Below are 115343 nucleotides of genomic sequence, written 5' to 3' on the forward strand. Positions count from 1 at the left end.
CGGTACCCGCAGACGTTTGAGCACGCGGCGGATGGTCGAGGCGGCTATCCGGTGGCCGAGCTTGAGCAGCTCTCCCTGGATCCTGCGGTAGTCCCAGCCGGCGTTCTTCCGGGCCATCCGCTCGATGAACGCCACGACGGTGTCGTGGACCGGTGGGCGGCCGGTGCGGTTGGGGTAGGTCCACTTCTTCGCGACCAGGCGCCGGTGCCAGCGTAGGAGGGTGCCCGGTGTCACCAACCGGTGTTCCAGTAACCAGCCGGGCAGGCGTCGCACCAACGCGGCGAGCACCGCGCGATCGGCCCAGTCCAACCGCGGGCGAGGGCTGGTTCGGCGCAGCACGGCGACCTCGTGCCGCAGCACCAGCAACTCCACGTCCTTGGCCGCCGATGACCGACCGAGCAGAACCAACCAGCCGACGACCCGGACGAAGATCAGGTACATCAGTCGTAACGCCATGCCTGGCGATCATGCCTTCACGGCTCATGGTGCGCGATTGCCGCAGCTCAACGCCCCAACGCAGAGTTCTGGCACCTCACAAGGTGTGGTCCTGGGACATCACCGCGCTGAAAGGCCCGGTGAAGGGCGTCTGGTACCGCTGCTACGTCGTGCTGGACATCTTCTCCCGGTACGTCACCGGGTGGTTGGTCGCCGCCGCGGAGGACGCGGTCGTGGCCGGGGACTTCCTCGCCGACGCCGTCGCCCGCAACGGCACCGCGCCGCACACGGTCCACGCCGACCGCGGCGGCGCCATGGTCTCCAAGCCCGTCTCCGAGCTCCTGGTCGACCTCGGCGTGCTCCGCTCGCACTCCCGCCCCCCGCGTCTCCAACGACAACCCCTACTCCGAGGCCCAGTTCAAGACGATGAAGTACATGCCCGACTTTCCCGATCGGTTCGGCTTACTGGAGGACGCCCGCGCGTTCTGCGATGAGTTCTTCCTGGCCTACAACCACGAACACCGACACTCCGGGATCGGCATGCACACCCCCGCGTCCGTCCACTTCGGAACCGCCGATCAGATCCGCGACCAACGACAGGCCACCCTCGACCGCGCCCACACCCGATATCCGCAGCGCTTCGCACACCGACCCCGGCCACCCCGGCTGCCCGAGGCGGCCTGGATCAACCAACCCGTCGGGCAACCGCAGCCGACCCCGTAAACACAACCTGTCTCATCTGAATTGACAACTACCGGAGCGCTTCGAAGTATCGGGCTGCGTGCGTCTTCTATCTGCATGGATGAGGTTTTCGGCAGGCACAACCCCACAGGTCCCGGGAACAGCTGTCCCGAAACACAAGGAGCGCGTTCAACCAGTCAGGAGAGTCGCGTCGTCGACCTCGTCGAATACTTCCGATCCCACCTGTGCGGTGCTGGCGCCCTGCTCGTTGCGCAGGGCCATCGCCAGTTTCCTCGCGGCATGTGCCACACCACCCAATCTCACGTCTTCGCAGTGCTGCACACTCTCCGCGAGGGCTTCGAAGGACACGAGCGCCAGGTCGGGTGCCCTGTCTTCGAGTTGCCTCAGTATCAGCGGAACTCCGACCTCGACCACCTGAGCGTGCATGCCGTTCCTGATCAAGTGCCGGAACAGCAGGAGCAGCGCGGCGAGACCGTCCGAACGGTCCGGCGCCGACCGCGCGAGATGGTCGGCCAACGTCGCGATCTCGCGAAGTTGGAGGGCGGAAGTCCGGGCGATGGCGGAGTTCCGGAGACGCGTGCCGCCGGTCGAAACGACGACGACGAAATCGGCGAGCTCGCGCAGCGTCCACACCGGAATCGGTGGCCGGTCCGACGCGGTCGACAGCCGGTCGAGCGTGAGCAGCAACTCGATCGTTACCTTCGAGCCGCCGAGCTCCACTTTGGCTCCGTACGTCTGTCGGGCCAGGAGCAGCAGCGCCCGGAGGCAGCCGTACACGACCCGCCCGGTCGAGTCCGACACCCGGTGTTCGACGCAGGCCCGGATGTTGCCAGCGACGGCCACGAAGGACATCGGCATGCCATGCTCCAGGCACACCTCGGCCACCTGCCCAACCAAGGAGAAGGTACCGAAACCCACCCGGTTCGAGAGCTCGCCGTCGTTCCACGCGCGTAGATTCGCCGAGGCCAGGTCGAGCAGCCGCCGACCTGAGTCGATCGCCACCTTCCGGTTCACGGCGGTGCGACCCGCCCCGGTGCGAACACCGACGGATTCCGCCACCTGATCGAGCCACACTGCGGCGAAATCCAGGACCACCCGGTTGTCGACTTCGCTGATCCGGGTTGACCGGTTGATCTCACCGATGGTCATGCACACCTGTTCAAGCAGGTCACCGCCCGCTCTAGGATCTTTCGCCAGTGCGGTGCGGCTGACCGAGCCGAGCGCCTTCAACGCCACGAACAGCACGTTCCGGTCGGGGTCTCCGGCGAATGAGACGGCCAGGCGCCGGTAGTCGCTCATTCCCGAGCGCCGGCCCTCACTATCACGCGCGTACACCGCACGCCGTGCCAGCCCTTCGAATACCGTCTTCGGTGATATCCGCAGGTACGCGTAGCGCACGAACGGGAGCAGGAGCGTCAACGCGAGCGCGATGAGGAAGACGCTGATCCTGGCGGCCTGCCGCTCGTTGACGACGCACCAACCGCCGTCCGACTCAAAGCACACCTCATCCACGCCGTCGGACACGCCCGCGAAGAACGCGAACCACAGCGTCCAGCCGACCGACCCGAGGAAGACCGCCAGATAAGCCCAGGTGACACTGGTGAACACGCGCCGGGGCTCTAGTCGCGCCCTCGCCTGGCCGAGATCGGTCATGAGGATGGTAACCGAGAAGATCAGGCCCAGTGCCGTGAGGGCGGCACCAGCGACACCGAGAAAGAACTCGTGGTCCACGGAATCGTCGCCTAATGGCCATGCATAGGCGGTGACTCCGGCACCGACAGCGGCACCAATCCCCGCCAACCAGACACCGCCACGATTTCGGGGCACCTTGCGCATCAACCCGTAGAGCTCGCGTCGATCCCTACGGTTCTCAGGACCGGATGCGTCAGATCGATCCTCGAGCACTATTCAACGGAGTCTGAGATATCAGCCTGCGGGTCATTCGCAGCTTTCCCCTTGATCAAAAGTTGAAGCGGGCGAACCATCTGCGCCAGTCGGCTCGCCATCCAATTCTCGGGCTCCTCCATCGAGGCGTATGCCTTAGCGCACTCCTCAAACACTTCCAGTGCTCGCGCCTCATCGCCGTTGTCGATCGCCGTTTGCAGTGTCGTGACGGACAGGGAGAACACTATTTCTCCCGGCTGCGTCTCTTTCGACTTCTTCAGAACCGTCTCCAGCGCAGCCTGGAGCCTCAACGACTTGTCGTCCGGCATGCCTTGCCTTCCCGATCGGGGCCTGACCCAAACGTCATAACCGAAACACCTACCCGCTACATCCGAAGCCCTCCTTCTGATGTTAGCGATGCGGAGCGAGATCACTCTTTCGGCCTATCAAGCGCGCCAGTGGAGTGACGATTCGGATCGTCCGAGTACGCCTCGTGTGACACAGTCCCTCTTGTGGTTGAGGAACTCGGGCCCGCTGGCCTGTGCCGCTCGAAAAGTCATCACTGCTGGTCAAGCGACATGTCTGTACTCGTTGATGAGCCCGCCGAGGAGGCGGGTGCGGTGGGGTGCTGCCGAGCTTCGGGTGGTAGTTGGTCGCGGGCTTGATGGGGTCGGGGTTGGTTGTAGTGGTTCTCGTAGGTTGCGAGGACTTGTCGTGCGTGCGCTTCGCTGGTGATCAGGATATGGTCGAGGAGTTCGCGTCGGATGGTGCCGATGACCCGTTCGCAGTGGGCGTTCATCCGGGGCGCCTGCGGCGCGCTCTTGATCACGTGCAGGTCGTCGGCTTGGAAGACGGCGTCGAACGCCGGGCTGTACTTGCCGTCGCGGTCACGGAGAAGGAAGCGCGGGGGCTCCGTCCGGTGACCGAGATCGGGGGTGAGGTTCCTGGCCTGCTGTGTGGTCCATGCCTGTGTGGGGTGGGCTGTGACGCCGGTGATATGCAGGCGTCGGGTGTCATGTTCGAGGAATGCCACTGCGTACAGGCGTCTGCCGAGCATGGTGTCGAGGTGGAGGAAGTTGGCCGCGATGATGTCCTGGGCCTGGGCGGTGAGGAATTCTCGCCAGGTCGGGCCGGTGCGGCGTGGCGCCGGGTCGATGCCGGCGTCGTGCAGGATCCTCCAGACCGTCGAGGCGGCGATGTGGTGGCCGAGGCGGGCCAGTTCACCCTGGATCCGGCGGTGACCCCATCGTGGGTTGTCCTTGGCGAGTCGCAGCACGAGCGTCTTGATCGCCGCTCGTGTCGGTGGGCGTCCGATGCGTCGACGCGCGAAGTGGTCCCACTTGCGGGCTATGGGTTTGCGGTGCCAGGCGAGCAGGGTGGCGGGCGTGACCGGAAAGACCTCGCGCCAGTGTCGACGATCCACCAGTCCGGATAGGGCGGCGAACCAGAACCGATCGGCGGGCTCGTAGCGGACCGGACCCGCGAGTTGCCGACGAAGGACCGCGTTCTCATGCCGCAGCACGAGCAGTTCGGCGTCCTTGGCCGCCTCGCTACGCAGCACCGCTGACGGGATGGTCAGCAGCTTCCGGGTCAGCTTGTACAGCAGGGACACGATCACCCGGACATGCTCTCAACACGCTGTGGCCCTCGCTCTACCAGCGACGATGACTTTTCGAGCGGCACAGGTTCGTCGGCCTCTGCTGGCAGTGCGTGGATCTGGTCCCAGACCTCGTCGGGGAGTTGGATCTGGTAGGTCACCTATCGGCCGCCGCGCTCCGTCTGCAGTTCGTCCCAGGGCGGGGAACTTTCCATCCCGGTCGCGGATCAGGAACCGCGCGGAACTACCCGCCTCTTCAAGATCCATGACGAGGTTCCTGGCGGCTTGGGTGACCCAGGAGGCGGTCGGGTGCGCGGTGGCGCCGAGGACGCGGATCCGGCGGCTGGCGTGCTCTATCACCGCGAGCACGTAAAGGCGGGTGCCGCTCAGGGTGGTGGTCTCGAAGAAGTCGCAGGCCAGGATCGCGTCGGCTTGGGAGCGGAGGAAGGCCGACGAGGTCGTGGAGACGCGTTCTGGTGCCGGGTCGACCCCGGCGTCCTGGAGGATCTGCCAGACGGTGGAGGCGGCGACTGTGATGCCGAGTACCAGTAGTTCGCCGTGGATGCGGCGGTAGCCCCAGGTGGGGTTCTCGCGCGTTAGGCGTAGTACCAGGAGTCGGATCGAGCGGATGGTCCGTGGTCGGCCGGGCCGCTTGGGGCGGGATCGGGCTGCGTGGCGGTGGGCGAGGAGGTCGCGGTGGCATCGCAGGACTGTCTCCGGGCGTACCAGTAGCCGGAGTCGACGAAGCGCTTGCGCCGGGAGTCGGTGCAGCAGTGCCGCGAGGAAGGCCCGGTCGGCGGGGAGAACCGTGGGCGGGCGTCTCCGAGTTGGCGTTCCAGGACCGTGATCTGGTGGCGCAGCGACAGGATCTCCGTGTCCTTGTCCCGGTCGCTCATGGGCAGCAGGCGCAGCAACGCGAACGTGTTGGTCACGCCGAGGTAGGCCAGTCGGAGCAGCACAGCCGATCATCATGCCGTGCTGGCCGACACCACGGCGGATGGCAACCGTGACCCTGAGCCCCTCGATGCCCTGGGTGTCACGCGTCCTCTACCTGCATGGATGAGGTTATCGGCAGGAACAGGGTCAACGACCCATTTCCTTGGCAAAATACGCGGCGGCGCTGCGCAGGATGTCCTTCTCCAACTCCAGTTCCGCGACGCGCTTGCGCAGTGCCCGCAGCTCCTCCTGGTCCACCGCCGCCGTGTCCACGGGCCCGGGCTGGGCCTGTTCGGCGGTGCGGACCCAGTTGCGCAGGGTCTCGTGGTTCACGCCCAGCTCGCGGACGACCTGCCGCAACGGCCGGTCCGACGAGCGAGCCAACTCGACGGCGTCTTTGCGGAACCGCTCGGGGTACTTCGACTTGCCTGACACGGAGAACATCCTTCCCCAGACCGCTGTCTGGGATCAGGGTGTCCGGTTCGAGGGGGCAACCTCAGACGGGTACTCGTCCCGATGGTCCTGGACCAGCCGCACCGCCCGCTGACGCACCTCGGTCGAGTGTCGTCACGTTCCTGCCATGACTCCATCCTCCACAAGCAATGGATTTCCTGTCAAAGCCGGGGCTGTTCGTCCCGCCGTCGGTCAAGTCGTCCGCGGTCCGCGTCCTGTCGATCCGGCGGCACGAGGAACGGTGGGCATCCGGTTTACCCCGTTGGTGTGCGTGACCACGATGGCGACGGCCAGTGGTGTGCAGTGATACCGCTTCCACGAAGTTCGCATTGCGAAATCGATTCGGGTGGTCGGGTGGTCATGATGTCGGCTCTGACCGTGTCGCCAGTCCTGTCCGACGCACGCCCTGTATCACCGCGCTCCGTTCACGAGGGCTTCACCTGTTTGTCCCACCAACGGCGGTGCCGATGCCGCTGCGTGGTCGGGATTGCTCCGAACAGGTGGTCAAAGGCGTCGGGATGCGACACCGCAGAGTGGTCGTTAGCTTCAGGTGTGCCGGTGCCATGGGGCGCTGGGCGTGTCGGACGCCGGGGGGTGTCCGGTTTGCGAGGGGGATTTCTCGATGAGACGCAGGATTCTGCGTGGGTTCGTGCTGCGCTTCTTCGGCAGCGCGACAGCCGCGGTACTGGTGGCTGGAGTGGTGACCGGCTCGGCTTCGGCCGAGCCGGTGCAGGACGGCGCGGTCACCGCGCCGCAGACGTGGACGCCGTCGGCGCAGGTCAACCGGACGCCGGTGGGCGGAGCGGCGCCCGACCGGAAGTGGCGTCCCGCGGGCGGGACGGACGTGCAGCCGCGCAGGCTCACGTGCTCGGGCAGCGACTACGGCGTGCTGCCGTCGTACCCGATGGAACGGCACCAGGTCAGCGACCGGTTCGAGATCCTGGTCAACCTCAGCAACCGCAACGCGGTGCTGGCCTACCGCGAGCTGACGGTCAAGGGCACCGGGTTGAACCTGACGGTCGACCGGTTCCTCAACACCTACGACGGCGTCAGCCCTGGCGGCGACTGGCTGCTCAGCTACGAGAACATCGGCCTGGAGGTCTTCGACGGGCAGTTGGTCATCCTGCACGGCCCCAACGGGTACTGCGAGGTCTTCGACGACAACGGCGACGGCACGTACGGTCCCGCGCCCAAGGTGGACGCGAAGCTGACGAAGACGCCCGACGGCGGCTACGTGGTGTCCTTCGACGGCTCGGACGAGCGTTGGCTGTTCACCGCGAACGGCTGGCTCGTCTCGCAGACCGACCGCAACGGCAACACCATCACCAACTACTACAGCCCGGACGGCGACCTCGCCTCGGTGGTGGACACCCAGGGGCGGACCACGGCGTTCGCCTACGACGCGCAGGGCCGTCCGCAGAGCATCACCGATCCGTCCGGGCTGACCTTCGGCAACTACGCCTACACCGCCGCCGGTCAGATCAGCGAGTTCACCGACCGGTCCGGCAGCAAAATCAAGATCGAGTACTCGGCCGCCGACCCGTATGTGCCCAGCGCGGTGATCGACCCGCGCGGCAACGCCTGGCGGTTCGAGTACGACCCGTCGAGCCAGCGGCTGACCAAGCTCACCAAGCCGACCCCGGACGGCACCGGCTCCTCCACGACCTACCAGTGGGACGCCAACACCAACACCACTGTCACCGACGCCAACGGCCATGCCTCCCGCCACGAATTCGACGACGACAACCGCCAGGTCAAAGCCATCGACGCGCTCGGGCACGAGCAGTCCCAGACCTGGACCGCGGCCAGCGACGTCAACACCACCACCACCGCGCTATCGCACTCCACGACCTACCAGTACGACTCGCTCAACAACCTCATCGGCACCGAACTGCCCACCGGCGCGAAGAACGTCGTGGGTTACACCAGTTCGGCCCACCCGCACCTGCCAACGCAGGTCACCGACGCCTCGGGCAACCAGCACACCCGCGAGTACGACACCAACGGCAACCTGACCAAGGTCCGCTCCACCGGCCTGAACGCCGACATCGAGACCTACACCTACAACGCCCGCGGTCTGGTCACCACGCGCAAGGACGGCAAGGGCGCCACCACGACCTACACCTACGACACCGCGGGCAACCTGACCAAGGTCGCCCCGCCCGCGCCCGCCGGCGCCACCACCTACACCCACGACTCGCTGTCGCGGGTGACCAGCGTGACCGACGGCAACGGCGTGCGCATCGACTACGGCTACGACAAGCTCGACCGCGTGCTGTCGGTCAAGCACGGCTCCACCGTGCAGCAGGCCAACACCTTCGACGCCAACGGCAACCTCACCTCCACCCAGGTCCCCGGCGTCACCCGGACCCTGGAACACGACCTGCGCAACCAACTCACCAAGGTCACCCGCGGCTCCGAGGTCGTCTCCTACACCTACGACAAGGTCGGCAACCTCAAGACCCTGACCACCCCGTCCGGCACCGCCACCTACGACTACGACGCCGCGGACCGGCTCACCTCGTTGGTCGACGCCCACGGCGGGACCACGACGTTCGGCTACGACAACGCCGACCGGCGCACCACCACCTCCCACCCCGGCGGTGCGGTGCAGACCACCGGCTACGACAACGCCGGTCGCACCACCTCCATCACCGTCACCAAACCCGGCGCGGAGCTGCTCAAGGCCACCTACCGCTACACCCGCCCGGACGGCAGCGACACCGACAAGCATCAGTCCAAGACGATCAAGGGCGTGGTCACCGACTACACCTACGACGCCCTGGGACGCCTGACCAAGGCTGGAACCGGCTCCTACAGCCTGGACAACGCCACCAACCTGCTGTCCGGCGAGGGTCGCACCTACACCGTCAACGCCGCCGACCAGTACACCAAGGCCAACGACACGACGGTGGCCTTCGACGGCGCGGGCAACTACAAGTCCACCACCAACCCCGGCTCCAGCGTCACGCACAGCCCGACCAACCAGCTGCTCACCGCCGACCTGGGCGCCACCAAGGTGCTCGACTTCGCCTACGACACGGGCGACCAGACCCAACCCCGCACAGTGACCGAGACCCCCACCGGGGGCGCCGCGGTGACCCACGTGTTCACCCGCACCGCGCTCGGGGTAACAGAGACCGTGGACAACGGGACCCGCTCCAGCTACACCCGCGACACCGAAGGCCTGCTCATCGGCCTGAAGGACAAGGCGGGCGCACGCCACGGCGCGATCACCGACCACCAAGGCAGCGTCCTCGCGCTCGTCGACACCAACGGCAACCTCACCGCCGAGTACAGCTACGCCCCTTACGGCGGCGTTACCGCCACCGGCCCGGCCGCGGCATCCAACCCGTTCCGGTACCTCGGCGCTTATCAGCTCCAGCGCGGCCACTACCTGCTCGGCTACCGCATCTACGAGTCGAGCTACGCCCGCTTTTTCTCACCCGACCCCACCGGTCAGGAACCCAACCCCTACAACTACGCGGGGGGTGACCCGATCAACAACAGCGACCCCACTGGCGGAAGCTTCGGTTCAAGCGGTGGCGCCACCATCGGTGGCGGTATCGGCGGACTGGCTGCGGGCGCATTCGTCGCAGCCGCCTGCGGCACCGGAGTGGGATGTCTGCCGGCCTTCGCGCTCATGGGCGGATTCTTCGGCGGAGCGGGAGCGGCGATCGGGTCCAAGGTGGCCGGCGGAACGCGGAGCGACGTTTCCACCGACGGATTCTGGGGCGTTGTGGGTGGGGCGGTGTTCACCCCGCTCGGCAAGCTCTTGTGATCTCTGGATTATCGTAGGTTCGCGGCATGACGGAGGTCCCCTGGCGGTTCGTTCGTTCACGCCCCGCCAGAGGACCTCCTTCGCTCGACGTCATCGACCGACGCTGGACATGTCGATCCCGGGGAAGGTGTTTCATGGTTGTGAGGCGTTTACTGCTGGGAGCGTTCTGGCTCGTGCTGCTCACCTTCGCCGTCATCTTCCGGCAAGAGGCCCCCGGAGCGCTTCCGGCCGTCCTGGCCGGAGGACTGATCCTGCTCTTCGGGGGATCCGTCATGCGCGCCGTCGAAAGGCGGAAGAATCGATCCTCCGGTCGCTGAGGGGGCATTGGGTGCCCCTGCTCGGTGGTGCGAGCGGAGACACTGTGCCGCAGTCCGAGGGTCGGGCGGTGACGCCCGCTGCGGGTGGCGGTTGGTGCGGGGTAGTACGGCGACTTCGTGCCGCAGCACCAGCAGCTCCACGTCTTTGGCCGCCGATGACCGGCCGAGCAGGACCAGCCGGCCAACGAGCCGGACGAAGATCCGGTGCAGCAGTCGTGGCGCCGCGCCTCGCGGTCATGCCTTTACGGCTCATGGTGGGCGATCACCGCAGTTCAGCGCCCAGGCGCAGAGTCCTGGAACCCCGCAGGCCAGCAGCGATGACTTTCAAGCGGCACAACCTGTGGGGTGCCAGAAGTCAGCCACCGCTGCCTGACCTGCGCTTCAGGCTGCTGTGGGTTCGTACTCGTTGATCAGTCCGCCGAGGACTGGTCGGCGGCGTATCGAGGTGCAGCCCGGCTCTGCGATCGGTTGGTCCGGTCGTGGTGGTGCGAGTTGCTGTGCTCGGTGTGGTCGGCGGTGGTTGTAGTGGTTCGCGTAGCGGTTCAGCACTACCCGCAGGTGGTGTTCGTTGATGATGAGCAGTCGGTCGGTGACTTCGCGTCGGACGGTCCCGACGAATCGCTCGGCGTGGGCGTTGGCTCGTGGACACCGTGGCGGGGTCTTCACGACCTTGATGCGGGCGTCGGAGAGGACGGCGTCGAATGAGGTGGTGAACTGGCCGGCCCGGTCGCGGATGAGGAACCGGAAGTCGTCGGCCCGGTCACCCAGGTCCATGAGCAGGTTGCGGGCCTGTTGGGTCGTCCAGGGCCCGTCGGGGTTGGTGGTGGTGCCGAGGATGTGGACGTAGCGGGTGGCGACCTCGATCACGAAGAGCACGTAGACCCGCTTGAGGGTGATGGCGCAGTCGGCGTGGAAGAAGTCGCAGGCCATCAGGCTCGCGGTCTGCGCGCGCAGGAACCGCCGCCACGAAGTGTCACTGTCGCGCTCGGGTGCGGGCGGTATGCGTAGGCGCTTGAGCACGGGGCGCACGGTCGAGGCAGCTATTCGGTGGCCGAGCTTGAGCCGCTCGCCCTGGATTCTGCGGTAGCCCCAGCCGGTGTTCTCCCGGGCCATCCGCTCGATCAACGCCACGACGGTGTCGTCGACCGGCGGTCGCCCGATCCGGTCCAGGTAGGTCACTTCCTCGCGACCAGGCGCCGGTGCCATCCCAGGACGGTGCCCGGCGTCACCAACCGGTGGTGTCGTAACCAGCCGGGTAGGCGTCGCACCAACGCGGCGAGCACCGCACGATCGGCCCAATCCAACCGTCGGCGAGGGTCGGTCCGGCGCAGCACGGCGACTTCGTGCCGCAGTACCAGCAACTCGACGTCCTTGGCCGCGGAGGACCGGCCGAGCAGAACCAACCAGTTACCGAATCGAACGAAGATCAGGTAAAGCAGTCGTAACGCCACACCCCGCGATCATGCCCTGGTGGTCCAGCGTGCGCGATCGCCGCAGCTCAGCATCCCAGTGCAGAGTTCTGACACCCACACGACTTCACATTGGACGACCTGCCCGGAGGAAGGGTGAGGTACGGCCTGAAGAACCTTTCACCGAACGACTTCCACCGGAAGGCCTCCTGCGGTTGAGGTGATCACCGGTGGGGGAAGGCCGGATGCGCCTGCACTCCACCGGTGACCGGCGCGGAGGAAACGATTCGCCCTACCGGTTCAACGGCTGTGGCTGAACCCGCGCAAAGCGCTCGAGAGGGCATAAAGAGGCACAACCGGGCTGGCGGCGGGTGACTCAGGCGCGGTCGCCCGCCGCCCCTCTGCTTCACCACGACAAGCGACGCCTAACCAGAACACGACCACGCGGGCAATAAGTGCACGTCAGCGGCTCGGCAACAGCAGTCGGCCGGTCGACGCTCACACCTGACAGGTGTGTTCCAGCGCCAACCGGCCAGTTGTTGATGTTGCCATGTTTGGATGCCCGAGCCGGCCGCTTGACCCGATCTATCCGGTGGTGTTCGTCGACGCCATCCACGTGAAGATCTGCGGCGGGCGGGTCGCCAACCTGCCGATCTGCATGGCGATGGCCGTGACCACTCAAGGCCACAGCGACATCCTCGGACTCCGGGCAGGTAACGGCGGCGAGGGCGCGAAGTACTGAGGCCATGTCTCACGTGGCGTTGACCGTTGGTTTATGATCTTGAGCCGTGGTTGATCGGTTGTCCTTGCGGTTGGTGCCCGATGAGCTGTGGGCGTTGGTGAAGCCGTCGATCCCGAGGTTCAAGGCCCGTGCGCAGGGTGGCGGGACGGCGCCGGTGGACGACCGGGCGGCGTTCACCGCGATCGTCTACGTGTTGACCAGCGGTTGTGGATGGCGGGAGTTGCCGCCGTCGTTCGGGGTCACCGTGCCGACCGCGCACCGCCGGTTCACCGAGTGGACGAAAGCCGCGTTGTGGCGGCGCCTGCACCAAGCCGTGCTCGCCGAACTCGGCTCGCGCGGTGAGGTCGACTGGTCGCGGGCGATCCTGGACGCTGCCTCGGTCCGGGCGAAAAAAGGGGCGACTTGACCGGTCCGAACCCGGTCGACCGCGGCAAGCCCGGTTCGAAGATCCACGTCGTGTCCGACCGCGCCGGGATACCGCTTGCAGTCGGGGTGTCGGCGGCGAACCTGCACGACAGCCAGGCGCTCAAACCGATGCTGATGGCCATCCCGCGCATCCGCTCACGCCGCGGGCCGCGCCGGTTCCGTCCCGCCAAACTGCGCGCCGACAAGGCTTACGACATCGACCACCTCCGCCGATGGGTACGACAGCGGGGCATCATCCCGCGCATCGCCCGCAAAGGCATCGAGTCCTCCCAACGACTCGGCCGCCACCGCTGGGTGATCGAGCGAACCATCTCCTGGCTTACCGGCTACCGCCGCCTGACCATCCGCTACGAACGCCAGGCCGACAACTACTGCGGCTTCCTGACCTTCGCCGCAACGCTGACCTGCTTCAAACGACTCAACAAACTGACCACGTGAGGCATCGTCTGAGTCGTTATCGTCTGCGGATGTCGAGTTGGAGCACAACATCAATGCCCTTGCGAAAGCTTTTGACTCGATCTTCAAGGCAGAACTGGGCAGCAACAAAGGACCCTGGCGAGGCATCGAAGACCTCTAAATTGCCGTCGCCATCTCCGAGTCCATCGACTGGTTCAACCACTGACGCCTGCACGGTTAACTCGGCCTGATCCCGCTTGTGGAATACGAGACCACGCACCGGTCATCAAACCCGGTACTTGGCACCGCTTCGGATGCAGGCAGGGTTGTCGAATATAGCCAGAGGTGTCGTGGTCGTCAAGGACTGTTATCGTTCACATACCCCTCGATGATCTTCGACTAGTGGGGTTGACGTGCATGTGTCCAGCATGCGCACTTCATGTAGAGGTAATGACGGTCGGCTCACGGTCATTGTTATGTTAGCGTGGACGTAGGTTTGTGCGTCTCATCGTCCGATGTGGGATGGCGCTGATCAGACTGCGGTTGACGGCTGTTGGCCAGTTTTGATACTGGCCACCTCGTGGCCTGTCTGAAATATTGACCGACATCAATAGTGGTCATTAGTTTGTTGCCTCGACAGACGAGCCAAGCGGTACACGGAACAGCTCGATCGTAGTGCGGAGAGCTCAATGGCGAACTCACCCCAACCCGGCCGGACCCCGATGGCGACGCTCGCCGCTGCGGTTGAGCCGTGCCAGGGGCGGACCTGCGGACGCGCCGATGTCGCTCGTGACCGCCTCAGAGTCTCCATCACCACGGCACAGCCGTCCGCGCTCGGCCTGACACGACGAGGAGAGTCATGAAAGTTCGAGCCATCACACGGGTCACCGTGGCGTTCGCGACCGGAATCGCACTCACCGCGGTGCCGTTCGCCTCTCCGGCGAACGGCGCGACAGAAGGACCGTGCGACATCTACGCGGCCGGCAACACGCCTTGCGTGGCGGCGCACAGCACCACGAGGGCGTTGTACGGCGCGTACAACGGTCCGCTGTACCAGGTCCGGCGCTCGTCGGACAACGCCACGCGCGACATCGGTCCGCTCACCGCGGGCGGGGTGGCCAACGCCGCCACGCAGGATTCGTTCTGCGCCGACACGACGTGCCTCATCACCGTCCTCTACGACCAGTCCGGCCGCGGCAACCACCTCACCCAGGCGCCTCCCGGAGATTTCCTCGGCCCGGCTCCAGGCGGCTATGACGACCTCGCGGTCGCGACCGCGGCACCGGTGACGGTCGGCGGGCAGAAGGCGTACGGCGTGTTCATCTCGCCCGGCACCGGCTACCGCAACAACAGGACCAACGGCATCGCCACCGGCGACCAGCCGGAGGGCATCTACGCCGTCCTCGACGGCACGCACTACAGCGACGGTTGCTGCTTCGACTACGGCAACGCGCAGACCGATGGCAAGGCCGACCGGCAGGGCATCATGGAGACCGTCTACTTCGGCTCCAACAACTGGTGGGGGTCCGGGGACGGCCCCGGCCCGTGGGTCATGGCCGACTTGGAGTGGGGGCTGTTCTCCGGCGTGAACCCCCGCTACAACCCGAACCCGACCGTCACCCACCGGTTCGTCACGGCGATCGTCAAGGGCGAGCCCAACCACTGGGCCATCCGCAGCGGCAACGCCCAGTCCGGTGGACTGTCGACCACCTTCGACGGGCCACGCCCCAACGGCTACCACCCGATGCAGAAGGAAGGCGGAATCCTTCTCGGCATCGGTGGTGACAACAGCATCGGTGGTGCCGGCACCTTCTACGAAGGCGTGATGACCTCGGGCTACCCGACCAACGCCACCGAGGACGCCGTGCAGGCCAACATCGCCGCCGCCGGCTACGCGGCCAGGTCGGTCGCTCCCGTCAACCGCATCCAGTCCTACAACTTCCCCGACCGCTACATCCGCCACCAGGACTACGAGCTGCGGCTGCACCAGATCTCCGATGCCACCGGCCGCGCCGACGCGACCTTCAGGCTGACGGGATGACCCCGCACGGCTGAGTCCTCATTCCACGACAGCATCTACACGACCGGCAGGACTGACTACACCCTTCAGATGGGGCGGGGTCGCTCGCAACCCCGCCCCAGTCGGGTGCCGAAGCCGGTCGTGCGGTCTGACCTGCGGTCAGGCTGCGGTGAGCTCCTGCTCGTCGATCAGGCCGCCACTGACCGGTCGGCGACCTGTCGACGTGCGGCCCGGCTGGGGAGGGTCCGGCACGGGGCGACCGGGCCCGGTGCGTTCCTGGTGCCCGTCCGGCTGGTCGAGCGCCAGAGCACCGCCCCGCCGCGCATGCGGTGACGCCGCGGGTTGTCGAGCGGTGGGCGACGCCGGGCACCGGATCCCGAGTCGGCGGTGACCTTGCTCTTGACATCCGCGTGGTCTTGCGCCAACACTGAACTACCGCAAGATGTTAGCGTGAACATCGCTTCTGGCAACTCCCGTATTTACGCGCCACGTACTACCCCGTGCCATGTTGACGTAAACATGGCACGGGCGGTCGGCACCCCGGCCGTGCTCCTCCAGTGCCACAGCGCTGCCCGCCGGTGGCGACCGGCTCATCGGCAAGGCCGCTGCAGCCGGCGCTGCACGCAGCCCGTTCCGAGGAGAGACAATGACGTCCCCCCGCTCGAGGATCGCCGCCGCCGCGGCGACCCTGCTGACCACCTTGGCCGCCTCCCTGTTGGTGCACCAGCCCGCCGCGCGCGCGGCAGGTCCTGCGCCCCACTACGTGATGACGGCGTTCACCAACAGCAGCGAGTCGAACATGTACGTGTACGACTCGACGAGCGGGACGAACTTCAACCTGGTTCGCTCCAACGCGTACACGCCGCCGTCCGGGTTGATTCGCGACCCGAGCGTCATTCGGCACACCGACGGCTACTACTACATCGTCTACACCACCGGCTGGACCGGGAACACGATCGGCTTCGCCCGCAGCGCGGACTACACGACGTGGACGTTCCTGCGCAACGTGACCGTCGGCCTGAACGGCTCGACCGGCAGCACGTGGGCGCCGGAGTGGTTCAAGGACTCCGACGGCAGCGTGCACGTGGTGTTCTCGGCGTCGACCACGGGCACCGCGGGCCAGTTCCGGCCCTACCGGATCACCGCGACCGACAGCTCGCTGTCGACGTGGACCGCACCGGTGGCGCTGGGCATCCCGGCCAACTACATCGACAGCTTCATCGTCAAGGACGGCGGGACGTACCACAACTTCGTCAAGAACGAGACGACGAAGTACATCGAGCACGCCACCGCCACGTCGCTCAACGGCCCGTGGCAGTTCGTCGGCACCGGTAACTGGGCCGGCTGGGGCTCGGGCCTCGAAGGGCCGGCGCTCGTGCAGCTGCCCGACGGCCGGTGGCGGATCTACTTCGACCAGTACGGCGCCAAGCGCTACTTCTACGCGGACAGCTCCAACCTGAACACCTTCGGCGCCAAGGTCGAGCTGTCGGAGCTGTCCGGCACGGCGCGGCACTTCACCGTGCTGCGGGAGAACGTCGGTGACAGCACGGCCGTGCCGACCGGCAGGCGTTCGGTGCGTTCGGTCAACTTCCCCGACCGGTACGTCAGGCACCGCAACAACGTCGCCTACGTCGAACCTGTCGGCACCGCCACCGATCGCGCCGACGCCACCTTCACCGTCGTCGGCGGGTTGGCCAACGGGAACTGCTACTCGTTCGAGTCGGTCAACTTCCCGGGGCACTACCTGCGTCACAGCAGCATGAAGCTCGTGCTCGCCCGCAACGACGGATCGGCCGTCTTCCGCGGTGACGCGACGTTCTGCGGCCGGGCGGGCCTGGCCGGGGGCGGCTCCACCTCCTTCGAGTCCTACAACTTCCCCGGCCGCTACCTGCGGCACTTCGGCTTCGAGATGCGACTGGACCTGAGAAGCACGGACACGGTGTTCGCCCGTGACGCCTCGTTCACCCTGACCTCACCGCAAGCCTGACGATCGCGAGCCTGCCGGGTTCGGTGCGCGGACCACGTCGCCGCGCACCGTCCACCGGGCAGTGCGGCACGCCCATGTCCCCGACCCCACGCCGTTCGTCGACCACCACACATCCATTGCCAATGGAGGCAGCCATGTCAACCGCTCGATCCCGGCTCACCGGAGCCGTCCTGCTCATAGCCGCACTCTTGACCACGTTGGTCAGCGCGCCCACGGCGTCGGCCGTCATCGGTCCATCCCTCGTCGGCGCCGGGTCCGGTCGCTGCCTGGACGTGGTGGACAACAACTCCACCCCCGGCAGCGAGGTGCAGATCTGGGATTGCAACGGGCAGGCGAACCAGGGCTGGGAGTTCACCGCCGCGGGTGAGATGCGGACGTTCGACGGCACCCGCTGCCTGGACGCCTACAACTTCGGCACCGCGCCGGGCACCCGGCTGGTGAGCTGGAACTGCACGGGTGCCGCGAACCAGAAGTTCCGGCGCAACGGCGACGGCACGATCACCGCCACCCAATCGAACCTGTGCCTGGACGTGCTCAACCACGGCACCGCGAACGGCACGCGGGTGATCCTGTGGACGTGCACCGGTGCGCCCAACCAGCGCTGGTCCACCGGCAGGTCGGCCTACCCGAACCCCGGTTACGTCACCGGTGACATCGGCGTGCACGACCCGACCGTCGTCAAGCGCCCCGACGGCAGCTACCTGGTCGCGTACACGGGCGACGGCATCCCGTTGAAGACCTCCACCGACCGGATCGCCTTCCGCAACATCGGTTCCGCGTTCCCCGGCGGCACGCCGTGGGCCAACGCCTACACGAACAACAGCCCGCAGCTGTGGGCGCCGGACATCTCCTTCCGCAACGGCCAGTACTACATGTACTACTCGGCATCGACCTTCGGCTCCATGAACTCGGCGATCTTCCTGGCCACCAGCCCCAGCGGCAACCCCGGCACCTGGACCCACCGCGGCCTGGTCGTGTCGTCCCGTCCGGCCGACAACTTCAACGCCATCGACCCGAACCTGGTCGTGGACGACCAGGGCCGCTGGTGGCTGAACTTCGGCTCCTTCTGGTCCGGCATCAAGCTCATCCCGCTCGACCCCGCCACGGGTCTGCGGTCGGGCAGCTCGATGACCTCCATCGCCAGCAGTGGCGCGATCGAGGCGCCGTTCATCGTCAAGCGCGGCGCCTACTACTACCAGTACGTCTCGTTCGACTACTGCTGCCGCGGCGCGCAAAGCACCTATCGCATCATGGTGGGCCGCTCCACCAGCGTCACCGGCCCCTACGTCGACCGCAACGGCCGCGCGATGACCTCCGGCGGCGGCACGGAGATCCTGGCCGGGCACGGCAACATCCACGGCCCCGGCCACCAGGCCGTGCTCGCCGACACCGACGGCGACATCCTGGTCTACCACTACTACGCCGACAACGGCGCCTCGCTGCTGGGCATCAACCGCCTGGTCTACGACGCCGCCGGCTGGCCGAGCGTCGTCTGACCACCGATGGACGTCGAGGAGGATTGACGATCAACCGCAGAGCGGTGCTCGCCGCGGCGGCGAGCACCGCGCTCGGCACAGCAGTCACCCGCGGCGACGCGACCATCGGGGCCAAACCCAGTGTCCACCACGGCACGTGGGAAGGCCGGCAGATCGTACGGATCAACTGACCGCTGCGAACAATGCGGGCCGGCACCAGCTGCTGCGGTGACGACAACAACCCGGAGCACCGCCCCGAGAAGCTCTGGGCAACGGACACATGACTCGTGCGCGAGGGCAGCGTGTGAAAGCAGAAACCCTCGCGAATGTCAGCGCTATCCGCCTGTGCGTCATCTCGACCTTCGTCCGGAACGAAAGGTCTTCCATGGACACCATCACAGCCCCTTCCAGTCGGCGGCGCATCCACCCCCGGGTCGCCACCGCGATCACGGCAGTTGTCGCGATCCTGCTCTCGCTCGTCCAGGCGATCGTGGCCGCGGCCCCGGCCAGCGCGGCCTACATCGACACCAACGCCACCTACATCCTGGCCAACCGGCACAGCGGCAAGGTCCTGGAGGTCTTCAACCAGGGCACCGCCAACGGCGCCGCCATCGACCAGTGGTCACGCAACAACAACGCCTGGCAACAGTGGCAGTTCGTCGACTCCGGCGGCGGCTACTACCGGCTGCGCTCCGTGCACAGCGGAAAGGTCCTCGACATCGCCGCCGCCTCCACCGCCGACGGCGCGAACGTCGCGCTGTGGACCGACCACAACGGCACCAACCAACAGTTCCGCGTCAGCGACAGCGAGGGCGGCCACATCCGCCTGATCAACCGCAACAGCGGCAAGGCCTTGGAGGTGTGGGGGTGGTCCACCACCGACGGCGCCCGCGTCTCCCAGTACACCGACCTGGGCGGCGCGAACCAGCAGTGGCAGCTCATCAGGACCGGCGACCGGCCCCCCTACCCTCGTCCCGGTCTGGTCACCGGTGACACCGGCGTGCACGACCCCACGGTGGTCAAGCGTTCCAACGGCACTTATCTCCTCGCGCACACCGGGGACAACATTCCGCTGAAGACCTCCAACGACCGCACCGACTGGCGCAACGCGGGCTCGGCGTTCCCCGGCGGCGTCCCGTGGGCCCACCCGTACACGAACAACAGCAACCAGATATGGGCCCCCGACCTCACCTACGTCAACGGCCGGTACTACATGTACTACTCGGCCTCCAGCATCGGCTCCTCGCGCTCGGCGATCTTCCTGGCCACCAGTACCACCGGCGCCGCGGGATCGTGGAGGCATGAAGGCCTGATCTACGAGTCGCGCACCGGGGAGAACTTCAACGCCATCGACCCGACCTTGACCATCGACACCCGGGGCGGCTGGTGGCTGACCCTCGGCTCCTACTACTCCGGTCTCAAGCAGTTCCGGCTTGACCCGGTGACCGGCAAGCGCACCGACTCGACACTCATCAACATCGCCAGCCGGAACGCGCCATTCCCGCAGCTCCCCATTGAGGCGGCCACCCTCATCCGCCACGGCGGCTACTACTACCTGTTCGTCTCCTTCGACTACTGCTGCCGGGGCGCCGCCAGCGACTACCGGATCATGGTGGGCCGCTCCACCTCGGTCAACGGCCCCTTCACCGACCGCGACGGGGTGTCGATGATGTCCGGCGGTGGCACCGAGATCCTTGCCGGTCACGGCAACATCCACGGCCCCGGCCACCAGGAGTACCTGGACGACACCGACGGATCAATCCTCTTCTACCACTACTACGCCGCCAACGGGAGCCCGCTGCTCGGCATCAACAAACTCGGCTGGGACCAGAACGGCTGGCCGTACGTGTACTGAGTAGTTGAGCCAGAGGCGTACCGGCCGGCCGATCGAACGGTCTCTGATCGGCCGGCCGGTAACCGTAGCCAGGACAGGCGCTGAACTCGCCTGGGGAAGGAACTGTCCACAGGTGACTGACAGGGCATCGACACAGGCCCGGACCTGCAGGCATCCGCAGTGGGCGGTTGCGCGCGGCGGTCAGCGCTCGGGCGTTGACAAGATGCCGGTGTCGGAGGCTGCCCAGGAGGCGAGCAGCGACAGTGCCTGCGCGGTCGGCGAGTCGGGTTCGGCGGCGTAGATCGTCATGGTGAGATCTGGCTCGGCCCGCAGTTCCATGCTCTCGTACGCCAGGTCGAGGTCTCCGACGACGTGGTGGTGAAAGGTTTTCATGCCGGTGCCGTGGATGCGGACGTTGTGCGCGCCCCAGCGGCGGCGGAACTCGTCGCTGCGGGTGGACAGCTCGCCCACGAGGTCGTGCAGGCCTTTGTCGTGCGGGTCGACGCCCGCGGCAGTGCGCAGGTTGGCCACGAGCATGTCGGCGGCGATGTTCCAGTTCGGGTAGAAGCGGCGCGCGGCAGGGTCGAGGAAGGTGAACCGGCCGAAGTTCGGCACACCGGCTGCGTCGGTGTAGACATCGCGGTACAACGCCCGGCCGAGCAGGTTCGCGGCGAGCAGGTCCTGGCGCAGGTTCACGATGATCGCCGGGGCGGTGACGCTGTCGAGCGACCATTGCAGGCTGGGTCGGATCGTGCGCTGTTTCGGTTTGCGGGTGGGACGCAGCAGTGCGCCGCTGCCGTTGGCCTCTTGTGCCAGGCGCAGCAGGTGTGCACGCTCGGCATCGTCGAGTCGCAAGGCGCGGGCGACTGCCTCCAGCACACCGGGGGAGACCCCGGCGAGGTGACCGCGCTCGAGTTTGGCGTAGTACTCGACGCTCATCCCGGCCAGCGCGGCCACCTCGGTGCGGCGCAGCCCGGGGACGCGGCGCTGCCCCGCGGTCGGCAGGCCGGCCTGCTCGGGCGTGACCTTGGCGCGCCGCGAGGTGAGGAAGTCGCGCACTTCGGCTCGGTTGTCGTCCACGGTCTCGACGGTACGACGCATCCCGCTGAACTGCGATGTACTGCCGGTACACCTATGGTGGTGTCTTCTCGGCGCTGCCCGCAGCGGGTTTGCTCGACTACATGCCCTCACCGGTCTCCGCGCCGGCGGTGCCGGCCGACAGGGGCGTGTCCGGCCTGGTGCGTCGCCAGGCGCGGGTCACCGCCGGCCTGGTCGTCACCGTGGTCTTCCCGACCACCGTGCCGGTCCGGAGTGGGGGGTGATCCGGGTCAGGACCGGGCTTCAATGGTGACGCGTTCGGCGGTGGCGAGCCGTTCGGTGTCTTCGTCGTGGTCGAGGTGGCCCAGGATGACCAGGCCCGGCGAGTGCGGGCCGTCGCGGTAGAAGAGGGCCAGGTTGCCCCACGGGGCGAAGTAGGCCAGGTCTCCCGCCTTCGGTGTGGCGGCGTCCGGGGCGTCGGAGGTGTCCAGCTCGCGGGGCGGGTAGGCGATCCGCTCGGTCTGGTGGAAGTCCTCCACGTCCAAGGTGAGCGGGAGGAGGGTGACGAGGTCGCGCGAGGTGGCGCCGGTGTTCACAGTGGCGTCGATCGGGTGACCGTCGATCGTCAGGCGGATGGGCATGGCGGTGGTCCCCTCGGACGGTGCGGGTGGCACCTCCGGCGTCGACGTCTGCTGACCGGAGCGTGGGGATGAGGCGTCCGGAGGAGGCGTCGAGCTGGTGCCGCAGGCAGGCACGGCCAGTACGAGCACGACCGCGGAAGCGATTCGTGGTAGTGCGCGGAGCACCCGGTTCTCCCTTGTTCGCTCGGTCGGAGTTATGGAGTACTCCTGGTCGGTGACGGGGGCCGGCCAGTGCACGTGGATACTCGTCTGTCAGGGCTTGAGGAGGGCTTTGACGGCGCGGCGTTCGTCCATGGCCCGATAGCCCTCGGCGACCTGGTCGAGGGGCAGGGTGAGGTCGAAGACCTCGCCGGGGTCGATCCGGCCCGACAGGACGCGGTCGATGAGGTCGGGCAGGTAGCGGCGCACGGGGGCGGGGCCGCCGCGCAGCCCGACGTGGGAGAAGAAGAGTTCCTGCCCGTCGACGGCGACGTCGTGGGGGACCCCGACGAAGCCGACGCTGCCGCCGGGCCGTGCCGAGTGCAGGGCCTGCCGCATGGCCTGGGCGGTGCCGACGCACTCCAGGACGGAGTCGGCGCCGATGCCGCCGGTGAGGTCCTTGATCCGGGCGATGCCCTCCTCGCCGCGTTCGGTGACGATGTCGGTGGCGCCGAACTGTCGGGCGAGGTTCTGCCTGGAGGCGTGCCGCGACATGGCGATGATGCGCTCCGCGCCCATCTCCTTGGCCGCGATCACCCCGCACAGGCCCACCGCACCGTCCCCGACGACCACGGCGGTCGAGCCGGGCTTGACCTCGGCGGCGTCGGCCGCCCACCAGCCGGTGCCCAGGACGTCGGAAACGGCCAGTAGGCCGGGCCACAGCTGTTCGCCGGGCACCTCGTCGGTGGCCACCAGGGTTCCCTGGGCGTGGGGGATGCGCACGTACTCGGCCTGGCAGGTGCTCATGAACTCGCGGTGCAGGCAGTTCGACTGGAAGCCGTTGCGGCAGTTCGCGCAGGTGTTGTCCGAGGTCGCGAAGGAGCCGACGACGAACTGGCCCGGCTTGACCGAGGTGACCTCGGCGCCGACTTCCTCGACGAAGCCCACGTACTCGTGGCCCATCGGGTGCGCCTCGCCGACCGGCTCCAGGCCGCGCCAGGGCCACAGGTCCGAACCGCACACGCAGGTGACAGCCGTGCGGATGATCGCATCGATCGGGTGGAGGATCTTCGGATCGTCCAGGGTTTCCAAGCGGACATCGCCGGGTGCGTGGATCACTGCTCCGCGCATGGGGGAGTCCTTCCGTGGTGAGGCGTGAGGTACGGGGTGTACCGGCCGCCGAGTGCGGTCGCGGGTCCGGCGCAGGCGGTGGGAAGCCGTTCCGACGCCGGGTGCGGCCCCACTGCCCAGTCGTGTTCACGCCGGGCGGGGAAGAGCCACGTATCCAGGTAAGCCGCTCATCGTCCGTTCAGCGAGTCACCACCGAGAGGTGTACCGGCAGTACACCCCGCAGGCTTTTCCAAGTGCCGTAGTCGCGACCAGGGGCGACCACGATGGTCGCGTCGGCGTGAGCGGGACTCTCGTGCCGAGCACGTTTGCGTGGTGCCGGTGTGGTGGCGCGCCGGGCCGCCGCAACGGGCGGAAACGACTGGCCGTCCTACGGCAAGTCGGGGCGTGGTAGGAACTTTCGCCCGGGGTGGGGGAGCACCGCTCGGGGTATTGGGTTTCGCCACGGGTCCTGTTAGCGTTAACACAGCGCCTTCAAGTGGCGCGACCCGCTGGCGATGCCGTTCACCGGCTGCACGGGTGCCCGGAGGCGTCGGCGACGCCGGTCATCGCTCGGAATCCCACTGTCTGGCATGCGGGACGCAGTCCGCACGCCGCAGATTGGAAGTGATCAGGATCAGGACTTCACGCAATGGCCGACTGGCCCTTGGCGGCATGGTGGCCGCCGGTGTGCTCGTGGGTTCGATGGTGATCGGCCTGCCGCAGGCGAGTGCCGCGAACCCGGTCATCCCCGACCGGTTCGTCGCGGACCCCTCCGCGCACGTGTTCAACGGGCGGGTGCACCTCTACCTCACCGACGACCAGACGAACAGCGGCACCTACTGGGACTCGAGGTCCTGGCGGTCGTACTCGTCGTCCAACCTGGTCGACTGGACCGACCACGGTGACGTGTTCTCGGTCTCCGGGTTCTCCTGGGCGAGCCAGTACGCCTGGGCGCCCGGTGCGGCGGAGCGGAACGGGCGCTACTACCTCTACCTCCCCGTGGACCGGACGAAGATCGGTGTGGCGGTGTCGTCGTCGCCGACGGGCCCGTTCTCCGACGCCCGCGGCAACCCGCTCGTCGACCGGGCCCGGGACGTGAACGTCGGCGAGGAGCCCATCGACCCGATGGTCTTCACCGACAGCGACGGTTCGTCCTACATGTACTTCGGCACGCGGACGCCGAAGGTGGTCCGGTTGGGCGCGGACATGGTGTCCACGGCCGGGCCGATCACCGACGTCCGGGTGACCGGTTCGACGGTGTACGGCGAGGCTCCCCACCTCCACAAGGTCGGCGGCACCTACTACTTCACCTACTCGACCGGCTGGCCGGGCCAGATCCACTACGCCACCGGCACGTCGCCTCTGGGGCCGTTCACCTACCGCGGCGTGGTCCTGGACTACGTCAACGTCAGCACCAACCACCAGTCGATCGTGCAGTACCAGGGGGAGTGGTACATCGCCTACCACAAGAACGCCCGCACCGGCGGCGGTGACTTCAAGCGGTCGGTCGTGATGGATCGCCTGCACCACAACGCGGACGGCACGATCCGCACGGTGACCCAGACCGCGGGCGGCGTCGGTCCGTTCTCGACCTTCACCGCGCAGCACAGCGGCCTCAGGCTCGACACGTCCGGCTCCTCGGTGCAGCAGGCGACCGCGTCGACCGCGCAGTCGCAGCACTGGCAGTTCCGCGCCAGGGCGGGCGGCTACGTCGAGGTGATCAACCGGGCCAACGGTTCGTGCCTGGACGTGTCGGGCAGCTCGACCGCGGACGGCGCGAGCGTGCTGCAGTACGGCTGCCACGGCGGTGACAACCAGCAGTGGACCGTGCGCCGGTTCGACACCACCACTGTGTCACTGGTCAACCGCGCCAGCGGCAAGTGCCTCGACGTCCCGTCGTACAGCCCGGCCAGCGGGACGCTGCTCGTCCAGTGGACGTGCGGCGGCGGCACGAACCAGCGTTGGCGCCAGGCGCCTGCCTGACGGTTCGCGGCACGAGGAGCCCCGCCGCCCGCGTCACCGCGCGCGGCGGGGTGGCGCCGTGCTGTGGCGGATGACCAGCTGGGTGGGCACCAGACCCGCGTCGGAGCCGTTCCCCGCATGGCGGATCTGCTGGAGCAGGCGCTGGACGCAGCGCCGCCCCACCTCGGCGAAGTCCTGGTGGACCGTGGTCAGCGGTGGGATGAAGTAGCCGGCGTCGGGGATGTCGTCGAACCCGACCACGCTGATGTCGTCGGGCACGGTGCGACCGTGTTCGTGGAAGGCGCGCAGCACGCCCAGCGCCATCTGGTCGTTGGCGACGAACACGGCGGTGCACCGCGTTTGCTCGGCCAGTCGAAGGCCGGCTTGGTAGCCGGAGGCAGCCGACCAGTCGCCCTGCTCGATGCGCGGAACGCGGCGGCCCGCCTCCTTCAGGGTCGTGCGCCAGGCGTTGGCGCGGCGTTCGGCGGAGAACGACCCGGTCGGACCGGCGACGTGCCAGACCGTGCGGTGCCCCAGGTCCAGCAGGTGGCGGACGGCTTGCCGGGCGCCGTCGTACTGGTCGCTGTCGACCACGGCGTAGTGGTCTCCCGCGTCGGAGTCGACCACGACGAGCTGCACGCCGGGCGGCAGCGTCACCGTGGCGGTGTCCAACAGGTGCACCTCCATGATCACGATGACCCCGTCCACCGCCAGTTCTTCCAGGCGGGTGAACGCCCCGAGCACGTCGTCCTGGGTCGGCCTCGCGACGGGGATGAGCGTGATCGCGTAGCCCTCCGCGGCGGCGTGGTCGGCGATCGCCTCGACCGTTCGGCTGTTGCCCGTGCTCGACAGCGTGAAGAGCACGACGCCGAGGGTGCGGAACTCGCCCATCCTCAGGGCGCGCGCGGCGCTGTTGGGTCGGTAACCCAGCTCTTTCATCGCGGCGAGCACGCGGTCACGGGTCGAGGGGATCACCCGGGGATGACCGGTGGACACCCGGGACACCGTCTGTGACGAGACACCGGCCAGTCTCGCCACGTCGCCGATGGACACCCCGCGTTTCGTGCGACCCCGGCGGCCGGACGAAGCCGGTGGTGTCGTTCCTGACGATCTTTCCGCGGCGCTCATCGCCTACCACCTTCCTCGACGGGCGCCTGCTACTGACGCGTCGGGTCTTGACGACCGTGTGCCACGGTGACACTATCAGCTCGATGTTCACGTTAACATGGGCCGTCGGCGCTCGCGTCGGCCTGTGGCGGACTCCTTTGTCGATCGCTTGTGCCCAAAGGGTTGCGATCGCGTGCCCACGGCCATGTTGACGTAAACATGAAGCGAGTGGTCGAGCCGATCGACCACTCGTGGTGCACTCGCAACGTCAAGGAGCAGCAGTGGTCCCTCGTCCTGCCCCCCGCTGGCTACGCCGGCCCGACGCGACCGCCAGGGCGCGGCTGGCCTACGGCGCCGACTACAACCCGGAGCAGTGGTCCGCCGAGGTGTGGCACGACGACGTCCGGGCGATGCGGGCGGCCGGGGTGAACATCGTGTCCTTGGGGATCTTCTCGTGGGGGCGGCTCCAGCCAACGCGGGGCGCCTACGACTTCACGTGGCTCGACACCGTCATGGACCTGCTGCACGCGGGCGGCATCGCCGTGGACCTCGCGACGGCGACGGCCTCGCCACCACCGTGGTTGACCACCGAGCACCCCGAGGTCCTGCCCGTGGACCGGACCGGCGCGACGGTGTGGCCGGGTGCTCGCCAGCACTGGCGGCCGACCTCGCCCGTCTTCCGCGAGCACGCGCTGCGCCTGGTGCGCGCCCTGGCCGAGCGGTACGCCGACCACCCGGCGCTGGCGGCCTGGCACGTGTCCAACGAGTTGGGCTGCCACAACGTCTACGACTACTCCGACGACGCCTCGCGTGCGTTCCGAACGTGGTTGCGGGCCCGGTACGGCACGCTGGACGAGCTGAACTCCGCCTGGGGCACGGCGTTCTGGTCGCAGCACTACAGCGACTGGGACCAGGTCCTGCCTCCCCGGCAGGCGGCGGCACACCCGAATCCGACGCAGCAGCTGGACTTCAAGCGCTTCTCCTCCGACGCGTTGAAGGACTACCTGCGGGCCGAGCGCGACCTCCTGTGGGCTGTCACCCCGGACGTGCCGGTCACGACGAACTTCATGGTCATGCGCGGCATCAAGGGCATGAACTACGCGGACTGGGCGGACGAGGTCGACTTCGTCTCCAACGACCACTACGTGCACCCCGGGCCGCAGGCGCTCGACGAGCTGTCGTTCTCGGCGAACCTGACCGGCAACCTGGCGCCGGGACGCCCCTGGTTCCTGATGGAGCACTCCACCAGCGCCGTCAACTGGCAGCCCGTCAACCTGGCGAAACGGCCGGGCGAGCTGGCCCGGGACTCGCTGACCCACGTGGCCCACGGCGCCGACGCGGTGTGCTTCTTCCAGTGGCGGCAGTCGGTCGCCGGTGCGGAGAAGTACCACTCCGCGATGCTGCCGCACGCCGGGGAGGACAGCGAGGTCTTCCGCTCCGTCAAGGACCTCGGCCGGACCCTGGAGGAGCTCGCTCCTGTCGCGGGCACGGTGCGCCGCCCGGCCCGGGCCGCGATCCTCTTCGACTGGGAGTCCTGGTGGGCGTGCGAGCAGGACTCCCACCCGACCTCGCTCCTGGACTACCGCCAGGAAGCGCTCGACTGGTACTCGGCCTTCCTCGACCTCGGCGTCCGCGTCGACGTGGTGCCCGCGCACACGCCGCTCGACGGGTACGACGTCGTCGTCGCCCCGGTGCTGCACGTGGTCCCGGCGGCGTTGTCCGAGCGCCTGGACGCCTACGTCGCGAACGGGGGACACCTCGCGGTGACGTACTTCTCCGGCGTCGTCGACGAGAACGATCACGTCTGGACCGGTGGTCACCCCGGCGCGCTGAGGGAACTGCTGGGCATCCGGATCGAGGAGTTCGGCCCCCTGCCCGACGACCGGCGGGTCGACCTGGACAACGGCACGACCGGCACGATGTGGACCGACCGCATCGACGTCACCTCGGCCGAGGTGGAGGTGCTCGCCTGGTACAAGACCGGGGACCACGCGGATCGGCCCGCGGTCACCAGGCGCGTCACCGCGACCGGGTCGGCCACGTACGTGTCCACCCGCCTCGGGGCCGCGGGTCTGCGTCCGGTGCTGGCGGAGCTGCTGGACGCGGCCGCCATCCGCAGCGAACTCCCGCCGGAGGCCCGTGGCCGGGTCGAGCTGGCCGTCCGCGGTGGCCACGACGCGACCTTCTGGTTCCTGATCAACCGCACCGACGAGCCTGTCGACGTCCCCGACCTGGACGGCGACATCGTCGTCGGCCCCGACGCCTCCGGGCGGCAGCTCGTTTTGCCACCGCGGGCGGTGTCCGTGCTCCGGCGACACGCCGAATGACCCGTGCGCTCCACGAGAGAGGTCACGTGATGAGAATCCTGCGGCAGGCACCGCACTCACCGATCCCCGCTTCGGGGCTGTCGACCGACGACACACCGTTCCTCAAGGCAGCCGCGCCGGCTCCGGCGCGGCGAAGCGTCGGCAAGCCTCGACACCAGTGATGCCCACGCAGTCATGTTTACGTGAACATGGCGACGATCGCTCCGGTGGCCCGGCTTTCCGCCTCCAGCTCCGGACAACCACCACGAGAACCGAACAATCCCGATTGGACAGCCCGTGAACACGAAGAAGTGGCTCGCGAGGGCCGTGACCGCGGTGATGGGACTGGCGCTGTTGGCCATCCCCACCGTTCCCGCCGGGGCAGTCAGCCCGACTCCTCGAACGCTCTACCAACTTCCCGCCAACGCGCAATGCACCAAGGGCCTCGGCAACTGCGCGATCTACTCCAAGTCCGCGGCGCTCCCGAGCGGCCGCCTGGTCGCCGGCTTCGAAAGAGCCCTCGTCGGCCCGACCGGCACGGCGGTCGGTCAGGTAATCCCCGTGTACAAGAGCGACGACGACGGCACGACCTGGCAGCCACTGGCCGAGGTACGGGCGCCGGCGTACATGTCGAGCAACCCCGCGCACGCGAAGTACACGAGCAACTGGGGCAGCCCGTTCTTCTACACCCTTCCCCAGAACGTCGGCAACCTGAGCGCGGGCACGTTGCTGCTGGCGACGACCGTGACGGGGGAGGACCACTACTACACCGAGCAGAAGGCCGCCGACCCGAACTGGGTGCCGACCAACGACGGTGACCGCCGCGACATGGCGACCGCCCTGTACTCCAGCACCGACCAGGGCGCGTCCTGGAACTTCCTCAACATCATCACCACGGCCGGTTGGCAGGGCGGCAGCGCCGGCGCCATCGGCCAGCGCATCGCCCGCGCCAACACCTACCGCCAGGTCGACCCCGTCTGGGAGCCGTACCTGATGGTGTACAACAACCAGCTCGTCGCCTACTACTCGGACGAGAACGACTTCACCGGCTACAACCCCTCGACCGGTGTCCTGACCATGCGCGCCGACAACGGCACCGCACCCGACTCCCACGGGCAGGTCATCGCCCACCGGACCTGGAACGGCTACACCTCCAGCGGGTGGAGCGCACCCGTGGTGGACGTCGCGGGCCTCACCGAGACCGTTGCCGGTGTCAGCCAGATCGGCGGCGGCCGTCCGGGCATGCCGAACGTGGTGCCGACCTCCGACGGCCGGTGGATGATGACGTACGAGTACTTCGGCGGCGGCGACAACGTGCGCTACAAGATCTCGTCGAACCCGCTGGACTTCCGCTCGGTGGGCGGTGCGGCGGGAACCAACATCAGCGCGCTCCCGGTCACCGCCGGTTCCCCCGCGCTCACCACCGGTGGAAGCCCGGTCGTCATCCGGCTGCCCGACGGCCGGCTGATGTTCAACGCATCCGGCAGCGGCGACGTCTGGGTCAACCCCAGCGGCAGCAGCACCGGTCCCTGGACGCGGCAGCGCACCACCATCCAGGCGGGCTACTTCCGCAACCTCACGTACGTGCCGCGCACCGGCCGAGTGCTGATCCTCTCCGGGGCGGGCACCATCAGCCACGCCGACATCGATTTCGGGCGATCCGCCGGGGCGTACTACAAGCTGGTCAACCGGCAGAGCGGCAAGGTGCTCGACGCGTACGGCGCCGACCTGGCCGACGGCGCCAACCTCGTGCAGTGGGCGGACAACGGCGGCTTCAACCAGCACTGGCACGTCACGGACACCGGTGACGGCTACCGGACGTTGCTCAACCGCAACAGCGGCCGGGCGGTGTCCATCTACGGCGCGAGCACGGCCGACGCGGCGCACGCGGCGCAGTGGGTGCAGAACACCGCGTTCGACCAGTCGTTCCGGCTCGAACCGGTGGGCGCCTACTACAAGATCCGCGCCCGTCACAGCGGCAAGCTCCTGAGCGTCGGTGGTGGATCCACCGCCGACGGCGCGCAGGTCATCCAGTGGCCGGACGTGAACGGCCTCGAACAGCAGTGGTCGCTCGTCCAGGTGTCGAGCTAGTCGACGGTTGACGCGCGCACACCGCCTAGCGCCAGGGGGAGGCCACCTGGTTCGACCGGGGGCCTTCCCGTGGCTGCGCGGACAAGCACGCCTCCCCGGACATACCGGTCAATCCGGCCGGGTGTTCTCCTCGGAAATGAGGAATCAATGTTCGAAAGAGTCAAAGACGACACTTTCCACCCTGTCCGGTACCGGAGCCGACGTCGCGGTCTCGCCATCACCTGCGTGCTGACGCTGGTGGCGACGGCGCTGCTCCACCTCGCCGGCACCACCCCGGCCACCGCGCTCAGCGGCGACGTCGTGGGACACGACCCGAGCGTCATGAAGGTCGGCAGCTGCTACTACTCCTTCGCCACCGACGCGCCCACGATCTCCGTGCGCCGGACGTGCGCCGGGAACGCGGCCACCGGCTGGACCAGGATCGCCAACGTGTGGGGGTCCACGCCGCGCTGGATCATCGACCGGCTCGGCGAGAACCCCACGCACATCTGGGCGCCCGACATCAAGTTCTTCAACAACCGGTACTACCTGTATTACGCCGCCTCGATTCCCGGCAAGGGCTACTACGCGGTCATGGGCCTGCTCACCTCGCCGAGCATCGAAGGCCCGTGGACGGACCAGGGCATGATCACCGACAGGGACTACCCGATCGACCCGGCGGTGGAGTGGGGTCAGGACGGTCGCCTCTACGTGGCCTGGGGTTCCTGGTACGGCACGTACATGCGGGTGCTCGACCCGGCCACGGGCAAGTTGTCCACGAGCGACACCAGGACGTGGCGGGTGGCCAACGGCATCGAGGGCCAGACCTTCATGTACCGCGACGGGTACTACTACCTGTTCGGCTCGGAGGGCAGCTGTTGCATCGGGACCAACAGCACCTACTACACCGTCGTCGGCCGGTCCACGAGCCTCACCGGACCGTACCTCGACCGGAATGGCGTGGCGCTGACCGCCCCTGAAGGCGGCACCGTGGTCATGCGCGGCGCGTGGCCGAAGGTCGGCGCGGGCGGCGCGGACGTCTACGACGACGGAGCCGAGAAGTACCTCGCCTACCACTACTACAACGGCAACCAGAACGGCCGCCCCGAGCTGGACATCCGCCACATCTCGATGGTCAACGGGTGGCCGGTCCTGTCGGCGCCGCTCGATTCCCGCAGCAACCACCTGGTCAACCAGAACAGCAACATGTGCGCCGACGTGTGGGGCAGCAGCACCGCCGACGGCGCGCCGGTCAACCAGTACGGCTGCCACAGCGCAGCCAACCAGTTCTGGACGGTGACACGGGTGGGTGACAACTACAGGCTCGTGGCCGCCGGCAGCGGCAAGTGCCTGGCGATCGCCGGCGGCTCCACCGCCGGTGGGGCGGCCGCCGTGCAGCAGACGTGCAACAGCAGCACGGCGCAGCTGTGGACGAGAACGCCGACGATCGGCGGCTACTTCACCCTGGCCAACGTCAACAGCCGGCAGTGCCTCGAGCTCAGCGCGTTCTCCACGACCGCCGGGACCGCACTGACCCAGTACACCTGCAACGGTGGCGCCAACCAGCAGTGGTTGCTGGTGTAGGACCACGGCCGGTCGCCCGCCGCGACAGCAGCGGCGGGCGACCGGCGACGCCCTCATCCCCTCCCCACGACAAATCCGTGAAAGGCCGCCCCATGCCCTCCGAGAGACGACCGCGCCGCACCCTCGCGGTGCTCGTGGTCGCAGCCGCGGCGCTGGCCGGCTGCGGGTCCGCCGACGAGCAGCCGACCGGTGCGGCAGCGGTGCGGGCGGCGCTGGACCAGCCGACCACGCTGACCTTCTGGACGTGGGTGCCCAACATCGAGAAGGCGGTCGACAAGTTCGAGACCGCGCACCCCAAGATCAAGGTCGACGTGGTCAACGCCGGTCAGGGGCCGGACCACTACCTCAGGCTCCAGAACACGCTCAACACCAAGGTCGGCGCCCCCGACCTGGCCCAGATCGAGTACTTCGCCCTGCCGCAGTTCGCGACCTCCGGCCAGATCGCCGACCTCACCCCGTACGGGGTGGCGGACCTCGAAGAGCGGTTCACCGCGTCGGCGTGGTCACAAGTCGTGGTGGACGACAAGATCTACGGCATCCCCCAGGACACCGGACCGATGGTGATGTTCTACCGGAAGGACATCTTCGACCGGCTGGGCCTGGAGCCACCTGCGACGTGGGACCAGTACCGCAGGACCGCCCAGCGCCTCAAGCGCGATCGGCCAGGCACCTACGTCACCTCCTTGGACCCGGTGGACTTCGGCACAGTGGGCGGTCTGATCTGGCAGGCGGGCGGAAGGCCGTTCGCCAACCGGCCGAACAGGTCGATCGGGGTCAACCTCACCGCGGATGCCGGCGTCGACGCGTTCGCCGAAGTGTGGGGAGCGATGCTGGACGACGGCACGGTCGAGCCCGTCACCGAGTGGACGGACGAGTGGTGGACCTCCATGGCGGAGGGCAGGTACGCCACGTGGTTCGCAGGCGCGTGGGGGCTGGCGAACCTGGAGAAGTCGATCCCGCGGACGAGTGGGCAGTGGGCGGTCGCCCCGATGCCGCAGTGGAACGCGGCCGAACCGACGGCCGGCGAGCACGGTGGCTCCTCGGTCGCGGTCACGGCCGAGAGCGAGAAGAAGGCCGCCGCGATCGCCTTCGCCCAGTGGCTCAACTCCGACCCCGAGGGCGCGGCGTCGCTGAACGCCGACGTGCGCCTTTTCCCGGCGACCAAGGCCCTGCTGGACGATCCCGCGTTCCGCGAGCAGCCCGTCCCCTTCTTCGGCGGCCAACCCGCGAACCGGGTTTTCGCCGAGGCGTCGCGACGGGTGGGCACCGGCTGGCAGTACCTGCCCTACCAGGAATACGCCAACACGGTCTTCGACAACACCGTCGGGAAGGCGATCGCCGGTGAGTCGGACCTGAGGACGGGCTTGAGCCAGTGGCAGGAATCCATCACCCGGTACGGCCATGAGCACGGCTTCACCGTGTCGGGCCGCTGACGGTGTGTCAAGAAGTGGTTCTCCACCGTCACTCCGACTGGCATCTCTATCGCGAGTGGACGGCGGAATCCGGAAAGCCACCTGACTGAATCGACGCTCCACACTGGACACGTCGTGGTCCCGGGGTTAGCGTCAACGAGGAATGTTAACGTGAACATGACCTGCCGCAGTGCTGGTCGACAGGAGTGACGATGACGTCCATCTCGCCGCCGGTCCAGGTTCCGCCGGCACGTTCGGCGCGCCCGACCAGCGGGCCCTCTCGTCGCCTGCGCGTGGATCGCCGAGGCTGGGTGTTCGTCGCGCCGTTCCTGCTGGTGTTCGCCTTGGTGTTCCTGGCGCCGATTGCCTATGCGATGTGGTTGAGCCTGTTCCGCGAGCAGGTGTTCTTCGGCGGCACGGAGTTCGTGGGACTGGACAACTACGCGGCCGTGCTGGGCGACGCGAAGTTCTGGGAGTCGTTTCTGCGGGTGCTGGTGTTCCTGCTGGTGCAGGTGCCGGTGATGCTGGGATTGGCCCTGGTGGCGGCATTGGCGATCGACAGCGCGCGGCTGCACGCGGCGGGCTTCTTCCGGATCGTGATCTTCCTGCCGTACGCGGTGCCGGGTGTGGTGGCGGCGCTGATGTGGGGCTTCATCTACGGCGACAACTTCGGCCTGGCCGCGGACCTCAATGAGCTGCTCGGGCGCAAGGCCGTCGAGCCGTTGTCGGGCGACTGGATCCTCGCCTCGATCGGCAACATCGTGACCTGGGAGTTCGTCGGCTACAACATGCTGATCCTGTACTCGGCGCTCAAGGTCGTGCCGCACGACCTGTACGAGGCCGCGGCGATCGACGGCGCGGGGGCGTTGCGCACGGTGGTGAGCGTCAAGCTGCCCGCCATCCGCGGTGCGTTGATGATCGCCACGATCTTCTCGATCATCGGCAGCTTCCAGCTGTTCAACGAGCCCAACATCCTGCGGGCGCTCGCGCCGGGCGCGATCAGCACCTACTACACGCCCAACATGTACGCCTACAACCTCTCCTTCAGCGGCCAGCAGTACAACTACTCGGCCACCGTCGCGATCGTCATGGGCGTCATCACCGCGATCATCGCCTACGTCGTGCAGCTGCGCGGCTCCCGGAAGGGTGTGTGAGCACCGTGGTGACGACCCACTCCCCGCTGCGGCCACGCGCGTCCAGGGTGCTGACCGCGGCGATGGCGGTGTACCTGCTGTACACGCTGGCGCCGTTGGCGTGGCTGCTGATCAGCGCCACCAAGACCCAGCAGGACCTGCTGACCACGTCCGGTTTCGAGCCGGGAGGCAGTTTCGCGCTGCTGGACAACATCACCGGGACGTTCACCCACGACGGCGGGATCTTCCTGCGGTGGCTGGGCAACACCCTGCTGTACGTCGTGGTGGGCGCGGGCGGCGCGACGGTGCTGGCCACCGCCGCGGGCTACGGCCTGGCCAAGTACCGCTTCCGCGGCCGCCGCGCCGTGTTCGCCGTGCTGCTGGGCGCGATCGCGATCCCCGGCACGGCGCTGGCGGTGCCGACGTTCCTGATGTTCAGCAACCTCGGTCTGACCAACACCCCGTGGGCGATCATCATCCCGTCGCTGGTCAGCCCGTTCGGCCTGTACCTGGTGTGGACCTACGCCGTCGAGGCCGTCCCCGACGAGCTGCTGGAGGCCGCCCGCATCGACGGCGCGGGCGAGGTCCGCATCTTCCTCACCGTCACCCTGCGCCTGCTGCTGCCCGGCGTGGTCACCGTCGCGCTGTTCGCCGTGGTGTCGACCTGGAACAACTACTTCCTGCCGCTGATCATGCTCAGCGAACCCGACTGGTACCCGCTGACCGTGGGCCTGAACCAGTGGAGCGCCCAAGCCGCCGGGGTCGGCGCGCAGCCGATCTACCACCTGGTCATCACCGGCTCGGTCATCACCATCGTCCCGCTCGTCATCGCGTTCCTGCTGCTCCAGCGTTTCTGGCAGTCAGGCCTGACCGCGGGCAGCGTCAAGCAGTGACACCGGTTCGTCCTCCACGACCAACACCCCCTCATCACCGCCGCGAAAGGTCCTTTCCCATGTCACTCACCAAGCGCCGCTGGAAGGCGGCCGCCGCTCTGACGATCGCGTTGGCCACAGCACTCGCAGGGTGCTCCTCCGGTGGCAACGGCACCGCGCAGGGCGGCGCCACCGGTACGCAGGACGCGGTCGACGCGGCCCTGCGCGAAGGCGGCGAGATCACCTACTGGAGCTGGACCCCGTCCGCCAAGGCGCAGGTCGAGGCGTTCCAGAAGGAGTTCCCCAACGTCAAGGTCAACTACGTCAACGCCGGCACCGGCAACGACCACTACACCAAGCTCCAGAACGCCATCAAGGCCGGCTCCGGCGCACCCGACGTCGCCCAGGTCGAGTACCAGGCACTACCGCAGTTCGCGCTCACCGGTTCGCTGGTCGACCTCGGTCAGTACGGGTTCAACGCCTTCGAGGGCGACTACACCCCGTCGACGTGGAACTCGGTGAAGGTCGGCGGCGGGCTGTTCGGCCTGCCCCAGGACTCCGGCCCGATGGCCCTGTTCTACAACAAGCAGCTGTTCGACCAGCACGGCATCGCGGCACCCACGACGTGGGCGGAGTACGTCGAGGCGGGCAAGAAGCTGCACGCCGCCGACCCGACCAAGTACATCACCAACGACACCGGTGAAGCGGGCTTCGCCAACAGCATGATCTGGCAGGCAGGCGGTCGGCCCTTCAAGACCGACGGCAAGTCGGTGACCATCAACCTCCAGGACGAGGGCACCAGGAAGTGGACCTCGGTCTGGAACCAGCTCGTGGAGCAGAAGCTGCTGGCGCCCATCCCCAGCTGGTCCGACGCCTGGTACAAGGCGCTGGGTGACGGCACGATCGCCAGCCTGGTGAGCGGCGCGTGGATGCCGGGCGTGCTGGAGTCGTCGGTCAAGGACGGCGCGGGCAAGTGGGCCGTCGCCCCGGTGCCCACCTACGACGGCGGGGCACCGGTCACCGGGGAGAACGGCGGCAGCACGCAGTCGGTCCTCAAGCAGAGCGCCAAGCCCGCGCTCGCGGCGGCCTTCGTGCGCTGGCTCAACAACGGCAACGGCGTCAAGCCGTTCGTCGACAGCGGCGGTTTCCCCGCCACCAAGGCCGACCTGGAGTCTCCCGCGTTCAAGGACGAGCAGACGCCCTACTTCGGCGGGCAGAAGGCCAACCAGATCCTCACCGCGGCCGCCGGACAGGTCTCCACCGGCTGGTCCTACCTGCCCTACCAGACCTACGCGAACACGATCTTCGGCGACACCGTCGGCAAGTCCTACGCAGGCGGCACCGCGATCGACCCCGGTCTGGCCGACTGGCAGAAGGCGCTCGTCGACTACGGCAACCAGCAGGGGTTCACCGTCAACGCCGGATGAGCGGGCGGCCGACCCGGCGCTCTCATCGCCGGAAGCCCCGCCGCCGTCGTCACGAGGAAGTCTCCGGTACCCCTCGCACAGCTGTGCGAGGGGTACCGGCCTGCTCCGAGCCGGTCAACTCCTCCGTGCCGGGGCGGTGCTGCCGCGCACGACGAGGTTGGTGGCCAGCTCGGCGCGGTGCGCGGCCAGCTTCTCGCATCCAGACGAGGCGCTCGCTCCGGCCGACCGGCTTTCACCGAAGTGCCGAGCGAAATCGACGACGTCGCTGCCTCTCACCAGGAACAGGCACAGGGCGGGCAGGGTCGACAGCACGACTGCGGCCCTGCCGGCCGTGTTCCTCCGGATCGCGCCACTGGTGGCTCAGGTGAAGACGCCCAGGTTCTGCTGGGCGTGGTCGGGGAAGATGGTGTTGGTCGAGCCGAGTCCGAGCCGCTTGGTCAGCAACTCGCCGAGGACGTCGCGGTAGTCGTTGGCACCGGCCAGGTCGCCCTCGTCCAGCGCGTCGGCGGACAGGCCCGGCCAGGCCCCGTGCACGCGTCCGCCGCGCAGGCCACCGCCCAGCAGCATCATCAGACCACCGCGGCCGTGGTCGAAGCCGGAACTGCCGTTGACCTCGACGCGGCGGCCGAACTCGCTCATCAGCACGACGTTGACGTCGGCGAAGGCTGGGCCCAGCTCGGCGGCGAACGCGGCGAGGGCGGTCGACAGGTACGTGAGGTGGCTGTGCATGTCGCCCTTGTCGGGGGTGCCGATGTTGGTGTGCATGTCCCACCCGCCGACGTCGACCGAGGCCACCCGCAGGCCTGCCTTGGCCTTGATGAGCGTGGCGAGGTTCCTCATCTGCGCGGCGAACTCACCCTCGGGCCACGTGGCGGCCGAGGCTTCCGCCGCGCCGTCGAGCTCACGTGCGGCGGCGAGCATGGCGAGGGTTTCGGTCGTCTGCACCGCCTCGGGGTGGTCCAGACCGGTGTACAGGCCCTTCAACGCGGTCAACGACCGTTCCCGGACGCCTTCCCAGGTCGCGAGGTGGAGGTCCTTCAGGCTGTGCATGACGACCTTGGCCTCGCTCCCGATCATGGACCGCGGCACGGTTCCACCCTCGGCGACAGCGCGGAAGGTGGTGCCCGGACCGAGTTCGCCGAGAACCCGTTCCAACCAGCCGGTCCTCACCGACGGGCTGGCGGCGCCGCGTTCGATGCAGTCCGTCGCCTGGAAGTGGCTCCGGCTGATGTTGTCGCCGGACACCGCGTGGACGGCGGCCATCGTGCCGGCGTTCCACAGCGGGACGAGCGGGGCGAGAGCCGGGTGCAGGCCGAAGCGGTCGTCTCCGGCGAGGAGGGCACCCGGTCCGACCGCGACGTCACGGCGGGCGTCCAGGTAGTTGCGGTCGCCGCGCGGCACGACGACGGACAGCCCGTCCACACCGCCGCGCAGGAACACCATGATCAGCGTCTTGTCAGTGGTGTTCTGGGCGGCGAAGGACACCTTGGACGTCACGAGCTGGCTACCGAGCCCGGCCACCGCGACGGCGCCGGCGCCCGCCAGCAGCCGCCGGCGGGTGAAGCCGCGCCGCCACAGGTCGCGCTGACCGTCGAGCTCGGCGCCGACGGCTTCGGAGTGGAGGCGGACCGCGCCGTCCAGCACCGTCGGCCCGTGCCGGCGCATCTCGCCGATCGTGCGCTCGGGCACCGCGGGCGTCTGGGGAGGGTTCTGTTCCACGGGTCGTTCTCCTACCGCAGCGAGTGGTTGATCGAGTCGAGCATCAGGGCGGCCACCTCGGCGATGCGGCCGCCGAGCGGTGGCTCACCCACCGGGGCGTCGTCCTTCGCTTCGAGGTAGTCCAGCAACGCCTGCCGCTCGCTCGCGCGGAGTGGCTGGAACAGCAGTCGACGGGCGAGCGCGTCGAGGTATTCGCCGGTCGTCGCGGGCGGGTCCTCGACCAGGGATTCCGGTTTGCGGAAGGTGAGTCCCGGACGATGGCCGTGCACCAGGACGCGGTGCGCGTTCCACTGGCCGAGCGTGATGTGCGTCGACCGCCACGCGCCGGCCACGTCCGGGTAGCCGTCCGGGGGGGTCCAGCCGAGCGGCGCCTGCCCCAGCGGTCCCATGTCCCAGACGGAGAACGACTCCAGGCCCTTGCCCGTGGCATCACCGGGCAGCACGTCGAGGACGCGGGCCGTCGCCGTGTAGTTCTCCCCCGGTCGACGGACCTTCTGCCCGGGGGCGGCCCAGAACTCCAGGGATCGGAACAGCACGCGCAGCACCGGGACGATGGCGGTGTCGTTGTCCAGGTACGCCTGGGCGAGCCGGTCCACCAGGGACTGCGGCGGGTTGTCCGACACGAACCGCACGGCGAGCTTGCCCGCGATGCGCCGGGCGGTGGCCGGCAGGCGTGCCAGGTGGTCGAGGTACCGGTCGCCGACCGCCAGGCCCTCGTCGGGTGAGGCGTTGGCGTCGGAGAAGCCGAGCGCGTGCACCTCGCCGACCCAGTGCTTGGCGGGGTCGTAGTGGAACTCGCCTTCCCAGGTGGCGGTCCGGCCGCTGAGGATGTAGGCGCTGTTGCGCACGTCCTTCTCGTTGTACCCGCCGTCGATGCCGACCGTGTGCAGTTCGAGCACCTCGCGGCCGTAGTTCTCGTTGACCGACTCGCGGTTGGACAGGGCGTTGCTCAGGTACCACAACATCGAAGGGCTGCGGGCACTGGCGCGCAGCAGGTCGGCGAACTTGCCGAGGGCGTGCTTGCGGATGACTTCCCGGTCGTGGAACACCGCGGTGTCCCAGGAGTCACCGGGGATCGGGACGTGCAGGTGGTTGTGCCAGAACTCGACCATCACCTCGAGGAGCTGCCGCTTGCTCCACAACTGGCGGGCCAGCGTCGCGTCGCGCACCTCCACCATCGCGCTCCACGAGAACCGCTCGATGGTGGCGAGCAGCTCCGCCGTGGTCATCGACACCAGCGGGAATTTTTCCAGCACCCGGTCGGCGATCGGGTCGTCCAGCTCCTCGGGGCGGAGCTGCCGCTCGATCCAGTCGTCGATGCCGAGCTTCTCCACCTCCGCCACGTCGGCCGGGGTGGGCCCGAACGTCAGTCGTCGCAGCAGGTGCAGCTTCGACTCCCCGGTCAACGGGGTCTTCACGACGTTCTCGGCCCGCGCGACCTCTTCGGCGGCCACCTTCGGGGACGCCGCGAGGCCCGCCGGTCCCGTGTACGCCTCCTCCGAAGCGACCGCCCGGCTGTAGCTGGTGTCGCGGTCGGCGAAACTCCCGGCGACCTTCGGCGCGTCGTCCACCGGACGCGAGGGGAGCGGTGCGGCACCGGGTGCGGTCGGCTGAGCGGCGCTGGGGGCGCTCCGTCGCTCGACCGCGTCGGAGACCGGCTGCGCGGTGTTCTCGGTGGTGGCCGGTTCGTCCTCGAGCAGGCCCTTGCCGAACCAGGACAGGCCGCCCGCGGCGAGCAGTCCGCCGATGCCCGCCATCATCCAGCGGCGGTTCGACTTCTCAGGCCGGGCGGATTTCGCGCTCTGGACGCGGCGCTCGGGTGCGGGCGCACCAGTCCGCAGGGGTGCGTCGGCGTCCGGCGTGCGGGCCTCGGACCGCCTGCCATCCGGATCGGGTCGCGATGGCCGCGCGTCGGGTCGCTGTGGTCGCGCGTCGGGCTGCCTGACGCGCGGATCGGGTCGGCCGCCGTGTGCGTCGGCCCGCGGCTGGTCCTGTCGCGGTGGGTGTGGATCCGCCGGCCGCTGATGAGGATGAGCTCGAGGGCCGCGTGGGTCGACCACGGGGAAACGCGGATCCGGCCGCCGAGCACGCGGGTCGGACTGCGGCGCCTGCCGCACGGGCGGCCGTGGCCCAGTGGGACGTCCCGCCGCGGGGTGTTGGCCCGGGGCCGGTGCGCCGGCGTGGTGGCCATCCGTCGCGGACGGGTCGGCTTCCCACGGTTCGGGCGGGTTTTGGTACGTCATCAGCGGCGTTCTCCAGCGGTCCATCGACGGTGGGGCGGGCCATGCGCACCCACAGCGGCGGGAAGCGCGGTGCGCGAGACCTCATCGGTGGAGACCACCACGTGGGCACTCGGATAACAGAACGCCGGCTCCGCTCGGTGTGACGTGGACCGCAGTGGCGAAGTGTTATGGGCTGCCCGCTGTCAGGTGAGTGGCACCGGCACCGGTCGGACGTGCTGACCCTCCACTTGGGAGTGGGGTCGGAACCGCAAGCGTTGGGAGAGCGGAAGATTTCCGGACACCTGAGCGCTTGGGTCTGCGGTGGCGGTAGCCTTCGCCGTGATGCGGACACACCCGCGGTGACGATGACGGAGGCGACCAGTGCGTGTGAGGGCGGTCGTGGACCTGCCGGGATCGGAGGTGATCCGGTCGGCACAGGCCGGTGACCCGCGGGCGGTCGAGCGGTTCGTCACCGGTTGTCTACCCCTGCTCTACAACGTCGTCGGCCGGGCGATGAACGGGCGGGGTGACGTGGACGACGTCGTGCAGGAGACGGTGCTGCGTGCCCTGGACGGCCTTCCCCGACTCCGCGACCCGGAGCGCCTGCGTTCCTGGTTGGTCGCGATCGCCATCCGCCAGGTGCGCTCGTGGTGGCACCACGACCAGCGACGGGAGAAGGTGGGCCTGCCCGAGGACGTCGACAACCTGGCCGACCGGCGCCTGGACTTCGCCGACCTCACGATCCTGCGCCTGGAGCTGTCGGGACAGCGGGAGGAGGCGGTCCGGGCCACCCGCTGGCTGGACGACGAAGAACGCGAGGTGCTCGCGCTGTGGTGGCTGGAGGTCGCGGGCGAGCTGACCCGCGCGGACGTGGTGGCGGCCTGTGACGAACCCGCCCAGCACGTCGCGGTCCGCATCCAGCGGGTGAAGCAGCGCCTGGACACCGCGCGGGCCGTGGCCAGGGCACTGGCCGCCGTACCCCGTTGCAGGGAGTTGGCGGAAGAGGCCCGGAGCTGGGACGGCACGCCGTCGGCCCGGTGGCGCAAGCGGCTGGGACGCCACGTCCGGTCGTGCGGGCAGTGCACGTCCGACTTGATGCCGCTGGAAGGCCTGGTGGGCAACCTCGCGCTCGTCCCGTTGCCGATCGGCCTGGCCGGACTCGTCCTGCACCAACTGGCCTCGACCGCGGCCACCGGAGCGGCGGCGGCCACGACCTCCGCCGCCGCTACAGCAGGCGGGGTGTCCCTGAAAGCGCTGGCGGCGGCAGCAGCGGCGGCGGTGACGACGGTCGCTGCCATCGTGGTGCACCACTACACGCAGCCGACGGAGTCGGAGGGGCACCAGGTCGCGCTGTCGACCGTCCACGCACCGCCGGGGTCGGACGCCGGGACTCGGGCAGCGCCGGAGTCCACCACAGTCGGACGGACGACCGTGACGCCGGCCGACCTCCCGCCGACGACGAGGCCGGTGTCGTCGCAGGGCCGACCGACCGACGCCCAGTCCGTGCAGGTCCGGACATCCGGCAAAGCCATGGCGCTCGGCCGCTTCTCGCTGCGTGCGGCGAGCGGCGAGCGGTACCTGCACCGGAATCCGTGGAACAAGTACGCCGCGATGGGGGAGATCTCGGCCGACAGCGACGCCACGGCCAGGCAGGAGGCCACCTTCACCGTCGTCAGCGGGCTGGCGGACCCCGCGTGCTACTCGTTCCGCGCCCCGGACGGCGACTACCTCCGGCACTACGTGATGCGCGTGGAGATCGGGCCTGACGACGGCACCACCCAATTCGCGGAGGACTCGACCTTCTGCGCCCATCCCGGGCACGGGGAGCAGGCGGTGGCGCTCGAACCGATCAACTTCCCCGGCCACCTCCTGCGCGGCAGGCCCGACGCTGAGGTGTGGATCGATCACGGCGAAGCAACCGGAGAATCCTCGTTCTTCGTCGTCGATCCCCTAGGGTGACCTGACGTGCCGATGAGGAGGTCGGCTCCGGGGCTGCACAGCCACAGGACGGCTTGAGCGATCTCGTCGGCGTGCTGAGGCGGCTACGGGTGCATGGCCGCCGAACCCGGCCTCACCCTGACGACCTACCCGGCCGTACCCGCTTCCCCTTCCGAGGAAGGCCTGCGCGCTCGCCACCTGGGCCGCCACCCGAGAAGCGACCTCACCCGCGCACCACACGTCCGGATGACGTTCGCCCGGCCGGGCCGAGCAGGCCGATCAGCTCCTCGGTGCCGGGGCGGTGCTGCCGCGCACGACGAGGTTGGTGGCCAGCTCGGCGCGGTGCGCGGCCAGCTTCTCGCCTTTGGTCAGCGAGATCAGCATGCGGGTCGCGAGGGCGCCCATGTCGCGCAGTGGCTGGCGCACGGTGGTCAGCGGGGGCGCGGTCCACGGTGCGAAGGGCAGGTCGTCGAACCCGACCACGCTGACGTCGTCGGGTACGCGGAGCCTGCGCTCGTGCAGCGCCTGGTACGCGCCGAGGGCTTGCAGGTCGCTGCCCGCGAAGATGCCGGTCGGCGGGGTGGGCAGCTCCAGCAAGGCCTTGGTGTGCAGGTAACCCTGCTCGTGGCGGAAGTCGCCGTAGCGCACCAGGCGCGGGTCGTAGGGGAGTCCGGCGACGTCCAGGGCGTCGCGGTACCCGGCGACGCGGGCCTTGGTGCACATCATCTGCTTCGGGCCGCCGATCACCGCGATGCGCTGGTGGCCCAGCGAGACCAGGTGCTGGACAGCCGCGTAACCGCCATGCCAGTTGGTCGCGCCGACCGAGTGCGCCGTCGGGTCCTGGCGACCCACGGCGTCGACGATGACGAACGGGACGTTGAGCCGGTTCAACTCCGTGCGCTGCCGGGCGTTGAGGTCCGACAGCACCAGGATCACGCCGCGCGTCCCGCGAGTGGTCAGCGACTCCAGCCAACCCTTGTCCGGCGTCGGCGCGGTGTGCACGGCGGTGAGCACCAGGTGCATCCCGTGCTCGCGGGCGACCTCCTCCGTGCCGCTGAGGATCTCCGTGGCCCATGAGCTGTCCAGCTCGTTGATCACCAGGTCGAGCAGCGCGGCGCGGGTGCGGCGGGGCTTGGGCGTGGCCTTCGGCGGTCGCTGGTAGCCCTCTTCCAGCACGATTCGCTCGACGTGCTCACGGGTGCTCGCGGACACGTCGCGGTGCCCGTTGAGGACCTTCGAGACCGTCGGCACCGACACCCCGGCCAGCTCCGCGATGTGCGCCAACGTGGGCTTCGGGCCCGTTTCCCTCGTCACCCCATCAATCTAACTTTCCGGTCAAGTGGTGAGTTTCGTACTTCTGACCTGCGAGTTTTCGAAGATCCTTCGAAAAGCAGCGATGTTTCGGAGGAGAAACCTTGTTCTTTGCGAAACCGCGTTCCTAGCGTGACGCCGCACCTAGCAACGCCGGAGGAACCGATCATGGGTCAACGCAGACACCGCCTCGCCGTCGCCGCCGCGACGGCACTGCTCGCCTTCACCGCCGCGTGCGGCACCGCCGCCGAGGAGAGCAACGGCCCGGTGGAGCTGACGTTCTGGACCTTCCTGGACAACAGCGCCGAGGTCGAGATCTGGAACAGCAAGAACCCCGACACGAGGGTCAAGGCGGAGAAGGTTCCCGCCCAGGACTACTACGCCAAGCTCCAGGCCGCGGTGAAGGCCGGGAACGCCCCGGACATCGCCCTGGTCGAGTACCAGTTCGTGCCGTCCATGATCGCCTGCGACTGCCTGGCGGACCTCACCGGCAAGGTGGGGCGCGACCTCGGGGAGCGGTTCCCCGACTGGGTCTGGAACCAGGTCAACCAGCAGGGCAAGGTCTACGGCGTCCCCCAGGACATCGCGCCGATGGCGTTGTTCTACCGCACCGATGTCTTCACCGAGCACGACCTCACCGTGCCGAAGACCTGGGACGAGTACGCCGAGCAGGCCGAGAAGCTGCACTCCGCCGATCCGTCGAAGTACCTGGCCACCTTCGCCACCAACGAGGCCGGCCAGTGGGCCGGCCTGGCCTGGCAGGCGGGCGCGCGCTGGTTCGGCACCGAGGGCGACCAGTGGACGGTGTCGATGAACCCGCCGCAGTCACAGCGCGTCGCCGACCTGTGGCAGGACCTGATCAGCCGTGACCTGGTCAAGGCCGAGCCGGACTTCAGCACCGGCTGGGTGTCCGACCTGACCAGCGGCACCGTCGCCTCCTGGGTGGCGCCCGTGTGGGCGGGCTCGTACCTGAAGGGCAGCATGGCCGCCAGCGCCGGCAAGTGGGCCGTCGCCCCGATGCCGCAGTGGGACCCCGCCAAGCCGCAGGTCGGCAACTGGGGCGGTTCGGCGATCTCGGTGACCAGCAGCAGCGAGCACGTCGACCGGGCCGCGAGGTTCGTGGAGTGGCTCAACACCGACCAGCAGTCGCTGAACTCGCTGATCAACAAGTCGTCGATCTTCCCGGCGGCCAAGTCGGGCCTGCTGGACCCGTCGTTCGCCAAGCCGCAGGAGTTCTACGGCGGCCAGAAGATCTACGAGGTGTTCAGCGAGGCCGCGAAGCAGATCGACCCGAACTTCGCCTGGGGTCCGACGATGACCAGCACGTTCCCCGCCTTCACCGATGAGTTCGGCAAGGTCGCCAACGGCGAGCAGACCGTGCCGCAGGCCTTGGAGGTTCTCCAACGGCGCACTGTCGAGGACATGGGCAAGCAGGGCTTCACCGTCCGCGGCTGACTCCAGGCACACCGCTTCCGCCCGGTGCCGCCGCCTCCCGCGCGGCACCGGGCGGATCCCAGCCCGAGAGGCCCACCCCGAAAGAGGCCCACCCCGAAAGAGGCAACTCCGTGACCACGCTCGCCCCGCCGCGGGCGGACCGGCCCACCAGGCCGCCGACCCCAGCACCGAGGCGCCGACGCCGCCGCAGCGTCGCGCCGCTGTTGTTCCTGCTGCCCTTCGCGCTGTGCTTCACCGCGTTCTTCCTCGTCCCGATCGGGGTGGCGGTCTGGCAAAGCCTGTTCCAACCGCGCCGCAGCGGGCTGCTCGGCAAGACGACCGAGGTGTTCGTCGGGGTGACCAACTACCTCGACGTGTTCGCCGACCCGAAGTTCCACGAGGGATTGCTGCGCGTCGTGGCGTACGCGGTGCTGACCATTCCGCTGATCATGGTCACCGCCACCGTGGTGGCACTGCTGCTGGACTCGGCGCTCGTGCGGGCGCGCAAGCTGTTCCGGCTGCTGGTGTTTCTGCCGTACGCGGTGCCGGCGGTGATCGCGACACTGCTGTGGGGCTTCTTCTACCAGCCGCAGTTCAGCCCGATCGTGCGCACCTTCGACGCGTTCGACTGGTCCAGCCCCGACTTCCTCAACGGCACGGCGGTGCTGCTGTCGATGACCAACATCGCCGCCTGGGAGTGGATCGGCTACAACATGATCATCGTGTTGGCCGCGTTGCAGGCCATCCCGACCAGCGTGCACGAGGCCGCCAAGCTGGACGGGTGCGGTGAACTGGCCATCGCGGTGCGGGTGAAGCTGCCGATGGTGCTGCCCGCCATCGGGTTGAGCCTGCTGTTCTCCCTGATCGGCGCGTTCCAGTTCTTCAACGAGCCCGCCATCCTCAAGCCGCTGTCGGCGACCATCACCAGCTACTACACGCCGAACGTCTACGCCTACCAGAAGGCGTTCGCCGAGGGGCAGTCCGGCTACGCGGGCGCGATCGCCGTGACGCTGGCCCTGGTGACGTTCCTGTTCAGCCTCTACTTCCTGCGGCTGGGCCGCAGGCGCGGGGTGATCTGACCATGACCAGGCTCAGGACCCTGCCCGCACACGTCGTGCTCGTGGTCGCGTCCGCGTACTTCGTGCTGCCGCTCGTGTGGCTGGTGATCTCGGCGACCAAGGGCCGCGACGAGCTGTTCACCACGTTCGGGTTCGCCCTGCCGGAGAAGTTCGCGCTGGTGGACAACGTCCACCAGACCCTGTCCTACGAGAACGGCATCTACCTGCGGTGGGCGGCCAACACGCTGCTGTACGCGGGTGGGGGAGCACTGGGCGCGACCGCGCTGGCCGCGATGGCCGGCTACGCCCTGGCCAAGTTCTCCTTCCGCGGCTCCGGCGCGATCTCGTGGGTGATCATCGGCGCGGTACTGGTCCCGGTGACCGCGTTGGCGCTGCCGCTGTACTTCCTCATGTCCGAGGTGGGGTTGCAGAACACGCCGTGGGCGGTGCTGCTGCCCAGCCTGGTCTCACCGATGGGCGTCTACCTGTGCCGCCTGTACGCGATCTCCTCGGTGCCCGACGAGGTGCTGGAGGCCGCGCGGATGGACGGCGCGTCCGAGTGGCGGGTGTTCCGCACGGTGGTGCTGAGGATCATGTCGCCGATCCTGGTGACGGTGTTCCTGTTCCAGTTCGTGGCGATCTGGAACAACTTCTTCCTGCCGCTGGTCATGCTCAACTCGCGCGAGCTGTTCCCGTTGACCCTCGGCTTGCAGGACTGGAACACCCAGCCGCAGGTCGGCAACCAGGTCATCTTCCACCTCGTGGTGACCGGCGCGTTCCTCGCCGTGCTGCCGCTGGTGGTCTGCTTCCTGCTGCTGCAACGCCACTGGCGGCAGGGCCTGGCGCAGGGGAGCGTGGTCGCGTGATCACCACCCCGCGCACGGGCCTGCGGGTGGCGCACAACCCGGTGCTGCCCGGCTTCCACCCCGACCCCTCGATCATCCGCGTCGACGGCGCGTTCGTCGTGGCGACGTCGACCTTCCAGTGGTTCCCCGGTGTCGCGCTGCACCGCAGCACCGACCTGGTCACCTGGGAGCGTCTGCCGCACCCGCTGACCCGGCACGCGCAGCTGGACCTGCGGGGCGTCCCGGACTCCGGCGGGGTGTGGGCACCCTGTCTGTCCCAGGTGGACGGGGTTTTCCACCTCGTCTACACCAACGTGCTGGGCTACAACATCGACGGCTTCTACGACACGCCGAACTTCCACGTGCAGTCGTCGTCGTTGCACGGTCCGTGGTCCGACCCGGTGCCGCTGCACTCGCGCGGCTTCGACCCGTCGTTGTTCCACCACGACGGCAGGTCGTGGCTGTTGTCGATGCAGTGGGACCACCGGCCGGGGCGGCTGCGGTTCGCGGGCATCCTGCTCCAGGAGTTCGACCGGGCCACCCGGACCCTGGTCGGCGAACCGGAGTTGATCTTCACCGGCACGGACCTCGGCTTGACGGAGGGGCCGCACCTGTACCACCGCGACGGCTGGTTCTACCTGGTCGTCGCCGAGGGCGGCACGAGCTGGAACCACGCGGTCACGGTCGTCCGGTCGCGGTCGCTGACCGGACCCTACGCGGCCGACCCGACCGGGCCGATGCTGACCAGCGCCGGACGGCCCGAGCTGGAGTTGCGGAAGGCGGGCCACGGCAGCCTGGTCGCGGACGAGGACGACCGCTGGTTCCTCGCCCACCTGGTCGGCCGTCCGGTCGACGGCGCCGGGCACTGCATGCTGGGCCGGGAGACCGCGATCCAGCGCGTGGAGTGGGTGGACGGCTGGCCGCGGGTGGTCGGGGGAACTCCGGCCACGTCGGTGCCCGTGCCCGAGGACTACCCGCCGACCGAAGCCGCGACCGCCCCTCTCACCGACCTCGGCCCGGAGTGGCAGACCGTGCGCCGCGCGCCCGACCCGTCGTGGCTGTCGGTGACCGAGCGTCCCGGCGCGGTGCGCTTGCGCGCCGACCAGTCGCCCGCCAGCCGGCACGACGTGAGCCTGCTCGCCCGCCGCCAGCAGGCCACGACCACGGCGTTCACCGTCACGATCGAGGCCGAGCCGACGCACTTCCAGCAGATGGCGGGCATGATCCACTACTACGACTCGGCGCTGTGGCACTGGCTCCAGCTCACCCACGACGAGCGGGTCGGTCGCTGCCTGACGGTGCTGTCGTGCGACCACGGCACGCTCACCGACCCACTGGCCGGTGCGGTCGTGCCCTGGCCGCACGGTGGACCTGTCCGGCTGCGCGCCGAGGTCGAGGGCACCGAGCTGCGCTTCTCGGCCGCCCGGCTCGACGGGCCGTGGCAGCGCGTCGGCCCCTCGCTCGACGCCAGCACCCTGTCCGACGAGCACGCCGCCCGCTCCGCCGTCGCGGGCGGCACGGGCACCGCCGTGGAGGGGTTCACCGGCGCGTTCCTCGGCGTGTGCGCCACCGACCTCACCGGTCGTCGCATGGTGTGTGACGTCCTGGACGCCGGCTGACGCCCTGCCGGTTCGCGCGGGAGGGCGGGTGGTCGACACGTCGACCACCCGCCCTCCCCGTTCACCTCAGCCGGGCGCCACCGGCCGGCGGCGGTGGCGGACCGGTGCTCTCCCGCACGACGAGTTCGGTGGTCAGCTCGACGTGCGATGACGCGACCTGCTCGCCGTTGCCCGCGCGCAGCAGCATGCGGGCGGCGGTGGCGCCCATCTCGTGCAGCGGCTGGCGGACTGTGGTCAGCGGCGGCGCCGTCCACTCGGCGAAGTCGAGGTCGTCGAAGCCCACGACGCTGAGGTCGCGGGGGACGCTCAGCCCGGCCCGCCGGGCCGCCTCGTAGACGCCGACGGCGTGCTGGTCGCTGCCCGCGAACACCGCGGACGGGCGGTCGGGGAGTGCGAGCAGCGCTTCGGCGGCGCTCAGGCCGCCGTCCCGGTGGAAGTTGCCGTACCGGATCAGCTGCCGCTCGACCGGGATGCCGGCGGCCTCCAGCGCGGCGCGGTACCCGGCGACGCGGGCCCGGGTGCACAGGAGCTGCTCGGGCCCGCCGATCACGGCGATGCGCCGGTGGCCCAGCGCGGTGAGGTGCTCGGTCGCGGCGTAGCCGCCGGCGTGGTTCGTGACGCCGATCGACGGCACGCCCGGCAGCGGCCGGTCCACCGCGTCGACCACCACGAACGGCAGGTTGCGCCGACGCAGGTCCTGGATGTCGCGGTCACCGAGTTCCGACAGGACGAGGATCACGCCCCGGGAGCCGCGGGCGAGCAGCGACTCGACCCAGCGGCGGGTGAGCGACTGCCGGTTGTGCAGGGCGGTGACGACGAGCCACAGGCCGGCTTCCTCGACCACCTGTTCGACCGCGTTCAGGATGGACAGGCCCCACACGCTGTCGAGTTCGTTGATGACCAGGTCGACCAGCTCGATGCGCCGGCGGCGGCCGCTGCGGGCCGCGCGGGGCAGTTGGTAGCCGCGCTGGGCGATCACGCGTTCGACCGCTTGTCGGGTCTTGACGGAGACGTCGGTGTGCCCGTTGAGGACCTTGGAGACCGTGGAGACGGCGACCTGCGCTTCCTTCGCGATCTCGGCCATCGTCGGTCTGCTGCTGGACATTCCGCCTTACCCGTGGTCGGTCTGCCGCCGCATCCGCACCGCCGCCCTGCCGCTGACGGTGCGAGGGGGCGGGCCGCGCCGGTGCCCAAGTCTGTGTCATGCGATATGCGCTGGTCAACCCGACCCTCGGGGGACGACGTCACCATCGCGGGTGCGTGCACAGCCGGTGCTCGGTTACCTACGGGGGGCGAACCGGTGAAGGTGCCGTTTCGAAAACTCTTCGGATCGCCGATCGGGGTTCATATCGTACCGGGACGGCACGAGGCGACCACGTCGGTCACGCACCGTGCACACCGACGTCACTTGCGATGTCGAGGGCGACCCGCAGGGCGGAGCCTCAACGCGCTCGCCCGGGAACGCCCGGAGCGTCACGCCTCGGTCGCGTACGCAAGCAGAGAGGATCTGACGTGAGCAGACGACGCAGTCTGGCCATGGCCTTGGCCGGCGCAACGCTCGTCGGTGGCGCGATCACGGCCGTCCCCGGCCACGCGGCGACCCCGGCGAAGTTCGAGCCGCCCGCCGGCAAGGTGATCTCGTTCATCGGCCAGGACGCGGGCGCCATCGGTGGAACCGCCCACTACCGGAACGGCTACGTCGACACGACGGGGATCGTGCCCGGAGGCGTCACCGTCTACACCAACTTCCAGGCGGGACGCGAGTCGTGGGGCCTGCACACCGTCGGTCTGGACGGGTTGGAGGAGCCGTCCAACTGGGGAGCCGGTGACACCCACGCCCAGGGCCTCATGAACTCGCCGACTTTCGACAACTCCGCGCTGCACCTTTCGCTGGACCTCGTGAACGAGTTGCCGAACGTGGTCAACGGCACCAACGACCCGCTCATCAAGCGCATGGGCGACTGGATGCGCAAGCAGGACCGCCCCATCTTCCTGCGGATCGGCTACGAGTTCGACGGGCCGTGGAACGGCTACGACCCCACGCTCTACATCGCGTCGTTCCGGCGGATCGTCGACCGCTTGAAGGCGGACGGCGTCACCAACTTCGCCACCGTCTGGGCGTCCAGCGCCGGTGGCGGCCCGCTGATGGACTGGTACCCCGGCGACGAGTACGTCGACTGGTTCGGCTTCTCGTGCTGGGGCTGCAACTGGGACGTCGGGATGGTCGCCCTCGCCGCTGAACACGGCAACAAGCCGGTGATGATCGCGGAGGTGTCCCCGCAGGGACATCGCACCGACCGCGAAGACGGCGCGGCGCTGTGGTCGTCCTGGTACGACGGGTTCTTCAGGTTCATCCGCGACAATCCCAGCATCAAGGCCGTCTCCTACATCAACGCCGACTGGGACTCGCAGCCGATGTGGGAGAGCAGCTCGGGTTCCGTGTGGGGCAACTCGAAGGTGCAGGACAACGCCTACGTCGCGGACCGGTGGAAGTCCGAAATGGCCAACGGCTCGTGGTTGCAGTCCTCTCCGACGCTGTTCCAGACCCTCGGCTACACGAGGCGCGGCGTCACGACGGACCCCGTCCCGCCGGCGCGTCCGGCGGGCACGATCGAGGTCGAGAGCTGGGTCCCGACCGGGGGCGCGCGCGTCGCGCCCGACGCCGGCGCCTCGGGTGGCAACGTGCTCGCCTACGTCAACACTTACCTCAGCGGTGGGATGCTCCGCAACGCGCCCAGGGCGACGTCGGTGACGTTGAGGTACGCGGCACCCGCGGCGGGCACCATCACCCTCTACGTGAACGACGAGCCGACCAAGATCGCGTTCGAGTCCACGTACTCCTGGAACTCGTTCCGCACTGTGACGGTGAACGTCGACATCCCGGCGGGGGCCTTCCTGCGGCTCCAGCAGAAGCAGGGTGACAGCGGCGTCAACCTCGACGCGATGACCTTCACCGACACGGGAGGCAGCCCGCTGAGCCGGGCCGGCTGGCACGCCTGGGCCTCCAGCACCGAGCCCGGCGGCAGCGCGAACGCGGCCATCGACGGAGACCTCGGCACCCGCTGGTCGTCCGGCGTCGTCCAGCAGTCCTCCGCCATGCAGTACCTCGCCGTGAACACCGGCGCGCCGCACCAGGTCCGCAAGGTCGTCCTCGACGCCGGCGCCTCCAGCGGCGACTACCCCCGGATCTGGGAGGTCACCGGCTCGAACGACGGCCAGACCTGGACCGTCCTCGCTTCCGGCGCCGGCACCGGACCGGTCACCACCATCACGCTCCCGGCCGGTCAGTCCTACCAGCTGTTCGGCATCAACCAACGCGGCAGCGCCCCTGCCAACTGGTGGTCCGTCGCCGAGCTGAACCTCTACCCGTGAACCGGCGTGGCCTCCACATCGCGCGCAAGTGCGAGGAGATCTTGTGAGCACGACAGGACCACGCCGCCCAGGAGGGGTGAGGTGCGGGAACCCAGCGCACCTCACCCCTCCGGGGGTCAGCTTCGGGCTACGGCGCCCAGGGAGCGCTCGCCGTCCAGGTGGTGTCCCGGGCCCACCCTTCCGGATCGTCGTAGGGCTGCCCGCCCTTGCCGTGGGAGATCCAGGCCTCGGTGCCGTGGGCGCGGAGGTAGCGGTCGGAGAAGTTGATCGACTGCCAGGACACGCCTTCACCCCCGTTGCCGGGCTGGGCGCAGAACGTCGAGTCGGCCGCGAACAGCGGCGTGCCGTCGTTGGTGGCCATCTCGACGCGGAATCCCCGGTGCCGCAGGTAGTGGTCCGGGAAGTTGCGCGAGCGCAGCGAGTAGCAGGACGAGTCGGCGTGACCGGGCACGATGTCGAAGGTCGCGTCCTGCTTGTCGAGCTCGGGCGACGAGTCGGTGATGGCGCTGATGAACCCGGCGTTCGAGCTGTGCCGCAGGAACTTGTCCGCGCTTGCGGCGACCTTCAGCGACGCGAGACCGGTGGGCACGTCCGCGCGGCTGCGCCACCAGGCGTCGGCGATCTTCCACGTGGTGTCGGCGGCCCAGTTCGTCGGGTTGTCGGACGGCAGCGGTCCGCCGTTGCCCGCCAGCCAGACCTCGTTGTCGTAGGTGCGCAGGAAGCGCGTCCGGTCCGGGTACCAGCTGAAGGACAGCTCGCTCCCGCTGTTGCCGTAGGTCGCGCAGAACGTCGCCTCCTGCTTGAACGCGGTGCTGCCGTCGTCGGCGTCCTTGCGGACCCTGGCCTGGCTGCCCCGCAGGTAGTGGCCGGGGGATTGCCGCGACTCGAACGAGTAGCAGTCCGCGTCCGCCAGGCCCCGGCGCAGGATGAACGACGCGGCGAGCTTGGTCGGGTTGTCGGAGGTCACCGTCACCTCGGACGTGACAGCGAGGTCGTCCTGGTGGGTCAGGCTCAGGTTCGGACCGGTCGTGGTGCGCAGCGAGACGCTGCGGTCCACGGCCAGGATCGGCGACGCGGTGCTCTTGGTCGTCAGCGTCAGCACGGTCATCGAGTTGGCCGGGAACGTGTGGACGAAGCTGCGGCCGGCCTTGATCCGGGACTCCGTCGGCGCGACGGTGTCGGGTGCGGTGATGGAGTTGCGGGCGTTCGGATCGCCGGTCAGCGTCTTCACCGTGGCCTTGGAGCCGACGGTCTGCGCTCCCTTCACGTTGACCCGCGTCTCGACGGGGGCGGCGTGGCGGTTGACGACCGTCATGTACACCGTGCCGTCGGCGTTCCGCGTGACGACCTGGTCGAGCTTCGTGCCGGTCGCGGTGCTGGGCACGACGTGGTCACCGGTGCCCTCGCCGAACATCTTCACCACGTGGTACGACGGCGAGCCGTAGGACGACACCGCGTCGAAGCCGATCATGTTCGACGACCACTGCCACTTGTCCACCGAGGTGAGCGCGGGCGCGTAGGCGGAGCCGATCACCACGTCGGAGTTGCGGACCGTGCCGGCCAGGAACACCGCCTCGGCCAGCGCGCCCGACAGCGTGCCGGTCGGGTTGGACCCGCTGCCGTTCGTGACGCCGTACTCGCCGACCAGGACCTTCGGGCCGTTGCGGTCGGCGCTGTCGTAGCGGCTGCCCAGAGCGGCGAAGCTGTCGGGGTTCCCGTTGTAGTAGTGGTCGTCGATCACGTCCATCGGCCGGGAGGTGACCCCCATCGAGGCCACGATCTGGAGGTGCGGGTACTTCGCCTTGATGGCGTCGTAGAACATCGGGTAGCGGTAGGTGTTGTAGCTGGGCGTGGGGTCGAACCAGTCCTCGTTGCCGACTTCCACGTACTTCAGCGGGAACGGCTCCGGGTGCCCGTCCTCGGCCCGCTTGGCGCCCCACGGCGTGTTGACGTCGCCGATGACGTACTCGATCTGGTCCAGCGCCTCCTGCACGTACGGCGCGAGCTGGTCCTGCGGGACGGACTGGCCGTTGAGGGTGTAACCGGCGAAGACGCCCAGCATCGGTTCGGCGCCGGCCTGCTCGGCCATCAACAGGTAGCTCAGCAGCCCGAACTGGTCGGTGGACCAGTAGCCCCAGGCGTCGTTCTGGTGACCCGGCCGGTCCTCGACCTTGCCGATGGTCTCCTTCCACTTGAACCGGTTCTCCAGCACCACCCCTTCGAGGTAGTTGCCGCCCGGCACGCGGATGAAGCCCGGCTTGGTGTCGGCGAGCTTCTGCTGGAGGTCCTTGCGGATGCCGCCGGTGGGCGCGAACGTCGGCCCGAGCACCCGCACCACGTTGAGCCACAACGACTTGCCCGCGTTGTCCCCCGTCGTCGCGACGACGAACCTGTTGTCCTTGGAGACCAAGGCCGACGCGCCGGTGGTCAACGTCGCGGTGAACTCCTGCCACTCGGCCGTGACACCGGTGACGGTGGTCTCGGCGTGCACCGTCCCCGCGTTCGACTCCAAGGACAACGTCAGCGGCCCGGTGAGATCGGCCGATGCGCGTGCCCAGAAGGACACCTGGTAGGCCGTGTCCGGGCGGACGCCGATGCCGTAGAAGCCGGAGTTGGCGGTGCCCGCCCGCTGTGCCGGGTCGGACTCCGTGACGTCGATGCGCAGCGAACGGGCGTTGGCCGCGTTCAACGGCGTCGCGTCGTCACCGCTGATCGTGGCCCCGCCCACCGCGGACCAGTGGGAGGGCGGGTTGGCGTTGCCGTTCTCCTTCATGGTGCTGTTGCGCACCACGTTCGCGCTCAGCCCGCCTTCGACGGAGTGGTTGATGTCCTCGACGATGTGCCCGAACTGGTAGTCGTTCACCGCCGACGTCGTGTGGGCGACGTCGACGTCCAGCGTGGCGGAAGGTGCGGCATGCGCGGCGGGAGCGGTGGTGGCGACGCTCAACGCCGCCGCGACCGCCAACACCGGGGCAGCCGAGAGCAATCTAGCGGGAAATTGCATGGGAGCACTCGATTCTGGAGCTGGACACGGCAGGGCAGACCGCGCGGCCGGGAAGCGGCCGGTGGTCTCTTTCTCCGGTGCGGTGATCTGGTCGAGCCGCCCTCATCGGGTCGACGTCGGCATACACCAGTCTTCTGTGGACGATGGAGGAACGTGCGTGGCGGGTTTGATCGGGTCACCGGTGTTCGCCGCAACCGAGGTGGCCGGGCGCACGAGGTCGACCTGCGGTTTCGCGGGTGCGACTGCCCCGAGCTCCTCGAAGGCGACTGAAGTCGACGCGCCTGGGCATCGAGTCGGCACGCACCTGTGACATCGGCATAGTCGCAAATGGATCAATCTGAATGTCCGGTCGTTCATCCCGGCCATTCCGGTTACCTGCGCGCAATGGGCACGGGAAACCCGCCTTCTCCGTTGACGGTTGGCTCGCAAGCTGTCCCGAACCTAGCGGGGGTTGTCAGGAGTAGTCAACTGTAGTTATCGCTCACAAGTGCGCCATGGCCCACCGATACTTCGGATCGATGTGAACCGGTCGGGATATTTGCGCTGCTCAGATGCGGTATGTGCTGGCCCAGGCCGGCCGCGCTGCTGTCATTGCGGTGTTCTTCGATGGTGGGCTGTTAGCGCGAACATGGGCTTTCCCGGTCATGTCGCAAAGCTGTGCCGATGGTTGACTGAGTCGTTGTTCACGGTTGTTGACCAGTTCCAGGATTGGCCATCTTGTCTCCTGCTCGTAACCTTGACCGCCTTCAAGAATGGTCATTAGTTTGTTGTCTCGACAGACGAACCGAGTGGTACAGGCCGCGGTTCGATCTTCGTAGTGCGGAGGGCTCAATGGTGAACTCACCCAGACCTGGCCGGATGAGATGGCGGCGCTCCTGGCTGTCCGCGGCCGTGGTGGCGGCGTTGATAGGGTCGCTGGTCTCGCTGGCCGTACCGGCGCGGGCGCACCCCGGCCACGGTGACGAGACGTTCAAAGCGTTGGTGTTCACCAAGACCGCGGGCTTCCGCCATCCGTCGATCGACGCCGGTGTCGCGGCGCTGCGCGAACTCGGGGCCGCCAACGGGTTCAGCGTGGACTCCACCGACGACGCGGTTGCGTTCAGCGATGCCAACCTCGGCCAGTACGAGGTGGTTGTGTTCCTCTCCACGACCGGTGATGTGCTGAACAGCGACCAGCAGGCGGCGTTCGAGCGTTACATCAAAGCCGGTGGTGGTTTCGCGGGTGTGCACGCGGCGACGGACACCGAGTACGACTGGGCCTGGTACGGGGATCTGGTGGGCGCGTACTTCGCCGGCCACCCGGACCCGCAGCACGCCAAGGTGAAGGTCACCGACCCCGCGCATCCGTCGACGGCGGGGTTGCCGCAGGCGTGGCAGCGCTTTGACGAGTGGTACAACTTCCGCGCCGACCCTGCGGCCAAGGTGCACGTGCTGGCCGAGTTGGACGAGACCAGCTACAGCGGCGGCTCGATGGGCACCAGCCACCCGATCGCCTGGTGCCAGGACTACGACGGCGGCCGGTCCTGGTACACGGGTCTGGGGCACACCGTCGAGTCGTACTCCGACGCCGCGTTCCGGGAGCACCTGCTCAAGGGCGTGCAGACGGCCGCGGGCGTGCTGGACGCCGACTGCTCGGCCACGCGGACCGACAGCTTCGACAAGGTCGTCCTGGACGACAACACGGCCAACCCGATGGAGTTGGCGATCGCGGAGGACGGTCGGGTCTTCTACGTGGACCGCAACGGCGCGGTGAAGGTCGTCCGGACCGATGGTTCCGTGGTGACCGCGGGTTCGGTCCAGGTCTACACCGGGCAGGAGTTCGGTCTGCTCGGTGTGGCGCTGGATCCGGGCTTCGCGACGAACAACCACCTGTACCTGTACTACTCGCCGGCCGGTGCGCAGGCGCTGGACCGGGTGTCCCGCTTCACGTTGTCCGGTGACGCGATCATCGCGGGCAGCGAGAAGGTGGTGCTGGAGATCCCCACCCAGCGCGACCAGTGCTGCCACGCCGGTGGTGCGCTTGAGTTCGACAACGACGGCAACCTGTTCATCACCACGGGGGACAACACCAACCCGTTCGCCTCCGACGGCTACACCCCGATCGACGAGAGGCCGGACCGCGCCGCGTGGGACGCCCAGCGCTCCTCGGCCAACAGCAACAACCTCAACGGCAAGATCCTGCGCATCACACCGCAGCCGGACGGGACCTACACGATCCCCGCGGGCAACATGTTCGCGCCGGGCACGGAGAAGACCCGGCCCGAGATCTACGCGATGGGCTTCCGCAACGCCTTCCGCATCGGTCTGGACCCGAAGACCAACAAGCTCCACGTCGCCGACTACGGTCCCGACGCCGGTGGCGCCAACCCCCAGCGGGGACCGGACGGCCGCGTGGAGTGGAACATCGTGGACCGCCCCGGCTTCTACGGCTGGCCGTACTGCGTGGGCGCGAACACCCCTTACCACGACCACGACTTCGCCACCGGTGTGTCGGGTGCGCCCTTCGACTGCTCGGCGCCGGTGAACAACTCGCCCAACAACACCGGGCTCACGCAGTTGCCGCCCGCGATCGGCACGCCGATCTGGCAGGGCAAGTCCTCCACCGGCACCCCGGAGATCGGCGGCAGTGGCGCGCCGATGGCGGGTGGCGCGTACCGGTTCGACCCGGACCTCGTGTCGGAGCGCAAGTGGCCGGCCTACTGGGACGGCAAGGCGATGTGGGGTGACTGGAACGACGGCAGGCTGTTCTCGTTGCAGCTCTCACCCGACGGCGCGAGCGTGGCCGACATCAGCCGGATGCTGCCCGACATGAGCTTCAACCGGGTGCACGCCATGCAGTTCGGCCCGGACGGCGCGCTGTACATCATCGAGTGGGGTTCGGGCTTCGGCGGCAACAACGCCGACAGCGGGCTCTACCGGATCGACTACGTGCGCGGCAACCGCGCCCCGGTCGCCGTGGCCAAAGCCGACGCCACCTCCGGCCACGCGCCGCTGACCGTGCGGTTCGACTCGTCGGGATCGCGCGACCCCGACGGCGCGGCGATCACCCTGGCGTGGGACTTCGACGGCGACGGCACCACCGACAGCACCGAGGCGACCCCGAGCCACACCTACACGGCCAACGGCAACTACACCGCACGCCTGACCGTGACCGACGCGGACGGCAAGTCCGCGACCGCCAACGTCGCCATCGTCGTGGGCAACACCGCCCCGGTGATCACGCTGACGGCCCCGGTCGACGGCGGGTTCATCGACTTCGGCGACCAGGTGTCCTACCGCGTCACCGTCACCGATGCCGAGGACGGCGCCGTCGACTGCCAGAACGTGATCGTCCAACCCGCGCTGGGCCACGACGAGCACGCCCACGGCTACGAGCAGTACCGAGGCTGCGAGGGCCTGGCCGTCATGTCCGGCGACGAGGGCCACGCGGGGGCGAACATCTTCGGCGTCCTGACGGCGAAGTACACCGACAAAGGCGCACCCGGCGTCTCGCCGCTCACCAGCGAGGCGATCCTCGTCCTCCAGCCCAAGCACAAGGAAGCGGAGTTCCACACCGGCACCGGCCGCGCTGCCGACGGCGTCGGTGACGACACGGCCGGTGTGCAGCAGGAGACCACCAGCGACACCGGCGGCGGCCAGAACATCGGGTTCATCACCGACGGCGACTACTTCTCCCTCGCCCCGGCGAACCTCGCGGGCATCGACCAGGTGCGCTTCCGCGTCGCCTCGGGATCGGGGGGCGGCCTGATCGAGATCCGGGTGGGCGCGCCGGACGGCCCGCTCGCCGGCACCGCGACGTTCGGCGGGACCGGTGGCTGGCAGAACTGGACCACGGTGACCGCGGACGTCGTCGACGACCCGCCGGCCGGGTCGGAGCTGTACTTCGTCGTCCGTCGACCGCAGGGCAGCACCACGACCAGCTACCTCGCGAACATCAACTGGCTGCAGTTCGAGGGCCAGGGCGTCACGCACAACAGAAGGCCCGCGGTGACCGTCACTGCCACCCCCACGTCGGGCGCCGCACCGCTGAAGGTCGACTTCGCCGCGACCGCCACCGATCCCGAGGGTGACGAACCCATCCAGTACGCCTGGACGTTCGGGGACGGCGGCACCGGCACCGGCGCCACGACCAGCCACACCTACGCCGCCGGCGGCACGTTCCAGGCCAAGGTCACCGCGACCGACGCCAGGGGGGCGAGCACCACCCAGGGCGTCGAGATCAAGGTCGAGGGGTCGACGTCGAACTGCCTCTCGGGTCGGTCGGACGACTTCCTCGGCACCTCGCTGGACCGCACCCGGTGGACCACGGTGGTGCGGGAGAACCAGGACCTCGCCGTCCGCGACGGGCACCTGGTGGTACCGACCACGGCCACGGACGTCTACGGCGCCGGCGGCAACACGCCGAACATCGTGTTGCAGGACTTGCCGTCGGGGCCGTTCGAGGCCACCGCCAAGGTCCGGCTGCCCGCCCGGCGGGCGTACCAGCAGGCCGGGTTGGTCGTCTACGGCGACGACGACAACTACGCGAAGATGGTGCTGCAGGGCCGTTCCGGCGGCGCTGACGACGCGGCGAACCGCATCTTCCAGTTCGTCCGGGAGGAGAACGGCTCACCCAACGAGGTCGGCGAGTCCAACACCGGGCCGCTGGGCGCGCAGTACCCCGACACCGTCTGGGTGAGGTTCACCAGCGACGGCAGCAACCTGACCGCGTCCTACAGCGCGGACGGGCGGACCTTCACCCCGATGCCGCAGACCAAGTCGCTGGCGGGCATCGCGCACCCGAAGATCGGCCTGCTGTCGTTGGCCGGGGTCGGTGACCACCCCGTCGTGGACGCCGAGTTCGACACGTTCACCATCACCCCCGACACCACCGCCGCGGTCGACCCGAGCGACGACTTCACCGGTTCGTCGCTGGACGCCTGCCGCTGGAACGCCGTCGTGCGACACGACCCCAGCGGCGTCGGACTGGCCGACGGCAGCCTGCGCATCGACACCAGCGCCGGTGACATCTACGGCACGCCCAACGGCACCCCGGCCAACTTCATCCTCCAGAACGCGCCGGAGGGCGACTGGACCATCGAGACGAAGGTGGACGGTTCCGCGCTGAACGAGCAGTTCCAGCAGGCCGGGTTGATCGCGTACGTGGACGACGCCAACTACGTCAAGCTCGACTACCTCACCACCAACGCGCCGGGCTCGGCGGTGGAACGGGGGATCGAGCTCCGCTCGGAGAGCGGTGACGTGGTCGGGCAGCCGCAGCGCGGCGCGGGCGGCCTCACCCAGGGCGTGTGGCACCTGAGGTTGACCAAGTCGGGCGACACCTACACCGGCTCCTACAGCGCGGACGGGCAGAGCTGGACGGTGCTCGAGCCGGTGGCGAACCCGGCACTCGCCGCCAACGCGAAGGTCGGGCTGTTCGCCCTCGGCGGCCCGCAGACCGCGTCGAAGCCGGCCCGGTTCGACGACTTCCGGGTCGGCGCCGGTGACCAGGCCGCGCCGGAGCTGTCGGTGGCCGCCGATCCTGCCGCGCCCACCGGCGCGAACGGGTGGTGGACCAGCCCGGTGACCGTGACCGCCACGGCCACCGACGACCTCCCTGGCCAGGTGTACGTGGAATACCGGGTGGACGATGGTGGCTGGGCGGAGTACAGCGCACCGCTGCCGTTCAGCGAGGACGGCTCGCACGTGGTGGCGTTCCGGGCCTCCGACACCGCGGGCCACACGTCCGAGGAGAAGACGGTCGAGGTCAAGCTCGACCGGACCGCACCTGAGGTCACGGCGAAGGCCGACCAGCCTTCGGGAGCGGAAGGCTGGTGGACGCGGCCGGTCACGGTGTCGGCCTCGGCGACCGACGAGACGTCGGGCGGCCCGGTGCTCGAATACCGGGTCGACGCCGGGGCGTGGCAGCCCTACTCCGGCGCGGTGGCCGTCACGGGCGAGGGGGCGCACCGGATCGCTGTGCGCGCCACCGACGCGGCGGGCAACACCTCGGCGGAGACGGTGGTCGACGTGAAGGTCGACACCGCCGCGCCCACCACCTTCGCCCAGCGCGGCGCGGCGGCGTCGAGGGTCTGGCTCCGGGCGCAGGACGCCACCTCGGGCGTGGCCAAGACCGAGTACCGGATCGCGGACGGGCCGTGGCGGGTCTACCAGGGCGTGGAGATCAAACTCCGGCCCAACGGCATGGACGTCCTGGAGTACCGGTCGATCGACGTCGCGGGCAACGTCGAGGCCGTCGGTCACTACACCGCTAGTCCCGGGCACAACCCGGATGCCCTGCTCCACCTGTGAGCACGGGGGTGGCCCGCGTCAGGCGGGCCACCCCGCCCGCGCCCCGTCCCCGGCCTGGCGGTCGCAGTTCTCCGGCGAGATCGAGGAGTGACATGAGTAGCAGGCCCGTGCTCCTGCGCGCTTGGCGCGCGACCGCGTACCGCGCCCGCCCGGACCACACCAGTGGTGCTTGAGCAGTGGTGACCGGTGGGGAGCCACGCGACCCCGACGGTCCCGGAGCAGCCGTCCTCCCATCGCTCCGGGCCGTCCGGCTCGCCTTGGGCCTGTCCTCGCGCGCGGTGGCCGAGCAGATCGGCGTCACCACGGCGTGCCTGCTGCGGTGGGAACGCCGTCAGCGCACGCCGTCCCCGGAGTTGCTGGCGGCGCTCGCGGGCGTCCTGCGACTGCCGGTGGAGCAGACGGCTGCCTTCTTCGCCGAAGGCACGGAGCACCCGCTCATGGACGACACGATGCCCGGCTACGGGTTGCGCGCCCTGCGCAAGACCAAGCGCGTGCCGCCTCGGAGCATCGCCGAGGCGCTGCGGGTGACCGTCCAGACCGTCTACAACTGGGAGCGCGGCGGCAGCAGGTTGCCCGTGCGGTTGCTCGAACCCCTGGCCCGCTGCCTCGGGATGGAGACCGAGGAACTGGTCAAGGCGCTGCGGGCGGCACGTCGGGACAAGAGGACCGTCGTCCGGTTGCGCGGGGAACTGGCGTCCCTGCGCGCCACGGCCGACTTCTCCCAGTCCCGGGTCGCCGACCTGCTCGGTGTATCCCGCACCACCCTGCGCGGCTGGGAACGCGGCGACGTCGTGCCGCCCTGGCAGGCCATCCGGCTCATGGCGACCCTTTACCGGGTGCCGCTGGTCGTCGTCGCGACGGCGGCCAAGGCGGGCAAGCCGAGGTTCCTCGACCCGGAGAACTGGTTGCCGGGAGACCTGCCGGAGGTGTTGCGCGTGTTCCGGCAGTGGAACGGCCTCACCCAGGCCCAGGTCGCCGAGCGCTGCGGCGCCAGCACCGCCACGGTGAGGGGCTGGGAACACGCCAGGCAGCGTCCGCGCCCCTCCCAGCGCCGTCGCCTGGAAAGCCTCTACCACCTACCGCAGGATTCCCTGCTGCGCGCCTATCCCTCGGTGCCTCCGACGACCGGTTGCGCGAACCGCGATGCCTGCTGACCCCATCGACCTCACGAAATGATCGGCCCCGCGCGTCCGATTCCGCCCCTTCGGGAACAGGAGACCGATGTGTTATTCCCTCTTGCTGACAGCTGAACGGCCGCTGGGTGAAGATCACCCGTGACGGCAATCGCTCCGGGCCATTCTGGGATCGCCTGAATTGGGAGCGCTCCCAGAATTATCTGTCTGATTGTCGAGATTTTTGGGGGGCTGTGACCTGCATGAACAGTGTTCGCGTAGGCCATTGAAGCCCCTCTGCCAACGGTCTGTCAGTGCCGCCGAGGCAAGGCGTTTACGGTTGCTGACCAGTTCCAGAACTGACCGGTCGGCAGGTCGTCCTGCCCTTGACCGGCCATATGGCGCTCATTAGTTTGTTGATTCGACAGACGAACGGTGTGGTGCGGAGCACGTCAGCAACCGGAATGGAGGAGTTCACCGGTGAGCTCAGCCGGACAAGCCCGCCCCTGCTGATCGTCGCCGCCGGCGATGCCGGTGCGCCGCGTGCGATCACTCCGCCCGTGCCACTCGAAACCGCTCATTCCCGCAGTCGACGACGGCTGCCCCCGACCCGAGGAGAGGTATGAGGAGCAGGCCCACCCGTCTGCGTGCGGGCAGCGCGACCGCGGACCAGCTCACGGTCCGTCGCCACAACCTCTCGGTCGTGTTGTCGCACCTGCGCGACCGCGGTCCGCGGTCGCGCGCACGACTCGCCGAGGAAACCGGGTTGAACAAGGCCACCGTGTCCAGCCTCGTCGCCGAGCTGGTCGAGCGGGGCCTCGTCCGGGAGGGCGAGGTCGAGCGGGCCACCGTCGGCCGTCCGGGTCAGTCCATCCAGCTCGACGGCGACCACGTGGTCGCCGTCGGCGCCGAGATCAACATCGACTACCTGTCGGTGCTGGTGCTGAGCCTGCGCGGGAGCGTGCTGGCGGAGAAGCGGCTCGCGTTCGACACCGCCAACGTGGAACCGGCCATGGTCCTGGCCAGGCTGGGACGACTGCTGAGCACCGTGCTGCGCGGCCTGGCGAAGTCCGACATCCGGCCCGTCGGCCTGACCATCGCCGTGCCGGGCCTGGTCGAGGTCGACACCGGTGTCCTCCGCGTGGCCCCGAACCTCGGGTGGGCCGACGTCGCGGTCGTCGACGAGATCCGCAGGCTGCTGGGTGATCCGCCCTACCCGGTGCTGCTGGACAACGAGGCGAACCTCGCCGCGCTGGCCGAGATCGAGGCCCAGGGACCGGAACGCAGCGCGGACCTGATCCTGCTCACCGGTGCGGCGGGCATCGGCGGCGGCGTCGTCGCGGGCGGGCAGCTGCTGCGCGGCGCGTTCGGGTTCGCCGGCGAGGTCGGGCACATGAGGGTGCGCGCCGGGGGGCCGGTGTGCGGTTGTGGCCGCCAGGGCTGCTGGGAGGCGGTGGTCGGCCTCAACGCCCTGCTCACGGCCGCCGCGTCGGAGCACGACCCGGTGCGCGACCCGTCACTGGACGTGGAGCAGCGGCTCGCCGAGATCGGCAGCCGCGCCCGGTCGGGTGACGAACGCGTGTTGTCCGCCATCGCCGAGATCGACCACTGGCTCGCGGTGGGCGCGGGCATCCTCGTCAACGTCTTCAACCCGCAACTGCTGGTGCTGGGCGGCTACTTCGCCGCTCTCCAGCCCTGGATCGCCGGTTCCCTGCGCGAGGAGCTGCGCCGCCACGTCTTCGCCGCCGACGCGGGTGGCACTCGGGTGGCGTTCTCGACGCTCGGCTTCTCCGGTTCGCAGCGCGGAGGCGCGTCCCAGGTGCTCGACCGCGTGTTCCAGGACCCCACCCTCGTCGAGCCGGTCGGCGAGCACCACCGCGTGGCACAGGAGGAAACGGTATGACGACCGAAGCGGTACCGCTGCTGTCGGTCCGGGACGTCGTGAAGCGCTTCCCGGGCGTCACGGCGCTGGGCGGGGTGGACTTCGACGTCCGCGCGGGCGAAGTGCACTGCCTGCTGGGGCAGAACGGCGCGGGCAAGTCGACCTTGATCAAGGTGCTGGCCGGGGCTCACCGCCCGGACGAGGGCGAGTTGCGCTGGCAGGGCGAGGTCGTCTCGTTCGGCAGCCCCCAGGACGCGATGAACACCGGTATCGGGGCCATTCACCAGGAACTCGACCTGGTCGCCGGGCTTCCGGTCGCCGACAACGTGTTCCTCGGTCACGAGCTGTCCACCGCGGGGTTCACGCGTCGGGCCGTCGCGCGCCAGCGCACCCGTGCGCTGCTGGAACTCCTCGGCCACCCCGACATACCGCCGGAGCGCGAGGTCGGCCGGTTGTCCGCGGCGAACCAGCAGGTCGTGAGCATGGCCCGCGCGCTGTCGCGGGACAGCCGGCTGCTGATCATGGATGAGCCGTCGGCCGTGCTGGACCAGGACGAGGTGCGCACCCTGTTCCGGGTCATCCGGGAGCTGACCGCCCAGGGTGTCGCCATCGTCTACATCTCCCACCGCATGGAGGAGATCCGCGAGATCGGCGACCGCGTCACCGTCCTCAAGGACGGTCGCACCGTCGCCACCGGCCTTCCCGCCCGCGAGGTGCGCACGGCCGACCTGATCAAGCTCATGACCGGGCGGGACGTGCAGTACGTCTTCCCCGAGCGCAAGCCGTCCGCCCCCGACGCGCCCGCTGTGCTGACCGTGCGCGGGCTCGCGGGGTCGGGCCGGTTCTCCGGGGTGGACCTCACCGTCCACGCGGGCGAGGTGGTCGGGCTCGCCGGACTCGTGGGATCCGGGCGCTCGGAGGTCCTGGAGACCCTGTACGGCGCGCGCAAGTCCTCCTCGGGCACGGTCGAAGTGGACGGCAAGAGCCTGCGGCGCGGCTCGGTGGGCGCCGCCGTGCGCGCCGGGATCGGGTTGTGCCCGGAAGAGCGCAAGAGCCAAGGTCTGCTGCTCGACCAGGCCGTGTACCGCAACATCACCGTCTCCACGTTGCCCGCGTTCGCCCGGTTCGGGTTCCTCGACAACGGCGCCGAGCGCACTCGATCCGCGGAGCTGACCGAGGCCTTGGACGTGCGCCCGTCCGGTGTGGACCGTGCGGTGCGAACCCTGTCGGGTGGCAACCAGCAGAAGGTCGTGCTGGCCCGGTGGTTGCTGCGCGAGTGCCGGGTGCTGCTGCTGGACGAGCCCACGCGTGGTGTGGACGTCGGCGCGCGCAGCGAGATCTACGAACTGATCCGGGACCTGGCCGACCGGGGCGTCGCCGTGCTGGTCGTGTCCAGCGATGTCGAAGAGGTCCTCGGCCTGTCCGACCGCGTCCTGGTTCTGCGGGAAGGACGCGTGGTCCACGAAGGACCGGCCGATGAGCTGGACGAGCACCGGGTCCTCGACCTGGTCATGGAAGGAACCGCCGCATGAACGAGAACACCGCCACCGCCACCGCCCCCCGCACCGGCGGACCGCCCGCCGGGAGCGCCCCGAGACGTGGGGTGAGCGCGCTGCTCGGGTCCGCCGCGGGCCGCAACACCGGCCTGGTCGTCGCCCTGGTCCTGCTGTGCCTGGTCGGCGTCATCACCGCCGGCGACCGGTTCGCCCACGTGGACAACCTGCTCACCATCCTGCGCCTCGCCTCGGTCATCGGCGTGGTCAGCATCGGCATGACGTTCGTGATCACCGGTGGCGGCATCGACCTGTCCGTCGGCGCCATCGTGGCGCTGTCCTCGGTCTGGGCGACCACACTGGCCACCCAGGCCGTGGCACGGGACTTCCACTGGTCGGCCCTGGTCTTCACCGCACTGGCCGTAGGCGCGGGCTGCGGCGTGGTCAACGGCGTGCTGGTCGCCTACGGCCGGATCGTGGCGTTCATCGCGACACTGGCCATGCTCGCCGCCGCCCGCGGGCTGGCCGAGATCATGTCCAACCGCAAGACCCAGATCGTGGACGTGCCCGGCTTCACCGCGTTCTTCGACGCCTCGGTGCTCGGCGTGCCCGTGCTCATCATCATCTTCGCGGTGGTGGCGGTCGTCGGGTGGGTGGTGCTCAACCGCACCACGTTCGGTCGCCGCACCTACGCCGTCGGCGGCAACCCCGAGGCCGCCCGACTGGCCGGCATCAACGTGCGACGGCACACGGTGCTGCTCTACACGTTGCTGGGCGCGTGCTGCGGTATCGCCGCCGTCATGCTCATCGCCCGCACCACCACCGGCAGTGCCACGCACGGCGGCCTCTACGAACTGGACGCCATCGCCGCGGTCGTCATCGGCGGCACGCTGCTGTCCGGCGGGCGCGGCACCATCGCGGGCACCGTCTTCGGCGTCCTGATCTTCACCACGCTCTCCAACGTCTTCACCCTCAACAACCTCTCCATCTCCGCTCAGGCCGTCGCCAAGGGCGCGATCATCGTGATCGCCGTGCTGCTCCAACAGCGACTGGCCCGACGCAGCGGCGCTTGACCGCCGCACCGCACCGCTTCCGCCCCACTCTCCGCCGCCACCTTTCAGGAGCACCACCATGTCCCGCACCAGAACCACCACCTTGCTCGCCCTGCTCGCCGCAGGCACCGTGCTCACCGCCTGCACGGGCAACACACCGGAGCCCGCCGCCGGCAGCGGCAACCAGGGCGGCGCCCGGGTCGCCAACGACGAGCCCGGCGAGAAGGTCGTCATCGGCTTCTCCGCGCCCGCCGCGGACCACGGCTGGATGGCGGCCATCTCCAACGCCGCCAAGGCGGAGGCGGAGAAGTACTCCGACGTGGAGCTGAAGGTGGTGGAGGGCACCAACGACGTCAACCTCCAGATCAGCCAGGTCGAGACGTTCATCAACGACAAGGTCGACGCGATCGTGCTGCTGCCCTTCGACGGAGCCGCACTCACGCCGGTGGCGCTCAAGGCCATGAAGGCCGGCATCACGGTGATCAACGTCGACCGCGAGTTCGACAGCCCGTTCGCCGCGCGCTCCACCGTCCTGGGCGACAACTACGGCATGGGCGTCTCGGCCGGCACCTACGTCTGCGAGAAGCTCAACGGCAAGTCCGACGCCGTCGTCGCCGAGATCGCCGGCATCGACTCCCTGCCGCTGACCCAGGACCGCAGCAAGGGCTTCGCCGACGCCCTGCGCGAGTGCGGGTTGAACGTGGACAACCGGGTCGCCGCCGAGTTCACCGTGGAGAGCGGGGAGCGGGCCGCCGCGAACCTGCTCCAGGCCGCGCCGCGCATCGACGCGATCTGGAACCACGATGACGACCAGGGCATCGGTGTCAGCGCCGCGATCAAGAACTCCGGCCGCGGCGAGTTCTTCATGATCGGCGGCGCCGGGTCGGCGAACGTGATGCGGGAGATCAAGTCCAACAGCGGCCTGCACAAGGCCACCGTGGTCTACCCGTCCACGCAGGGCGCCGACGGCATCCGCCTGGCCCGCCTGGCCGTGCAGGGCAAGAGCCTCGGCGACCTGGTCGAGGTCGAGGTCCCGCGCCAGGTCGAGCTGTACGCGCCGGTCGTCACCAAGGACAACGTCGACCGCTACCTGCCCACCGCGTTCGAGTCCTGAGCCCGAGCGGACCGCTGAGGAGAGCACCGTGACGACACTCGACGGGACGACGCCGCCGCTGGGCGTCGCGATGATCGGCCACTCGTTCATGGGAGCCGCCCACTCCCAGGCGTGGCGGGTGGCGCCCAGGTTCTTCGACCTTCCGCTGCGACCGGTGATGGCCGTGGTGTGCGGCCGCGACCGGGCGCGCACCGAGGCGGCCGCCGTCCGCCTCGGCTGGGCGCACGCCGAGAACGACTGGAAGGCGTTGCTGGACCGCGACGACGTGCAGGTGGTCGACATCTGCACGCCGGGCGACACGCACGCGGAGATCGCCGTCGCCGCGCTGGAGGCGGGCAAGCACGTGCTGTGCGAGAAGCCGCTGGCCAACAGCGTCCTGGAGGCGCAGGTGATGGCCGACGCCGCCGAACGCGCGGCCGAGCGGGGGGTGCGCGCCATGGTGGGGTTCACCTACCGGCGCGTCCCCGCGATCTCGCTGGCCAGGGACCTGGTCGCGCAGGGCCGGCTGGGGACCATCCACCACGTGCGGGCGCAGTACCTCCAGGACTGGATCGTCGACCCCGCCGCGCCGCTGTCCTGGCGGTTGCAGAAGGACAAGGCGGGATCGGGCGCGCTGGGCGACATCGGCGCGCACATCGTCGACGCCGCCCAGTTCATCCTCGGCGACACCATCCAGGAGGTGTCCGGGATGTTGCAGACGTTCGTGGCCGAACGCCCGCTGGCCGCCGAGCACGCGGGCCTGTCCGGCACCGCCTCGTCGGCCGGGACGGGTCCGGTCACGGTGGACGACGCGGCGCTGTTCCTGGCCCGGTTCGCCTGCGGCGCGCTCGGCTCGTTCGAGGCGACCCGGTTCGCGAACGGGCGCAAGAACGCCATCCGCATCGAGGTCAACGGCTCGGCCGGGAGCCTGGCGTTCGACTTCGAGGACATGAACGTCCTGCACTTCTTCGACGGCACCGAGGACGCGGGGGTGGCGGGCTTCCGCCGCATCGTGGTCACCGAGCCGCAACACCCGTACGTCGACGCCTGGTGGCCCGCCGGCCACGGCCTGGGCTACGAGCACGCGTTCACCCACCAGGCCGTCGATCTCGTCCGCGCCATCGCCGCGGACACCGACCCGACCCCGACGTTCGCCGACGGGCTGCAGGTGCAGCGCGTCCTGGCCGCCGTCGAGGACAGCTCCGCCAGCCGCACCTGGCACGCCGTCTGACGACCTTCGGCACTGGGAGAGACCAATGGCACGTCCGATCACGCTGTTCACCGGCCAGTGGGCCGACCTGCCGTTCGAGGAAGTCGCCCGCCTGGCGGGCGAGTGGGGCTACGACGGCTTGGAGATCGCCTGCTGGGGCGACCACCTCGACCCGTGGCGAGCCGCCGAGGACGACGACTACGTCGCCGATCGACTGTCCATCCTCGCGAAGCACGACCTGAAGGTGTGGACGATCTCCAACCACCTCACCGGCCAGGCCGTGTGCGACGACCCGATCGACGAGCGGCACAAGGGCATCCTGTCCTCCCGCATCTGGGGCGACGGCGACCCGGAGGGCGTGCGGCAACGCGCGGCCGAGGAGATGAAGGTGACCGCGCGGGCCGCCGCCAAGCTCGGCGCGGGCACCGTCGTCGGCTTCACCGGCTCGTCGATCTGGAAGACGGTGGCGATGTTCCCGCCCGTGCCGGCTTCGATGATCGACGCCGGGTACGAGGACTTCGCGGCCCGCTGGAACCCGATCCTCGACGTGTTCGACGAGGTCGGCGTCCGCTTCGCGCACGAGGTGCACCCGTCCGAGATCGCCTACGACTACTGGACCACCGTCCGGGCGCTGGAGGCGATCGGGCACCGTCCCGCGTTCGGCCTCAACTGGGACCCGTCGCACTTCGTGTGGCAGGACCTCGACCCGGTCGGCTTCCTGTGGGACTTCCGCGACCGCATCTACCACGTCGACTGCAAGGACGCCCGCCGCCAGGTCGGCGACGGACGCAACGGCCGCCTCGGCTCCCACCTGCCGTGGGCCGACCCCCGCCGCGGCTGGGACTTCGTCTCCACCGGACGCGGCGACGTGCCGTGGGAGCGGTCCTTCCGGATGCTCAACAGCATCGGCTACGACGGACCCATCAGCGTCGAGTGGGAAGACGCCGGCATGGACCGGCTGCTCGGCGCCCCCGAAGCGCTCGAGTTCGTGCGCAAGCACGCCTTCGACGCGCCCGCGGCTTCCTTCGACGCGGCCTTCTCCAGCGGCGACTGACGGCGGCGGCGATGGTGTCCGTTTCCGGGGAGCACCTTCCGAGGGAGATCGGTGCGCCGACCGCGTCCTCGTTGCGATCCGTGCGGCTGCACCTCGGCCTCACGTCGCGCGAGGTGGCGGAGAGGATCGGGGTCACGCCGGCGTGCCTGTTGCGCTGGGAGCGCCGGCAGCGCACACCCGCCCCGGTGCTGGCGTCCGCGCTCGCGGAAGTCCTCCGCCTGGACCGGGATCGGGTGACCGCGTTCTTCGCCGAAGGACCGGAACACCCGTCCATCGACGACACCCTGCCCGGACGTGGGCTGCGGGCACTCCGCGGGGACCGTGGTGTGCCCGCCAGGCACATCGCGGACGCCCTGGGCGTCACGGTCAGGATGGTCTACAACTGGGAGAGGGGCGGCAGCAGGCTGCCGGCACGGCTGCTCGCCCCTCTCGCCGAGTGCCTCGGCACGAATCCCGACGGCCTGGCCAGGACGTTGCGCGGCTCGCCACGCGGCGCGCGGCCCGTGGTGCGGCTGAGCGGCGACCTGGCCCGGCTGCGCGCGCGGGCCGGTTGCTCGCAGGCCAAGGTCGCGGATTTGCTCGGCGTCTCGCGCACCACGTTGCGCGGCTGGGAGCGGGGCGAGGCGGTGCCCCCCTGGCCCGCCATCCGGCAGTTGGCCGCCTTGTACGAGGTGTCGGTGTCCGCGCTGGCGACAGCGGCCAGGGCGGGCAAACCCGGGTTCCTCTCGCCGGAGACGTGGCGGCAGGGCGACTTGTCGGAGGTGCTGCGCCTGCTGCGGCAGTGGAACGGCCTGACCCAGGCGCAAGTGGCGCAGCGGTGCGCCACCAGCACCGACTCGGTGCGGGGTTGGGAACACGGCAGGCAACACCCTGGCCCTTACTCCCGCCGCCGCTTGGAGGCGCTGTACCGGCTGGAGGCCGACTCCCTGCTGCGGGCCTACGCCGAGCCACCGCCTTCGAGCGCCCGTGCCGTCCAGGACGCGTCCTGACCAGGACCCACCATCGACCAGAAGAGGAGACGCCGTGGTGCGACGAAGGACCGGGCTGTGGTTGATCGGCGCGCGTGGCTCGGTCGCCACCACGGCGATCAGCGGATTGGTTGCGGTGCGCGAAGGGCTCGCACCGCCGGTCGGCTGCGTCACCGAACTGCTCGAGGCGGACCTGCCGCCGTGGGACTCGCTGGTCGTCGGTGGGCACGACGTGGTGGACACGCCACTGGTCAAGCGGGCCGAGGCACTGGCCGGATCGGGCGTGCTGCCGCACCACCTGCCGTCGGCGATCGCGGACGGGCTGAACGCCGTGGACGCAGAGGTCCGGCCGGGCTACGACCCGCTGACGCACCGGGGCAGTCAGGCCGAGGCGATCGAGCGGTTGGCGGCCGACATCACCGACTTCCGGGAGCGGTACGGCCTGGCCCAGGTCGTCGTGGTCAACGTCGCCTCCACCGAACCACCGCTGCGGGCCCTGCCCGAGCACGACGACCTCGACGCGCTGGAGCAGGCGCTGCGCGATCCCGCCCGGATCGTGCTGCCGCCCAGCTCGGTGGCCGCGTTCGCGGCGCTGAGCGCCGGGTGTCCGTTCGTGGACTTCACGCCGTCCACCGGTGTGGTACTTCCCGCCTTGGACCAGCTCGCCCACCGGATGGGTCTGCCCTACGCGGGCCGGGACGGCAAGACGGGGGAGACGTTGCTGCGGACGGTGCTCGCGCCGATGTTCGTGGCGCGGGGACTGCGGGTCCTGTCGTGGTCGGGCACGAACCTGCTGGGCGGCGGTGACGGCGCGACGTTGGAGGACCCGGCGCACGCGGACAGCAAGCTGGTGTCGAAGGCGAGGGGTCTGGCCGCACTGCTCGGTGACGGTGTCACCGCGCCGCTGCACATCGACAACGTCCCCGACCTGGGCGAGTGGAAGACGGCGTGGGACCACGTGTCGTTCGAGGGGTTCCTGGGCGCGCGGATGTCCCTGCAACTCACGTGGACCGGCCTGGACTCGGCCCTGGCCGCCCCGCTCGTGCTCGACCTGGCCCGGCTGGTGGCGGCCGCGCACGCCGCCGGCCGGGTCGGCGCGCAAGGCGCGCTCGCGTTCTTCTTCAAGGACCCGGTCGGCAGCGACGAGCACCGGTTCGCCGAGCAGACCCGTGACCTGCACCGCTGGGCGAGGGACCTGGGGTGAGGGCCTACGCGGAACTCGTCCGGGCGCCCGCCGCGCTGACCGTGCTCGGTGACACGCTCGTCGGCGCGGCGGCGGCCGGTGTGCCGCTGCGGGGCAGGCGTTTGCTGCTGCCGCTGTCCTCGGTCGCGCTGTACTGGTCCGGCATGGCGCTCAACGACTGGGCCGACCGCGCGCTGGACGCCGTCGAGCGCCCGGAGCGCCCGGTCCCATCGGGCCGGGTGAGCCCCCGCGCCGCGCTGGGAACCGCCGTCGCCCTCAGCGCGGCCGGGCTCGGGCTCGCTGCGGTGGCGGGCGGACGGGACGCCTTGGCCGTTGCGGTGCCGCTCACGGCGGCGGTGTGGTCCTACGACACGGTCCTCAAGGACACCCAGGCCGGGCCTCTGGCGATGGCCGCGTGCCGCGCACTCGACGTGCTCCTGGGCTCGGGACGCGGACGCGCCGCGGCTGCACTGCCCGGGGCAGCCGTCATGGCCGCTCACACGCTGGGCGTGACGGTGCTCGCGCACGGCGAGGTCCGCGGTGCGTCACCCGCCGTCGCGCGCGCGGTACTCGGCGCCACCGCGGTGACCGCGGCGACACCGGTCGTCCTCCCGACGCGGACCCGGCGGCACCGGACTGGCGCCCTCGCCGGGGCGGTCGCCTACGCCACGACGGTCGGTCGAGCCCAACTCCGAGTGGTGCGAGACCCCGGCGCGGGCACGGTCCGGTCCGCCACGAAAGCGGGCGTCCACGGCATGGTGCCGTTGCAGTGCGCCCTGGTGGCAGGAGCCGGGTCAACGGCCGTCGCGGCCGGCCTCGCACTCGTCCTCCCCCTCGTCCGCGCGCTGAGCAGGAAGGTGACGCCCGCATGACCTTCGAGCTGGGGTACGGCACGAACGGCTTCGCCAACCACCGGCTGGACGACGCGCTCGCGGTGATCGCCGACCTCGGTTACACCGGCGTGGCGCTGACCCTCGACCACCACCACCTCGACCCGTTCGCCCCCGGGCTCGGCCGGCGCACCGACCGCGTGGCGGCACGGTTGTCGGCCCTGGGACTGCGGGTGGTGGTCGAGACCGGTGCGCGGTACCTGCTCGACCCGCACCGCAAGCACCACCCCACCCTGGTCGACCGCGAGTGGGAGGTCAGGGCGAACTTCCTGGTGCGCGCCGCGGAGATCGCCGCCGCGCTCGGCGCCGACTGCGTGTCGTTCTGGTCCGGGGTCGTGCCCGCGGACACCGACCCCGACCAGGCGTGGGCGAGGCTCCGATCGGGGGTGGCCGAAGTGCTCGACGGCGCGGCCCGGTTCGGGGTCCGCCTCGGCCTGGAGCCGGAACCCGGGCACCTCGTCGAACGCCTAGACGACGCCCTGCGGCTGCGCACCGACCTCGGCTCGCCGGAGGCCTTGGGCGTCACGCTCGACGTCGGCCACTGCGTCGCCGTGGAGCGCGACACGGCCCCGGCCTGCATCCACCGCGCCGGGGACCTGCTGGTCAACGTGCAGTTGGACGACATGGTGCCCGGCCTGCACGAGCACCTGGAGTTCGGTGAGGGCGCGTTGGACCTGCCGGCCACTCTCGTCGCGCTGGAGGAGATCGGGTATCGGGGGATAGCCGCGGTGGAGCTACCCCGGCACAGCCACGCCGCGCCGGAGGTGGCCCGCGAGGCCATGAGCGCGCTGCGCGCGGCAATGCCAAGACCGGTGGCGGGCCACCCGTGGCTCGTGGAGGCGGAGCGGACCGTGCGTTCGGAACCGGGCGCGATCCGGGCGTTCTTCCCCGTGGCGGGGCGAATGGTGGGCCGCACGCCGCTGCGTGCCGCGACCGATCCGCTGGGCGTGGTCCACGGGACCGCCGACGACCTGGCCCGAGCCAGGCTGGTGGCCGCCTACGCGTCGGCGACCGGGCCGGAGGAGTTGGCCACGGTGCTGGTCGAGCTGTACCACTGCGGTGACGACGCCGAACGACGTGGCGTGCTGCGCGCGCTCGCCTCGGTCGGGGACGAGGTGCCGGCGGCCGGGGTCGAGCTGGTCAAGGACGCTTTGCGCAGCAACGACACCAGGCTGGTCGCGGCGGCGCTCGGGCCGTTCGCCGCGGACCACCTCGACGCCCACGCCTGGCGGCACGGCGTGCTCAAGTGCCTGTTCACGGGTGTCCCGCTGACCGTCGTGGCGGGGCTGGACCGGCGCGTTGACGAGGAGTTGCGACGAATGGTCGGCGCGTTCGCCGACGAACGCCGTGCCGCGGGGCGTGCCGTGCCCGATGACGCGCTCGACTTGCTGAGGAGCGAACCCTGATGCGCATCTTCGACCCGCACATCCACATGACTTCCCGCACCACCGACGACTACGAGGAGATGTACGCGGCTGGTGTGCGGGCGGTGGTCGAGCCCGCGTTCTGGTTGGGTCAACCGCGCACGAACGTCGGGTCGTTCACCGACTACTTCGACTCGCTGATCGGCTGGGAGAGGTTCCGCGCGGCGCAGTTCGGCATCCGCCACTACTGCGCGATGGCGTTGAACCCCAAGGAGGCCAACGATCCGCGCTGCGCCGGCGTCCTCGACGTGCTGCCGCGCTACCTGGCCAAGGACGGCGTGGTCGCGGTCGGCGAGGTCGGGTACGACTCGATGACGCCGGAGGAGGACGAGGCGTTCGCGCGGCAGCTGGAACTGGCCGTCCGCTACGGGCTGCCCGCCCTGGTGCACACTCCCCACCGGGACAAGCTCACCGGGACGCGGCGGACGCTCGACGTGATCCGGGAGTCCGGCTTGCCGCCCGAGCGGGTGGTCATCGACCACCTGAACGAGACCACGGTGAGTGCCGTGGCCGATTCGGGGTGCTGGATGGGCTTCTCCATCTACCCGGACACCAAGATGGACGAGCGCCGCATGGTCGCGATCCTGCGCGAGTACGGCACCGACCGCGTGCTGGTGAACTCCGCGGCCGACTGGGGCCGGTCCGATCCGCTCAAGACCCAGCGCACTGGACGTGCCATGCTCGCCGCCGGCTTCAACGAGTCCGATGTGGACAAGGTGCTCTGGCTCAACCCCATCGCGTTCTACGGGCAGAGCGGGCGCCTCGAGATGGACGACGCCGAAGTGCACGGCACGTTCGCGGGCAACTCGATCCTGCGCGGTGGGTCGTGATCCCGGCGTACTGCACCAACGTGCACGCGGCCGAGGACCTGCCCGGCGTCGTGGAGCAGCTGGACCACTACGCCGTGCGGGTGCGGGACGACCTCGGCGTGGACACGCCGGCCCGGGTAAGGAAGATGCTCTCTCGGCAGTACTGTGACGGGGCACGACCTGCGGCAACGGGTCGGACAGGCTTCTGATCAGGCCATCGAGAGCGGCAGGGCCGGCGTCGCGTCCCCGGCTCGGACGGGCAGATCTCACTCAAGGCACCGTGCGGGCCACCCTTTCCACGAGCCACGCCCGAACCGAAGGTCACGACACCAACCCTGCCGGCCAGCCCCAGGCCAGCCACTGCCAAGTCTCACAGCCTTTTTCATCCTGCGGTGGTCTCATAGTTCTGGAGGACGTGGATGGCTTTGGCCTGTGGGGTGCCAGAAGTCGGCAACATGACTTGACCTGCGGTTACTCGGCTGCGGGTTTGTACTCGTCGATCAGGCCGTCGAGGACTGGTCGGCGGCGTGTCGACGGCAGCCCGATGACTTGTCGAGCGGTACAGCACAGCTCGGTGTGAGTCGCCTCTGTAGTTTCAGTCTTAATTGAACCGCGCTGTTGTCGCCAGGCACTGGGAGCGCGATCGTGAATCTCTTGTGGCGTGGTGGTCAGCCGAGGTCTTCGAGCCAGAGGACGCGTTCGACGACGATGCGTTTCTGTTGTTCGAGGATGAGGTAGACGATAAGGCCGTTGCCGTACCCGTAGACGAGTTGGCGCAGGGCGCCGTGGGGGTTGGCGCGGTGGTAGGGCTCGCCGTACCTGGTTCGTGGGCCAGCAGGGTCATGGCCTCGGACAGCGGTTCGTCGGCCTCCGCCGGCAGTGCGTGGATCTGGTCCCAGACCTCGTCGGGGAGTTGGATCTGGTAGGTCACCTATCGGCCGCCGCGCTCCGTCTGCAGTTCGTCCCAGGTGCGCAGCCGCCCTGGTATCTGGCCGGTGCTCTGGGTCTGGTCGATGCGCCTGAGCATCCGCCGGTGGGCGGCGGGGTCGTGCCGGGTGAGGGTGGCGATGCGCCACCACTGCTCGATCACGCTGCGGACCGGTTCCAGGCTGGACTCGGCCGCGGCCTTGCCCAGGGCGTGGCGGCAGTCGGCGTCGAAGGCGTCGCGTTCCTCGGGCAACAGTGCGGCGCGGATCGCCTCGGGGGTCTTCTCGACCTCCGGCGATGGCGGGTGCGCGGCTGCTGCGGTCACACCGACACGATAGCGGGTCGGCGTCGACGGTGGCCCGGCGACAACGACACAATAGTGCGTGTCGTCATGCCCGCCGGTCCGGCGAGCATGACCCTCGCTCCCGTGTGGGGTTCCAAAAGTCAGCCACATGGCTTGACCTGCGGTTAGGCGGCTGTGGGTTCGTACTCGTTGATGAGGCAGACTTGTGGATCCGGAGATCCCAAAGGCGCCTTTTCGTGGGTATGCGACGTTTCTCGAAGATTATCAGGAGCTTCAACCGTCCGACGAAGAGATGGTCGACGTGTCACGCATGTATTCCTTCTATGTGGTGCTTGTGCTGCGGTATGCGGCGCTCTGTCGCTTTACTGTCGATGTCGAGTATGCGCTCAAATGTGCACATGCATGTTTGACGGCAATGGGGCAGTTGGATCGAAATATTTCCGACGCTAGTTTCTTCTCCCAAGAGGTTGAGCTTCAGTGGTATGCGACTTCCGTATCCCTTTCGGAGGATCGGAGCAAAGGTGCTCTTTCGCAACTAAGGGATGGCGACCGGCTCGTTGCCCGAGAGCGCCTGGCGGCGATTCAACGTCGATTCAGTGAATAGCGTGCGAGACGCACTGCGGGCAGGTCAGGAAAGGTGCGTCACGTGCGCATTGTCAAGGCAGAGCCAGGCGATTTCAGGCGGTGGAAGCATCTGCTTCGAGGAGTTCGGTGAATACCTCGCTGGGCTTTCTCCAGTCGTGGATCTTACGGGGGCGGTCGTTGATTTCGGCGGCGATGGCGGCGAGGTAACGCGGGTCGGACGGGATGTCGACGCCCTTGGGCAGGAACTCCCGGACGATGCGGTTGAGGTTCTCGTTGCTGCCGCGTTCCCACGGTGAGTGCGGGTGTGCGAAGAACACCGGCAGCCCGGGGGCGGTCACCTGCTTGTGCAGGGCCATCCCGGAGCCGCAGTCCCAGGTCAGGGAGCGTTTGACCGATGCCGGGAGGTCACCGACGGCGGCGATGATCGCGTCGGTGACGGTGAGCGAGTCGCGTCCGCGCAGCGGGACCAGGAGCAGGAAGCGGCTGGTGCGCTCGACCAGCGTGGCCACCGCGCTGCGGCCGCCCTTGCCGATGACGAGGTCCCCCTCCCAGTGTCCCGCGACCGCCCGGCCTTCGGCTTCGGCGGGGCGTTCGTCGGTAGCGGGGTTCACGGATGCGTGGCGCGGGTGCCGGGCGCGGTCCCCGACGACCGGTGCGGCCGGTCCGCAGCGCGATCAGTTCCCGGTTCAGCGTGGCGACAGGTTGGGCGTAGACCCACTGGTAGACGGCCTCGTGGCTCACTCGCACAGCGTCCTCGCCGTCGTGGTCGCGTGCCAACCGGCCCGCGATCGACGCCGGTGACCAGCCCGCCCGTAGCAGTCCGGCCACCCGCGATCTCAGAACCGGGTTCCGGTCCACCGCGAGTGGCTTCGGCCTTGACCGGGCCGTCCCCGCGGCCCCGTCGGCGGTGACCGCCCGGTATCCGTCCCTGCCGCCGTGACGGTTCACCTCGCGGGACACGTCGAGGCATCACGCCCGATCCGGGCAGCGATCTCCTTGTACCACAACGACTCGGCCATCCCACGGGAGATCTCCTCCCGATCGACCAAGGTCAACATCCGGCGCACGGTGGGCAATCCTTCCCCACCGAACACCACGACCAGATGCTACGACCGTCTGAACCTGCCAAGGAAGGGGCAGTATCCTTAAGCACGCGAGTTTGACGGGGAGGGAAGACCGGTACGTGACATCGACTTCACCGATCATGGCCGGCCCGAAAATCATGATAATCCGCATGAGCACCGATATATCTACAATCCCACAGGTGGGACCCCAAGCGTGGTGGAGTCGAGCCGCTGGAGTATCCATGATGCGTGAACTATCGCTGCGTATGTTCAACGACTACGATGAGGAACTTTCTTTCGGGGAAGTTGTCGCACATGTCCCGTCGAATAAGTGGACATGGTCGATTCTCGACTTCTCCGGGGTCGGTGATGCCCCCCATGGAATGGCGATGCCCGCGTTCGAGGAGCTGGTGCGCTCAACGTTGGGGGGTTATCGGCTTTCTTGGAGGGAACTGCACGCGTTTGCGTTGGGGCTGCATCAGGTGGTGGATTGCACGATCGTTTCTGCCGAAAATCCGGACAGTCTGATTGTGGATGAACTGGATGTGGACAACTTCGGTCACTGTGCGTTCGTCATCCAGGCGTTTGACAGTTCAAGGTGGGTTTTTCGGGCGTCCACGCGTGTCACTACCGCAAATCACGCCTTGGTGAAACTTGAAGCTTCTTATTTGAACCGGCGGCTGTAGATCCCGAAGGGCCCCGTTTCTGGACTTGAGACGGCATGGCGGCTGCGTTGGAGCGCTGGCCGAGCGGTTTGGGCCATTCCGTGCCTCCGGTGACGGCCTGCCCTTCGTGCGCATCCAGGGCTGCGCCGAGTACTACGTCCATCCGAGTCACCTCGAGGAACAGTGGGACACCGTCCGAAACACGCTGCGCCGCGCCGAGCTGCTGGACACGCGTTGCGGAAGGCGGGACGACCATGATCTCCAACCGCGTTGCGCTACCACCGGCATTGCTGGCGGAGGTGGAGGACTTCCTCACGGACCGCAGTGCGCACGGCATCGAGGGCGCCGGACTGATCGCCTGCACCGGATCCGAGAACGACAGCTGGGTCGCCCGATCCTTCATCGCGCCCAAGCAACGTGCTCACCGCAGTGGATCAGGTTGGTGGGTCGAGGTGACCGACGCCGGAAAGCGGTAACTGGCTGCGGACCTCCGGCGGGTCAGCGCTACTTGATTCACGCATGGCGTTCGACGCCTGCTGCGGTCGACACACGATAGATTTTGTGCATGGGACGATTTCACCATGCCGTCAACATAGAAAGAAGCCAACGGGTTGAGCATAGATGCGGCTCGGGCTAGCTCTCGGCTCGGACCCCTCGGGCAGCCGGGAAACCTGTTTACTTACCAGGTGAGCCCTGGTGACTCGGATCCCCTCAGTGCTGCGGCATCGTTCGGCGGAGGTCGCGGCAGAGCCTCTGGTGATCGTCCTGCCGTCCTTCTGATCCCTATAGGGTGTCGGGAGAGTGATTGGTGGTGATGTCTAGGTGGTTGATCCGGCCGAGTATGGCAAAGACATGCCGGGTGTTCAGGACTATCTGGAGAAATTTGAACGAGCTGTGGCGAACGTGCGACGGGCTCACAGTGGCCGCCCGGTTGATAAGATTCGGCGCGCACTTTTGGAGGAGTTCGAGTCGGAAGGTTTGGTTGTATGGAGCGAGGTTGCGGACGATGCTGCTGTTCAAATCTCGAGAGAAATATGAGGTGCATAGAGTCGCTTGTGGGGTGCAAAGTCGGCTAATCGGCCTGACCTGCGGTTAGGCTGCTGTGGGTTCGTGCTCGTTGATCAGGCCGCCGAGGACTGGTCGCGGGCGTATCGACGTGTAGCCGACTCTGTGATCGATTGGTCTGGCCGGGGTAGCGCGAGTTGTAGGGCTTGGTGAGGTCGGCGGTGGTTGTAGTGGGCCGCGTAGCGGTCCAGCACCGTCCGCAGGTGGTGTCCATTGGGGGATGAGTAGTCGGTCGGTGGCTTTGTGTCGGAGGTGCTGGCGAATCGTCGGCGTGGTCGTTGACTCGTGGACACCGTGGTGGGGCCTGGATGCCTGCGTTGGGCAGGACCGCGTCGAATGAGCCGGTGAACTGGCCCGCCGGTCTCGGATCAGAAACCGGAAGTAGTACGGCCGGTCGGCGGCGATGCGGTCGATCCGGAGCAGGGTTCCGTCGAGAATGACGTGGCCTTGTGCGCGGCGATGCGCGCCGCGTTGGACAGGTCGGGTGCCAGTGCCGCCAGGAGTTCGACCGCTTCGTGGATGTCGCGGCAGACGGTGGCCAGGCCGATGCCGAACCCGGCGGCGAGACGGGAGTAGGTATCGCCGCACCGTAGGTGTGCCAGGACCAGCAGGGCTTGGCGTCCGGGTTCGAGGCGTCGCCATCTGCTGCCGATCCGGTGTCGGTGCGCGGTCAGTTCCCGGGCGAGGAACCGGAGATGCGAACCGGACAGGTCAATCGCGGATGAGTAGACAAGCACTCGAAGCTCCTGGCGATGGCCTTGCTCTTGGTCGAGAAGTCATCTACCAGGAGCTTCGCCATGCCTCCAGCCCGCCACCACCAGGTTGGAAAGGGCTCACTGCTTTCGGCGTACACACCGCCGTTCATTCCACTTCGAAAGTCCCTAGAGAGCCGGCGGCCAGACGCACAGCGGCCAGACGGCAGTTGCTGATGATCACCGGGCGGCCATCCAGTTCGCTCACGCCGACGCCGCGGTTCTCGAATTGCTCGACTTGTTCGTGGGAGGTCTGGGGAGACAACCTCGCTCGCGGTGCGGAGGACGGTCAGGCCGACTCGGTGATCGTCGGGTAGCCACACGCCGTCCCCGCTCGTGCTGGGAGACGACGAGGACCTGGGTCTCGCGTACCGCGACCTGGGCAGGGCCGGTGACGCGGAGCGGTTCTACCGGGGCGCAATGGCGATCTTCAGGCAGCAGGGCGACCACCACGGAGAGTCGATCGCGACCCACGGCCTCGGACTGCGGCAGCGGACCGATTGGGCCGACGAGGGCGTGGGGTGTCGCGAGCGTGTGTGGGGACATCCGGGAGAGCCTCGGCGGGTCTCCGGACGCCGAGCCGGCGGAGATGAGGAGCACATGGTGCTGCGATGTGCTGCGGCGCAGGCCCGGTGACCCTGTCCGCGCCCCGACCGGCCGACATTGAGCGTCTCTCCCCAGGGCTGGCCGATGGTCCTCCATGCCTGTCGAACGCGTCCGTCCGATGAACGGTTACTCATCCCCGGCTCAGGGGCGGTTCATGCCCGGACTCGAAGGTGGGGCCCGACGGTCAATCGCAGGAGGGGGAGCGCGAAGATGATGATCAGTGCGTCGGCGGTGCTCGCGGTGCCGGTCGGTGCGGCGGTGCTTGGGGCGTGGGTGGGGCGTGACCTCGTCCGCCGCCGGACCAGGAGGCCGCGTAGGCTTCTCTGGGCGGTCGGTGTGACCGCGGTCGTGCTGTTGCCGCTCAACCTCTACTACGCCGGCTACCCCGGTCCGTTCGCCGCGGTCGTGGCGACGGTGACGGTGGTGGCGCTCGTCGGGCTCGGATTGCTCGCACGTGCCGAACTCATTGGCCGCGAGCCAGCGGCACGTCCCAGACGGGTGCTGGCGATCGGCGCGCACCCCGACGACGTGGAACTCGGCTGCGGAGCCACGCTTGCCAAGCTCGTGGACTCGGGCCACGAGGTGCGCGCGTTGGTGCTCAGCGGTGGCGAGGTCGGGGGGGACGGTGCGCGGCGGCCGTTGGAGGCCGAGGCGGGCGCCGCGCTGCTCGGCCTCGCGGGCAGCACCACGCTGGACTTTCCCGACACCCGGCTCGCCGACCACGAGACCGAGCTGGTGGTGGCGATCGAAAGGGTGCTGGCCCGGTTCGCGCCGGACATCGTGCTCACCCACTCCGGCAACGACCAGCACCAGGACCACCAGGCGGTGCACCACGCGACCCTGCGCGCGGCACGACGGCACCCGTCGATCCTCTGCTACGAAAGCCCTTCGGCGACGTCGGACTTCCGGCCGAGCGTGTTCGTGGACGTGTGCGACCACCTGGGGGCCAAGCTGGCGGCCGTCGCGGTGCACCGGGACCAGCGGGACAAGCCATACATGGACGACGAGCGGCTCACGGGCCTGGCGACGTTCCGCGGCGCGCAGGCGAGGGTGCGGCACGCGGAGGGGTACGAGCCGGTGCGGCTGCTGGACGAGCCGGGTGAGCGCTGGTGAGCGCGTTGCCGTGGGTGGTCGCGGCGGACCGCGTCCGCGAGGCCCGGAGGAACGGTGGCACGACGCCACTGCGGCCGACCGCTCCCGTAGCGGAAGCCGGTGGACGGGCCGCAGAGCAGGACGAGGAGGTGCGGCGGAACGGTGTGCTGGTGACGGGGATCGGAGGGCCTGCGGGCCGGTCGGTCGCCCGGCAACTTGTCGACCGCGGCCTCACGGTCGCCGGCGTGGACGTGGCGCCGCCGGTGTGCGGCGTGCCGGTGGAGCAGGTGCCGCTCGCGGGTGACCCGGCGTTCGTGCGCGTGCTGACCGACATCGCCACGCGGCGGGGTGTGGTGCTGGTGATACCCACGGTCAGCGAGGAACTGCCGGTGCTGGCGCGGGATCGGCTCGGCGACATCCCGCTCGCCGTGGCCGGCTGTGACGCGGTCGCGACCGCCGACGACAAGTGGCGCACCTACCTGCGGCTGCTGGACGCGGGCGTGCCGGTGCCGCGCACGTGCCGGGCCGACGAGGTGTCGACGCGGGCGCTCGGCGCCACCGGACCGTGGCTGAGCAAGCCCCGGCGAGGTCGGGGTGGTCGCGGGGTGGTGGTGCACCGGCGCGGCGAAAGCACCCTGCCCACCAGTCCGGACCTGGTGGTGCAGGAGTACGTGCCCGGCGCCGAGTACGCCGTCAACGTCTACCTCGCCGCACGGCCGGTGGTGCAGGTGCTGGAAAAGGTGGAGCGGGCCGCCGGTGAGATCGGCAACGCCACCAGTGTGCGTGCCGTCGGGGCCCGGGACGTCGCCGCTCTCGCCGTGCGGGCCGTCCACGCGCTCGGACTCACCGGTCCGGCTGACGTGGACGTGCGCCGCCGCGCCGACGGCACGCCCGTGGTTCTGGAGGTCAACGCCCGTTTCGGTGCGCATTCCGCCCACGCGCCCGCCGTGCTGGACGCGCTGCTGGCCGAGTACGGCGTCATCGCATGACGTGGCTGCTGCTGGTCCTGAGCGGACCGTCCCTGGTGCTGGGTCTGCTGGAACTCGTCTACTACCCGCTGGCTGTCGCCCACGACCTGCGCCGACGTCGGGACGCCGTGTTCGACGACCCGGTGCCGCTGGTGTCCGTCGTCGTGCCCGCCTACAACGAGGCGCGGGTGCTGCGCCACTGCCTCGACTCGATCCTGCGCACCGGCTACCCGAGGCTCGAACTGGTGCTGGTGGACGACGGTTCGACGGACGAGACGTTCGAGATCATGTGCCACTACGCCCGCGTTCCCGGCGTGACGGTCCTGTCGCAGCGCAACGCGGGCAAGGCCGCCGCGCTCAACACGGGCATCCGGCAGACGCACGGCGAGATCCTCATGTTCGTCGACGCCGACGGCGCGTTCACCGACCGCACGGTGCCGGAGATCCTGTCCGCGTTCGACCACCGGGACGTGGGCGCGGTGTGCGGCAACGACGAGCCCGTGAACCTCGACCGCGTGCAGACCAGGGTGCTCGCCCTGCTCACGCACGGCACGGCGTTCGCGCGGCGGGCGTTGGCCCGCATCGGCTGCCTGACCATCGTGTCGGGCAACATCGGCGCGTTCCGCCGCCGCGTGCTCGACGAGATCGGCGGCTTCACGCCGGGTTTCGTCGGCGAGGACCTGGAGCTGACCTGGCGGGTGCACCGCGCGGGTTACCGGGTGGCGTTCGCGCCGAAGGCGGTCGTCTACGCCGAGGTGCCGTCCACCGTGCCGGCGCTGTGGAAGCAACGCGTGCGCTGGACCCGCGGCCACTTGCAGACCGCACGCCTGCACCGCGACATGCTCACCACCGGCCGCCACTGGTTCCTGCCGGTCAACGCGTTCAGCATGCTCGTCGCCCCGGTGCTGCAACTGGCGGGTTCGCTGGTGGTCGGACTCGCCGCGCTGCTCGGGCACCTGCCGTTCCACGGCGGCGTGGTCGGCCTGGTGCTCTGGCTCGGCCTGGTGCACTCGGTCGGGTCGCTCGGCTTCGCGATCGTGCTGGACCGGGCGTGGTCGGACCTGAGGCTGTTCGTCGTGTTGCCGCTGCTGCCGTTCTTCTCCGTGTTGATGAGCCTGATCACGGTGGCGGCGTGGATCGCGGAGCTGCACGGCAGGCCGGCGCGGTGGAACAAGCTCGCCCGCACCGGTGTGGTCAGCCGGTGACCCTCAGCCCAACCGGTAGCCCGCACCGCGCACCGTCTGGATGCGCTCGTTGCCGAGTTTGCGCCGTAACGCGGCGATGTACACCGGCAGCACGTTGCTGCCCTGGTCGTGGTCGTCGCCCCAGACGTGGGAGAGCAGGAACACCCGCGACAGCACCTTGCCGGGGTGCCGGATCAAAGTCTCCAGCAAGGCGAACTCACGCGAGGTCAGCTCCACCGGCGACGCGCCCGCGACCGCCTGCCGAGTCAGCAGGTTCAGCGACACGTCGCCCGCGGAGAGCACGGTGGGTGAGGTGCGGCGCAGGCGTGCCCGGACCCGCGCCAGCAGCACCTCGAACCGGAACGGCTTGGTGATGTAGTCGTCCGCGCCGTTCTCCAGGCACGACACCACGTCCCGGCGTTCCGGGTGACCGGTCATCACCAGCACCGGTAGGTCGTGGCGCCGTCTGCGCAGCGCCCGCAGCAGTGCGAAACCGTCGTCGCCGCCGAGCACGAGGTCGAGCAGCACGAGGTCCGTCCCGTCGGCGCGGGCGAGCGCGGACGCGGTGTCGGTGGCGACCACCGTGCGGTACCCGCCGGCGCGCAGGCCGCGCTCCACGAATCGGGTGACCAGGGGGTCGTCGTCCACGATGAGGATGCGGCTCACGTCCACTGGTCGTTCTGGCGGATATCGGCGTTACGGTCGGGCACCGTCAAATCCGACATGAACGAATTCTCATGGTGGGTAAGGATTTCCTCATCTGCTCCTTAGCTCCCGGTGACCGTCGCGAACCAGGCTCACGTCGGGGTACCGGGCGAGGGAGCGAGCGATGGAGAGCACCACAACTGGTGGTAGACGCAGGTGGTTCGCCCTGGCGGCGGTGGTCGCCCTCGGCTGGGCCGGGCTGGTGGCGTCGGTGGACGCGCGTGCCTCCGTGTCGTTCACCGTGACCAGCACGTCCGACGCGGTGGACGCCTCGATCGGTGACGGCGTGTGTCGCACCAGCGCGAACGTCTGCACGTTGCGCGCCGCTGTGCAGGAGGCCAACGACACCGCCGCAGCGGACACCGTGATCGTCCCGGCGGGCCACTACGTGCTCACGCTCGACGGCGCGGGGGAGAATGGCGCGGAGATCGGCGACCTGGACGTCACCCGGCCGCTGACCGTGTTGGGCGCGGGCGCGGACTCGACCGTGGTCGACGCCAACGGCCTGGATCGCGTGGTCGAGCTCGGCGTGACCTCGGGGCGGGTCACCCTGCGCGGGCTGACCCTGCGCGAGGGCGTCCACGACGAGATCGGCGGCGCGCTCCACAACGGTTCCGCGGCCACCGTGCGGCTGGAGGACGTGAAGGTGCTCGACAGCAGCGCCACCGCGTTCGGCGGCGGCATCGCCCACGTGGGCGGGCGGCTGGAGCTGGTCGGCGTCACCGTCTCGGGCAACTCCACCGTCGGCGAAGGTGGCGGCGTGCACGTCTCCTCCGGCGCGCTGACCATCACGGGAACGTCCACCGCACCCGCCGTGATCAGCGATAACGCCGCGCGTGAGGGTGGTGGTATCCACCACGCCGGCGACGAGAGCCCCATGGGCGTGCCGTCGAGCGTGGCACTGTACGGCGCGAAGCTCGCCGACAACACCGCCGAGGGCCTTGGCGGCGGCCTGTCCGCCACCGGTGACATCGCGGTCCTGCTCACCGACGCCGTGATCACCGACAACACGGGCGAGGAGGGCGCGGGCGTGGCGGTCACCGGACGTGGCGCGCTCACCGCCACCCGCGGCTCGTTCACCCGCAACGCCGCCACCGGCAACGGCGGTGGCCTCCACTTCGCCTCAGAGCGCGCGGCCAAGCTGACCGGCGTCGTGGTCATCGGCAACACCGCGGGCGATGCGGTCTCCGGTGACGGCGGCGGCGCAGGCCTGAACACCGAGGGCACCGGCGGCCTCACCATCGCCGACGGCCTGTTCGAGGACAACGACGCGGTCGGCCACGGCGGCGGCGCGCTGCTGGGCGCCACCGGCACCACCACGGTGACCGCCACCCACTTCCGCGGCAACCACTCCGATGCCGGCGGCGGCGGCTTGACCAGCGCGGGCGACCGGGTCACCATCCGGGACGCGGTCCTGACCGGCAACACCTCCGACGGTGACGGCGGCGGCTTGGAGTCCGAGGGCAGCGGCGACTTCACGTTGGCCGGCACCGCCGTGCACGCCAACCGCGCGGCCAACGGCGGTGGGTTCGCCAACCACGCCGACGGCTCGGCCACCATCTCCGGCAGCACGTTCTGGGACAACCGGGCACTCGCGGCGAGCGGCGCGGACGAATCCGGTCTCGGCGGCGGCGTGTACAGCCTCGGCGACGCCACGGCCACCTACGAGAACACCACGATCTCCGGCAACTTCGCGCAGATCCGCGGCGGCGGTTTCTACGTGGACGCGGACGCGCCCGTGCGGGTGGTCAGCTCCACCATCTCCGGCAACACCTCGCCGGTCGCGTCGGGCGTGGGCGGCGAGGTGGGCGTGCCGCCCGTCCCACCCGAGCCGAGCCAGGGCGTGACCTTCCGCAACACCATCGTGGCCGGGAACCTGCTGTCCCCGGACTGCAACTTCGCCGTCGGCTCCGAGGGCGGCAACCTGGACAGCGCCGACTCGTGCTACTTCCGCGGCCCGCGCGACCGCTCGGGCATCGGCCTGCCCCGCATCGACGCGGTCGCCGACAACGGCGGCCCGACGATGACGCAGGCGTTGCAGGACGACAGCTTCGCCATCGACGGCGGCGTGGCGCCCTGCCCGCCGACCGACCAGCGCGGCACCGCACGCCCGCAGAACGGCACGTGCGACATCGGCGCGCTGGAGCACACAGGCCCGTTCGCACCCGCCGACGACGTGCCGCCGGACACCTCGCTGGTGGACCCGCCCGCCACCGTGGGCGAGCACGCCACGTTCCACTTCGCGGGCACCGACAACACCACGCCCGCCGCGGAGCTGCTGTTCGAGTGCCGCGTCCTGAACCACGACCCGACCGACCCGCCGGACCCGCCCGACCCCACCGATCCGCCGGACCCAGACCTGGCGTGGCTGGGCTGCCCCAACCCGTACGAGGTGCCGGCCGTCGAGCCCGGCGAGAACGTCATCGAGGTCCGCGCGGTCGACCGCAAGGGCAACGTCGACCCGACGCCCGCGACCCACACGTTCACCGGGGGCATGGACGTCACGCCGCCGACGGTCACCTTCACCCTCACCCCGCCCGATCCCTCCACCGGCCGCACCGCGGTCTTCGGGTTCGCCGCCACCGACGACCTCACCCCGACGGCGCTGCTGGAAGTCGAGTGCAGGCTGGACAGCACCGACGAGAACGCCTGGGTCGAGTGCGCGAGCCCGCACAGCGTCACCGACCTGACCACCGGCCCGCACACGTTCGAGGTCCGCGCGGTCGACGAGGGCGACAACACCTCGGCCGTCGCCGCGCACACCTGGACGGTCGCGTCGCCGACCAACTGCACCGACGCCAACGTCACCCTGGTCGCGGACGCCGACGCGCACGTGGACGAGGGCTTGTCGCAGGAGAACTTCGGCGCTGCGGAGACCTTGGCCGTGCGGTCGTCCGCACCCGGCCAGGACGCCCGCGCGCTGGTGCGGTTCGCCGTGCCGACCGACATCCCGGCCGACTGCTCGCTGGTCTCCGCACGGCTGCGGCTGACCGGTGACGGCGACGCCGGCCGCACGCTCCAGGCGGCACCGATCACCAGCACCTGGCAGGAGGACCAGGTGACCTGGCTGACCCAGCCCACCACGGCCGGCACGTCCGTGAGCACCGACTCCGGTGCGGGCCAACGCCAGTGGGACGTGACCGAGCGGGTGCACGGGATGCTCACCGGCACGCCGAACCACGGCTTCCTGATCCGCGACGCGGCGGAGGAAGGCGACCCGGGCGGCGAGCAGGCGTTCACCAGCCGGCACGTCGAGCAGGACCCCCAGGCGCCGTCCACCCTGCCGCAGCTCGTGCTCCGGTTCGGCGGACCGGGTGAACCCACGCCCCCGCTACCCGCGAACCCGACACCGACGCTCGTGTCGTGCGGCCAGGTCGTGACCCACAGCATCCGACTGCTCAACGACCTCACCGACTGCCCGGTGGACGGCCTGGTCGTGGGCGCGCCGAACGTCCTGATCGACCTCGACGGCCACACCGTCGACGGCCCCGGTTACTTCCCCGGCGAACCCGGCTCGCCCGTGGAGCTGCCCGAGATCGGCGGCCCGGCCGGGGTGCGCAACCCCGGGTTCGCCAACGTGACCGTCACCGACGGCACGGTCAAGCAGTTCGCGTTCGGCGTCCAGCTCGCCGCGGGCAGCAGGTTCTCCCGCATCACCGACCTCGACGTCCAGCGCAATGCCAACTCGGGCGTCGAGCTGGTGGACGCCGACAACGGCCGTGACGGCAACACGATCAGCGGCAACCGGTTCGACGGCAACGAGGCTGGTCTGTCCATCCTGGACGGATCGGAGAACTCCCTGGTCGAGGGAAACGCCTTCACCGGCAGCCTCGGCGTCGCGATCCGGATGCAGGAGGCAGCCGGCCACACCATCCGGAACAACACCGTCAGCGGCGTGATGGCCGACCCGCTGCTGTCCGGCGACGGGGGCGTCCTGATGGAGGCGTCACCGGACAACTCCTTCACCGGCAACACCGTCACCGACACCGGCGACGGCGGCCTGGTGCTGGAGGAAGGCTCACACCGCAACACGATCCACGGCAACACCTTCAGCAACGTCGGCGACGCCGGGATCGTCGCCCACGGCAGTGACTCCCTCGACATCGTCGGCAACAGCGCGCACCTGTCTTCCGACGCGGGCATCAGCCTCGGCGACGCGCACGGCGGCGTCATCCGCGACAACGACGTGCGGTTCAACCCCGGCGGCCTGTCCCTGGACAACGTCTCCGGCATGGTGGTCGAGCTCAACGACGCCCGGTCCACCAGCGGCGCCGGCATCGAGCTCGGCGGCGCCTCTCTCGGCAACACCGTCCGCGACAACGACGTCAGCGAAGCAGGCGGCACGGGCATCGCGGTGGACGTCGATGGCCTCGACCCGGCGGGCAACCCGATCGGCAACCTGATCGAGCGCAACACCGCCAACGGCACCTCGTCCGACGGCATCGAGACCACCCGCGGCGGCCACACGCTGCGGAACAACACCACCCACCACAACGCGGGTCACGGCATCCAAGCCGCAGACGACACCGTGGACGGCGGCGGCAACGTCGCCAACGGCAACGGCGAGGCCGTGCAGTGCGTCGGCGTCGTCTGCGGGCCCGGCGCACCCGGCGCACCACCGACCGGCGACCTGGTCAACCCCGACACGCAGATCTTGACCACGCCGCCGAACCCGTCGTCCACCACCGCCACGGTCGGCTTCACGTTCACCGGCACCGACGACACCGCGCCCGTGACCGCCCTGCGGTTCCAGTGCCGCCTCGACGCGCCGCCGGACCCGCCCGCACCCGAGCCGGAGCCCGGTGAGCCGCCGCAGCCGCCGAACGTGGACAACTGGGTCGAGTGCGCCAGCCCCACCTGGCACGCGTTCCTGCCCGCCGGTCCGCACAAGTTCGAGGTGCGCGCGGTGGACCCCGCGGACAACGTGGACCTGACACCGGCGGAGTTCACCTGGACCGCCGTCGCCGCGCCGCCAGGACCGGACTCCAGCCCGCCGCGCACCACCATCAACTCCGCGCCCACCGACCCGAGCAGCGACACGACCGCCGTCTTCGGGTTCCGCGGCACGGACAACGCCACCCCCGGCCCGTACCTGACCTACCGCTGCCGGCTCGACGGCGGCACGTGGGAGGCCTGCGCACCCGGCGTGAGCCACAACGGACTGGCGCTCGGCCCGCACACCTTCGAGGTCGTCGCGGTAGACCTTGCCGGCAACTCCGACCAGACACCGGCCGCGCACAACTGGACGATCACGGCGCCACCGGTCGACGAGACCGCGCCGGACACACTGATCGCCGCCGGACCGGACCCGACCACGGTGTCCACCACGGCCGAGTTCTCGTTCTCCGCGAGCGAGCCGGGCACCGCGTTCCAGTGCTCGCTGGACGGGGGCACCTGGACCGCGTGCACCTCACCGCACACCCACACCGGCCTGACCGTGGGCACGCACTCGTTCACCGTGCGAGCCGTGGACGCGGCGGGCAACGCCGACGCCTCACCCGCCACGTTCGTGTGGGCCGTCGCCGCAGCGCCGACGCCGATGGCGGCCAACTGCGGCCAGGTCATCACGCAGAGCGTGCGGGTGACCAAGGACCTGCTGGACTGCCCTTCCGACGGACTGGTCGTCGGCGCGGACGGCATCACCCTCGACCTCGGCGGCGTCGTGCTCGACGGCGTAGGGCAGGGCGTGGGCATCCGCAACGACGGGTTCGACTCGGTCACCGTCACGAACGGCACCGTGCAGCAGTTCGACGTCGGCGTGGCGGTAGGCCCCGGCTCGGTGCGCGGCATCGTCTCCGGCATCACCGCCCAGCTCAACCAGGAGGTCGGCATCGCGCTGACCGACGCCGACAACGGCACGACCGGCTCCACCGTGCGGTCCAACCTGCTGTCGGGCAACGCCTACGGCATCCGCGTCACCGATGGCACACAGGGCGCCGTGGTGCTGGACAACACCGTCGGAGGCACGGCGGAGAACGCCATCACCGTGCTCGGCTCGTCCGGTGTCCGGATCGAGCGCAACACCGTGTCCACCACCGGCGGCATGGGCATCGTGCTCGACGCGTCCACCAACACCAGCCTGATCGGCAACACCGTGTCCGGCACCGGCAAGCCCGCCGTGCACCTGGTCAACGCCTCCGACGGCAACCGCGTCGAGGGCAACGCGCTCGGCGACGGCGAGATCGGCGTCGAGATCGTCGGCTCCGACCGCAACCAGGTGCTGGCCAATGAGATCAGCGGCATGAACGGCCCCGGTGTCGGACTGGACGACGCACACGACAACCAGGTCGTCGGCAACGAGCTGACCGCGAACAAAGACGGCCTGGACGCGCACGCCTCCACCCGCAACCGCATCGAGGGCAACAACGCCAGCGGCAACGGCAGCGCCGGCATCTCGCTCGGCGACCAGTCCCTGGACAACGTCGTGGTCGCCAACGTCGCGCGCCAGAACTCGTCCGAGGGCATCTCGGTCGAGGCCGTGCAGGAGGGCAGCGGGCAGGCGGGCAATCGGATCACCCAGAACAACGCCTCCGGCAACTCAGGCGACGGCGTCGCGGTGACCAAGGCGGGCCACCGCATCACCGCCAACGTGGCCGACAACAACGACGGCTGGGGCGTCTACGCCGAGATCGGCAACACCGACGGCGGCGGCAACCGGGCCACCGGCAACGTCGAGCCGACCCAGTGCCACAACATCGTCTGCGACGGCGGCGCGCCGCAGGCGCCGGAGGTCGACCCGCCGGACACCACCCTGGTCACCCAGCCGCCGAACCCGAGCGGCAGCACGTCGGCGAGCTTCACCTTCACCGGCGTGGACGACCACACCCCGCTGTTCGAGCTGGACTTCCAGTGCCGGCTCGAGAGCACCGACGAAGCCGACTTCGTGGACTGCGAGAACCCGCGCACCTACGGCGGCCTCGCACCCGGCGAGCACCTGTTCGAAGTCCGCGCCGTCGACCAGGCCGGCAAGGCCGACCCGACGCCGGCCCGGCACCGCTGGTCCGTGGTGCTGCCCCAGGTGGGCGTGCCGCCGGACACCACCATCACCACCGGCCCGGCGGCGCAGACACCGCTGGAGCAAGCGGTGTTCACGTTCGACTCGAACGAGCCGGACACCACCTACCAGTGCTCTCACGACGGTGCGCCGTTCACCGCGTGCACCTCGCCGGTCGTGCTGGAGGAAGTCCTGTTCGGCCACCACGCCTTCGCGGTGCGCGCCGTGGACCCGGAGGGCAACGTCGACCCCGCGCCGGCGGTGTGGACGTGGACCAGGGTCGGCCCGCCCGTGGTCACCGTGATCGGCGCGCCCGACGAGATCACCACGAGCAGGCGGGCGGAGTTCACCTTCACCGCGAACGAGCCGGTCACCCGGTTCGAGTGCTCCCTGGACCTCACGCCGTACGTCACCTGCGCCTCGCCCACCGAGTACACGGGCCTGGCCATCGGCGAACACTCGCTGCGCGTGCGCGCGGTCGACCTGGACGGTCTCACCTCCGGGCCGGATGAGTCGGCCGAGTTCGAGTGGACGGTGGAGCCGGGCATCGACACAGTCCCGCCGGACACCGCCTTCACCGCGACGCCCGCCAGTCCCAGCGACTCGGCGACCTTCGGGTTCACCGGCTCCGACGACGTCACCTCACCGCACGGCCTGCTCTTCGAGTGCAGGCTCGACTCGGACGACGAGGCGGACTTCGCCGGGTGCACCAGCCCGTGGACCTACCCCAACCCCGACCACCCGACGCCGCTCACGGCCGGCCCGCACACGCTCGACGTGCGCTCCGTCGACTTGGAGGACAACATCGACCCCAGCCCGGTGCGGCACCAATGGACCTACACCGGTGACGTGACCGCGCCCGCGGTGACGTTGCGGACCGTGCCGCCCGCCACCACGGCGACTGCCCTGGCCCGCTTCACCTTCACCGCGGACGACCCGTACGCGTCCTTCGAGTGCTCGCTGGACGGCGCCGCGTACGAGGCGTGCTCCTCACCGCACGAGGAGAACGTCGAGCCGGGCGAGCACTCCCTCTCGGTCCGCGCGACCGACCTGTCCGGCAACGCCGGCGCACCGGCGACCGCGAACTGGACCTTGGTCCCCGCGCCCGTCGTGACCTTGACAGGCACCCCGCCCGCCACGGTCGCCTCCGCTACGGCCGCCTTCGCGTTCACCGCGTCCCAGCCGGGATCGGCGTTCTCCTGCTCGCTGGACGGCGCGGCGTTCACGCCGTGCGCCTCGCCGACCGAGCTGACCGGCCTGGCCGTCGGCACCCACCACTTCGCGGTGCGCGCGTCGGCGCTGGGCGCGGTGGGGGAGACGGTCTACTTCGAGTGGACCGTCACCCCGCCACCGGACGCGATCGCACCGCAGACCACCGTGGTCTCCGGGCCGCCCGCGACCACCACCGCGACCACCGCGTCGGTGACGTTCGCGGCCAGCGAGCCAGGTGCGACGTTCGCTTGCTCGCTCGACGCGGCGGCGTTCACCGCGTGCGACTCCCCGTTGCAGCTCACCGACCTCCCGGTCGGCGCGCACCGGCTGGAGGTGCGGGCCACGGACGCGGCGGGCAACACCGACAGCACGCCCGCGGTGTTCGACTGGACCGTGCAGAGCGAGGCGCCGCCCGCGCCGGTCTGCCCGACCGTGCCGATCACCCTGGCCTCGGGTCGGGACAGCTGGGTGTTGTCCAGCGCGACCACGTCCAACTACGGCTCCGACGGCGGGTTGAAGGTGGAGAGCAAGCAGGGCGACAACGCACGGGCGCTGGTGCGGTTCGAACTACCCCAACTGCCCACCGGGTGCGTCGTCACGCAGGCGTCGCTGCAACTGCACGCCGGGTCGGCCACCGGCGGCCGGACCTTGCAGGCACTGCGGATCGCCTCGCCGTGGACCGAGGCCGGCGTCACCTGGTCCAACCAACCGGCGGTGAGCGGCACGGCGGCCACCACCGCGTCGGGCTCCGGCTACCGGACGTGGACGGTCACCGAGCACGTCGACGCCATGTACGCGGGCGCTAACCACGGGTTCCTGATCCGTGACGCGGCCGAGAGCGGCAGCGGGCAGCTCCAAGGCCTGCACAGCCGGGAGAAGGGCACGGACAACCCGCCGCGCCTGGTCCTCACCCTCGGGACGCCCACCACGCCGCCGCCCGGCGGTGGCCCGGACACCACCCCGCCGGACACCGCCATCACCTCGGCGCCCAGTTCCTCCGCCGCGACGGCCGCCTCGTTCACCTTCACCGGCGAGGCCGGCGCGGTGTTCGAGTGCTCGCTCGACGGTGCCGCGTTCACCACGTGCACGTCGCCGGTGCAGCACACGGTGGAGGTGGGGGCGCACACGTTCTCCGTGCGCGCCGTGGACGCGGCGGGCAACACCGACCCGACCCCGGCCACGCACACCTGGACCGTCACCGGGGTCTGCGTCGCGCCCGGCACGGTCATGGTGGGCGCGGACGCGGACGCGTGGGTGCTGCAAAGCTCGGCGTCGAGCAACTACGGGCAGGACAGCGTGCTCAAGGTCGACAGCAAGTCGGGCAACAACGCCCGTGCCCTGGTCCGCTTCGCGCTGCCGGCCGTGCCCGAGGGTTGCTCGGTGACGCAGGCGTCGTTGAAGCTGTACGCGTCGTCCTACAAGTCCGGCCGAACCCTGCAGGCCCAGCAGGTCACCTCTGCCTGGACCGAGGGCAACGTGCGGTGGAACAACCAACCCGGCGTGGCGGCGCAGGCGGTCACCTCGGCCTCCGGCGCCGGCTACCGCGCGTTCACGGTGGCCCAGCAGGTGGCCGCGATGTACGCCGGCGCCAACCACGGGTTCCTGATCCGTGACGCGGCCGAGAACGGCGGCGGACACGAGCAGGGCTTCCACAGCCGGGAGAAGGGCGGCGACAACCCGCCGCGGTTGGTGATCACGTTCGGATGAACGGATTCTCATCAGCGGTTCACGCAGGACCACGGTTCCACGGGAGAGAGTGAGGGTCATGACGCCATCTACCAGGCTCGCGGTCCTCGCCGCCGTGGTCGCCGTGCCCATGGGCGCGGTCCTGGCGAGCTTCGCGATGGCCGACGACGAGAGCCCCGACGTGCCGGCGACGGTGCGGATCGGCGAGATGCCGGCACGCACCGCACCGGCCGTGGCCGGGACGACCACCACGACGACCCCAGTTCCGACGACCCCCGTTCCGACGACCGAAGCGCCGCCGCCGGCCGCGCCCGAGCCGCCACCGCGGATCGTGCCGCCCGCGCCGCCCGTGACCCAACCCGATGACGGACCGGGTGACGACGGCACGGGCGTCGGCACGGGCACGGGTGTCGGATCCGACGACGACGATGACGGCGGCGGTGGTGGTGACGACGGGTCGGGTGGCGGAGACGACGACGGTGACGACTAGCCAGGAGATCGACAAGCCAGGCGGTGGGCCGCCCACGCGACCCACCGCTGCGCCGGCGGGCGCGACGCCACCCCTCGGCGCCGCGCCCGCCACCCGGCGCAGGCTCGTCATCCCCGCCCGATTGCGGATCATGAGCTGGATGATGGCGCTCATGGCCGTGGTGTCGGGCACGGTCACCGTTGTCACGTACAACCTGCTCCTCCAACGGGTCAGCGACGAGGTCAACGCCGCCTTGGAGCAGGAAGCCGCCGAACTCGCGGGCGTGGCGCGCGAAGGCGTCGACCGTGCCACCCAACAGCCCTTCCGCACCGCCCGCGAACTGCTGTTCAACCACTTGCGCCGCCAACACCCCGACGACGACGAGGTGATCGTCGGCTGGGTGGCGAGCGGCGAACGGCTGCTCCAGGACCGGGCCGAGCCCTTCCGGCTCGGCGACAGCACCGAGGTGCTGGAGCCGATCCTCGCCGCCGAAGGCCCCAGTGGCACGTCCGCCACACCGGTCGGTGAGATGCGGTGGGTGAAGGTGCGGGTGGAAGGCCCCGGCGGCCCGGACGACCGCGGTGTGTTCGTGGTCGGCTACTTCATCGACCGCGACCGCGCCGAGGTGGAGGAGACGATCCGGACGCTGGTGCTCGTCAGCGGCGTCGGGCTGCTGTTGGCCGGGTTCGCGGCGTGGATCGTGTCCGGGCAGATTCTCGCGCCCGTGCGCCTGCTTCACCGCGCCGCCGCGTCCATCACGGAGGAGGACCTGACCCGCCGCATCCCGGTGCGGGGACGGGACGACATCGCCGCTCTGGCCGAGCAGTTCAACCTGATGCTCGACCGGTTGGAGCAGGCGTTCGCCACGCAGCGGCGGTTCGTCGACGACGCCGGTCACGAGCTGCGCACCCCGATCACGATCGTGCGCGGGCACCTGGAACTGATGGGCGATGACCCGGGTGAGAGGGCCGAAGTGGTGCGGCTGTGCACGGACGAGCTGGACCGGATGAACCGGATCGTGGCCGACCTGCTCGTGCTCGCCAAGGCCGAGCGACCCGACTTCGTGCAGCTCCAACCCGTCGAGATCGCCGAGCTGACCAGCGACATCTACGTCAAGCTGCGCGCCTTGGGCGACCGTGACTGGCGCTTGGAGGGCATCGGCGAGGGCGTCGCGATGCTGGACCCGCAGCGCGTAACGCAAGCCGTCGTGCAGCTGGCCCAGAACGCCGTGCAGCACACGTCCTCCGGCGACCGGGTGCTGGTCGGCTCCGCGCTGTTCGACGGGCAGGTGTCGTTCTGGGTCACCGACCACGGCCCCGGCGTCAGCCCCGAGGACAGCGCGGTGATCTTCAACCGGTTCGCCCGGGGCTCCACCGACGGCGCGGCGGCCCACCGCGCCGGCGCCGGACTCGGCCTGGCAATCGTGCGGGCGATCGCCGAAGCGCACGGCGGCATGGTCAAACTGGTGTCCACGCCCGGCGAGGGCGCCACGTTCGGCATCGAACTGCCTGGAGGGGACCGGTGAACCGCATCCTGGTCGCGGAGGACGAGGAGCGCATCGCGTCGTTCGTCCAGAAGGGCCTGGCGGCGAGCGGCTTCTCCACCACCGTGGTCACCGACGGCGTCACCGCCGTGGACTACGCCCTCACCGGCGGCTTCGACCTGATGGTCCTGGACATCGGCCTCCCCTGCCGCGACGGGTTCACCGTGCTGCGCATGCTGCGCGAGGCGAACGTGACGACACCGGTCATCATCCTCACCGCCCGTGACTCCGTGCACGACACCGTCGCGGGGCTGGAGGGCGGCGCGGACGACTACATGACCAAGCCGTTCCGGTTCGAGGAGCTGCTGGCGCGCGTGCGGCTGCGGTTGCGGCCGGCGGATCGCGTGCCCGAGGTGACCGTGCTGCGGTCCGGTGACCTGTCGCTGGACCTGCGCACGCGCCGCGCCCAAGCGGCGGAGCGGACCGTCGACCTGACCGCGCGCGAGTTCGTCCTCCTCGAGCTCTTCCTGCGCCACCCGGGCCAAGTCTTGTCTCGTGAACAGATCCTGTCCCACGTCTGGGGTTACGACTTCGACCCCGGCTCGAACATCGTGGACGTCTACGTGCGCGCCCTGCGTCGCAAGATCGGCCCCGAACGCATCACCACGCTCCGCGGCGTTGGCTACGCCTTCGGCCGCTGACCCGTCGAGCGCTCCGGGCAAGGAACGGGCCGGCCCCGGTCACCGCGACCTCACCGAGCCGGGCCTGTGGGGCGCAGAGGTCGGCCACCGCTGCCTGACCTGCGCTTCAGGCTGCTGTGGGTTCGTACTCGTTGATCAGGTCGCCGAGGACTGGTCGGCGGCGTATCGAGGTGCAGCCCGGTTCTGCGATCGGTTGGTCCGGTCGTGGTGGTGCGAGTTGCTGTGCTCGGTGTGGTCTGCGGTGGTTGTAGTGGTTCGCGTAGAGGTTCAGCACCGCCCGCAGGTGCAGGCCGCAGGGCTCGCGGCCTGGGTGCGGAGAACCGCCGCCAGGAGGCGTCGGTGTCGCGCTTGATCGCCGATGCGGTCCGTGAACTGGTCCGGCCTGCTGCGGACGGCCGTTGGTGCCGGGGACGCCTTGCGGGCGGACCTCAGGTGCCGCAGTAGGTCTGGTAAGCGGCGCCGAATTCGGTCGGGGCGGGTTCGGCGTAGCGGTCGAGGCCGGGGCGCTCGTCGTAGGGGGCGGTCACCGCGTCCAGGAGTCGTTCGAGCGGGCGCGGGTCGCCCTCGGTCGCGGCGTCGAGGGCTTCTTCCACGAGGTGGTTGCGGGGGATGTAGACGGGGTTGACCCGGCTCATCGCGGCGGCGTCCGGTTCGAGGGCCCGCCAGCGGGTCAACCAGCCGTCGATCGCGGCGAGGTCGAGGAAAAGCTCACGCGCGGGTGACCCGGTGCCGTCACCCGCCGTGCCCAGGCGGCGGTAGAACGACGTGTGGTCGACGCGGTTGTCCTGGAGCAGGGTGAGCAGATCCTCGACCAGGGGCCCGCTCACCGCGTGGTCGAGGTCGTCGGGCAGGCCGAGCTTGGCCCGCATGCCGGCGGACCAGGAGTCGTCGTACCGCCCGCGGAACGTGCCGAGCGCCTCGACCGCCAGGGCGATCGCCTGCTCCTCGTCGTCGGCGAACAGGGGGAGGAGTGCCTCGGCTAGCCGCGCGAGGTTCCACTCGGCCACGCGCGGCTGGTTGCCGTAGGCGTAGCGCCCGCCGTGGTCGATGGAGCTGTACACGGTGGCCGGGTCGAACGCCTCCATGAACGCGCACGGTCCGTAGTCGATGGTCTCGCCCGAGATCGTCATGTTGTCGGTGTTCATGACACCGTGGATGAACCCGACGAGCATCCACCGCGCCACCAGCGCGGCCTGGGCCGCGACCACCGCCTCGAACAGCGCGAGGTACGGGCGTTCGGCCCGCGCGGCGCGGGGGTGGTGGCGGGCGATCGCGTGGTCGGCCAGGCGGCGCAGCAGGTCCACGTCGTCGGTGGCCCTGGCGTACTGGAAGCTGCCCACGCGCAGGTGGCTGCGGGCGACGCGGGCGAGCACGGCTCCCGGCAGCACGGTCTCACGTCGGACCGGCCGGCCGGTCGCGACCACGGCCAGTGAGCGGGTCGTCGGAATCCCGAGGGCGTGCATCGCCTCGCTGACGACGTGCTCGCGCAGCATCGGACCGACTGCGGCGAAGCCGTCGCCGCCACGGGAGAACGGCGTGCGCCCGGAGCCCTTGAGGTGCAGGTCGCGCGGCTCACCGTCGACGTGCACGACCTCGCCGAGCAGCAGGGCGCGACCGTCGCCGAGCCGCGGGGCGTAGTGCCCGAACTGGTGTCCGGCGTAGGCCTGCGCCACCGGAGTCGCGCCGTCGGGGACGTGCTCGCCGACGAGCAGGCGGAGGCCCTCGGCGCCACGCAGCCACGCGACGTCCAGCCCGAGCTCCGCGGCCAGTCGCTCATTGAGAACGAGCAGGCGCGGTGCGGGAGCCTGCTCGGCCTGCCAGGCGAGAGCCATCTCCGGGAATTCCCGGGCGAAGCGGTCGCCCAGGGTGACGGTCGGTGCGGTGCTCACGCTGTACACGGTACGTCGTGCCGCTGGCCTGTACCGGTGCAGAGGGAACCACGAGGTCGTCCAGGCGCGTGCTTCCGGCGATCGTGGTGTCATCCGGCAGGTCGGTGTTCGAGAGCGCCCTTTCCCGCGTCTACTTGCGCGGGTGGTCGGTCAGCTGTCGTCATCCGGCCTCTTCCATGAGGATCCACACCTGCGTGAGCGGGAGCCCTCCCGCGAGTCCGCGGGCAGCACGGCGTAGTGCCGGAACACGCGGTCCAGGAGGTCTTCGGCGTTCCGGACCTTGATGGCGACAACCACATCGGCGCCCTCGCCGACATGGGCCTCGGCGCGGACACGGGTGCCGGCGCGCTCTTGGTCAACGTGGGAGGCGGGCGCGGGCACCGGTTCACGACCTGGTGCCCGCGCCCGCCGCTTTCAGGGCCGCGAGTCCACGAAGGGCAGGACGACCGGGCTGGTCGTGGGCCAGTCGAGGACGGCGGCCTGGTCGGCGTCACCGGTGATGACGTCGATCGTGTCGGGATCGCGGGTGTCGGTGTCGCGGCTGGGCAGGTCGAAGCTCCGCTCGTTCGCGCCGCCGCCGAAACGAACTCCTTGGTCGACGGGAAGCGGTTGTCCCAGTGGGTCTTGCTGTCAGGAGCCGGAAGCCGGTGGCGGCGAGCGCTCGCGCCGGGGTGGTCGTGCTGTGGGGTCAGGGGGTTCGCTGGGGCAGGGCGGCGACGACGGTGCGCTGGATGGACACCGCGGCGGCGCCGCGGGCCCAGAGCGTCGGGTCGTCGTTGATCAGGCGCAGGTCGATCGGCGACGCCTCGGCGTGCCGGGCTTGGGCGATAGCGGCGCGGACCCGGATCTCGGCGACCTGGGCGAGCCGGATGCCCTCACCGGTGAGGATGACCCGTTCCGGCTGGGCGATGTTCGCGACGGCCGCGATCAGCGTGCCGAACGCGTGCGCGGCCCGGCCGACGATCTGGTCGGCGACCGCGTTGCCGGCCTCGGCCAGGTCGAGCACTTCGTCGTAGGTGACCGACCGGCCCAGGGTGAGGGCCGCCTGTGACTGGATGGCGTCGGTGGTGAGCAGGGCTTTCACGCAGCCGCGGTGCCCTTCCGGGCAGGACGGGCCGAGCGGGTCGACGGGGAAGTGGCCGAGCAGGCCGAGACCGGAGTCCGGGCCGCTGACGAGCCGGTCGTGGATCACCAGCCCGCCGCCGACACCGGCGCCGATGGTGAGCACGGCGAAGCTCTGCACGTCGCGCCCGTCGCCGAACCAGTGCTCGGCCGCCATCAGCGCGTCGAGGTCGTTGGACACGACCGTCGGCCTGCCGGTGGCCCGGCCGACCGCCGCGCCGAGGTCGAGGTCCTGCCAGTGCAGGAACACCGCTCGCTGCACGCGGGCGAAGTCGCGGACCACGCCGCCTATGCCGATGCCGATGGCGGCGACCGGTCGGGCCGGGTCGTCCAACGCCGTGACCAGCTCGGCGATCCGGCCGACCACCGCCTCCGGTGACTGGTCGGTGATGTCGACGGTGGCGCTGTCGAGGATGTCGGCACGCAGGTTGGTCAGCACGCCGTAGGCGCGGAATCCGGCCAGCTTGATGCCGATGAACCGCTGCACGTCGGGGTCGACGTCCAGCGGCTGGAGCGGACGGCCGCCGCCGCGCAGGTTGGGCGTCTCGACCTCCCGCAGCAGGCCGGCGTCCATCAACGGCTTGGTGAGCCGGGTGAGGCTCGCCGTCGACAGGCCCAGCCGATCGGCCAGTTCGGAGCGCGCCAGCGGTCCGTGGAGCAGGACTTCCAGCGTCACGCGCCGTGCGGACGGCAACAGGGGTGCCCAGGGCGATGCGGCGTCGAGCACCGTGCGCTCCTCGTCGAGGTCGGGGGTAACCGGACCGCAATAGTACCGCGACGAAACTAGCTGGCAACACCTTGTGCGTGACGAAAACGTGACTAGCAGCGGGTTGACGCGTTACAGTCCTCTCACCGTTAATGTTGCGACAAAGAAAACCTCGGGCAAGGCGACGCCGCCGTCGCGACTCTGGAGGATCGACATGCGCAAGCACCCCGTACGACTGGTCACGGCAGTGGCCGCGGCCCTGGCCCTGGTGATGACCGGGTGTTCGAGCGGGGGTGACTCCGGAGACCCGAACACGCTCAAGGTGTGGTGGTGGGAGACCGACGACAGCGCGTTGTCGGCCGCCTGGAAGCACGCCGTCTCGATCTTCGAGAAGGAGCACCCGGGCGTCACGGTCAAGCAGGAGCTCAAGACCTACGAGCAGATGCAGCAGTCGGGCCAGCTCATCCTGGACTCCAACGACACCCCCGACGTGCTGGAGTACCTGAAGGGCAACGCCACCGCCGGCGTCGTGGCCAAGGCGGGCCTGCTCACCGACCTGTCCGAGGTCGCCCAGAGTCGGAACTGGAAGCTCGACAACACCGCCCAGCACGTCGGGCTGTACGACGACAACGGGCTCATGGGGTCCGGGAAGCGGTACGGGGTCACGAACTACGGCGAGTACGTCGGCGTCTGGTACAACCAGGACCTGTTCGTCCAGAACAACGTGCAGGTGCCGACGACCCTGGCGGAGTTCGAGAACGCGCTGAAGACGTTCGCCGACAAGGGCGTGACGCCGCTCGCGCTGGGCTCGGCCGACTACCCCGGCCCGCACCTCCTGTACTCGCTGGCCCTGGCGCACATGGACGAGAAGTCACTGGCCGCCTACCAGCGGTTCGACGGCCAGGTGGACTGGTCCGCCTGGGAGAAGGCCGCCACGACCATGCGCCAGTGGGTGGAGAAGAAGTACATCAGCACCGACTCCACCGGCATCCCCGCCCAGGACGCGGGCAACGCGTTCATCGCGGGCCAGTACCCGATGTTCGTCTCCGGCACCTGGTGGGCCGGCCAGATCGCCGAGCAGCCCACGTTCAAGACCGACCAGTTCCTGTTCCCCGGCAACAAGCTGCACCCCGGCTCCGGCGGCAACCTGTGGGTCGTGCCCGCGAAGGCGAAGAACAAGGACCTCGCCTACGACTTCATCGAGATCACCCAGCGGCCCGAGGTGCAGAACTTCCTGGCCGACAAGGGCGGCGTGCCGGTCGCGTCCGAGCCCGGTTCGGCGAGTTCGGCGATGGGCCTGCTGGTCGGCGACCGGTTCACCGAGCTGCTGGCGGGCGACAAGGGCGGGCTGGCCTGGTACCCGGACTGGCCGGTCGCCGGCCTGAACGACGTGCTGCTGGCCAACACCACGAACCTCGTCGGCGGTGACGCGACCCCGCAGCAGGTGGTCGAGGCGATCAGGGCCGCCTACGACGCCGGCAAGCCGACCGCCTAGAACCGCCGCGGAAAAGGATCGCCATGTCCTCGCTGACCACAGCCTCGCTGACCACAGCCTCGCGCACCACCGCGCGGCACAAGAGCGCGTCCGAACGCCGGGGTGGCTACTGGTGGTACATCCTGCCGGGCGCGGTCGGGTTCCTCGCCGTCGTCGCCGTGCCGTTCGGGATGAACCTCTGGTACAGCCTCACCTCCTGGAGAGGTGTCGGCGACCCGGTGTTCATCGGGTTCGAGAACTACCAGCGGCTGCTGGGCGACCCGCTGTTCTGGGCGTCGTTCCGGCACAGCGTGGCGTTCATCGTGGCCATGGCGATCCTGCCGACAGCCATCGGGGTCCTGGTCGCGGCCGTGCTGTTCAACTATATCTCGCCCAAGTTCGGCTCGAAGGTGGCGAGCTTCCTGCGCGCCACCTACTACCTGCCGCAGATCCTGCCGATCGCGGTCGCGGGCGTGCTGTGGAAGTGGATGTACCAACCGCAGTACGGGATCATCAACACCACCCTGCGCGACCTCGGGCTCGGCGGCCTGGCGCAGAACTGGCTCGGCGACTCCGACCTGGCCATCTACGCGGTGATGAACGTGCTGGTCTGGCTCCAGGTCGGCTACACCGTGGTGGTGTTCATGTCCGGGCTCTCCCGGGTCGACCCGGCGCTGTACGAGGCGGCTGAGCTGGACGGCGCGAGCTGGTCGCAGCAGTTCCGCACCATCACGCTCAACCAGCTCCGACCGGAGATCGCGGTCGTGCTGATCACCACGTCGGTGGCGGCGCTGAAGGTGTTCGCGCCGATCTTCGTCCTCACCCGCGGCGGTCCCGGCACCAGCACGATCGTGCCCGCCTACTTCTCGTTCTCCAGCTTCTTCACCACGACGAAAGTCGGCTACGGCGCCGCGGTGGCGTCCGTGCTGGCGCTGATGATCTCGGTCGTCGCGGTGGCGCTGCTGCGCTACCAGACCCGCAACTCCGAAGGGTTCGAAGATGGCCGTGGATAGCCTGGAGAAACCGGCCGTGACCGTCACGCACCCCTCCGAGCCCTCCGTGCGCCGGGTCAAGCGCCGCAAGCGCGGTGTGAGCGGCTGGGTGGTGCTCGCCCTGGTCGCCGGGGTCGGACTGCTGATGCTGTTCCCGTTCTGGATCGCGGTCATCAACGCGTTCAAGCCCGCGCCGGACTACATCGCCAACGGCCCGGTCTCGCTGCCCACCGAGCTGGACTTCTCCGCCCTGGTGGACTTCTGGGGCGGCGTCGACTTCAACCGCAAGCTGCTCAACAGCGTCGTGATCAGCGGCAGCGTGGCGCTGATCGCGGTGACGCTGAGCCTGCTGTCCGCGTTCGCCATCGGCATCGGCCGCATCCGTGGCCGGATCTGGATCCTCGCGCTGTTCATGTTGGCGTTCACCATCCCGCAGGAGGCCCTGGTCTACCCGCTGTTCGTGCTCACGCGCGACCTCGGGCTCTACGACACCATGACCGGCGTCATCATCATCCTGGCCGTGCTCCAGAGCGCCTTCGGCACCTACATGCTGTCCTCGGTGCTCGGCACGTTCCCGCCGGAGGTGCTGGAAGCCGCGAGACTGGATGGCGCCGGCCGGTTCCAGGTGCTGCGGCTGGTGGTGCTGCCGCTGACCAGGCCGACGATGGCGGTGCTGATGACGTTCTTCTTCATCTGGACCTGGAACGACTTCTTCCTGCCGCTGGTGCTGCTGCCGTCGGCGGACAACCAGACCGTGTCGGTCGCGCTCGGCGCGTTGAGCGGCCAGTACACCAGCGACCCCACGGCCCTGGCCGCCGCGTCGCTGGCGGGCATCCTCCCGGCACTGGTGTTCTTCCTGCTCTTCCAACGCACGCTCATGCGTGGCGTGAACCTCGGCGCGGTCAAATGACACCCCACGAAGGACATCCATGACTCTCGAACAGACAGTGACCACGACGGTGGGCACCGCCCCGTGGTGGACCTCGGCCGTGGTCTACCAGGTCTACCCGCGCAGCTTCGCCGACTCCGACGGTGACGGTGTGGGTGACCTCAACGGCGTCACGTCGCGGTTGGACCACCTGGAGCGGTTGGGCGTCGACGTGATCTGGCTGTCGCCCGTCTACGCCTCGCCGCACGCCGACAACGGGTACGACATCTCGGACTACCAGGCGATCGACCCGGTGTTCGGCACGCTGGAGGACTTCGACCGGCTGCTGGCCGAGGTGCACGCACGGGGCATGAAGCTGGTGATGGACCTGGTGGTCAACCACACCTCCGACGAGCACCCGTGGTTCGTCGAGTCGCGCTCCTCCACGCACAACCCCAAGCGGGACTGGTACTGGTGGCGTCCGCCGCGAGAGGGGTTCGAAGCGGGACAACCGGGTGCCGAACCGACGAACTGGGAGTCCTTCTTCTCCGGTCCGACCTGGACGTTGGACGAGACGACGGGGGAGTACTACCTGCACCTGTTCGACCGCAAGCAGCCGGACCTGAACTGGGAGAACCCCGAGGTCCGCCACGCCGTCTACGCGATGATGCGCTGGTGGCTGGACCGGGGCGTGGACGGCTTCCGGATGGACGTCATCAACCTGATCTCCAAGGACCCCGCCCTGCCCGACGGCGCCACCACCGGCACCGGTGGACTTGGCGACGGGTTCCCGCACTTCAGCAACGGTCCGCGCATCCACGAATTCCTCCAGGAGATGCACCGCGAGGTGTTCGAGGGACGACCCGGTCAGCTGCTGAACGTGGGCGAGACGCTGGGCGTTACCTGGGAGCAGGCCCGGTTGTTCACCGATCCTGCGCGGCGCGAGCTGGACATGGTGTTCCAGTTCGAGCACGTGTCGCTCGACCACGGCCCCGGCGGCAAGTTCGACCCCAAGCCGCTGGACCTGCGCGACCTGAAGGCGTCGCTGGGCCGGTGGCAGACGGCGCTGGCCGACGTCGGCTGGAACAGCTTGTACTGGAACAACCACGACCAGCCGCGCGTGGTGTCGCGGTTCGGCGACGACGGCCGGTTCTGGCGCGAGTCGGCGACCGCGCTGGCCACCGTGCTGCACCTGCAAAGGGGCACGCCGTTCGTGTACCAGGGCGAGGAGCTGGGGATGACGAACGCGCCGTTCGCCGGCGTGCACGAGATGCGCGACGTCGAATCGCTCAACCACTACGCCGAGGCCGTCGCCGCCGGTGGCGAGCCGGAGTCGGTGTTGCGCGGCCTGCGCGCGATGGGCCGCGACAACGGACGGACACCGGTGCAGTGGGACGCGAGCCCGAACGCCGGGTTCACCGCCGGTGAGCCGTGGATCAGGGTGAATCCCAACCATTCCTGGCTCAACGCCCAAGCGCAGTACGACGACCCGCGTTCGGTGTTCAACCACTACCGCAGGCTGATCGATCTGCGTCACCGGCTCCCCGTGGTCGCCTTGGGGGACCACCGCATGCTCCTGCCCGACGACCCGTACGTCTACGCCTATGAACGGACCCTGGACGACACCCGACTCCTCATCGTGGCGAACCTCAGCGGCACACCGCAGACCGCCGTCCTGGACGGTGAGCGGTCCGCCGCAAACCCGATCCTGTCCAATGTGGAGCCCGTGTCCGTCGTGCACGGCCGGATCGTACTGGAACCCTGGTCGGCACACGTTTTCCTGTTGTAAGTGCACAATGGACTGCAACGCCGCACGGATTCATCTTGCTCAATCTTTTCTATTGACACCAAAAATACCGGGTCGCTAGCCTGGAACGGAAGCGCTTCGCGCGCACCGCGCCTCGAAACCTCCGGTCTCCTGTTCCGTTCAGGTCGGCGCTTCGGCGTTCCCTGTGAATCCAGGGTGACGCATCCCTTCCCAATGATGAGAAGAGGAATTCGGCATGTCCACAGCACGAATGAGCAGGCCGGCGGCGCTCGCCGCCGGCCTGGCGCTCGCCCTGGTCGGCGCCGTTGCGCCGGCCTGGGTGGGCGCGGGGGCACCACCGGCCCAGGCCGCGGTCTCCACCGTCGACAGCGAGCAGCTCAAGACGTGGTGGCACGACAACCACGAGTTCAACACCAGCAGCCCGGTGGCGAGCGACAAGGTCAGGCGCTCGTCGTTCTACGACGTTCAGGTGGCCACCGCTGCGGCGCCGGCGACCAGGTACGACTCGTTCGCGTACATGAGCATCGCGCGCAGCGGCAAGGGGAAGATCGGCTACACCAAGGAGGACGGCGCGGAGTTCTCCTCGTCGGCGAACCTGACTATGAGCTGGTCGACCTTCCAGTACGCCACCGACGTGTGGGTCGACGTCTCCCTGCGCACCGGCCAGAGCATCTCCTCGGCCGACCAGGTCAAGATCAAGCCCAGCAGCCTGAACTTCGCCAAGCAGCTCGTCGACGGCGACACCGTGCGCATCAAGGTCCCCTACAGCTCGGCGGGTTACCGCTTCTCGGTCGAGTTCGACCCGCAGCTGTACACGGCGTACAACGACATGTCGGGTCCGGCCACCGACGCCGGCAAGCTCACGACCTCGTCGGGCAACGGCAACCGCGCCATCCACACCGAGCCGCGCAACTCCATGATGGTCTTCGCCGAACCGGCGCCCACGGGCACGGACCGTGACCGGCTGGTCCCCACCTCGGCCTCGGGCAGCACCTACTACCCGCCGCAGGGGCAGGTCACCAACCTGAACACGATCAGCGAGGAGATCGTGTACTTCCGGCCCGGCACCTACTACATGACCTCGAAGTACCACGCGCTGCTGCCCAAGCAGGTCAAGTGGGTCTACCTGGCGCCCGGGGCGTACGTGAAGGGCGCCATCCGCTTCCCCGATGACAGCCAGGGCCTGTACAAGGTCACTGGCTACGGCGTGCTCTCCGGTGAGCAGTACGTCTACGAGGCCGACACCGCCAACAACTACAACCACCTCTCCGGTTCCTCGAACTGCCACTCGACCTGCGTGAAGATGCTGCAGTTCGAGTCGGCGCACGGTCGGCAGCAGCACCTGGACCTGCAGGGTGTGACCATCAACGAGCCGCCGTACCACTCGTTCGTCGTCTACGGCGACGAGCAGACGTTCAGCATGCGGGTGGAGAACTACAAGCAGGTCGGCTCCTGGTACTGGCAGACCGACGGCATCGAGCTGTACCGCGGCAGCACCATGAAGAACACGTTCTTCAACGCCAACGACGACGTGCTGAAGATGTACCACAGCGACGTCACCATCGACAACACCGTCATCTGGAAGAACGAGAACGGCCCCGTCATCCAGTGGGGCTGGACGCCTCGCAACATCGACAACGTGCGGGTGAGCAACACCCACGTCATCCACAACCGGATGTACTGGAAGGACGTCAAGTACAACACCTGCATCCTCAACTCCTCCTCGCACTGGGAGAACATGGGCTCGACCACCACGGCGAACCCCAGTACGTGGGTGAAGAACATGACCTTCGAGAACATCACCGTCGAGGGCATGACCAATTGCGCGATCCGCGTCTTCGCCCTGTCCAGCACCGAGAACATCCACGTCAAGAACCTCAAGATCGACGCCTGGAGCCACCTGGACCCGTCATCCCAGGTGAGCCTCCTCAAGCGGTACAGCAACAGCAGCGGGCAGAAGGTGACCCTGGGCAACGAGACGCGTGACAGCCGCGGCCTGAAGCTGGAGAACTACACCGTCGGCGGCACTGTCATCGACAAGGCCGGCACCAACTGGTCTGCGGACCAGCTCGGTCGGATCGGCTTCGACGCCGAGACCTGGGACAACTGGAACGCGTGGGGCCCCGGCGGCAACAACCCCGGTCCCGGGCCGGACCCGGTGACCGGTGGCAGGATCGTCAACGGGGCGACCGCCAAGTGCGTCGACCGCGCGGGCGGCGGCACGGTGAACGGCACCGCCATCCAGCAGTGGACCTGCGCCACCGCCCCCTCCATGACCTGGGCGCTCGAAGGGCAGCAGCTGAAGTCCGGCGGCAAGTGCCTGGACGTCGAAGGCGGCGCCACCGCCAACGGCACCAAAGCTCACCTGTGGGACTGCGGCACCTGGGACAGCCAGAAGTGGGCCTTCCAGTCGAACGGCACCCTGAAGAACCTCAAGTCCAACCGCTGCCTGGACGTCGAAGGCCAGAGCACCGCCGACGGCGCCCGCCTGCACCTGTGGGACTGCGGCACCTGGAACAGCCAGAAGTGGACCATGACCGGCTGACGGGACCCTCACGTGGCCGCCGGTGCGCACCCTGTGCGCAGCCGGCGGTCACCGGTGTCCAAACCTGCCGCTGTCCACAGTAGATCGACTGCTTGTCAAATGTGACGATCCGCTGAACCCGTGTACAGGAAACGTCTTCCTCCGTTGGATCCACAATAGACGGACTGATTAGTCCGAGCGTGTCGCTCGGATGTTCCTTCATTGACAACGAAAAGTCAGAGCCGATAGCCTGAAGAAGCCGCCGCCACGGTGTACCAAGCCCCGGCGGGACACTCTTTCCCCCGGTGCTTCCTTCCGATCCTGACGGAGGCACACCCATGAAGAAGTCGGCCAAGACGGCATGGTCCGCGACCGGGGTCGCCGGTCTCGCGCTGTCCGCGGCGTTCGTCGTGTCCTCGCTGCCCGCGAGCGCGAACGTCGTCGCGGTCACGTCCCCCGTGAGCGCGGGACCGGCGGCCCACGGCCAGCAGTACCCGGATGGTCCGTCGTCGGTGGACGGCTCACCGCTGGAGCGGTGCCGGGTCGGCACGGACTACCCCGTGCCGAGCCGCAACCCGATCCTCGACGAGCCGCTGAACACCGGCTTCAAGAGCAACGTCGGTCTGTCGGTCAAGGCGCAGCTCGAAGGCGGCACGTTCTACGGCAGCCGCAAGCTCATCTTCACCAACACCAGCAGCTCACCCGTGCACACCGACTGCCTGGTGCTCAAGTTCCGCGCCCCCTCGGGCTCGGTGGACCACCACTACCGGGCGTCCATCCAGTACGGGCACCCGCAGCAGGACTACGTCGAGGTCCCGCGCGGCAACGGCGAGTCGCACTACATCATCCGGCTCGGGTTCCACGACGTGCCGCTGGCCGACCGCACCATCCCGGTCGGGCAGACGTGGACCTACGAGCTGGCCGGCTCCAACCAGGGCTCGATGAGCCTGGAAGCCACCCGCGACTCCGTCGAGGTCCTGGCGGACATGAACGTGGGCGGCAACCACTGGATCTCCCAGTACGGCACCAAGCGCCTGGGCAACTGACGCCAGGTGGGTGGCGGCCCCGCAACGACGCGGGGCCGCTGCCCGGCCACCCCCGGGAGGACCCACGTGAGAACCGCTGTCTGCCTCGCCCTGACCGTCGCGGTCGCCGCCGGATGCGCGTCCGGCGAACCCCACCACTCGCACCACCAGCACCACTCGATGACGGCGGAGGACGCCGCGCGGCTGCGCGGAGTCGCCACCACCTACCTCGGCCTGCTCTCGGGCGGCGACCCGACCACGGCGTGGGGCATGTGGACCGCCGACGCCCAGCAACGCGACCCGCGGGAGGCGTTCGCCGACCGGCTCGCGCGCTGCGCACCCGGAGTCCCCTACGAAGTGCTCGGCGTCGTCGCCGACGGGCCGGACCTCGCCCGGGTCGCCTGGCGACATGGCGACCGCGCCGGTGAGCACCTGCTGCGCCTGCACGACGGGCAGTGGCGCGTAGACCCCGTCGACACCACCACCTGCGGTGCACCGTGACCACCCGCGCGGTGACGCGGCTGCGCGGCTCGCTCGGCCTGGTGTTCGTCTGGTTCGGTGCCCTCAAGGTCACCGATCTGACACCGGTCGCCGACCTTGTCGCCCGCACCGTGCCCTGGCTGGACCGCGACCTGTTGCTGCTCTCGCTGGGATCGGCGGAGATCGCGCTCGGCGCGGCACTGTGGCTCGGCCGCCGACTGCGCTGGGTGGCGGCGGTCGCCCTGGTCCACCTGTCGGGGACGTTCCTGGTGCTGGTGGTCCAGCCGCAGGCGGCGTTCCAGGCGGGCAACCCGCTGCTGCTCACCACCGAGGGCGAGTTCGTCGTCAAGAACCTCGTGCTGATCACCGCGTGCCTGGTGCTCATGGCCAGTGATCAGCCGCAACAGTCCGAAGACTTGGCCGGCGCAAGGAAATAGACCACAACGAGGTGGCACATGCGATCCGCACGACGTGGAGTGGCGAGCGGCGCGACCGCACTGACCTGGGCGCCCGCGAACGAGCAGGGCTTCGGCACCTCCAAGACGCTGGAGAGCAAGGTCCGGTACACCCTGCGGGACGGCGAGGTGTCGGAGGTGCACCGCCCGGACCTCCAGAGTGACCGGGGTTCGGGCTTCACCGCCGAGATCACCTTCACCAACACCGGTACCGCCCAGATCAACGAGTGGGTGCCGGCCTTCTCCTTCAGCGGCGATCAACCCCTGGCCGGCGGCTGGTCGGTGCACTGGTCCCAGTCCGACCAGGCGGTCACCGTCCGCAACGAGGGCCACAACGCCCGGATCGGCCCGGGTGACTCGGTGATCATCGGCTGGGGCAACGCGACCGTGCCGACCGCGCTCACGGTCGACGGCACACCCGCCTGAAGCACTCAGGACACCCCTGCCCGGCCCGAACCGCGCAGGGGTGAGCGGGGTCGCCGGTGGCGGCCTGCGACCCCGCTCCCGCAAGAGCGGTGGCGTCGTCACGGACTGATCTGCGACGACGCCACCGTGGGCGGCCCAGTTCCCTCTTCGCCAAGCCACCCTCTTCGGCGTGCTGGGCGTTCCTGCTCATCGCGGTCCTCGGTCCGGGCCGGTGGTCGCTGTCCGAGCTCGGCAACCGCCAACGGGTCGGCGCGAGACGAGAGAGGTGATCACCACAGCCAAGCCGCTCGTCCCGGTGGACGCACCACACGCATCGAGTACACGGAGGACTGATCCATGCACGTCACACTGTCGGCGCCCCGACGCCGGACGGCCCTGCACATCGCCGTGCTGCTGTCCGTCGTCGCCTCACTGATGGCCTTCCAACCGACCCGCGCCTCGGCGCACGGCACCGTCATCGACCCACCGACCCGCAACTACGGCTGCGCCACCCGCTGGTCCGGCCCCGACGCTCCGGGCATGCAGGAGCAGGACCCCATGTGCTACATCGCGTGGCACCAGAGCCCGGGTGCGATGTACAACTGGAACGCCCTGTACGCCAACAACCTCGGCGAGGACCTGGAGCGAGTCGTCCCCAACGGCCAGATCTGCAGCGCCGGGCGTGCGGAGATGGGCAGGTACGGCCCGATGGACAACCCGGGGCCGTGGCGGATGACCAAGGTCGGCAGCACCTTCACCGTCCACGTCCAGGACGTGGCCCGGCACGGCGCCGACTACCTGAAGATCTACATCACCGAGCAGGGCTTCGACCCGGCCACGTCGACCATCAGCTGGAACAACCTCGACTTCATCAAGCAGACCGGCAGGTACCCGTCCCAACTCGACTACAAGACCGAGGTGAACACCTCCGGCTACACCGGCCGCCACGTCGTCATCACGATCTGGAAGGCGTCGCACATGGACCAGAAGTACTTCCTGTGCAGTGACGTCGACTTCGGCTGAACAACTCCGTCCTGAAGCCCGGCCCTCGGAAACACCCGCTTCCGAGGGCCGGGGCCGACCGGGCAGGGGAGCGGCGCACGAGTCAGGCCACCGCCTGGTGTGGTGTTCGAGGAACACCAGCGCGTAGAGGGTGTGTCGAACCCTCGAGCACCGATCAGGTTTCCGCGCCGCGCCCGTCTGTACGTGTGAGATCGACTCACTGGAGGCTGGCACGATGCGGAAACTGATCTTCGGCATGAACGTGACCCTGGACGGCTACATCGCCGCGACCGGCGATGACATCGGCTGGAGCGCCGGGGACGCCGGCGCGCACGGTGGGCCGAGCGACGAGCTGTTCCAGTGGTGGCTCGACCGGGAGCGGGCGAGCGATCTGACGCTGTACGGGCGCAAGCTGTGGGAGACGATGAGCTCCTACTGGCCGACCGGCGATCAGCAGCCCGACGCCACCCCGGCGGAGGTCGAGTTCGCGCGGAACTGGCGGGACACGCCGAAGGTGGTGTTCTCCTCGACGGTCGACAAGGTCGACTGGAACACCCGCGTCGTCACCGGCGACGCGGTCGCCGAGATCACCCGGCTCAAGGCCGAGGACGGTGGCCCGATGGGCATCGGCGGCGCGACGCTCGCGGGGGCTGCCATGCGGGCCGGGTTGATCGACGAGTACGCCGTGGTCACCCACCCCGTCCTGGTGGGCGGTGGCACGCCGTTCTTCACCGCGTTGGACAGCTGGGTGAACCTGAACCTGGTGGAGACGCGGACGTTTCCCGGCGGCGTGGTGCTGACCCGATACGAGAGGAGGCGATGAGCACGGGCCAGATGCTCGGCTCGTGGGGCCAGGTCGAAATCCGTCCTGGCGTGCTCACCATGACCCTCGGCTAGGAGGGAGCCATCCCCGGCCCCTTCGGGCATGAGGAAGCCCCGCCGGCGATGCCCGGCGGGGCGGTGGTCTCCGCGTTGTCGCGTCGGTGTCCGGGCGGTCGGGGTGCTCATGCCGCGCTGACTCCGGTGACGGCGGCCCGTGCGCGGGACTCGTCGACGATGGGCGTGGGTGATCACAGTGTCGGGGGGAGGTCCAGCCATGGTGTGTCGGTGGCGTCGAACCCGGTGAGTTCGGCGATCTTCCCGTCGACGATGTGCAGGACCGCGGTGGCAAATAGCCGGTACTCCGGGTCGTGGGGGGTGCGGCGGTACAGCACGGCGGCAGGCATGCGGTTGACCGTCGTGGCGGTACAGCGCCAGTCGTCGTAGCCGCGCTGGAAGAGCCCACCGGTGACCCAGCCGTCCACCGCGTCCTTGGCCGTCATGACCGAGGTGCCCGACTCGGGCAGCATCGCGAAGCGCAGGTCGTCGCGCAGCAGGGACATCAGCCCGTCGAGGTCGTTGCGCTCATGGGCGTCGATGTAGGACTTCACCACGCCGCGCTCGTCGTTCGACAGCTGGTGGGTGGTGGGGCTGCGCCAGTCGAGGCGGCGGTCGGGTAGCTGCTCGCGCATCGTCACGCGCGCCCGTTGCAGTGCGCTGGTCACCGATGCGACGGTCAGGTCGAGGGCGTCGGCAACCTTCGACGCCGGCCAGCCGAGGACGTCGCGCAGGATGAACACCGCCCGCTGCCGCGGCGGCAGGTGCTGCACGGCGACGATGAACGCCAGCTCGATCGTCTCCCGCGCCACCACCGATTCCTGCGGGTCCTCGGGGAGCATCCGGTCGGGGTACGGCTGCAGGTACAGCACCTCGGAGCCGGAGTCCGGCAGCTCGGACGTCGGTACGGGTGTGCGGTCGTTGCGCTTGTCCAGGAAGTCGAGGCAGGCGTTCGTCGCGATCCGGTACAGCCAGGTCCGCAGCGCAGCGTGGCCCTTGAACGACTCCCGCTTGTTCCACGCTCGCAGGAACGTCTCCTGCGTCATGTCCTGGGCGTCCTCGTAGTTCGCGAGCATCCGGTAGCAGTGCACCTGCAGCTCACGCCGGTGGCGCTCCGT

Annotated in this window: 84 protein-coding genes and 3 pseudogenes (2 of these 87 cut by a window edge); 61 read left to right on the forward strand and 26 right to left on the reverse strand. The window is 69.3% G+C overall.

Annotation, left to right across the window (positions count from 1 at the left end):
- Positions 1-456, reverse strand: the beginning of a protein-coding gene (locus ACRAKI_RS12580) for an integrase core domain-containing protein (protein ID WP_447007245.1). 615 nt of this gene lie to the left of the window's left edge; only the first 456 of its 1071 coding nucleotides appear in the window; the start codon lies at positions 454-456; the stop codon falls past the left edge of the window.
- Between the two features lie 26 nt (positions 457-482).
- Here ACRAKI_RS12580 and ACRAKI_RS12585 point away from each other — a divergent pair, with 26 nt between their 5' ends.
- The gene (locus tag ACRAKI_RS12585) at positions 483-929 is read left to right on the forward strand and encodes an integrase catalytic domain-containing protein (protein WP_447008403.1); all 447 of its coding nucleotides are present in this window, start codon (positions 483-485) and stop codon (positions 927-929) included.
- On the forward strand, positions 871-1158 hold the full coding sequence (locus ACRAKI_RS12590) for an integrase core domain-containing protein (protein ID WP_447007246.1): 288 nt from the start codon (positions 871-873) through the stop codon (positions 1156-1158). Before ACRAKI_RS12585 ends, ACRAKI_RS12590 begins: the two co-directional genes overlap by 59 nt.
- 147 nt (positions 1159-1305) lie before the next feature.
- On the opposite strand, the gene ACRAKI_RS12595 is transcribed toward ACRAKI_RS12590, so the two are convergent.
- The 5 genes from ACRAKI_RS12595 to ACRAKI_RS12615 form a co-directional block, all read right to left on the reverse strand.
- Complete coding sequence (locus ACRAKI_RS12595; protein WP_447007247.1) at positions 1306-2973, reverse strand: hypothetical protein; 1668 nt, start codon at positions 2971-2973, stop codon at positions 1306-1308.
- Positions 2974-3041: 68 nt separating this feature from the next.
- On the reverse strand, positions 3042-3350 hold the full coding sequence (locus ACRAKI_RS12600) for a hypothetical protein (RefSeq protein WP_447007248.1): 309 nt from the start codon (positions 3348-3350) through the stop codon (positions 3042-3044).
- Positions 3351-3580: 230 nt separating this feature from the next.
- A complete protein-coding gene (locus ACRAKI_RS12605; RefSeq protein ID WP_447007249.1) occupies positions 3581-4639 on the reverse strand; it encodes an integrase core domain-containing protein in 1059 nt (352 codons plus the stop codon).
- Positions 4640-5214: 575 nt separating this feature from the next.
- Entirely contained in the window at positions 5215-5577 is a 363-nt protein-coding gene (locus ACRAKI_RS12610; RefSeq protein WP_447007250.1) for a hypothetical protein, read from the reverse strand.
- A 124-nt stretch (positions 5578-5701) separates the two neighbouring features.
- A complete protein-coding gene (locus ACRAKI_RS12615; protein WP_447007251.1) occupies positions 5702-5989 on the reverse strand; it encodes a transposase in 288 nt (95 codons plus the stop codon).
- A gap of 640 nt (positions 5990-6629) precedes the next feature.
- Between ACRAKI_RS12615 and ACRAKI_RS12620 the strand changes: the two genes are divergently transcribed.
- Positions 6630-9788, forward strand: a complete 3159-nt coding sequence (locus ACRAKI_RS12620; RefSeq protein WP_447007252.1) for an RHS repeat-associated core domain-containing protein — start codon at positions 6630-6632, stop codon at positions 9786-9788.
- Between the two features lie 698 nt (positions 9789-10486).
- On the opposite strand, the gene ACRAKI_RS12625 is transcribed toward ACRAKI_RS12620, so the two are convergent.
- Positions 10487-11311, reverse strand: coding sequence for an integrase core domain-containing protein (locus tag ACRAKI_RS12625; RefSeq protein ID WP_447007253.1), 825 nt, complete (start codon positions 11309-11311; stop codon positions 10487-10489).
- A gap of 768 nt (positions 11312-12079) precedes the next feature.
- Here ACRAKI_RS12625 and ACRAKI_RS12630 point away from each other — a divergent pair.
- The 7 genes and pseudogenes from ACRAKI_RS12630 to ACRAKI_RS12660 form a co-directional block, all read left to right on the forward strand.
- Positions 12080-12253 (forward strand): annotated as a pseudogene (locus tag ACRAKI_RS12630) (transposase); the annotation flags it as partial.
- Between the two features lie 61 nt (positions 12254-12314).
- Positions 12315-13120 (forward strand): IS5 family transposase gene (locus ACRAKI_RS12635; RefSeq protein ID WP_447008404.1). Its coding sequence is split into 2 segments (ribosomal slippage): positions 12315-12657 and positions 12657-13120, totalling 807 coding nucleotides; the frame shifts between segments, so codons are not numbered across the junction.
- Between the two features lie 817 nt (positions 13121-13937).
- Positions 13938-15119 (forward strand): arabinofuranosidase catalytic domain-containing protein, encoded by a 1182-nt coding sequence (locus tag ACRAKI_RS12640; protein WP_447007254.1) that lies wholly within the window; start codon positions 13938-13940, stop codon positions 15117-15119.
- Between the two features lie 625 nt (positions 15120-15744).
- A complete protein-coding gene (locus ACRAKI_RS12645) occupies positions 15745-17085 on the forward strand; it encodes an AbfB domain-containing protein (protein WP_447007255.1) in 1341 nt (446 codons plus the stop codon).
- Positions 17086-17219: 134 nt separating this feature from the next.
- Complete coding sequence (locus ACRAKI_RS12650; RefSeq protein WP_447007256.1) at positions 17220-18581, forward strand: family 43 glycosylhydrolase; 1362 nt, start codon at positions 17220-17222, stop codon at positions 18579-18581.
- A 23-nt stretch (positions 18582-18604) separates the two neighbouring features.
- Positions 18605-18751 carry a hypothetical protein gene (locus tag ACRAKI_RS12655; protein WP_447007257.1) on the forward strand — a complete coding sequence of 49 codons (147 nt, stop codon included), beginning with the start codon at positions 18605-18607 and terminating at the stop codon, positions 18749-18751.
- 194 nt (positions 18752-18945) lie between these two features.
- Positions 18946-20415: a family 43 glycosylhydrolase gene (locus ACRAKI_RS12660; RefSeq protein WP_447007258.1), complete on the forward strand. Its 1470-nt coding sequence runs from the start codon at positions 18946-18948 to the stop codon at positions 20413-20415.
- Positions 20416-20595: 180 nt separating this feature from the next.
- Here the strand turns inward: ACRAKI_RS12660 and ACRAKI_RS12665 are convergent, their stop codons facing one another.
- Positions 20596-21495 carry a helix-turn-helix transcriptional regulator gene (locus ACRAKI_RS12665; protein WP_447008405.1) on the reverse strand — a complete coding sequence of 300 codons (900 nt, stop codon included), beginning with the start codon at positions 21493-21495 and terminating at the stop codon, positions 20596-20598.
- Between the two features lie 80 nt (positions 21496-21575).
- On the opposite strand from ACRAKI_RS12665, the gene ACRAKI_RS12670 reads away from it, so the two are divergent.
- The gene (locus ACRAKI_RS12670) at positions 21576-21716 is read left to right on the forward strand and encodes a hypothetical protein (protein ID WP_447007259.1); all 141 of its coding nucleotides are present in this window, start codon (positions 21576-21578) and stop codon (positions 21714-21716) included.
- A gap of 6 nt (positions 21717-21722) precedes the next feature.
- On the opposite strand, the gene ACRAKI_RS12675 is transcribed toward ACRAKI_RS12670, so the two are convergent.
- A complete protein-coding gene (locus tag ACRAKI_RS12675) occupies positions 21723-22073 on the reverse strand; it encodes a cyclophilin-like fold protein (protein ID WP_447007260.1) in 351 nt (116 codons plus the stop codon).
- A gap of 252 nt (positions 22074-22325) precedes the next feature.
- Positions 22326-23342, reverse strand: a complete 1017-nt coding sequence (locus ACRAKI_RS12680; protein ID WP_447007261.1) for a zinc-dependent alcohol dehydrogenase family protein — start codon at positions 23340-23342, stop codon at positions 22326-22328.
- 681 nt (positions 23343-24023) lie between these two features.
- On the opposite strand from ACRAKI_RS12680, the gene ACRAKI_RS12685 reads away from it, so the two are divergent.
- Entirely contained in the window at positions 24024-25304 is a 1281-nt protein-coding gene (locus tag ACRAKI_RS12685; protein WP_447008406.1) for an RICIN domain-containing protein, read from the forward strand.
- 33 nt (positions 25305-25337) lie between these two features.
- Here ACRAKI_RS12685 and ACRAKI_RS12690 read toward each other — a convergent pair whose 3' ends face one another.
- On the reverse strand, positions 25338-26336 hold the full coding sequence (locus tag ACRAKI_RS12690) for a LacI family DNA-binding transcriptional regulator (RefSeq protein ID WP_447007262.1): 999 nt from the start codon (positions 26334-26336) through the stop codon (positions 25338-25340).
- 335 nt (positions 26337-26671) lie between these two features.
- On the opposite strand from ACRAKI_RS12690, the gene ACRAKI_RS12695 reads away from it, so the two are divergent.
- From ACRAKI_RS12695 to ACRAKI_RS12725, 7 genes are all read left to right on the forward strand, one after another.
- Entirely contained in the window at positions 26672-28717 is a 2046-nt protein-coding gene (locus ACRAKI_RS12695; protein ID WP_447007263.1) for a beta-galactosidase, read from the forward strand.
- A 276-nt stretch (positions 28718-28993) separates the two neighbouring features.
- Positions 28994-30787, forward strand: coding sequence for an RICIN domain-containing protein (locus ACRAKI_RS12700; RefSeq protein ID WP_447007264.1), 1794 nt, complete (start codon positions 28994-28996; stop codon positions 30785-30787).
- 225 nt (positions 30788-31012) lie between these two features.
- Entirely contained in the window at positions 31013-32350 is a 1338-nt protein-coding gene (locus ACRAKI_RS12705) for an RICIN domain-containing protein (RefSeq protein WP_447007265.1), read from the forward strand.
- Positions 32351-32442: 92 nt separating this feature from the next.
- Positions 32443-33783, forward strand: coding sequence for an ABC transporter substrate-binding protein (locus tag ACRAKI_RS12710; RefSeq protein ID WP_447007266.1), 1341 nt, complete (start codon positions 32443-32445; stop codon positions 33781-33783).
- A gap of 191 nt (positions 33784-33974) precedes the next feature.
- Positions 33975-34916 (forward strand): carbohydrate ABC transporter permease, encoded by a 942-nt coding sequence (locus tag ACRAKI_RS12715; RefSeq protein ID WP_447007267.1) that lies wholly within the window; start codon positions 33975-33977, stop codon positions 34914-34916.
- Between the two features lie 62 nt (positions 34917-34978).
- On the forward strand, positions 34979-35788 hold the full coding sequence (locus tag ACRAKI_RS12720) for a carbohydrate ABC transporter permease (RefSeq protein WP_447008407.1): 810 nt from the start codon (positions 34979-34981) through the stop codon (positions 35786-35788).
- A gap of 59 nt (positions 35789-35847) precedes the next feature.
- Positions 35848-37194: an ABC transporter substrate-binding protein gene (locus ACRAKI_RS12725; protein ID WP_447007268.1), complete on the forward strand. Its 1347-nt coding sequence runs from the start codon at positions 35848-35850 to the stop codon at positions 37192-37194.
- A gap of 114 nt (positions 37195-37308) precedes the next feature.
- Here ACRAKI_RS12725 and ACRAKI_RS12730 read toward each other — a convergent pair whose 3' ends face one another.
- The 3 genes from ACRAKI_RS12730 to ACRAKI_RS12740 are packed head-to-tail and all read right to left on the reverse strand — an operon-like array spanning position 37309 to position 40673.
- Positions 37309-37506, reverse strand: coding sequence for a hypothetical protein (locus ACRAKI_RS12730; RefSeq protein WP_447007269.1), 198 nt, complete (start codon positions 37504-37506; stop codon positions 37309-37311).
- Between the two features lie 48 nt (positions 37507-37554).
- Complete coding sequence (locus ACRAKI_RS12735) at positions 37555-38913, reverse strand: DUF1501 domain-containing protein (RefSeq protein ID WP_447007270.1); 1359 nt, start codon at positions 38911-38913, stop codon at positions 37555-37557.
- Positions 38914-38924: 11 nt separating this feature from the next.
- Complete coding sequence (locus ACRAKI_RS12740; RefSeq protein ID WP_447007271.1) at positions 38925-40673, reverse strand: DUF1800 family protein; 1749 nt, start codon at positions 40671-40673, stop codon at positions 38925-38927.
- A gap of 843 nt (positions 40674-41516) precedes the next feature.
- Between ACRAKI_RS12740 and ACRAKI_RS12745 the strand changes: the two genes are divergently transcribed.
- A complete protein-coding gene (locus ACRAKI_RS12745) occupies positions 41517-43094 on the forward strand; it encodes a sigma-70 family RNA polymerase sigma factor (protein WP_447007272.1) in 1578 nt (525 codons plus the stop codon).
- Positions 43095-43352: 258 nt separating this feature from the next.
- On the opposite strand, the gene ACRAKI_RS12750 is transcribed toward ACRAKI_RS12745, so the two are convergent.
- Positions 43353-44387, reverse strand: coding sequence for a LacI family DNA-binding transcriptional regulator (locus ACRAKI_RS12750; RefSeq protein WP_447007273.1), 1035 nt, complete (start codon positions 44385-44387; stop codon positions 43353-43355).
- Positions 44388-44552: 165 nt separating this feature from the next.
- Here ACRAKI_RS12750 and ACRAKI_RS12755 point away from each other — a divergent pair, with 165 nt between their 5' ends.
- From ACRAKI_RS12755 to ACRAKI_RS12770, 4 genes are all read left to right on the forward strand, one after another.
- Positions 44553-45839, forward strand: coding sequence for an ABC transporter substrate-binding protein (locus ACRAKI_RS12755; protein ID WP_447007274.1), 1287 nt, complete (start codon positions 44553-44555; stop codon positions 45837-45839).
- Positions 45840-45949: 110 nt separating this feature from the next.
- Positions 45950-46897, forward strand: a complete 948-nt coding sequence (locus tag ACRAKI_RS12760) for a carbohydrate ABC transporter permease (protein ID WP_447007275.1) — start codon at positions 45950-45952, stop codon at positions 46895-46897.
- Positions 46898-46899: 2 nt separating this feature from the next.
- Positions 46900-47742 (forward strand): carbohydrate ABC transporter permease, encoded by an 843-nt coding sequence (locus ACRAKI_RS12765; RefSeq protein WP_447007276.1) that lies wholly within the window; start codon positions 46900-46902, stop codon positions 47740-47742.
- Positions 47739-49340 carry a glycoside hydrolase family 43 protein gene (locus ACRAKI_RS12770; protein WP_447007277.1) on the forward strand — a complete coding sequence of 534 codons (1602 nt, stop codon included), beginning with the start codon at positions 47739-47741 and terminating at the stop codon, positions 49338-49340. The genes ACRAKI_RS12765 and ACRAKI_RS12770 overlap by 4 nt, the downstream gene beginning before the upstream one ends.
- A gap of 61 nt (positions 49341-49401) precedes the next feature.
- On the opposite strand, the gene ACRAKI_RS12775 is transcribed toward ACRAKI_RS12770, so the two are convergent.
- Complete coding sequence (locus ACRAKI_RS12775; RefSeq protein WP_447007278.1) at positions 49402-50445, reverse strand: LacI family DNA-binding transcriptional regulator; 1044 nt, start codon at positions 50443-50445, stop codon at positions 49402-49404.
- Between the two features lie 407 nt (positions 50446-50852).
- Between ACRAKI_RS12775 and ACRAKI_RS12780 the strand changes: the two genes are divergently transcribed.
- A complete protein-coding gene (locus ACRAKI_RS12780; RefSeq protein ID WP_447007279.1) occupies positions 50853-52712 on the forward strand; it encodes a discoidin domain-containing protein in 1860 nt (619 codons plus the stop codon).
- A 127-nt stretch (positions 52713-52839) separates the two neighbouring features.
- Here ACRAKI_RS12780 and ACRAKI_RS12785 read toward each other — a convergent pair whose 3' ends face one another.
- Positions 52840-55680: an AbfB domain-containing protein gene (locus ACRAKI_RS12785; protein WP_447007280.1), complete on the reverse strand. Its 2841-nt coding sequence runs from the start codon at positions 55678-55680 to the stop codon at positions 52840-52842.
- 583 nt (positions 55681-56263) lie between these two features.
- Positions 56264-56476: a hypothetical protein gene (locus ACRAKI_RS12790; protein ID WP_447007281.1), complete on the reverse strand. Its 213-nt coding sequence runs from the start codon at positions 56474-56476 to the stop codon at positions 56264-56266.
- A 98-nt stretch (positions 56477-56574) separates the two neighbouring features.
- Here ACRAKI_RS12790 and ACRAKI_RS12795 point away from each other — a divergent pair, with 98 nt between their 5' ends.
- The 14 genes from ACRAKI_RS12795 to ACRAKI_RS12860 all read left to right on the forward strand — a co-directional run bounded on the left by ACRAKI_RS12795 (position 56575) and on the right by ACRAKI_RS12860 (position 76386).
- Positions 56575-62007, forward strand: a complete 5433-nt coding sequence (locus tag ACRAKI_RS12795; RefSeq protein WP_447007282.1) for a ThuA domain-containing protein — start codon at positions 56575-56577, stop codon at positions 62005-62007.
- Positions 62008-62186: 179 nt separating this feature from the next.
- Positions 62187-63161, forward strand: coding sequence for a helix-turn-helix domain-containing protein (locus ACRAKI_RS12800; protein ID WP_447007283.1), 975 nt, complete (start codon positions 62187-62189; stop codon positions 63159-63161).
- Positions 63162-63741: 580 nt separating this feature from the next.
- Positions 63742-65022 (forward strand): ROK family transcriptional regulator, encoded by a 1281-nt coding sequence (locus ACRAKI_RS12805; protein WP_447007284.1) that lies wholly within the window; start codon positions 63742-63744, stop codon positions 65020-65022.
- Positions 65019-66533, forward strand: coding sequence for a sugar ABC transporter ATP-binding protein (locus ACRAKI_RS12810; protein WP_447007285.1), 1515 nt, complete (start codon positions 65019-65021; stop codon positions 66531-66533). The genes ACRAKI_RS12805 and ACRAKI_RS12810 overlap by 4 nt, the downstream gene beginning before the upstream one ends.
- On the forward strand, positions 66530-67567 hold the full coding sequence (locus ACRAKI_RS12815; RefSeq protein ID WP_447007286.1) for an ABC transporter permease: 1038 nt from the start codon (positions 66530-66532) through the stop codon (positions 67565-67567). The genes ACRAKI_RS12810 and ACRAKI_RS12815 overlap by 4 nt, the downstream gene beginning before the upstream one ends.
- A gap of 58 nt (positions 67568-67625) precedes the next feature.
- Positions 67626-68660, forward strand: coding sequence for a substrate-binding domain-containing protein (locus tag ACRAKI_RS12820; RefSeq protein ID WP_447007287.1), 1035 nt, complete (start codon positions 67626-67628; stop codon positions 68658-68660).
- 70 nt (positions 68661-68730) lie between these two features.
- Entirely contained in the window at positions 68731-69870 is a 1140-nt protein-coding gene (locus tag ACRAKI_RS12825; protein ID WP_447008408.1) for a Gfo/Idh/MocA family protein, read from the forward strand.
- A 25-nt stretch (positions 69871-69895) separates the two neighbouring features.
- A complete protein-coding gene (locus tag ACRAKI_RS12830; protein WP_447007288.1) occupies positions 69896-70903 on the forward strand; it encodes a sugar phosphate isomerase/epimerase family protein in 1008 nt (335 codons plus the stop codon).
- Between the two features lie 80 nt (positions 70904-70983).
- The gene (locus ACRAKI_RS12835; protein WP_447007289.1) at positions 70984-71892 is read left to right on the forward strand and encodes a helix-turn-helix domain-containing protein; all 909 of its coding nucleotides are present in this window, start codon (positions 70984-70986) and stop codon (positions 71890-71892) included.
- A 34-nt stretch (positions 71893-71926) separates the two neighbouring features.
- Positions 71927-73075: an inositol-3-phosphate synthase gene (locus tag ACRAKI_RS12840; RefSeq protein ID WP_447007290.1), complete on the forward strand. Its 1149-nt coding sequence runs from the start codon at positions 71927-71929 to the stop codon at positions 73073-73075.
- On the forward strand, positions 73072-73926 hold the full coding sequence (locus ACRAKI_RS12845; protein ID WP_447007291.1) for an SCO3242 family prenyltransferase: 855 nt from the start codon (positions 73072-73074) through the stop codon (positions 73924-73926). Before ACRAKI_RS12840 ends, ACRAKI_RS12845 begins: the two co-directional genes overlap by 4 nt.
- The gene (locus ACRAKI_RS12850; RefSeq protein ID WP_447007292.1) at positions 73923-75350 is read left to right on the forward strand and encodes an EboA domain-containing protein; all 1428 of its coding nucleotides are present in this window, start codon (positions 73923-73925) and stop codon (positions 75348-75350) included. The genes ACRAKI_RS12845 and ACRAKI_RS12850 overlap by 4 nt, the downstream gene beginning before the upstream one ends.
- Positions 75350-76198: a TatD family hydrolase gene (locus tag ACRAKI_RS12855; protein ID WP_447007293.1), complete on the forward strand. Its 849-nt coding sequence runs from the start codon at positions 75350-75352 to the stop codon at positions 76196-76198. The genes ACRAKI_RS12850 and ACRAKI_RS12855 overlap by 1 nt, the downstream gene beginning before the upstream one ends.
- The gene (locus ACRAKI_RS12860) at positions 76195-76386 is read left to right on the forward strand and encodes a hypothetical protein (protein ID WP_447007294.1); all 192 of its coding nucleotides are present in this window, start codon (positions 76195-76197) and stop codon (positions 76384-76386) included. The genes ACRAKI_RS12855 and ACRAKI_RS12860 overlap by 4 nt, the downstream gene beginning before the upstream one ends.
- Positions 76387-77108: 722 nt before the next feature.
- Here the strand turns inward: ACRAKI_RS12860 and ACRAKI_RS12865 are convergent.
- Positions 77109-77429 carry a DUF6247 family protein gene (locus ACRAKI_RS12865; protein ID WP_447007295.1) on the reverse strand — a complete coding sequence of 107 codons (321 nt, stop codon included), beginning with the start codon at positions 77427-77429 and terminating at the stop codon, positions 77109-77111.
- Positions 77430-77613: 184 nt separating this feature from the next.
- Here ACRAKI_RS12865 and ACRAKI_RS12870 point away from each other — a divergent pair, with 184 nt between their 5' ends.
- The gene (locus ACRAKI_RS12870; protein ID WP_447007296.1) at positions 77614-78012 is read left to right on the forward strand and encodes a hypothetical protein; all 399 of its coding nucleotides are present in this window, start codon (positions 77614-77616) and stop codon (positions 78010-78012) included.
- Between the two features lie 73 nt (positions 78013-78085).
- On the opposite strand, the pseudogene ACRAKI_RS12875 reads toward ACRAKI_RS12870, so the two are convergent.
- A pseudogene (locus ACRAKI_RS12875) lies at positions 78086-79051 on the reverse strand (IS30 family transposase).
- Between the two features lie 272 nt (positions 79052-79323).
- On the opposite strand from ACRAKI_RS12875, the gene ACRAKI_RS12880 reads away from it, so the two are divergent.
- The 3 genes from ACRAKI_RS12880 (at position 79324) to ACRAKI_RS12890 (ending at position 80760) form a co-directional block, all read left to right on the forward strand.
- Entirely contained in the window at positions 79324-79743 is a 420-nt protein-coding gene (locus ACRAKI_RS12880; RefSeq protein WP_447007297.1) for a hypothetical protein, read from the forward strand.
- Positions 79744-79976: 233 nt separating this feature from the next.
- Entirely contained in the window at positions 79977-80198 is a 222-nt protein-coding gene (locus ACRAKI_RS12885) for a hypothetical protein (RefSeq protein ID WP_447007298.1), read from the forward strand.
- Positions 80199-80544: 346 nt separating this feature from the next.
- Positions 80545-80760 (forward strand): hypothetical protein, encoded by a 216-nt coding sequence (locus ACRAKI_RS12890; RefSeq protein ID WP_447007299.1) that lies wholly within the window; start codon positions 80545-80547, stop codon positions 80758-80760.
- An 83-nt stretch (positions 80761-80843) separates the two neighbouring features.
- Here ACRAKI_RS12890 and ACRAKI_RS12895 read toward each other — a convergent pair whose 3' ends face one another.
- Together ACRAKI_RS12895 and ACRAKI_RS12900 are read right to left on the reverse strand one after the other, a co-directional pair.
- Complete coding sequence (locus ACRAKI_RS12895; RefSeq protein ID WP_447008409.1) at positions 80844-81080, reverse strand: integrase core domain-containing protein; 237 nt, start codon at positions 81078-81080, stop codon at positions 80844-80846.
- Between the two features lie 88 nt (positions 81081-81168).
- Positions 81169-81524: pseudogene (locus tag ACRAKI_RS12900) on the reverse strand (helix-turn-helix domain-containing protein); the annotation flags it as partial.
- An 831-nt stretch (positions 81525-82355) separates the two neighbouring features.
- Between ACRAKI_RS12900 and ACRAKI_RS12905 the strand changes: the two are divergent.
- The 3 genes from ACRAKI_RS12905 to ACRAKI_RS12915 are packed head-to-tail and all read left to right on the forward strand — an operon-like array spanning position 82356 to position 85410.
- The gene (locus ACRAKI_RS12905; protein ID WP_447007300.1) at positions 82356-83258 is read left to right on the forward strand and encodes a PIG-L deacetylase family protein; all 903 of its coding nucleotides are present in this window, start codon (positions 82356-82358) and stop codon (positions 83256-83258) included.
- The gene (locus tag ACRAKI_RS12910) at positions 83255-84226 is read left to right on the forward strand and encodes an ATP-grasp domain-containing protein (protein WP_447007301.1); all 972 of its coding nucleotides are present in this window, start codon (positions 83255-83257) and stop codon (positions 84224-84226) included. The genes ACRAKI_RS12905 and ACRAKI_RS12910 overlap by 4 nt, the downstream gene beginning before the upstream one ends.
- Positions 84223-85410, forward strand: coding sequence for a glycosyltransferase (locus tag ACRAKI_RS12915; RefSeq protein ID WP_447007302.1), 1188 nt, complete (start codon positions 84223-84225; stop codon positions 85408-85410). Before ACRAKI_RS12910 ends, ACRAKI_RS12915 begins: the two co-directional genes overlap by 4 nt.
- 3 nt (positions 85411-85413) lie before the next feature.
- On the opposite strand, the gene ACRAKI_RS12920 is transcribed toward ACRAKI_RS12915, so the two are convergent.
- Positions 85414-86055 carry a response regulator transcription factor gene (locus ACRAKI_RS12920; protein ID WP_447007303.1) on the reverse strand — a complete coding sequence of 214 codons (642 nt, stop codon included), beginning with the start codon at positions 86053-86055 and terminating at the stop codon, positions 85414-85416.
- Between the two features lie 163 nt (positions 86056-86218).
- On the opposite strand from ACRAKI_RS12920, the gene ACRAKI_RS12925 reads away from it, so the two are divergent.
- From ACRAKI_RS12925 to ACRAKI_RS12940, 4 genes are read left to right on the forward strand one after another with little or no spacing between them, the layout of a single operon-like run.
- On the forward strand, positions 86219-96007 hold the full coding sequence (locus tag ACRAKI_RS12925; protein ID WP_447007304.1) for a CBM96 family carbohydrate-binding protein: 9789 nt from the start codon (positions 86219-86221) through the stop codon (positions 96005-96007).
- 58 nt (positions 96008-96065) lie between these two features.
- Positions 96066-96476 carry a hypothetical protein gene (locus tag ACRAKI_RS12930; protein ID WP_447007305.1) on the forward strand — a complete coding sequence of 137 codons (411 nt, stop codon included), beginning with the start codon at positions 96066-96068 and terminating at the stop codon, positions 96474-96476.
- Entirely contained in the window at positions 96415-97980 is a 1566-nt protein-coding gene (locus tag ACRAKI_RS12935; protein WP_447007306.1) for a sensor histidine kinase, read from the forward strand. The genes ACRAKI_RS12930 and ACRAKI_RS12935 overlap by 62 nt, the downstream gene beginning before the upstream one ends.
- Positions 97977-98639: a response regulator transcription factor gene (locus tag ACRAKI_RS12940; RefSeq protein ID WP_447007307.1), complete on the forward strand. Its 663-nt coding sequence runs from the start codon at positions 97977-97979 to the stop codon at positions 98637-98639. Before ACRAKI_RS12935 ends, ACRAKI_RS12940 begins: the two co-directional genes overlap by 4 nt.
- Before the next feature lie 428 nt (positions 98640-99067).
- Here ACRAKI_RS12940 and ACRAKI_RS12945 read toward each other — a convergent pair whose 3' ends face one another.
- Entirely contained in the window at positions 99068-100528 is a 1461-nt protein-coding gene (locus ACRAKI_RS12945) for a protein adenylyltransferase SelO (protein ID WP_447007308.1), read from the reverse strand.
- Positions 100529-101216: 688 nt separating this feature from the next.
- A complete protein-coding gene (locus ACRAKI_RS12950; RefSeq protein ID WP_447007309.1) occupies positions 101217-102377 on the reverse strand; it encodes an ROK family protein in 1161 nt (386 codons plus the stop codon).
- 193 nt (positions 102378-102570) lie between these two features.
- Here ACRAKI_RS12950 and ACRAKI_RS12955 point away from each other — a divergent pair, with 193 nt between their 5' ends.
- From ACRAKI_RS12955 to ACRAKI_RS13005, 11 genes are all read left to right on the forward strand, one after another.
- The gene (locus ACRAKI_RS12955) at positions 102571-103851 is read left to right on the forward strand and encodes an ABC transporter substrate-binding protein (protein WP_447007310.1); all 1281 of its coding nucleotides are present in this window, start codon (positions 102571-102573) and stop codon (positions 103849-103851) included.
- Positions 103852-103874: 23 nt separating this feature from the next.
- Positions 103875-104843 (forward strand): carbohydrate ABC transporter permease, encoded by a 969-nt coding sequence (locus ACRAKI_RS12960; protein ID WP_447007311.1) that lies wholly within the window; start codon positions 103875-103877, stop codon positions 104841-104843.
- Positions 104830-105732 carry a carbohydrate ABC transporter permease gene (locus ACRAKI_RS12965; protein ID WP_447007312.1) on the forward strand — a complete coding sequence of 301 codons (903 nt, stop codon included), beginning with the start codon at positions 104830-104832 and terminating at the stop codon, positions 105730-105732. Before ACRAKI_RS12960 ends, ACRAKI_RS12965 begins: the two co-directional genes overlap by 14 nt.
- A 19-nt stretch (positions 105733-105751) precedes the next feature.
- Entirely contained in the window at positions 105752-107479 is a 1728-nt protein-coding gene (locus ACRAKI_RS12970; protein ID WP_447007313.1) for a glycoside hydrolase family 13 protein, read from the forward strand.
- Between the two features lie 214 nt (positions 107480-107693).
- The gene (locus ACRAKI_RS12975; protein ID WP_447007314.1) at positions 107694-110003 is read left to right on the forward strand and encodes a family 49 glycosyl hydrolase; all 2310 of its coding nucleotides are present in this window, start codon (positions 107694-107696) and stop codon (positions 110001-110003) included.
- Between the two features lie 317 nt (positions 110004-110320).
- A complete protein-coding gene (locus ACRAKI_RS12980) occupies positions 110321-111028 on the forward strand; it encodes a hypothetical protein (protein WP_447007315.1) in 708 nt (235 codons plus the stop codon).
- A 66-nt stretch (positions 111029-111094) separates the two neighbouring features.
- Positions 111095-111508 carry a hypothetical protein gene (locus tag ACRAKI_RS12985; RefSeq protein ID WP_447007316.1) on the forward strand — a complete coding sequence of 138 codons (414 nt, stop codon included), beginning with the start codon at positions 111095-111097 and terminating at the stop codon, positions 111506-111508.
- Positions 111505-111924 (forward strand): DoxX family membrane protein, encoded by a 420-nt coding sequence (locus ACRAKI_RS12990; RefSeq protein WP_447007317.1) that lies wholly within the window; start codon positions 111505-111507, stop codon positions 111922-111924. Before ACRAKI_RS12985 ends, ACRAKI_RS12990 begins: the two co-directional genes overlap by 4 nt.
- Positions 111925-111942: 18 nt before the next feature.
- Positions 111943-112368: a cellulose binding domain-containing protein gene (locus ACRAKI_RS12995; RefSeq protein ID WP_447007318.1), complete on the forward strand. Its 426-nt coding sequence runs from the start codon at positions 111943-111945 to the stop codon at positions 112366-112368.
- Between the two features lie 336 nt (positions 112369-112704).
- Positions 112705-113370, forward strand: a complete 666-nt coding sequence (locus tag ACRAKI_RS13000) for a lytic polysaccharide monooxygenase (protein WP_447007319.1) — start codon at positions 112705-112707, stop codon at positions 113368-113370.
- A gap of 214 nt (positions 113371-113584) precedes the next feature.
- Positions 113585-114172 carry a dihydrofolate reductase family protein gene (locus ACRAKI_RS13005; RefSeq protein ID WP_447007320.1) on the forward strand — a complete coding sequence of 196 codons (588 nt, stop codon included), beginning with the start codon at positions 113585-113587 and terminating at the stop codon, positions 114170-114172.
- A 247-nt stretch (positions 114173-114419) separates the two neighbouring features.
- Here ACRAKI_RS13005 and ACRAKI_RS13010 read toward each other — a convergent pair whose 3' ends face one another.
- Positions 114420-115343, reverse strand: the 3' portion of a protein-coding gene (locus ACRAKI_RS13010; protein WP_447007321.1) for an RNA polymerase subunit sigma-70. 87 nt of this gene lie beyond the right edge of the window; only the last 924 of its 1011 coding nucleotides appear in the window; its start codon lies off the right edge, out of view; its stop codon occupies positions 114420-114422.

Source organism: Saccharothrix isguenensis, assembly GCF_052936305.1.

What these genes read in the sequence shown, in the direction of transcription:
- ACRAKI_RS12660 (WP_447007258.1), top strand. Translation starts at nt 18,946, where the DNA reads ATGGACACCATCACAGCCCCTTCCAGTCGGCGGCGCATCCACCCCCGG.
- ACRAKI_RS12600 (WP_447007248.1), bottom strand. Translation starts at nt 3,350, where the DNA reads ATGCCGGACGACAAGTCGTTGAGGCTCCAGGCTGCGCTGGAGACGGTT.
- ACRAKI_RS12710 (WP_447007266.1), top strand. Translation starts at nt 32,443, where the DNA reads ATGCCCTCCGAGAGACGACCGCGCCGCACCCTCGCGGTGCTCGTGGTC.
- ACRAKI_RS12850 (WP_447007292.1), top strand. Translation starts at nt 73,923, where the DNA reads ATGACCTTCGAGCTGGGGTACGGCACGAACGGCTTCGCCAACCACCGG.
- ACRAKI_RS12960 (WP_447007311.1), top strand. Translation starts at nt 103,875, where the DNA reads ATGTCCTCGCTGACCACAGCCTCGCTGACCACAGCCTCGCGCACCACC.
- ACRAKI_RS12755 (WP_447007274.1), top strand. Translation starts at nt 44,553, where the DNA reads ATGGGTCAACGCAGACACCGCCTCGCCGTCGCCGCCGCGACGGCACTG.
- ACRAKI_RS12810 (WP_447007285.1), top strand. Translation starts at nt 65,019, where the DNA reads ATGACGACCGAAGCGGTACCGCTGCTGTCGGTCCGGGACGTCGTGAAG.
- ACRAKI_RS12590 (WP_447007246.1), top strand. Translation starts at nt 871, where the DNA reads ATGCCCGACTTTCCCGATCGGTTCGGCTTACTGGAGGACGCCCGCGCG.
- ACRAKI_RS12645 (WP_447007255.1), top strand. Translation starts at nt 15,745, where the DNA reads ATGACGTCCCCCCGCTCGAGGATCGCCGCCGCCGCGGCGACCCTGCTG.
- ACRAKI_RS12585 (WP_447008403.1), top strand. Translation starts at nt 483, where the DNA reads ATGGTGCGCGATTGCCGCAGCTCAACGCCCCAACGCAGAGTTCTGGCA.
- ACRAKI_RS12625 (WP_447007253.1), bottom strand. Translation starts at nt 11,311, where the DNA reads ATGGCACCGGCGCCTGGTCGCGAGGAAGTGACCTACCTGGACCGGATC.
- ACRAKI_RS12925 (WP_447007304.1), top strand. Translation starts at nt 86,219, where the DNA reads ATGGAGAGCACCACAACTGGTGGTAGACGCAGGTGGTTCGCCCTGGCG.
- ACRAKI_RS12905 (WP_447007300.1), top strand. Translation starts at nt 82,356, where the DNA reads ATGATGATCAGTGCGTCGGCGGTGCTCGCGGTGCCGGTCGGTGCGGCG.
- ACRAKI_RS12805 (WP_447007284.1), top strand. Translation starts at nt 63,742, where the DNA reads ATGAGGAGCAGGCCCACCCGTCTGCGTGCGGGCAGCGCGACCGCGGAC.
- ACRAKI_RS12855 (WP_447007293.1), top strand. Translation starts at nt 75,350, where the DNA reads ATGCGCATCTTCGACCCGCACATCCACATGACTTCCCGCACCACCGAC.
- ACRAKI_RS12820 (WP_447007287.1), top strand. Translation starts at nt 67,626, where the DNA reads ATGTCCCGCACCAGAACCACCACCTTGCTCGCCCTGCTCGCCGCAGGC.
- ACRAKI_RS12595 (WP_447007247.1), bottom strand. Translation starts at nt 2,973, where the DNA reads ATGCGCAAGGTGCCCCGAAATCGTGGCGGTGTCTGGTTGGCGGGGATT.
- ACRAKI_RS12975 (WP_447007314.1), top strand. Translation starts at nt 107,694, where the DNA reads ATGTCCACAGCACGAATGAGCAGGCCGGCGGCGCTCGCCGCCGGCCTG.
- ACRAKI_RS12740 (WP_447007271.1), bottom strand. Translation starts at nt 40,673, where the DNA reads ATGATGGCGGGCATCGGCGGACTGCTCGCCGCGGGCGGCCTGTCCTGG.
- ACRAKI_RS12795 (WP_447007282.1), top strand. Translation starts at nt 56,575, where the DNA reads ATGAGATGGCGGCGCTCCTGGCTGTCCGCGGCCGTGGTGGCGGCGTTG.
- ACRAKI_RS12670 (WP_447007259.1), top strand. Translation starts at nt 21,576, where the DNA reads ATGCCCTCACCGGTCTCCGCGCCGGCGGTGCCGGCCGACAGGGGCGTG.
- ACRAKI_RS12715 (WP_447007267.1), top strand. Translation starts at nt 33,975, where the DNA reads ATGACGTCCATCTCGCCGCCGGTCCAGGTTCCGCCGGCACGTTCGGCG.
- ACRAKI_RS12980 (WP_447007315.1), top strand. Translation starts at nt 110,321, where the DNA reads ATGAAGAAGTCGGCCAAGACGGCATGGTCCGCGACCGGGGTCGCCGGT.
- ACRAKI_RS12995 (WP_447007318.1), top strand. Translation starts at nt 111,943, where the DNA reads ATGCGATCCGCACGACGTGGAGTGGCGAGCGGCGCGACCGCACTGACC.
- ACRAKI_RS12790 (WP_447007281.1), bottom strand. Translation starts at nt 56,476, where the DNA reads ATGACCATTCTTGAAGGCGGTCAAGGTTACGAGCAGGAGACAAGATGG.
- ACRAKI_RS12965 (WP_447007312.1), top strand. Translation starts at nt 104,830, where the DNA reads ATGGCCGTGGATAGCCTGGAGAAACCGGCCGTGACCGTCACGCACCCC.
- ACRAKI_RS12725 (WP_447007268.1), top strand. Translation starts at nt 35,848, where the DNA reads ATGTCACTCACCAAGCGCCGCTGGAAGGCGGCCGCCGCTCTGACGATC.
- ACRAKI_RS12680 (WP_447007261.1), bottom strand. Translation starts at nt 23,342, where the DNA reads ATGCGCGGAGCAGTGATCCACGCACCCGGCGATGTCCGCTTGGAAACC.
- ACRAKI_RS12830 (WP_447007288.1), top strand. Translation starts at nt 69,896, where the DNA reads ATGGCACGTCCGATCACGCTGTTCACCGGCCAGTGGGCCGACCTGCCG.
- ACRAKI_RS12930 (WP_447007305.1), top strand. Translation starts at nt 96,066, where the DNA reads ATGACGCCATCTACCAGGCTCGCGGTCCTCGCCGCCGTGGTCGCCGTG.
- ACRAKI_RS12885 (WP_447007298.1), top strand. Translation starts at nt 79,977, where the DNA reads ATGATCTCCAACCGCGTTGCGCTACCACCGGCATTGCTGGCGGAGGTG.
- ACRAKI_RS12915 (WP_447007302.1), top strand. Translation starts at nt 84,223, where the DNA reads ATGACGTGGCTGCTGCTGGTCCTGAGCGGACCGTCCCTGGTGCTGGGT.
- ACRAKI_RS12955 (WP_447007310.1), top strand. Translation starts at nt 102,571, where the DNA reads ATGCGCAAGCACCCCGTACGACTGGTCACGGCAGTGGCCGCGGCCCTG.
- ACRAKI_RS12640 (WP_447007254.1), top strand. Translation starts at nt 13,938, where the DNA reads ATGAAAGTTCGAGCCATCACACGGGTCACCGTGGCGTTCGCGACCGGA.
- ACRAKI_RS13000 (WP_447007319.1), top strand. Translation starts at nt 112,705, where the DNA reads ATGCACGTCACACTGTCGGCGCCCCGACGCCGGACGGCCCTGCACATC.
- ACRAKI_RS12675 (WP_447007260.1), bottom strand. Translation starts at nt 22,073, where the DNA reads ATGCCCATCCGCCTGACGATCGACGGTCACCCGATCGACGCCACTGTG.
- ACRAKI_RS12775 (WP_447007278.1), bottom strand. Translation starts at nt 50,445, where the DNA reads ATGTCCAGCAGCAGACCGACGATGGCCGAGATCGCGAAGGAAGCGCAG.
- ACRAKI_RS12815 (WP_447007286.1), top strand. Translation starts at nt 66,530, where the DNA reads ATGAACGAGAACACCGCCACCGCCACCGCCCCCCGCACCGGCGGACCG.
- ACRAKI_RS13005 (WP_447007320.1), top strand. Translation starts at nt 113,585, where the DNA reads ATGCGGAAACTGATCTTCGGCATGAACGTGACCCTGGACGGCTACATC.
- ACRAKI_RS12720 (WP_447008407.1), top strand. Translation starts at nt 34,979, where the DNA reads ATGGCGGTGTACCTGCTGTACACGCTGGCGCCGTTGGCGTGGCTGCTG.
- ACRAKI_RS12650 (WP_447007256.1), top strand. Translation starts at nt 17,220, where the DNA reads ATGTCAACCGCTCGATCCCGGCTCACCGGAGCCGTCCTGCTCATAGCC.
- ACRAKI_RS12685 (WP_447008406.1), top strand. Translation starts at nt 24,024, where the DNA reads ATGGTGATCGGCCTGCCGCAGGCGAGTGCCGCGAACCCGGTCATCCCC.
- ACRAKI_RS12825 (WP_447008408.1), top strand. Translation starts at nt 68,731, where the DNA reads ATGATCGGCCACTCGTTCATGGGAGCCGCCCACTCCCAGGCGTGGCGG.
- ACRAKI_RS12880 (WP_447007297.1), top strand. Translation starts at nt 79,324, where the DNA reads ATGTTCAACGACTACGATGAGGAACTTTCTTTCGGGGAAGTTGTCGCA.
- ACRAKI_RS12665 (WP_447008405.1), bottom strand. Translation starts at nt 21,495, where the DNA reads ATGCGTCGTACCGTCGAGACCGTGGACGACAACCGAGCCGAAGTGCGC.
- ACRAKI_RS12970 (WP_447007313.1), top strand. Translation starts at nt 105,752, where the DNA reads ATGACTCTCGAACAGACAGTGACCACGACGGTGGGCACCGCCCCGTGG.
- ACRAKI_RS12935 (WP_447007306.1), top strand. Translation starts at nt 96,415, where the DNA reads ATGACGGCGGCGGTGGTGGTGACGACGGGTCGGGTGGCGGAGACGACG.
- ACRAKI_RS12765 (WP_447007276.1), top strand. Translation starts at nt 46,900, where the DNA reads ATGACCAGGCTCAGGACCCTGCCCGCACACGTCGTGCTCGTGGTCGCG.
- ACRAKI_RS12620 (WP_447007252.1), top strand. Translation starts at nt 6,630, where the DNA reads ATGAGACGCAGGATTCTGCGTGGGTTCGTGCTGCGCTTCTTCGGCAGC.